This is a genomic window from Streptomyces sp. NPDC048696 (assembly GCF_043198895.1).
Taxonomy (GTDB): Bacteria; Actinomycetota; Actinomycetes; order Streptomycetales; family Streptomycetaceae; genus Streptomyces.
In genome coordinates, this window is sequence record NZ_JBICVJ010000004.1 from 404,650 (window position 1) to 519,708 (window position 115,059).

Annotated in this window: 96 protein-coding genes and 2 pseudogenes (1 of these 98 only partly in view); 62 read left to right on the forward strand and 36 right to left on the reverse strand. The window is 71.3% G+C overall.

What is annotated here, in order from left to right:
* The 4 genes from ACGFRG_RS10980 to ACGFRG_RS10995 form a co-directional block, all read right to left on the reverse strand.
* A protein-coding gene (locus ACGFRG_RS10980; protein ID WP_361430162.1) for a branched-chain amino acid ABC transporter substrate-binding protein crosses the window boundary here: on the reverse strand, positions 1-34 show its 5' end (the start). Its footprint begins 1,178 nt before the window's first position; 34 of the gene's 1,212 nt are visible here — the first part of the coding sequence; it begins with the start codon at positions 32-34; its stop codon lies beyond the left edge, outside the window.
* A 631-nt stretch (positions 35-665) separates the two neighbouring features.
* A complete protein-coding gene (locus ACGFRG_RS10985) occupies positions 666-1,067 on the reverse strand; it encodes a hypothetical protein (RefSeq protein ID WP_393263167.1) in 402 nt (133 codons plus the stop codon).
* Between the two features lie 545 nt (positions 1,068-1,612).
* Positions 1,613-2,080 (reverse strand): hotdog fold thioesterase, encoded by a 468-nt coding sequence (locus ACGFRG_RS10990; protein WP_361430165.1) that lies wholly within the window; start codon positions 2,078-2,080, stop codon positions 1,613-1,615.
* 98 nt (positions 2,081-2,178) lie between these two features.
* Positions 2,179-4,461, reverse strand: a complete 2,283-nt coding sequence (locus tag ACGFRG_RS10995) for an FdhF/YdeP family oxidoreductase (protein WP_393263169.1) — start codon at positions 4,459-4,461, stop codon at positions 2,179-2,181.
* Positions 4,462-4,593: 132 nt separating this feature from the next.
* On the opposite strand from ACGFRG_RS10995, the gene polA reads away from it, so the two are divergent.
* From polA to ACGFRG_RS11015, 4 genes are all read left to right on the forward strand, one after another.
* Positions 4,594-7,305 carry a DNA polymerase I gene (gene polA / locus ACGFRG_RS11000; RefSeq protein WP_393263171.1) on the forward strand — a complete coding sequence of 904 codons (2,712 nt, stop codon included), beginning with the start codon at positions 4,594-4,596 and terminating at the stop codon, positions 7,303-7,305.
* A gap of 336 nt (positions 7,306-7,641) precedes the next feature.
* The gene (locus ACGFRG_RS11005) at positions 7,642-9,342 is read left to right on the forward strand and encodes a lytic transglycosylase (RefSeq protein WP_361430170.1); all 1,701 of its coding nucleotides are present in this window, start codon (positions 7,642-7,644) and stop codon (positions 9,340-9,342) included.
* Between the two features lie 154 nt (positions 9,343-9,496).
* Positions 9,497-9,652, forward strand: a complete 156-nt coding sequence (locus ACGFRG_RS11010; protein WP_361430171.1) for an SPW_0924 family protein — start codon at positions 9,497-9,499, stop codon at positions 9,650-9,652.
* Positions 9,653-9,667: 15 nt separating this feature from the next.
* Complete coding sequence (locus ACGFRG_RS11015) at positions 9,668-10,657, forward strand: DUF3068 domain-containing protein (protein WP_393263173.1); 990 nt, start codon at positions 9,668-9,670, stop codon at positions 10,655-10,657.
* A 91-nt stretch (positions 10,658-10,748) separates the two neighbouring features.
* Here ACGFRG_RS11015 and ACGFRG_RS11020 read toward each other — a convergent pair whose 3' ends face one another.
* Positions 10,749-13,406, reverse strand: a complete 2,658-nt coding sequence (locus ACGFRG_RS11020; RefSeq protein WP_393263175.1) for an ATP-dependent RNA helicase — start codon at positions 13,404-13,406, stop codon at positions 10,749-10,751.
* Positions 13,407-13,543: 137 nt separating this feature from the next.
* A complete protein-coding gene (locus ACGFRG_RS11025) occupies positions 13,544-14,362 on the reverse strand; it encodes a methyltransferase domain-containing protein (protein WP_361430176.1) in 819 nt (272 codons plus the stop codon).
* Between the two features lie 369 nt (positions 14,363-14,731).
* Between ACGFRG_RS11025 and rpsA the strand changes: the two genes are divergently transcribed.
* The 5 genes from rpsA (at position 14,732) to ACGFRG_RS11050 (ending at position 19,046) form a co-directional block, all read left to right on the forward strand.
* A complete protein-coding gene (rpsA, locus tag ACGFRG_RS11030) occupies positions 14,732-16,240 on the forward strand; it encodes a 30S ribosomal protein S1 (protein WP_101387822.1) in 1,509 nt (502 codons plus the stop codon).
* 333 nt (positions 16,241-16,573) lie between these two features.
* Positions 16,574-17,455 (forward strand): PAC2 family protein, encoded by an 882-nt coding sequence (locus ACGFRG_RS11035; protein WP_393263314.1) that lies wholly within the window; start codon positions 16,574-16,576, stop codon positions 17,453-17,455.
* Positions 17,456-17,491: 36 nt separating this feature from the next.
* The gene (coaE, locus tag ACGFRG_RS11040; RefSeq protein ID WP_361430178.1) at positions 17,492-18,094 is read left to right on the forward strand and encodes a dephospho-CoA kinase; all 603 of its coding nucleotides are present in this window, start codon (positions 17,492-17,494) and stop codon (positions 18,092-18,094) included.
* Between the two features lie 99 nt (positions 18,095-18,193).
* Positions 18,194-18,577, forward strand: coding sequence for a DUF3592 domain-containing protein (locus ACGFRG_RS11045; protein ID WP_393263177.1), 384 nt, complete (start codon positions 18,194-18,196; stop codon positions 18,575-18,577).
* 94 nt (positions 18,578-18,671) lie between these two features.
* Entirely contained in the window at positions 18,672-19,046 is a 375-nt protein-coding gene (locus ACGFRG_RS11050) for a tetratricopeptide repeat protein (protein WP_188274232.1), read from the forward strand.
* A gap of 80 nt (positions 19,047-19,126) precedes the next feature.
* Here the strand turns inward: ACGFRG_RS11050 and ACGFRG_RS11055 are convergent, their stop codons facing one another.
* Complete coding sequence (locus ACGFRG_RS11055) at positions 19,127-19,387, reverse strand: DUF6343 family protein (protein WP_393263179.1); 261 nt, start codon at positions 19,385-19,387, stop codon at positions 19,127-19,129.
* 119 nt (positions 19,388-19,506) lie between these two features.
* On the opposite strand from ACGFRG_RS11055, the gene ACGFRG_RS11060 reads away from it, so the two are divergent.
* On the forward strand, positions 19,507-20,424 hold the full coding sequence (locus ACGFRG_RS11060) for an acyltransferase domain-containing protein (RefSeq protein WP_393263181.1): 918 nt from the start codon (positions 19,507-19,509) through the stop codon (positions 20,422-20,424).
* Between the two features lie 65 nt (positions 20,425-20,489).
* Here the strand turns inward: ACGFRG_RS11060 and ACGFRG_RS11065 are convergent, their stop codons facing one another.
* On the reverse strand, positions 20,490-20,879 hold the full coding sequence (locus tag ACGFRG_RS11065) for a hypothetical protein (RefSeq protein WP_361430183.1): 390 nt from the start codon (positions 20,877-20,879) through the stop codon (positions 20,490-20,492).
* A gap of 269 nt (positions 20,880-21,148) precedes the next feature.
* Here ACGFRG_RS11065 and ACGFRG_RS11070 point away from each other — a divergent pair, with 269 nt between their 5' ends.
* The 5 genes from ACGFRG_RS11070 to ACGFRG_RS11090 all read left to right on the forward strand — a co-directional run bounded on the left by ACGFRG_RS11070 (position 21,149) and on the right by ACGFRG_RS11090 (position 29,195).
* The gene (locus tag ACGFRG_RS11070) at positions 21,149-22,417 is read left to right on the forward strand and encodes a lipase (protein ID WP_361430185.1); all 1,269 of its coding nucleotides are present in this window, start codon (positions 21,149-21,151) and stop codon (positions 22,415-22,417) included.
* A gap of 37 nt (positions 22,418-22,454) precedes the next feature.
* The gene (locus ACGFRG_RS11075; RefSeq protein ID WP_393263184.1) at positions 22,455-23,504 is read left to right on the forward strand and encodes an alpha/beta fold hydrolase; all 1,050 of its coding nucleotides are present in this window, start codon (positions 22,455-22,457) and stop codon (positions 23,502-23,504) included.
* Between the two features lie 16 nt (positions 23,505-23,520).
* Complete coding sequence (locus tag ACGFRG_RS11080) at positions 23,521-25,005, forward strand: carboxylesterase/lipase family protein (RefSeq protein WP_393263186.1); 1,485 nt, start codon at positions 23,521-23,523, stop codon at positions 25,003-25,005.
* A gap of 102 nt (positions 25,006-25,107) precedes the next feature.
* Positions 25,108-27,954 (forward strand): DEAD/DEAH box helicase, encoded by a 2,847-nt coding sequence (locus ACGFRG_RS11085; RefSeq protein ID WP_361430188.1) that lies wholly within the window; start codon positions 25,108-25,110, stop codon positions 27,952-27,954.
* The gene (locus tag ACGFRG_RS11090; protein ID WP_361430189.1) at positions 27,951-29,195 is read left to right on the forward strand and encodes an SWIM zinc finger family protein; all 1,245 of its coding nucleotides are present in this window, start codon (positions 27,951-27,953) and stop codon (positions 29,193-29,195) included. The genes ACGFRG_RS11085 and ACGFRG_RS11090 overlap by 4 nt, the downstream gene beginning before the upstream one ends.
* A gap of 8 nt (positions 29,196-29,203) precedes the next feature.
* On the opposite strand, the pseudogene ACGFRG_RS11095 reads toward ACGFRG_RS11090, so the two are convergent.
* Positions 29,204-29,842, reverse strand: a pseudogene (locus ACGFRG_RS11095) (DUF2293 domain-containing protein); the annotation flags it as partial.
* Between the two features lie 151 nt (positions 29,843-29,993).
* Between ACGFRG_RS11095 and ACGFRG_RS11100 the strand changes: the two are divergent.
* Positions 29,994-30,728: a hypothetical protein gene (locus ACGFRG_RS11100; protein WP_393263188.1), complete on the forward strand. Its 735-nt coding sequence runs from the start codon at positions 29,994-29,996 to the stop codon at positions 30,726-30,728.
* A gap of 409 nt (positions 30,729-31,137) precedes the next feature.
* Here ACGFRG_RS11100 and ACGFRG_RS11105 read toward each other — a convergent pair whose 3' ends face one another.
* Positions 31,138-32,349: a pyridoxal phosphate-dependent aminotransferase gene (locus ACGFRG_RS11105; protein WP_361430191.1), complete on the reverse strand. Its 1,212-nt coding sequence runs from the start codon at positions 32,347-32,349 to the stop codon at positions 31,138-31,140.
* Between the two features lie 111 nt (positions 32,350-32,460).
* On the opposite strand from ACGFRG_RS11105, the gene ACGFRG_RS11110 reads away from it, so the two are divergent.
* A complete protein-coding gene (locus ACGFRG_RS11110) occupies positions 32,461-33,156 on the forward strand; it encodes a helix-turn-helix domain-containing protein (protein WP_361430192.1) in 696 nt (231 codons plus the stop codon).
* Between the two features lie 82 nt (positions 33,157-33,238).
* Positions 33,239-33,892, forward strand: a complete 654-nt coding sequence (locus tag ACGFRG_RS11115) for a uridine kinase (protein WP_361430193.1) — start codon at positions 33,239-33,241, stop codon at positions 33,890-33,892.
* 31 nt (positions 33,893-33,923) lie between these two features.
* On the opposite strand, the gene ACGFRG_RS11120 is transcribed toward ACGFRG_RS11115, so the two are convergent.
* Both ACGFRG_RS11120 and ACGFRG_RS11125 read right to left on the reverse strand, forming a co-directional pair.
* On the reverse strand, positions 33,924-34,940 hold the full coding sequence (locus tag ACGFRG_RS11120) for a carbohydrate kinase family protein (protein ID WP_393263191.1): 1,017 nt from the start codon (positions 34,938-34,940) through the stop codon (positions 33,924-33,926).
* Positions 34,937-35,842 carry a pseudouridine-5'-phosphate glycosidase gene (locus ACGFRG_RS11125; RefSeq protein WP_361430195.1) on the reverse strand — a complete coding sequence of 302 codons (906 nt, stop codon included), beginning with the start codon at positions 35,840-35,842 and terminating at the stop codon, positions 34,937-34,939. Before ACGFRG_RS11125 ends, ACGFRG_RS11120 begins: the two co-directional genes overlap by 4 nt.
* Before the next feature lie 186 nt (positions 35,843-36,028).
* Between ACGFRG_RS11125 and ACGFRG_RS11130 the strand changes: the two genes are divergently transcribed.
* Positions 36,029-36,418, forward strand: coding sequence for a cupin domain-containing protein (locus tag ACGFRG_RS11130; RefSeq protein ID WP_361430197.1), 390 nt, complete (start codon positions 36,029-36,031; stop codon positions 36,416-36,418).
* Positions 36,419-36,470: 52 nt separating this feature from the next.
* On the opposite strand, the gene ACGFRG_RS11135 is transcribed toward ACGFRG_RS11130, so the two are convergent.
* Positions 36,471-37,049 (reverse strand): methylated-DNA--[protein]-cysteine S-methyltransferase, encoded by a 579-nt coding sequence (locus tag ACGFRG_RS11135; protein WP_361430198.1) that lies wholly within the window; start codon positions 37,047-37,049, stop codon positions 36,471-36,473.
* A 301-nt stretch (positions 37,050-37,350) separates the two neighbouring features.
* Here ACGFRG_RS11135 and ACGFRG_RS11140 point away from each other — a divergent pair, with 301 nt between their 5' ends.
* From ACGFRG_RS11140 to ACGFRG_RS11165, 6 genes are all read left to right on the forward strand, one after another.
* Complete coding sequence (locus ACGFRG_RS11140; protein ID WP_361430199.1) at positions 37,351-38,211, forward strand: MHYT domain-containing protein; 861 nt, start codon at positions 37,351-37,353, stop codon at positions 38,209-38,211.
* Positions 38,212-38,283: 72 nt separating this feature from the next.
* Positions 38,284-40,416: an excinuclease ABC subunit UvrB gene (gene uvrB, locus ACGFRG_RS11145; RefSeq protein ID WP_361430200.1), complete on the forward strand. Its 2,133-nt coding sequence runs from the start codon at positions 38,284-38,286 to the stop codon at positions 40,414-40,416.
* 119 nt (positions 40,417-40,535) lie between these two features.
* Positions 40,536-41,114 carry a TerD family protein gene (locus tag ACGFRG_RS11150; RefSeq protein WP_361430201.1) on the forward strand — a complete coding sequence of 193 codons (579 nt, stop codon included), beginning with the start codon at positions 40,536-40,538 and terminating at the stop codon, positions 41,112-41,114.
* A gap of 122 nt (positions 41,115-41,236) precedes the next feature.
* A complete protein-coding gene (locus ACGFRG_RS11155) occupies positions 41,237-43,153 on the forward strand; it encodes a TerD family protein (protein ID WP_393263194.1) in 1,917 nt (638 codons plus the stop codon).
* Between the two features lie 284 nt (positions 43,154-43,437).
* Positions 43,438-44,418, forward strand: a complete 981-nt coding sequence (locus ACGFRG_RS11160) for a TerC family protein (protein WP_393263196.1) — start codon at positions 43,438-43,440, stop codon at positions 44,416-44,418.
* Positions 44,419-44,546: 128 nt separating this feature from the next.
* Positions 44,547-44,852, forward strand: a complete 306-nt coding sequence (locus tag ACGFRG_RS11165) for a hypothetical protein (RefSeq protein ID WP_393263198.1) — start codon at positions 44,547-44,549, stop codon at positions 44,850-44,852.
* 6 nt (positions 44,853-44,858) lie between these two features.
* Here the strand turns inward: ACGFRG_RS11165 and ACGFRG_RS11170 are convergent, their stop codons facing one another.
* The 3 genes from ACGFRG_RS11170 to ACGFRG_RS11180 form a co-directional block, all read right to left on the reverse strand.
* The gene (locus ACGFRG_RS11170; protein WP_393263316.1) at positions 44,859-46,136 is read right to left on the reverse strand and encodes an MFS transporter; all 1,278 of its coding nucleotides are present in this window, start codon (positions 46,134-46,136) and stop codon (positions 44,859-44,861) included.
* A gap of 163 nt (positions 46,137-46,299) precedes the next feature.
* Complete coding sequence (locus ACGFRG_RS11175) at positions 46,300-46,956, reverse strand: MBL fold metallo-hydrolase (RefSeq protein WP_361430206.1); 657 nt, start codon at positions 46,954-46,956, stop codon at positions 46,300-46,302.
* Between the two features lie 21 nt (positions 46,957-46,977).
* Entirely contained in the window at positions 46,978-47,664 is a 687-nt protein-coding gene (locus ACGFRG_RS11180; RefSeq protein ID WP_393263200.1) for a maleylpyruvate isomerase family mycothiol-dependent enzyme, read from the reverse strand.
* A gap of 195 nt (positions 47,665-47,859) precedes the next feature.
* Here ACGFRG_RS11180 and uvrA point away from each other — a divergent pair, with 195 nt between their 5' ends.
* Positions 47,860-50,835: an excinuclease ABC subunit UvrA gene (gene uvrA, locus ACGFRG_RS11185; protein ID WP_361430210.1), complete on the forward strand. Its 2,976-nt coding sequence runs from the start codon at positions 47,860-47,862 to the stop codon at positions 50,833-50,835.
* Between the two features lie 296 nt (positions 50,836-51,131).
* On the opposite strand, the gene ACGFRG_RS11190 is transcribed toward uvrA, so the two are convergent.
* Positions 51,132-52,034: a carbohydrate kinase gene (locus ACGFRG_RS11190; RefSeq protein ID WP_361429014.1), complete on the reverse strand. Its 903-nt coding sequence runs from the start codon at positions 52,032-52,034 to the stop codon at positions 51,132-51,134.
* A gap of 209 nt (positions 52,035-52,243) precedes the next feature.
* Here ACGFRG_RS11190 and ACGFRG_RS11195 point away from each other — a divergent pair, with 209 nt between their 5' ends.
* Positions 52,244-52,672, forward strand: coding sequence for a Rieske (2Fe-2S) protein (locus ACGFRG_RS11195; protein WP_361429016.1), 429 nt, complete (start codon positions 52,244-52,246; stop codon positions 52,670-52,672).
* A gap of 67 nt (positions 52,673-52,739) precedes the next feature.
* Here the strand turns inward: ACGFRG_RS11195 and ACGFRG_RS11200 are convergent, their stop codons facing one another.
* Positions 52,740-53,666: a hypothetical protein gene (locus ACGFRG_RS11200; RefSeq protein WP_393263203.1), complete on the reverse strand. Its 927-nt coding sequence runs from the start codon at positions 53,664-53,666 to the stop codon at positions 52,740-52,742.
* A 387-nt stretch (positions 53,667-54,053) separates the two neighbouring features.
* On the opposite strand from ACGFRG_RS11200, the gene ACGFRG_RS11205 reads away from it, so the two are divergent.
* The 14 genes from ACGFRG_RS11205 (at position 54,054) to pgi (ending at position 71,299) form a co-directional block, all read left to right on the forward strand.
* Positions 54,054-54,701, forward strand: a complete 648-nt coding sequence (locus ACGFRG_RS11205; protein WP_393263205.1) for a papain-like cysteine protease family protein — start codon at positions 54,054-54,056, stop codon at positions 54,699-54,701.
* 5 nt (positions 54,702-54,706) lie between these two features.
* Positions 54,707-55,522, forward strand: a complete 816-nt coding sequence (locus ACGFRG_RS11210) for a hypothetical protein (protein WP_393263207.1) — start codon at positions 54,707-54,709, stop codon at positions 55,520-55,522.
* Positions 55,523-55,787: 265 nt separating this feature from the next.
* Positions 55,788-57,854: an excinuclease ABC subunit UvrC gene (gene uvrC, locus ACGFRG_RS11215; RefSeq protein ID WP_393263209.1), complete on the forward strand. Its 2,067-nt coding sequence runs from the start codon at positions 55,788-55,790 to the stop codon at positions 57,852-57,854.
* On the forward strand, positions 57,851-58,792 hold the full coding sequence (rapZ, locus tag ACGFRG_RS11220; protein ID WP_361429025.1) for an RNase adapter RapZ: 942 nt from the start codon (positions 57,851-57,853) through the stop codon (positions 58,790-58,792). The genes uvrC and rapZ overlap by 4 nt, the downstream gene beginning before the upstream one ends.
* Positions 58,789-59,811, forward strand: coding sequence for a uridine diphosphate-N-acetylglucosamine-binding protein YvcK (yvcK, locus tag ACGFRG_RS11225; protein WP_361429027.1), 1,023 nt, complete (start codon positions 58,789-58,791; stop codon positions 59,809-59,811). Before rapZ ends, yvcK begins: the two co-directional genes overlap by 4 nt.
* Complete coding sequence (gene whiA / locus ACGFRG_RS11230) at positions 59,802-60,791, forward strand: DNA-binding protein WhiA (RefSeq protein ID WP_101387789.1); 990 nt, start codon at positions 59,802-59,804, stop codon at positions 60,789-60,791. Before yvcK ends, whiA begins: the two co-directional genes overlap by 10 nt.
* A gap of 228 nt (positions 60,792-61,019) precedes the next feature.
* The gene (locus ACGFRG_RS11235) at positions 61,020-63,968 is read left to right on the forward strand and encodes a M14 family zinc carboxypeptidase (protein ID WP_393263211.1); all 2,949 of its coding nucleotides are present in this window, start codon (positions 61,020-61,022) and stop codon (positions 63,966-63,968) included.
* Positions 63,969-64,257: 289 nt separating this feature from the next.
* A complete protein-coding gene (gap, locus tag ACGFRG_RS11240; RefSeq protein WP_361429031.1) occupies positions 64,258-65,265 on the forward strand; it encodes a type I glyceraldehyde-3-phosphate dehydrogenase in 1,008 nt (335 codons plus the stop codon).
* A gap of 117 nt (positions 65,266-65,382) precedes the next feature.
* Positions 65,383-66,594, forward strand: coding sequence for a phosphoglycerate kinase (locus ACGFRG_RS11245; RefSeq protein ID WP_393263213.1), 1,212 nt, complete (start codon positions 65,383-65,385; stop codon positions 66,592-66,594).
* A gap of 5 nt (positions 66,595-66,599) precedes the next feature.
* The gene (gene tpiA, locus ACGFRG_RS11250; RefSeq protein ID WP_361429035.1) at positions 66,600-67,376 is read left to right on the forward strand and encodes a triose-phosphate isomerase; all 777 of its coding nucleotides are present in this window, start codon (positions 66,600-66,602) and stop codon (positions 67,374-67,376) included.
* A gap of 109 nt (positions 67,377-67,485) precedes the next feature.
* Entirely contained in the window at positions 67,486-67,722 is a 237-nt protein-coding gene (secG, locus tag ACGFRG_RS11255; RefSeq protein WP_344074269.1) for a preprotein translocase subunit SecG, read from the forward strand.
* Between the two features lie 110 nt (positions 67,723-67,832).
* Entirely contained in the window at positions 67,833-68,168 is a 336-nt protein-coding gene (locus ACGFRG_RS11260) for an RNA polymerase-binding protein RbpA (protein WP_003976875.1), read from the forward strand.
* A 218-nt stretch (positions 68,169-68,386) separates the two neighbouring features.
* Entirely contained in the window at positions 68,387-69,580 is a 1,194-nt protein-coding gene (locus tag ACGFRG_RS11265) for an MFS transporter (protein ID WP_393263215.1), read from the forward strand.
* Positions 69,581-69,637: 57 nt separating this feature from the next.
* Positions 69,638-71,299 carry a glucose-6-phosphate isomerase gene (pgi, locus tag ACGFRG_RS11270; protein WP_361429039.1) on the forward strand — a complete coding sequence of 554 codons (1,662 nt, stop codon included), beginning with the start codon at positions 69,638-69,640 and terminating at the stop codon, positions 71,297-71,299.
* 72 nt (positions 71,300-71,371) lie between these two features.
* Here the strand turns inward: pgi and pgl are convergent, their stop codons facing one another.
* The 5 genes from pgl to tkt are packed head-to-tail and all read right to left on the reverse strand — an operon-like array spanning position 71,372 to position 77,999.
* Positions 71,372-72,154, reverse strand: a complete 783-nt coding sequence (gene pgl / locus ACGFRG_RS11275) for a 6-phosphogluconolactonase (protein WP_361429041.1) — start codon at positions 72,152-72,154, stop codon at positions 71,372-71,374.
* Positions 72,151-73,221 carry a glucose-6-phosphate dehydrogenase assembly protein OpcA gene (gene opcA / locus ACGFRG_RS11280; protein WP_393263218.1) on the reverse strand — a complete coding sequence of 357 codons (1,071 nt, stop codon included), beginning with the start codon at positions 73,219-73,221 and terminating at the stop codon, positions 72,151-72,153. The genes pgl and opcA overlap by 4 nt, the downstream gene beginning before the upstream one ends.
* On the reverse strand, positions 73,218-74,741 hold the full coding sequence (zwf, locus tag ACGFRG_RS11285; protein WP_361429171.1) for a glucose-6-phosphate dehydrogenase: 1,524 nt from the start codon (positions 74,739-74,741) through the stop codon (positions 73,218-73,220). The genes opcA and zwf overlap by 4 nt, the downstream gene beginning before the upstream one ends.
* Before the next feature lie 13 nt (positions 74,742-74,754).
* Entirely contained in the window at positions 74,755-75,873 is a 1,119-nt protein-coding gene (tal, locus tag ACGFRG_RS11290) for a transaldolase (protein WP_361429045.1), read from the reverse strand.
* 35 nt (positions 75,874-75,908) lie between these two features.
* Positions 75,909-77,999 (reverse strand): transketolase, encoded by a 2,091-nt coding sequence (gene tkt / locus ACGFRG_RS11295; RefSeq protein ID WP_393263220.1) that lies wholly within the window; start codon positions 77,997-77,999, stop codon positions 75,909-75,911.
* Positions 78,000-78,355: 356 nt separating this feature from the next.
* On the opposite strand from tkt, the gene ACGFRG_RS11300 reads away from it, so the two are divergent.
* From ACGFRG_RS11300 to ACGFRG_RS11310, 3 genes are all read left to right on the forward strand, one after another.
* A complete protein-coding gene (locus tag ACGFRG_RS11300; protein ID WP_361429048.1) occupies positions 78,356-79,309 on the forward strand; it encodes a heme o synthase in 954 nt (317 codons plus the stop codon).
* A gap of 93 nt (positions 79,310-79,402) precedes the next feature.
* Complete coding sequence (locus ACGFRG_RS11305; protein WP_361429050.1) at positions 79,403-79,744, forward strand: hypothetical protein; 342 nt, start codon at positions 79,403-79,405, stop codon at positions 79,742-79,744.
* A gap of 88 nt (positions 79,745-79,832) precedes the next feature.
* Positions 79,833-80,936, forward strand: a complete 1,104-nt coding sequence (locus tag ACGFRG_RS11310; protein WP_361429052.1) for an amidohydrolase — start codon at positions 79,833-79,835, stop codon at positions 80,934-80,936.
* On the opposite strand, the gene ACGFRG_RS11315 is transcribed toward ACGFRG_RS11310, so the two are convergent.
* The 3 genes from ACGFRG_RS11315 to ACGFRG_RS11325 form a co-directional block, all read right to left on the reverse strand.
* Positions 80,910-81,905 (reverse strand): heme A synthase, encoded by a 996-nt coding sequence (locus ACGFRG_RS11315; RefSeq protein ID WP_393263223.1) that lies wholly within the window; start codon positions 81,903-81,905, stop codon positions 80,910-80,912. The genes ACGFRG_RS11310 and ACGFRG_RS11315 overlap by 27 nt on opposite strands.
* Positions 81,906-82,014: 109 nt before the next feature.
* Positions 82,015-82,782: an ABC transporter permease gene (locus ACGFRG_RS11320; RefSeq protein ID WP_361429054.1), complete on the reverse strand. Its 768-nt coding sequence runs from the start codon at positions 82,780-82,782 to the stop codon at positions 82,015-82,017.
* Entirely contained in the window at positions 82,779-83,705 is a 927-nt protein-coding gene (locus ACGFRG_RS11325; protein ID WP_393263225.1) for an ABC transporter ATP-binding protein, read from the reverse strand. Before ACGFRG_RS11325 ends, ACGFRG_RS11320 begins: the two co-directional genes overlap by 4 nt.
* A gap of 450 nt (positions 83,706-84,155) precedes the next feature.
* On the opposite strand from ACGFRG_RS11325, the gene ACGFRG_RS11330 reads away from it, so the two are divergent.
* From ACGFRG_RS11330 to ACGFRG_RS11375, 10 genes are all read left to right on the forward strand, one after another.
* Complete coding sequence (locus ACGFRG_RS11330) at positions 84,156-84,905, forward strand: metalloregulator ArsR/SmtB family transcription factor (protein ID WP_361429058.1); 750 nt, start codon at positions 84,156-84,158, stop codon at positions 84,903-84,905.
* Entirely contained in the window at positions 84,902-86,323 is a 1,422-nt protein-coding gene (gene sufB / locus ACGFRG_RS11335; RefSeq protein ID WP_361429060.1) for a Fe-S cluster assembly protein SufB, read from the forward strand. Before ACGFRG_RS11330 ends, sufB begins: the two co-directional genes overlap by 4 nt.
* A 63-nt stretch (positions 86,324-86,386) precedes the next feature.
* Positions 86,387-87,568, forward strand: coding sequence for a Fe-S cluster assembly protein SufD (gene sufD, locus ACGFRG_RS11340; protein ID WP_361429062.1), 1,182 nt, complete (start codon positions 86,387-86,389; stop codon positions 87,566-87,568).
* Positions 87,568-87,888: a non-heme iron oxygenase ferredoxin subunit gene (locus tag ACGFRG_RS11345; RefSeq protein ID WP_067157688.1), complete on the forward strand. Its 321-nt coding sequence runs from the start codon at positions 87,568-87,570 to the stop codon at positions 87,886-87,888. The genes sufD and ACGFRG_RS11345 overlap by 1 nt, the downstream gene beginning before the upstream one ends.
* A 7-nt stretch (positions 87,889-87,895) precedes the next feature.
* On the forward strand, positions 87,896-88,660 hold the full coding sequence (gene sufC, locus ACGFRG_RS11350) for a Fe-S cluster assembly ATPase SufC (protein ID WP_188274287.1): 765 nt from the start codon (positions 87,896-87,898) through the stop codon (positions 88,658-88,660).
* A complete protein-coding gene (locus ACGFRG_RS11355) occupies positions 88,657-89,913 on the forward strand; it encodes a cysteine desulfurase (protein WP_361429064.1) in 1,257 nt (418 codons plus the stop codon). Before sufC ends, ACGFRG_RS11355 begins: the two co-directional genes overlap by 4 nt.
* Before the next feature lie 11 nt (positions 89,914-89,924).
* A complete protein-coding gene (sufU, locus tag ACGFRG_RS11360) occupies positions 89,925-90,389 on the forward strand; it encodes a Fe-S cluster assembly sulfur transfer protein SufU (RefSeq protein WP_188274289.1) in 465 nt (154 codons plus the stop codon).
* The gene (locus tag ACGFRG_RS11365) at positions 90,386-90,724 is read left to right on the forward strand and encodes a metal-sulfur cluster assembly factor (RefSeq protein ID WP_067157773.1); all 339 of its coding nucleotides are present in this window, start codon (positions 90,386-90,388) and stop codon (positions 90,722-90,724) included. The genes sufU and ACGFRG_RS11365 overlap by 4 nt, the downstream gene beginning before the upstream one ends.
* Before the next feature lie 115 nt (positions 90,725-90,839).
* On the forward strand, positions 90,840-91,376 hold the full coding sequence (locus ACGFRG_RS11370) for a TetR family transcriptional regulator (RefSeq protein ID WP_361429066.1): 537 nt from the start codon (positions 90,840-90,842) through the stop codon (positions 91,374-91,376).
* Between the two features lie 54 nt (positions 91,377-91,430).
* Positions 91,431-91,754: a multidrug efflux SMR transporter gene (locus ACGFRG_RS11375; protein WP_361429068.1), complete on the forward strand. Its 324-nt coding sequence runs from the start codon at positions 91,431-91,433 to the stop codon at positions 91,752-91,754.
* A gap of 4 nt (positions 91,755-91,758) precedes the next feature.
* Here the strand turns inward: ACGFRG_RS11375 and ACGFRG_RS11380 are convergent, their stop codons facing one another.
* Complete coding sequence (locus ACGFRG_RS11380) at positions 91,759-92,643, reverse strand: winged helix-turn-helix transcriptional regulator (protein WP_393263230.1); 885 nt, start codon at positions 92,641-92,643, stop codon at positions 91,759-91,761.
* A gap of 124 nt (positions 92,644-92,767) precedes the next feature.
* On the opposite strand from ACGFRG_RS11380, the pseudogene ACGFRG_RS11385 reads away from it, so the two are divergent.
* Both ACGFRG_RS11385 and dapD read left to right on the forward strand, forming a co-directional pair.
* Positions 92,768-94,038 (forward strand): annotated as a pseudogene (locus tag ACGFRG_RS11385) (MFS transporter).
* A 10-nt stretch (positions 94,039-94,048) separates the two neighbouring features.
* Entirely contained in the window at positions 94,049-95,044 is a 996-nt protein-coding gene (gene dapD, locus ACGFRG_RS11390; RefSeq protein ID WP_361429072.1) for a 2,3,4,5-tetrahydropyridine-2,6-dicarboxylate N-succinyltransferase, read from the forward strand.
* Positions 95,045-95,146: 102 nt separating this feature from the next.
* Here the strand turns inward: dapD and dapA are convergent, their stop codons facing one another.
* Complete coding sequence (dapA, locus tag ACGFRG_RS11395; RefSeq protein ID WP_393263318.1) at positions 95,147-96,016, reverse strand: 4-hydroxy-tetrahydrodipicolinate synthase; 870 nt, start codon at positions 96,014-96,016, stop codon at positions 95,147-95,149.
* A gap of 156 nt (positions 96,017-96,172) precedes the next feature.
* On the opposite strand from dapA, the gene ACGFRG_RS11400 reads away from it, so the two are divergent.
* Together ACGFRG_RS11400 and ACGFRG_RS11405 are read left to right on the forward strand one after the other, a co-directional pair.
* On the forward strand, positions 96,173-96,355 hold the full coding sequence (locus tag ACGFRG_RS11400; protein WP_361429074.1) for a hypothetical protein: 183 nt from the start codon (positions 96,173-96,175) through the stop codon (positions 96,353-96,355).
* A complete protein-coding gene (locus tag ACGFRG_RS11405; RefSeq protein WP_361429076.1) occupies positions 96,352-97,014 on the forward strand; it encodes a hypothetical protein in 663 nt (220 codons plus the stop codon). The genes ACGFRG_RS11400 and ACGFRG_RS11405 overlap by 4 nt, the downstream gene beginning before the upstream one ends.
* A 9-nt stretch (positions 97,015-97,023) precedes the next feature.
* On the opposite strand, the gene ACGFRG_RS11410 is transcribed toward ACGFRG_RS11405, so the two are convergent.
* A complete protein-coding gene (locus ACGFRG_RS11410; protein WP_361429078.1) occupies positions 97,024-98,583 on the reverse strand; it encodes a N,N-dimethylformamidase beta subunit family domain-containing protein in 1,560 nt (519 codons plus the stop codon).
* A 205-nt stretch (positions 98,584-98,788) separates the two neighbouring features.
* Positions 98,789-100,627, reverse strand: a complete 1,839-nt coding sequence (locus ACGFRG_RS11415; protein ID WP_393263233.1) for an endonuclease/exonuclease/phosphatase family protein — start codon at positions 100,625-100,627, stop codon at positions 98,789-98,791.
* 360 nt (positions 100,628-100,987) lie between these two features.
* On the opposite strand from ACGFRG_RS11415, the gene ACGFRG_RS11420 reads away from it, so the two are divergent.
* Positions 100,988-102,427, forward strand: coding sequence for a hypothetical protein (locus ACGFRG_RS11420; RefSeq protein WP_393263235.1), 1,440 nt, complete (start codon positions 100,988-100,990; stop codon positions 102,425-102,427).
* Between the two features lie 118 nt (positions 102,428-102,545).
* Here ACGFRG_RS11420 and ACGFRG_RS11425 read toward each other — a convergent pair whose 3' ends face one another.
* Positions 102,546-104,795 carry a PQQ-binding-like beta-propeller repeat protein gene (locus tag ACGFRG_RS11425; protein ID WP_393263237.1) on the reverse strand — a complete coding sequence of 750 codons (2,250 nt, stop codon included), beginning with the start codon at positions 104,793-104,795 and terminating at the stop codon, positions 102,546-102,548.
* Positions 104,796-104,972: 177 nt separating this feature from the next.
* Positions 104,973-106,430: an MFS transporter gene (locus ACGFRG_RS11430; RefSeq protein ID WP_393263239.1), complete on the reverse strand. Its 1,458-nt coding sequence runs from the start codon at positions 106,428-106,430 to the stop codon at positions 104,973-104,975.
* A gap of 224 nt (positions 106,431-106,654) precedes the next feature.
* Here ACGFRG_RS11430 and ACGFRG_RS11435 point away from each other — a divergent pair, with 224 nt between their 5' ends.
* The gene (locus tag ACGFRG_RS11435) at positions 106,655-107,203 is read left to right on the forward strand and encodes a helix-turn-helix domain-containing protein (protein ID WP_361429177.1); all 549 of its coding nucleotides are present in this window, start codon (positions 106,655-106,657) and stop codon (positions 107,201-107,203) included.
* Positions 107,204-107,221: 18 nt separating this feature from the next.
* Here the strand turns inward: ACGFRG_RS11435 and ACGFRG_RS11440 are convergent, their stop codons facing one another.
* From ACGFRG_RS11440 to ACGFRG_RS11450, 3 genes are all read right to left on the reverse strand, one after another.
* Positions 107,222-108,445, reverse strand: a complete 1,224-nt coding sequence (locus tag ACGFRG_RS11440; RefSeq protein ID WP_393263241.1) for a beta-ketoacyl-[acyl-carrier-protein] synthase family protein — start codon at positions 108,443-108,445, stop codon at positions 107,222-107,224.
* A 205-nt stretch (positions 108,446-108,650) separates the two neighbouring features.
* Complete coding sequence (locus ACGFRG_RS11445; protein ID WP_393263243.1) at positions 108,651-109,859, reverse strand: TerD family protein; 1,209 nt, start codon at positions 109,857-109,859, stop codon at positions 108,651-108,653.
* 90 nt (positions 109,860-109,949) lie between these two features.
* Positions 109,950-110,774, reverse strand: coding sequence for an NAD-dependent epimerase/dehydratase family protein (locus ACGFRG_RS11450; RefSeq protein ID WP_393263245.1), 825 nt, complete (start codon positions 110,772-110,774; stop codon positions 109,950-109,952).
* Between the two features lie 245 nt (positions 110,775-111,019).
* Between ACGFRG_RS11450 and ACGFRG_RS11455 the strand changes: the two genes are divergently transcribed.
* Together ACGFRG_RS11455 and ACGFRG_RS11460 are read left to right on the forward strand one after the other, a co-directional pair.
* The gene (locus ACGFRG_RS11455; RefSeq protein ID WP_393263247.1) at positions 111,020-112,042 is read left to right on the forward strand and encodes a 5-dehydro-4-deoxyglucarate dehydratase; all 1,023 of its coding nucleotides are present in this window, start codon (positions 111,020-111,022) and stop codon (positions 112,040-112,042) included.
* Positions 112,039-113,181, forward strand: a complete 1,143-nt coding sequence (locus ACGFRG_RS11460; RefSeq protein ID WP_393263249.1) for a hypothetical protein — start codon at positions 112,039-112,041, stop codon at positions 113,179-113,181. The genes ACGFRG_RS11455 and ACGFRG_RS11460 overlap by 4 nt, the downstream gene beginning before the upstream one ends.
* Before the next feature lie 393 nt (positions 113,182-113,574).
* Here ACGFRG_RS11460 and ACGFRG_RS11465 read toward each other — a convergent pair whose 3' ends face one another.
* Positions 113,575-115,029, reverse strand: coding sequence for a peptidoglycan D,D-transpeptidase FtsI family protein (locus ACGFRG_RS11465; RefSeq protein WP_393263251.1), 1,455 nt, complete (start codon positions 115,027-115,029; stop codon positions 113,575-113,577).
* Positions 115,030-115,059: the final 30 nt, after the last annotated feature.

Here is a 115,059-nt window from a genome sequence, read left to right on the forward strand (position 1 = left end):
CCCCCGTGGTGAGCACGGTGGTGAGTATGAGCAAGGAACGGTGTCGCACAGTATGTCCTCTCCCTGGCGCGACGCCTCCGCTGAGGCGCCGTGTGACTCGCCGGGCCGTACTGGGGTGGTACAGGGGCGGTGCAGCAGACGCGCCCGGCGGCGCGGTGACTGGCCGTGACTCTAAGCGCAGCTAGGCGAGTCGGGGACCAGGGAAGGTCAGGATGTGACTTTCTTGTTATGGGGAGCGGACGCCGGTGTGGGAACTCTGTGGACAGATGGGGGCATTGGTGAGCCCGAGGGGTGCCCACATACTGAGAATTCCCAGTTCCGCTAAGGGGCTTGGGTCATTCTTGCTACTGACACAGGCATGTGCCCCAGGGGTCGGCTCCCGCCTTCGCCACCTGGATCTATGCGTTTTCCGCGCCGTCCTCACAGCGGAGTACCGGAGCGAGTGATCCCGTTTGCGTATTTCGCGCATGTTACGGAGCGTTACGATCGGGAGTGGCCGGAAGGCTTCTCCCGAGGGGTGTTCGCGGGGTGACGGGTGTGGCGGCCGTAGGGGGTGGGGCGCGCTCGGTGGGTTGTCGTTCCGCCCACGGAGGGCGAACCGGAGTGGTGCGTACCGTCGTGCGGCGCGCTGTCCGGTTCCCGACGGGGTCGCCGTCGGGGGAACGTCAGTGTGTCACGATCGGTGACACAACTGCCGTACGGGTCAAGGGGGTTGACGGGCAGATCGTGTGCAGGTAACGGGAGAGGTCGCGCGCGTAGCGTCCGTCGAACAGATAACTGTGCTGCTGGGTCGCGTAGTTGTTGGTCAGCGTGGTGTCCAGGTACGGCAGCTCCGGATCGAGGGGGAACCCGGAGCAGCTCCGCGCGGTGAGCCGCACGACCACGCGCACGGTACCGCCCGCGGGCACGGTGAAGGGCACGGGGGGCGTGGTGCTGGTCCCGATCTCCGGGAAGGCCTGGGCGAGTTGATCGACCGTCACGGAATCGTCGTGCTGCGCATCGGTGGTGAGCACGAACGCGAACACGGCGGACGCCTTGTACGGGGCGACGGGCTCGTCGAGTCCCACGTACTGGAGCGAGACGGTCTGGGCGGGCCAGCGAGGCGGGAGCGGGGGTCCGGGGGAGGGGCGGGGGTGAGGGGGGCCGGGGTGGGTGGGCCAGAGAGCGACGGCCAGGGCCGCGGTGGCGGCCAGGACGACGGCGAGGGCCCGGGGACGAAAGCGTCCTGGCCGGTCTTCGTGTCCCCGCCGCGGTAACCGGAGCCATATCCGCCGGTCTTCCCGGTGTCCCTGTAGGCAGTCGTCCCGGAGGGCCGGGGGTGCCCCCTCCTCCTGCTGAAGGTACGGATGGGGCGAGTGGGGCGAGGGGGGCCAGGGTCCGCCGTCGGCCGAATCCTCCGGCTCGACGGGCCCTATGCCGCTCATGCCCGCAGAGTGACACCCCCCGGCCCCGCCGTAAAGACAACGGCGCGGCCGAGCGGGCGCGGCCCCGCTGTCCAAGCGGACTGGCGGAAGTCCCTTGCGGTACCGCGTGCCGCAAGGGACGCGGGGCTGTGTCACTGCGCGGCTCCGCCGCGGTCCGCGGTCAAGAGCCGCGTATTCCAGCGGAGCGCTCAGGCCCCGGTGGGCTCGGCGTCCCGCAGCAGACACGTCAGCCGGGCCGAACACACCCGCTTGCCGTCCTCGTCCGTGATCACGATCTCGTAGGTGGCGGTGGACCGCCCCCGGTGCACGGGCGTGGCCACCCCGGTGACCAGCCCGCTGCGCACTCCCCGGTGGTGCGTGCAGTTCAGGTCGACGCCCACCGCGACCTTCGAGATGCCGCCGTGCAGCATCGCCCCGACCGACCCCAGCGTCTCCGCGAGCACGGCCGACGCGCCGCCGTGCAGCAGCCCGTACGGCTGGGTGTTCCCCTCGACCGGCATCGTCCCGACGACCCGCTCGGCCGAGGCCTCCAGAACCTGTACGCCCATACGCGTGCCGAGGTGTCCCGCGGAGAACAGCGCGGGAAGGTCGATCCCCAGCGCCGCGTACTCGTCGATGACCTCCTGCGGGAACTTCACCTTGCTCTGCTCACCCATGGGCGGGACTCCGATCGTGGTCCGGTTCCGGTGGCTTCCGGCCGACTGCTTCCGGCCGGCTTCCGGCTGGCTTCCGTCTGGCGTGTCTGAGCGAACGCTTAGACGGTCGCCGATTGTTCCAGACGTACGATCACGGACTTGCTGGCAGGGGTGTTGCTGGTGTCCGCCGTCGACTCCAGCGGCACCAGCACGTTCGTCTCCGGGTAGTACGCCGCCGCGCAGCCCCGCGTGGTCGGGTAGTGGACGACCCGGAAGCCGGGCGCCCGCCGCTCCACGCCGTCCTTCCACTCGCTGACCAGGTCCACGTACGCCCCGTCCGCGAAGCCCAGCTCGCGCGCGTCCTCGGCGTTGACGAGCACGACCCGGCGGCCGCCCTTGATGCCCCGGTAGCGGTCGTCGAGGCCGTAGATCGTGGTGTTGTACTGGTCGTGCGAGCGCAGGGTCTGCAGCAGCAGCCGGCCCTCGGGCACCGTCGGGTACTCCACGGGCGCGGCCGTGAAGTTGGCCTTGCCGGTCTTGGTGGGGAAGCGGCGCTCGTCGCGCGGCGCGTGCGGCAGCCGGAAACCGCCGGGCTCGGCCACGCGCGCGTTGAAGTCCTCGAACCCGGGGACGACGCGCGCGATGCGGTCGCGGATCGTCGCGTAGTCCTTCTCGAACTCCTCCCAGTCCACCGTGGACCGCGTGCCGAGCGTGGCGCGCGCGAGGCGGGCGACGATGGCGGGCTCGGAGAGCAGATGCGGGCTCGCGGGCTTCAGGTTGCCGCGCGAGGAGTGCACGAGCCCCATCGAGTCCTCGACGGTCACGAACTGCTTGCCGCTCTTCTGCACGTCCTTGTCGGTGCGGCCGAGCGTCGGCAGGATCAGCGCGCGCCGGCCGGTCACCGCGTGCGACCGGTTGAGCTTGGTGGAGACGTGGACGGTGAGCGAGGCCCGGCGCATCGCGGCCTCGGTGACCTCGGTGTCGGGCGTGGCGCCCACGAAGTTGCCGCCCATCGCGAAGAAGACCTTCGCCTTGCCGTCGCGCAGCGCCTCGATGGAGCGCACCACGTCGTATCCGTGGTGGCGGGGCGGCGCGAAGCCGAACTCCTTCTCCAGGGCGTCGAGGAACGCGGGCGCGGGCCGCTCGAAGATGCCCATGGTGCGGTCGCCCTGGACGTTGGAGTGGCCGCGCACCGGGCACACGCCCGCGCCGGTGCGGCCGATGTTGCCGCGCAGCAGAAGGAAGTTGACGACTTCCCGGATCGTCGCGACCGCGTGCTTGTGCTGGGTCAGACCCATCGCCCAGCACACGATGGTCCGCTTGGAGGCGAGCGCCATGGACAGCGCCTGCTCGATCTCCGCGCGCGTGAGGCCGGTCGCGGCCAGCGTCTCGTCCCAGTCGGCGGCCCGGGCGGCGGCCGCGAACTCCTCGTATCCATGGGTGTGTTCGCGGACGAACAGCTCGTCCACGGCGCCTTCCGTCTCCACGATCAGCTTGTTGAGCAGGCGGAACAGTGCCTGGTCGCCGCCGATGCGGATCTGCAGGAAGAGGTCGCCCAGCTTCTGCCCGCCGAGCGCGAGGCCCTTGGCGGTCTGCGGGTTCTTGAAGCGCTCCATGCCCGCCTCGGGCAGCGGGTTCACCGAGATGATCTTCGCGCCCGCCGCCTTGGCCTGCTCCAGGGCCGAGAGCATCCGGGGGTGGTTGGTGCCTGGGTTCTGCCCCGCGACGATGATCAGGTCGGCCTGGTGCATGTCCTCCAGGGAGACGCTGCCCTTGCCGATGCCGATGGTCTCGGTGAGCGCCGAACCCGACGACTCATGGCACATGTTGGAGCAGTCCGGCAGATTGTTGGTGCCGAACTCGCGCGCGAAGAGCTGGAGCAGGAACGCGGCCTCGTTGCTGGTGCGGCCCGAGGTGTAGAAGAGCGCCTCGTCCGGCGAGTCCAGCGCGTTGAGCTCGGCCGCGATGATCTCGAACGCCCGCTCCCAGGTCACCGCCTCGTACCGGTCGGCGCCCTGGGGCAGATACATCGGCTGGGTGATCCGGCCCTGCTGTCCCAGCCAGTACCCACTGCGCCCGGCGAGGTCGTCGAGGGGGTGCGCGGCGAAGAAGTCGGGGGTGACGCGGCGCAGGGTCGCCTCCTCGGCCACCGCCTTCGCCCCGTTCTCGCAGAATTCCGCGATGTGGCGTTTGTCGCCCTCCGGCCAGGCGCAGCCCGGACAGTCGAAGCCGTCCTTCTGGTTGACCTTGAGCAGCGTCCGCGTCGCCCGGGCCACACCCATCTGCTGCTGGGCGACCAGCGCCGTGTACCCGATGGCGGGCAGCCCGGCCGCGGCGTGCTTGGGCGGCGCGACCTGCGGCGCGTCCTGAACCGGGTCCCCTGCGGGCGGCTTGGTGGCCATGGCGCTCCCCTTCGAGCGACGTGTGCGATCCGTACGTTTCCGATCCTGTCACGGACCACTGACAACCGTCCCGGCGCGGTCCCGGCGGCACACTGGCGGGGATTGTCAGTGGGGCGTGGCAGGATCGGGGACGTGGCTGAGACAGCATCGAAGAAGACCCCAGACAACCGACCGCGCCTGCTCCTCATGGACGGGCACTCCCTGGCGTACCGGGCGTTCTTCGCGCTGCCCGCGGAGAACTTCACCACCGCGTCGGGTCAGCCGACCAACGCCGTGTACGGCTTCGCGTCGATGCTGGCGAACACGCTGCGTGACGAGGCGCCCACGCACTTCGCGGTGGCGTTCGACGTGTCCCGCAAGACGTGGCGCTCCGAGGAGTTCCCGGAGTACAAGGCCAACCGTTCCAAGACCCCGGACGAGTTCAGGGGCCAGGTCGAGCTGATCGGCGAGATGCTCGACACGATGCACGTCGACCGGTTCGCGGTCGACGGCTTCGAGGCCGACGACATCATCGCGACCCTGGCCACGCAGGCCGAGGCGGCCGGGTTCGAGGTGCTGATCGTCACCGGTGACCGCGACTCCTTCCAACTGGTCTCCGAGCACGTGACCGTGCTGTACCCGACCAAGGGCGTCTCCGAGCTGACCCGCTTCACCCCGGAGAAGGTCGAGGAGAAGTACGGCCTGACCCCGCAGCAGTACCCGGACTTCGCGGCGCTGCGCGGCGACCCGTCCGACAACCTGCCGGGCATCCCCGGCGTCGGCGAGAAGACCGCCGCGAAGTGGATCAACCAGTTCGGCTCCTTCGCGGAGCTCGTCGAGCGCGCCGCCGAGGTCAAGGGCAAGGCCGGGCAGAACTTCCGGGACCACCTGGAGTCCGTCAGCCTCAACCGCCGCCTCACCGAGATGGTGCGCGACGTGGAGCTGCCCAAGGGCCCGGCCGACCTGGACCGCCGGCCCTACGACCGGGCGGCGATGACCGGCTTCTTCGACGTGCTGGAGATCCGCAACGCGTCCCTGCGCGAGCGGCTGCTCGCCGTCGACCCGGGCGCGGGCGCGGAGGAGGCCCCGGCCCCCGCCGCGGGCGTGGAGCTCGACGGCTCGGTCCTTGGCGCGGGCGAGCTCGCCCCGTGGCTGGAGCGGCACGGCGCGTCCCCGCTGGGCCTGGCGTCGGTCGACACCTGGGCGCTGGGCACCGGCAGCGTCACCGAGATCGCCCTCGCCGCCGCCGACGGTCCGGCGGCCTGGTTCGACCCGGCCGCGCTCGACGAGGCCGACGAGCGCGCCTTCGCCGCCTGGATCGCGGACGCCGCGAAGCCCAAGGTGCTGCACAACGCGAAGGCCGCGATGCGGGTCTTCCCGGAGCACGGCTGGAGCGTCGCCGGCGTCACCATGGACACGGCACTCGCCGCGTACCTGGTCAAGCCCGGCCGCCGCTCCTTCGCCCTGGACGCACTGTCCGTCGAGTACCTGGGCCGCGAGCTCGCCCCGGCGGGCGCCGCCGACGGACAGCTCGCCTTCGGCGCGGACGACCAGGCCGAGGCCGAGGCCCTGATGACGCAGGCGCGCGCGGTCCTCGACCTCGGCGACGCGTTCACGCAGCGGCTCGGCGAAGTCGGCGCGAGCGACCTGCTCCACGAAGTGGAGCTCCCCACCTCGATCCTGCTCGCCAAGATGGAGCGGTACGGCATCGCGGCCGACCGCGCCCACCTGGAGGCGATGGAGCAGCAGTTCGCGGGCGCGGTGCAGCAGGCCGTGAAGGAGGCGCACGCCTCGGTTGGCCATGAGTTCAACCTGGGCTCGCCCAAGCAGCTTCAGGAAGTCCTCTTCGGCGAGCTGGCGCTGCCCAAGACGAAGAAGACGAAGACCGGCTACACGACGGACGCGGACGCGCTGGCGTGGCTGGCCGCCCAGACCGAGCACGAGCTGCCGGTCATCATGCTGCGCCACCGCGAGCAGGCGAAGCTGCGGGTCACCGTCGAGGGCCTGATCAAGACGGTCGCGGCGGACGGACGCATCCACACCACCTTCAACCAGACCGTCGCGGCGACCGGCCGCCTGTCGTCGACCGACCCCAACCTCCAGAACATCCCGGTCCGTACGGACGAGGGCCGCGCCATCCGCCGCGGCTTCGTGGTCGGTGAGGGCTTCGAGTCGCTGCTGACCGCCGACTACAGCCAGATCGAGCTCCGGGTGATGGCCCACCTCTCCGAGGACGAGGGCCTGATCGAGGCCTTCGCCTCCGGCGAGGACCTGCACACGACGGTCGCGTCCCAGGTCTTCGGCGTCGACAAGACCCACGTCGACCCGGAGATGCGCCGCAAGATCAAGGCGATGTCGTACGGACTGGCCTACGGGCTCTCGGCGTTCGGCCTCTCCCAGCAGCTGAACATCGAGGCGGCCGAGGCGCGCGGCCTGATGGACACGTTCTTCGAGCGCTTCGGCGGCGTACGGGACTATCTCCAGCGCGTGGTCGAGGAAGCCAGGGCCACGGGCTACACGGAGACGATGCTGGGCCGCCGCCGCTATCTGCCGGACCTCAACAGCGACAACCGCCAGCGCCGCGAGATGGCCGAGCGGATGGCTCTCAACGCCCCGATCCAGGGCACGGCGGCGGACATCGTCAAGGTCGCCATGCTCAAGGTGGACAGCGCCCTGACCGAGGCGGGCCTGAACTCCCGGATGCTGCTCCAGGTCCACGACGAAATCGTCCTGGAGATCGCGCCGGGGGAGCGCAAGAAGGTCGAGGCCCTGGTCCGCCGGGAGATGGCCTCGGCGGTCGAACTCCGTGCCCCGCTGGATGTGTCGGTGGGCGCGGGCGGCGACTGGGAGTCCGCCGCGCACTGAACACGCTGAACATTCGGCCCCGGGACACCGGGCCCGAACCGACTGCCCGCCGGGTGCCGCACCCGGCGGGCAGATGCGTGTCATGTCACCGCGTCACGTGGCTGTGTCATGTCGGGGTGTCATGTGGGCGCGGCATGTGGCCTGTCAGGTCGGGCACCTCGACGGGTACCGCAGGGCACCGATCGCGCCATACCTGGGCAACCCCGGGGTGACTAAGCGGTGAAAAGGTGAATAAGGCTCAAGGGGCGGTGTCGCGACACCCCGTGGGTGCCGTAGGGTCTCCTGAGTCCTAGCGCTGGGGAGCGCGAACGCTGACCACGGGGAGGGGCTCGAAGTATGGCACCGCAGATTGGCCGACGGCTGCGCAAGGGAGCGACCACGACCGCGGTGGCCGCGGCGGCGGTGGCGGCGCTCTCCGCCTCCCAGGGACCGGGTGTTCTGACCAACGACGGGGCGAACGGCGGCCAGGCGGCGTCCGGCACCCCGACGCCCTCGCCCAACACCCCGGCCAGCGGTAACTCGCCGTACTACACGGCCCTTCCGCCCCTCGTCTCCCCGAACCCGCCGGGTGCCCCGACCACCGGCTCGCCCATCACCGGCCCCGACTCGCAGGGCATACCCGCGACCGTCCTCGACGCCTACAAGAAGGCCGAGGCGGCCCTCGCCCGCGACAAGGCGTCCTGCCACCTGCCCTGGCAGATACTCGCGGCCATCGGCAAGGTCGAGTCGGGCCAGGCGAACGGCGGCCGCGTCGACGCCAACGGCACCACCCTCACCCCGATCCTCGGCCCCGTCCTCAACGGCGTGGGCTTCGAGAACATCCCCGACACCGACGGCGGCCTCTACGACGGCGACAAGGTCCACGACCGCGCGGTCGGCCCCATGCAGTTCATCCCCTCCACCTGGGCGAGCGCCGGCCGCGACGGCAACGGCGACGGCGTCAAGGACCCCAACAACATCTACGACGCCTCCCTCGCGGCCGGTTACTACCTCTGCGGCAGCACCCGCGACCTCGCGCTCCAGAGCGATCTGGACAAGGCGGTGCTCAGCTACAACCACTCGCAGGAGTACCTGAGCACCGTCCTGTCGTGGTTCGACTACTACAAGCGCGGCACGCACGAGATCCCGAACGGCACGGGCTCCCTGCCGGGCACCCGCAGCGACACCCCGAGCCGCTGGCCCTCCGGCACGGGCTCGACCCCGTCGCCGACCCCGACCCCGAAGCCCACGCCGTCGAAGCCCACCCCGTCGAAGCCGGGCCCCACGCCGACGCACCCGGAGCCCTCGAAGCCCACTCCGGGCGACTCCGGTACGCCCAAGCCGCTGCCCTCGAAGCAGGCGAGCACGTTCGAGGACGCGGGCACCGCGCCGCTGGCCGCCACCGCCGGCTCGCAGTTCGCCGGGCAGCCCAAGGTCCGCGTCAAGGACCAGCTCGGCCTGCCGATGGCCAAGACGACCGTCCGCTTCCAGGTCATCGGCGCCACGGACGCCAAGTTCGCGGGCGGCGCCTCGCAGGTCACCGTCACCACCGGCGGCGACGGCCGGGCCACCGCCCCCGCCCTGCAGGCGGGCGAGCAGACCGGCACCTTCACGGTCCGGGCCACCGTGGTCGGCACCTCGCTGCCCGAGCTCAAGTGGACCGCGACCGTCAACGCCCGCCAGGCCGACGCCCTGGCGCGCACCGACACCAAGGACCTGAAAGCCGCCCCCGGCACCGAGTTCGCCAACTACGTGGAGGTCAAGGCCACGTACAAGGGAGCCGTCGTCCCCGGCATCGCGGTAGGCGCCGCGATGATCGTGACCCCGCAGGCCACCGCCCCCGGTGCCACGCCCGTCGACCCCAAGGTCAACGACAAGGGCCCCTACTTCAAGGACGACAAGGGCAACCCGATCCGGACCCTCAAGGACCTGAAGACCGACGCCAACGGCGTGCTGCGGCTCCCCAAGGTCTACGCGGACGGTCAGACCGGCACCTTCGTGCTCCGTCTCACCACCCCGGGCGGCGCCGTCCTCGACGTCAAGCTCACGGTGGCCTGACCGCCCTCACCACGCGGAACCCGCCGCGTCTTTCCCAGGACCGCCCTCGCTGCCCCGCCCGGCAGCGGGGGCGGTCCTGCGTGTTCTCATCTCACCCCCACGTTGCTACGGTGCCCCAACCCTGACGACCCATCAGTTCTCCGGGAGGCCGAGCATGCGCGCCCTCATCGCCGCGGCCATCGGGCTCGCCGCCGCCCTCGCCATCGTCCTGACCGTCTCGGCGATCGGCGGACCCGTGGGCACCACCTCGCCCAACCCGCTGCTCACCACCGTCCCCAGCGCACCCGGGGCGATCACGCCCGGGAAGTAGAGGAGAGCCGGCCGCATGCGACGCAAAGCCAGCCTGATCCTGCTCGCCCTCGCCGTCTTCTTCGCGGCGCTCTCCCCGCTGCTGCGCTGGTACGCCTTCCCCCGGCTCGCCAAGGTCCCACCCAGCCAGTACCAGGAGACAGTCCTTGAGGCGAAGAACGCCACCCTCATCGACTACCAGCACCTCACCTCCGTCACCGTGCCCAAGGTGACCATCGTGCAGACCCTCAAGGGCAACGTCGCCGAGTCCCGGAAGATCGAGAAGACGGCCGGCAAGGACGTCGTCGTCTGGGACGCCCTGTCCTATGTCGTGGACGACAAGGGCCAGTTCGTCTCCAAGATCCCCGAGCGCTACATCTTCGACGCCCACAGTCAGGCCCCGGTCCACGCCACCGGCGAGATGGTCGACGGCGACCCGGTCAGGCGCGACGGCATCGAGTTCAAATGGCCGTTCCTGGCCGAGAAACGGGACTACGAGTACTTCGACGCCCAGACCCGCACCACCGCCCCCATCCACTACAAGGGCACCACCACGTTCCACGGCCTCAAGGTCTATTACTTCGAGCAGACCATCCCCTGGACCCAGGTCCCCTTCCCCAAGGCCATGCCCCTCGGTGTCACCGCCGACGTGGTCAAGCAGACCGGCCTGACCCGGTGGTACAGCACCAAGCGGATGTTCTGGGTCGACCCCGTGACGGGCGGCCCGGTCAACGGCGAGGAGATCCACCAGGAGGAACTCCACAACGCCACGGCCCTGTTCGGCAAGGACAAGATCACTGTCTTCGCCGGTCATGTGAAGATGCGCGAGGACTACGTCGATCACACGGTCGCCCTGATCAAGAAGAACCGCACCCTGGTCCTGCTGCTCACCTCCTACCTCCCATGGGGCTTCCTCGGACTCGGTACGGCACTGCTCGCTCTCTCCCTCTGGCTGGAGGCCCGCAGCCGCCGCCCGGCCGCCCCGGCCCCGGCGGCCGACGCGGAGCCGACACCGGTCGGCGTGTGACCCGGGCGGTCGGCGGCCGGAGCGGTCAGCGCCCAGAGCGGCGACGGTGACCTGGGCGATCAGCGCCCTGAGCGGTCAGTGCCCGGGACGGTCAGCGTCTGAGGCGGGCGTTGGTGTGCCGGGTCGGCTCGGCCTTCGAAGGGTCCTCCGGCCAGGGGTGCTTGGGGTAGCGCCCGCGCAGCTCGGCCCGGACCGCGCGATACCCCTCCCGCCAGAAGTTCGCCAGGTCGGCTGTGACGGCGGCCGGTCGGCCCGCCGGGGAGAGCAGATGTATGAGCACCGGCACCCCGGCCACCTCCGGCGTCCCGTCGAGCCCGAACATCTCCTGGAGCTTCACCGCGAGCACGGGCTGCGCACCGCCGTACTCCAGCCTGATCCGTGACCCGCTGGGCACCTCTATGCGCTCCGGCGCCAGCTCGTCGAGCCGTGCCGCCTCACCGCTCGCCCACGGCAGCAGCCGGGCCAGCGCCTGCCCCGCGTCCAGCCGCCCCAGATCCGCCCGCCGCCGGGCCCGCGACAGCTCCGGCTCCAGCCACTCCCCGGCCCGCGCGAGCAGCGCGGCGTCCGACACGTCCGGCCATGGCTCGCCCAGGGTCTGGTGCACGAACGCCAGCCGCTCCCGCAGGCCCTCGGCCTCCCGCGACCAGCGCAGCAGCCCGACACCCTCCTCCTCAAGGCCGTCCAGCAGCGCCCGCCGTACCAGAGCGGGGTCGGGCTCCTTCAACGGCCGTATCGCCAGCTCCACCGCACCCAGCCGCTCCACCTCCCGGGCCACCACATCACCGTCCTCCCAGTGCACCTCCTCGCCCTCGGTCCACAGCGGCCCGGCCGCCAGACGCGCGATGTCCTCATCGATCACCGCGGCGAGCCGCACCCGCGCCGACGCGGCCCGCACCGGCCGGTCCGCGACGGCCACGGCCAGCCACCCCGCGCTCCGCAGTGCCGACCCCTGCGGCAGCTCCGCACGCGTGCCGGACACCATCAGATAGGCCCCCTCGCCCCGGGCCCGCGCCACCCGCTCCGGAAACGCCAGCGCGGTGACGAGCCCGGCCACGGCGTCATCCGACCCGGGACCGTGGGCACGCGAGCCGGGACGACCGCCGCCCGAGCCCGGGTGACCCGAACCGCCCCCCGGACCACCGCCTGCTGCTGGACCACCGTCGGCTGCGCCTGGCCCGCTGACGTCCGAACCGGTCCCACCGGCATTCGCTGCCGCACCGCCCGTCGGCCCGGAAAGCGCCGACGTCAGCCGCCGTACCTCCTGGCGCCAGCGTGCCGCGTATCCGTCCCCGCCCCGGCGCGCCGTGCGCCACGCCGCCGCCAGATCGTCCCCGTACTCCCGCGGCGGTTCCTCGCTCAGCAGCGCCACCACCTCGGCGGCCCGCCGGGCGCCCACCTCGGCGGCTCCGTCGAGGAGCGCCCGGGCCAGCCGGGGGTGCACCCCGAGCCTGGCCATCCGCACGCCCCGGTCGGTGGCGCGGCCGGTCTCGTCCACCGCGCCGATCGCGGTCAGTACGGAACGGGCCGCCGCCATCGCCCCGGCGGGCGGGGCGTCGAGCAGGGCCAGACCCTGCGCGGTCGGATCGCCCCAGCACGCGGCGCGGAGCGCGAACGACGTCAGGTCCGCGATCTTGATCTCGGGGGACGGGAAGCGCGGCCGCCGCGCGTCGTCGGCCGGGGCCCAGCAGCGGTACACGGTGCCGAAGGCCTCGCGGCCGGCACGGCCCAGGCGCTGGGTCGCCCCCGCGTCCGACACCGACACGGTCGCCAGCGAGCCGAGCCCCCGAGCGTGGTCGACGCGCGGCTCGCGCGCCAGCCCCGGGTCGACCACGATCCGCACTCCGGGCACGGTCAGGCTGGACTCCGCCACCGAGGTCGCCAGGACCACCCGACGGCGCCCGTCGCCGCCCCGCAGCACCGCGTCCTGGACCGCCGCCGGAGCCCTGCCGTGCAGTTGCAGGACCTCCGCGTCCACCCCGTCCAGCATTCCGGCCGTCCGGGCGATCTCGCCGGTCCCGGGCAGGAAGCAGAGCACATCCCCGTCGTGCGACTCCAGAGCGAGCCGGACCGTCGCCGCCACATGGCGCAGCAGCTGCGGGTCCACCCAGGTGCCGTGCGCGGGGCGGATCCCGGCGGGCGGCGGGGCGTAGTGGACCCCCGCGCCGTGGCTTTCGCCCGTGCTCCGCACCACCGGGGCCGGACCCGAGCCGTCCACCATGGTCAGCAGCTGCGACCAGGCGTCCGCGTCGCTGGTCGCGGACGCCGCGATCAGCCGGAGCTCAGGGCGCAGAGTGGCCCGTACGTCCACGAGGAACGCGATCGCGGTGTCCGCGTCGAGATGGCGCTCGTGGCATTCGTCGAGCAACACCACGTCCACGCCCGCGAGTTCGGGGTCGCGTTGCAGCCGCTGGAGCAGGACACCCGTGGTCACCACCTCGACGAGCGTGCCGGGGCCGGTGCGCCGCTCGCCGCGCACCGAGAAACCGACCGCGTCCCCGACCTCCTGGCCGAGCAGCCAGGCCATCCGGCGCGCCGCCGCACGCACGGCCATCCGCCGGGGCTCGGCCACCAGCACCCGCCGGCGCGGCCCTATCCCGGTCAGCCCGGCCAGCGCCAGGGGCACCAGCGTGGTCTTGCCGGTGCCCGGGGGCGCGGACAGGACCGCCGTGCCGTGCTCGTCGAGTGCGCTCAGCAACTCGGGCACGGCGTGGCGTACGGGAAGACGCTCGATCACGTCGGTTCGGATCACGTCCACAGTCTCGTACGTCCCGGCCCGGGCCCGTTTCCGGTTGTCCACAGACCCACGAGTTTGTATGACTAATGGTCCGACGCGGCCCGACGGGGCTGGCCCCACCAGGCCCGGGCGAAGTGCCGCGCGCCCCGCCCTCAGTCCCGCTCGCACACGAAGATCGCCGTGCCCGGGATCAGATTGCCCCGCAGCGGGGACCAGCCGCCCCACTCCTGCGTGTTCCACGCCGGCCACTCCGGCTCGACCAGGTCGACGAGCCGGAAGCCCCCGGCCACCACGTCGCGGACCCGGTCGCCCAGCGTCCGGTGGTGCTCCACGTACACCGCGCGACCCGCCTCGTCCTGCTCCACGTACGGTGTGCGGTCGAAGTAGGACGCGGCCACGCTCAGGCCCTCCGGGCCCGGCTCGTCCGGGAACGCCCAGCGGATGGGGTGGGTGACGCTGAAGACCCAGCGCCCGCCCGGCCGCAGCACCCGCCGTACCTCCCGGAAGACCCGCACCGGGTCGGCCACGAAGGGGACGGCCCCGTAGGCGGAGCACGCGAGGTCGAAGGAGCCGTCGGCGAACGGCAGCGCCCCCGCGTCCGCCTCGACCAGCGGAACCGCTCCGCCGTCGATGCGCAGGGCGTGCTGGAGCTGGCGGTGCGAGAGGTCCATGGCGACCGCGCGGGCGCCCTGTGCGGCCAGCCAGCGCGCGCACTGGGCCGCTCCGGCGCCGATCTCCAGGACGTCCAGTCCCTTGAGGGACTCCACGGGGCCCAGCAGCGCGGCCTGCGCCTCGTCCAGCCCTTCCGGACCCCAGACGAACCGGTCGTCCCCGAGGAACGCTCCGTGGTCGGTCTGGTACTCGTCGGCGTTCCGGTCCCACCAGCCGCGGCTCGCGCGGCTGCTCTCCGCGTCCCCGGCGTCACGCCGGGTCGCCTCGGGCTCGTATTCGGCCTCGTGCTCTTGGATCATCGTGCCCGTCGTTGTAGTTTGCGCAGAGCGTGAACGCGGATGGTCCATCGTGTTCTGCGGGGGCGGGATTGGGCCTACGTGGCCTCGTAGAACCTTAGTTGTGCCGGGAATGCGGGGATCCGCCCCGGGTGTGCGCCTTCGCGCATTGACCCTGTCCGGCTGCCCCCGTATGCTACAAGTTGCGCTGCGAGCCTGCGCACCTCAGACGTAGCAGGCGCGCTTCCACTGTTGTATGTCCCCTCGGTTTCGAGGCGTCGCCGGTCCACTGGGCCGGACGCTTCCTAGGCTGTCCGGCTTCTGCAGAGGCGATACGGGCTCTCGGCGTAGCAGTACCTACGACTTCATGTCCGTACCGGAGCCCTTTCCCACATGACGAGCAGCACCGAGACCACCGCCACCACCCCGCAGGTTGCGGTCAACGACATCGGTAACGAGGAAGCCTTCCTCGCCGCGATCGACGAGACGATCAAGTACTTCAACGACGGCGACATCGTCGACGGCGTCATCGTGAAGGTCGACCGGGACGAGGTCCTGCTCGACATCGGTTACAAGACCGAAGGTGTCATCCCGAGCCGCGAGCTCTCGATCAAGCACGACGTCGACCCGAACGAGGTCGTCAAGGTCGGCGACGAGATCGAGGCCCTGGTTCTCCAGAAGGAGGACAAGGAAGGCCGCCTGATCCTCTCGAAGAAGCGCGCTCAGTACGAGCGTGCCTGGGGCACCATCGAGAAGATCAAGGAAGAGGACGGCATCGTCACCGGTACCGTCATCGAGGTCGTCAAGGGTGGTCTCATCCTCGACATCGGCCTCCGTGGCTTCCTGCCGGCTTCCCTCGTCGAGATGCGCCGCGTCCGCGACCTCCAGCCCTACGTGGGCAAGGAGCTCGAGGCGAAGATCATCGAGCTGGACAAGAACCGCAACAACGTGGTCCTGTCCCGCCGCGCCTGGCTGGAGCAGACCCAGTCCGAGGTTCGCCAGACGTTCCTCACCACCCTCCAGAAGGGTCAGGTCCGCTCCGGCGTCGTTTCCTCGATCGTCAACTTCGGTGCCTTCGTGGACCTGGGTGGCGTCGACGGTCTCGTCCACGTCTCCGAGCTCTCCTGGAAGCACATCGACCACCCGTCCGAGGTTGTCGAGGTCGGCCAGGAAGTCACCGTCGAGGTTCTCGACGTCGACATGGACCGCGAGCGTGTCTCCCTGTCGCTGAAGGCGACGCAGGAGGACCCGTGGCAGCAGTTCGCCCGTACGCACCAGATCGGTCAGGTCGTCCCGGGTAAGGTCACGAAGCTCGTTCCGTTCGGTGCGTTCGTCCGCGTGGACGAGGGCATCGAGGGTCTGGTCCACATCTCCGAGCTGGCCGAGCGCCACGTGGAGATCCCGGAGCAGGTCGTCCAGGTCAACGACGAGATCTTCGTCAAGGTCATCGACATCGACCTTGAGCGTCGCCGGATCTCGCTGTCCCTGAAGCAGGCCAACGAGTCCTTCGGTGCCGACCCGGCGTCGGTCGAGTTCGACCCGACCCTGTACGGCATGGCCGCGTCCTACGACGACCAGGGCAACTACATCTACCCCGAGGGCTTCGACCCCGAGACCAACGACTGGCTCGAGGGCTACGAGACCCAGCGCGAGGCGTGGGAGGGCCAGTACGCCGAGGCGCAGCAGCGCTTCGAGCAGCACCAGGCCCAGGTCATCAAGTCCCGCGAGGCCGACGAGGCCGCCGCTGCCGAGGGCGCTGCCGCCCCGGCCGCCGGTGGCAACGCCGGTGCCGGCATCTCGGGTGGTTCGTACTCCTCGGAGTCGGACGACAACTCCGGCGCCCTGGCGTCGGACGAGGCCCTGGCTGCCCTGCGCGAGAAGCTGGCGGGCGGCCAGAGCTGACGCTCTGACCCCAGCTGGTAGATAGCCGAATGTAAGGCCCGCTCCCCATTGGGGGGCGGGCCTTACATCGTTATGGGGCGAGGGCGCTCCAGGTGGGCCGGAGCATCCGGCTCCACGGAGCGACCGGACGCCGGACCATGCTCGGGCCACGCTCGGACCACCGTGACGAGGAGTCCGTCCCGCCGTCATGAGAACGGCATGTGAAACGGACGGGCGCGGGAATGCCGCCGTCCCAAGGGGCGTTCTTCCCTACGAACACGAGGAGGAGCGGTAATCGTGCTTGATCCGCAGAGTTTGTACGAATGGGAGCCGAAGGGCCTCGCAGTCGTCGACATGGCGCTCGCGCAGGAGTCGGCAGGCCTGGTCATGCTGTACCACTTCGACGGATACATCGACGCGGGTGAGACCGGCGAGCAGATCGTCGGGAAGCTGCTCGACACCCTGCCCCACCAGGTGGTGGCCCGCTTCGACCACGACAGACTTGTCGACTACCGCGCCCGCCGCCCGCTGCTCACGTTCAAGCGGGACCGCTGGACGGACTTCGAGACGCCCGCGATCGAGGTGCGCCTGGTCCAGGACGCCACGGGGGCGCCGTTCCTGCTGATGTCGGGCCCGGAGCCGGACGTCGATTGGGAGCGCTTCGCGGTCGCCGTACGGCAGATCGTCGAGCGTCTCGGCGTACGCCTTTCGGTCAACTTCCACGGCATCCCCATGGGTGTTCCGCACACCCGCCCGGTCGGCATTACCCCGCACGGCAACCGCACGGACCTGATGCCGGGTCACCGCTCGCCCTTCGACGAGGCCCAAGTGCCCGGCAGTGCCGAGTCGTTGATCGAGTACCGGCTGATGGAAGCCGGCCACGACGTCCTGGGCGTCGCGACGCACGTGCCGCACTACGTGGCGCGCTCGGCCTACCCGGACGCGGCGCTGACCGCCCTGGAGGCGATCACGGCGGCGACGGGCCTGGTGCTGCCGAGCGTCGCCCACAGCCTGCGCACGGAGGCGCAGCGCACCCAGACCGAGATCGAGCGCCAGATCGGCGAGGGCGACGAGGAGCTCGTCACCCTGGTGCAGGGCCTTGAGCACCAGTACGACGCGATCGCGGGCGCCGAGACCCGGGTCAACCTGGTCGCCGAACCGGCGGATCTGCCGTCGGCGGACGAGCTGGGCCGGGAGTTCGAACGGTTCCTCGCGGAGCGCGAAGGCGACCTGTGACCGACGGCATGAGCGGCATCCCCTAGGCTGCCGCTCATGCTGAAGGTGGGCCTGACCGGCGGAATCGGTGCCGGTAAGAGCGAAGTGTCACGGATGTTCGTCTCGTACGGAGCCGTGCTGATCGACGCCGACAAGATCGCGCGCGAGGTGGTCGCGCCCGGAACCCCGGGGCTTGCGGCCGTGATCGAGGCGTTCGGTCCGGGAGTCCTGACGCCGGACGGCGCGCTGGACCGACCGGCCCTGGGCGCGATCGTCTTCGCCGACCCCGAGAAGCTGGCGGTTCTGAACGGGATCGTCCACCCCCTGGTGGGCGCCCGCTCGGCGGAGCTGGAGGCGGCCGCGGGCGCCGACTCGGTGGTGATCCACGATGTCCCGCTGCTGACGGAGAACGGCCTGGCCCCCCTCTACGACCTGGTGGTCGTCGTCGACGCCGCCCCCGCCACCCAGCTGGAGCGGCTGACCCGGCTGCGCGGCATGACGAAGTCCGAGGCCGAAGCCCGTATGGCGGCCCAGGCGACCCGTGAGGGGCGCCTCGCGGTGGCGGATCTGGTCATCGACAACGACGGCCCTCTTGAGGCGCTGGAACCCCAGGTCAGGAAGGTGTGGGGCGAGCTCGTCGAGCGCGCGGCCCGGCAATAGCGCCCCCACAGGGCGGCGGATGGCCGCGAATGACCGTCCCCGTATGCGTCGTGCAAAAACGGCACCCCGGTCCGTTCCCACGAGGAATACGATCGCGATGTGCTCTTCGTATTGGCGGGATTCACGGCCTTCGGTGGCCTGGTGGCGTTACTGGCCGGTGCCTACGGCCTGCGGGAGACCCGGCGCCTCGCGGCGGCGGGCGGGCTCGCCTGGGCGCTGGTCAAGCCCGCACCGCCCGGCTCCGGACGCCCGCTCCTGCAGTACGAGACGGTCGACGGCCGCGTCCTCGAACTGCCGTCCCCGGTTCCGCCGTCCCGCCGCGAACCGCTGACACCGGGCGGCCGTGTCCGGCTCTCCTACGACCCCGCCGACCCGCGCGATGTGATCCTGCTCGGCCGGGAACGCATGGGCCTGGACCGTTCGTTCATAGCGGCGGGAGCCGCCGTACTGGCCGTGGGGCTGGTCCTGGCGGCGGCCCTGTGAGGGCGCGGGCGGACTCGATGGCGGGCGGTGCGCATATGGAATAACCCAACTGGGCAATGCGTTGTCAACGCGCAGCAAGGGAAAGGACTCGACCGTGGCCGAGAGCACCCCGGAAACGCACGTCATCGACTTCCGCGCGGCGGAGCACCTGCTCGCGGCGAAGGACCCGCGCGGCGCGGTGAAGCTCCTCGACTCGGTCATCGCGGCTCACCCCGAGAACACCGCGGCCCGGCTGCTGCGCGCCCGCGCCTTCTTCGCCGCGGCCCAACTGCGCTCGGCGGAGCTGGAGTTCCAGCTCGTCCTGGAGCGGGAACCGGACAACGCGTTCGCGCACTTCGCCCTGGCCCGCACCTATGAGCGGACGACTCGGCCCGACCAGGCTCTGCGTCACTTCCGCCTGGCGGCCGCCCTGGACCCCAAGCCGGAGTACCTGGAGGCGGCCCGCTTCGACACCGCGGGCGACGCCTAGGGGTGCCGTGTGACGCCTACGGGTGCCTCGGTGACGCCCCCAGGGTGCGGCGGCCCTGAGACAAATCCGCCCGACCGGCCCTAGCGCCGCCTGGGCGGCTCGTACGGCGGGATGTCCGGACCGGGCTGGAAATGAGGGCCCTGGTGGATGTGGCGGATGATCATGCACAGGTCGACCGTGATCGCCGCGGCCAGGACCGCGCAGGCGGCCATCCAGCCGGGGCGGTCCTCCAGGGCGAAGCCCGCCGTACCGCCAAGGGCCCAGATCAGCCCCCATACGCTCAGCCAGAACCGCATCCGCAGTGGACTGCGCGCAGTCGTGGGTTCACTCCCAGTGCGCATGGCCATCGCCTCTTCTAGAGGGATTTTACCCACCGAGTGGCCGGAACCATCCGTCGTGTGCGGTGCGGGCGCCCGGCAACCCGCTTCTTCGCGCCATGGCGCCGCATAGGGTGACGCGCATGGTGGACGTGGACGCGCTGCTGCCGGTGGGGGACGAGCTGCCCGAGACGCTGCTCGACCTGGCCATACCGCACGAGGACATCAATGAACTGATCGCGCTGGCGCGGCGGGTGGAGCGCGACCCGGAGCTGCGGGCGTTTGTGGAGCGCTCCGTGCGGGAGCTGGTGTGCGACATCGGTGTGGTGGTCGGCGCGCGCGAACTTCCGCCTGTCCCGGAGGGGTTGGGCGACGCGGGGCGGCTGCTCCCCGTCGTGGTCCTCCTCGCGGCGTTGCCCTTCACGCGCGCGTACCACCGCGAACGGGGCGTGCCCGCCGACGTCACCCGCCGCACCCTCGCCGACCTCGGGCGCCACATGGCCCTGCACCGGCGACGGTACGGCAACGCGGGGCTGGTCAAGGCGCACTGGTTCTCGTTGCACTTCCGTGGCGAGATCTACCAGTTGGGCCGGTTGCAGTTCCAGCGTGCCCGGCTCTGGCGTCGGACGGGTGAGGCGCTGAGTGCGGCGGGGCTGCCCATGGGGGAGGGCGATCCCTGTCTGAGCATCCATGTGCCGGACTTCCGGGGCCCGCTGACGCCACAGGCGTGCGACGCCTCATTGGCACTCGCCCGGGAGTTCTTCGCGCGTCACTATCCGGACGAGTCCTATCGGGTCGCCGTCTGTGACTCATGGCTGCTGGACGCGCAGCTGGGGAAGTACCTGCCGGAGGACTCCAACATCCTGTGCTTTCAGCGCCGGTTCCGGACCTCGTTTCAGGATACGGAGGCTTACGACCGGGTCCCGGTCGGCTTCGTCTTCGGCGATCCGGATCTGCCGGTCGAGACCCTGCTCCAGCGGACGCCCGTCGAGCGCGCCGTCGCGAGCCATCTGCTCACGGGCGGGCACTGGTACTGCGGACACGGCTGGTTGGAGCTGTGACGGCGCTGTGTGCCCCCGCGCCGACGTCCGGCGGGCCCGAGCCCACCGGGCCGTCCTGACCGCCGTCAGTGGACGAAGGCGTAACTGCGCCAAGGCAGGGTGTTGGGCGCGATGTTGTCGGCGAGACGGCTCGGGATGTACTTCATCTCGTCGCCGCTGCAGTCCGGCGTCCGGTACATCCGCACATCGGCCAGTGTGTTGTTGAGGACGGCCGTCGCGCCGGCGGGAGCCGTCTGGTGGCAGCCCTTGACGGGCGGGCTGCTGATCTTGACGATACGTTCCGCCGCAGTCGAGTACGAGAAGGTGCCGACCGCCGTACGGTCGAGGGTCGCGCAGGCCGCCGAGGCGAGCGTGAGCAGCGCCGCACCGGCGGCGAGCCCCAGCCGCCTGCGCGTGGCGGCGGAGCGCGCCGACGCGGGCAGGGGCGACACGGGCTGGGGGACAGGCACGGACATGGGCGGTCCTCGTCTGTACGGCAGTGCTGCGGCGGTCAGTACCGCAACTCTTACCGCTGGACGCCCGTCGGGCATCCGGTGCGCGGCCGGCCGGGCGACATGACCCACATGATGAGCCCCCACATCCGGGCATCCGCTTGTGTGGTGCGCACATATCCCCCAGCACCACAGCGCCTGCCTAGCGTCTACCGCACAGTCGGATCAGCCTGGGCGAGGGGGGTACGGACGTGCGAAGCAGACACAGTGCGGGGTGGCGAGCTGTACTGGCCGTGACGGCAGCACTCGGAGCACTGGTGACCGGGGGAGGCGGCGCCACGGCCGCGACCCACACCGTCGGGAGCGCCGCAGCGCCCTCGTACCTCACCCTGGAGGCCGCCTACGGAGCCGGGACCGTCACCAACGGCTGGGAGAAGGTCGAGCGCTACCGCGACACCACCCCCGGCTTCCAGGCGACGGCCGCCGAGGGCTACCCGCCGGACGGGCGCGGAAACCAGGACGGCGTCCGCGTCACCTATTTCGGTGACGCGGCCCGCCCCACCTCGGACCGCTTCCTGCTCTACTCGGCGCCGGGCTGGAACACCGGGGCGAAGACCACCCCCGTCCTCCTGGTGCACGGAGCCAACGACACCGCCGACCGGGCGTGGGCCAACCCGGGCGAGGCGGGCGGTTACGGCTGCGGCGCCCTGTCGTGCCCCTCGACCGGCCTGATGCAGTACCTCTCGGCGCGGGGCCACCGCGTCTTCGCCATCGGCTTCGCCCACAAGCAGGGCGACAACCTGATGCAGGCGCAGGCCGTCGGCGACGCCGTCGCGCTCATCAAGGCGAAGCTCGGCGTGGCCCAGGTGGACCTGGTCGGCTGGAGCAAGGGGGAGATGTCCACGCGCGCGTACGTCTCGTCACTGAAACCGGCCTGGGGCCGCGCGTACGCCGGTGACGTACGGAAGCTGATCACGCTCGGCGGCCCCAACGGCGGCTTCGACTACCCGTACGCCCACGGCTGGGCCCATGACTTCTCCATCTGGCCGGAGTGCGGCGGCAAGATCAACGCGCCCTCGCCGCACTCCCGGATGACCTGCTACGGGACGTACACGGCCCATCCCGAGTTCTCCATGACGCCCTCCGGCGGCTATGACGACTACCCCGGCCAGCGCCAGATGCTGGCCCGCTGGGACGGCGTGTACGGCGTCGACCAGACGGCGCAGGACTGGTACACGACGTACTACGGAGGTCAGGGCTTCTACACGGCGGGCGACGGCATCCAGTCGGCCATCGACGCGGGCTCCCTGGTCGGTCCCCTGCAGCGGGCCGGAATCCCCGCCTCCGTCACGACCTACCTGCTGGCGGGCGGCTCGCCGGACGTCATCGGCATCTTCAACGAGAACCGCGGCCCCAGCGACGGAGTCGTCTTCGTCTCCAGCGCGCTCGACACCACCGGCGTCGCCAAGGTCGGCGCCACGGCCACCGTCGCCGGTGCCAACCACCTCGAACTGGGCTGGAACAGCGCGTCACAGGCGCAGGTCGCCTCCTGGCTGGCCTGACCGCCCGACCCGCTTCCCGAGCCCGAGGACGGCCCGTATGACCACGCTCACCGCACGCCGGATACCCACCGCCCGCCTCACCCAGCACATCCTGGAGGACGCCTCCAAGGACGTGGGCGAACCGGTCGTCTTTGTGCACGGAAACGTTTCGTCGTCCATCTTCTGGCAGGACGCCATGCTCGTCCTGCCCGAGCGCTACCGGCCGATCGCCGTCGATCTGCGCGGCTTCGGCGGCACCGACCCGCTGCCGGTCGACGCGACCCGTGGACTGCGCGACTACGCCGACGACTTGGCGGCGCTCCTCGATGTGCTTCATATGGAGCGAGCACACCTCGTCGGCTGGTCCATGGGGGGTGGCGTGGTGCTGCAACACATGAGGGATCGGCCGACTGCCGTTCGTTCGTTGACGCTCGTCAACCCCGTGTCCCCGTACGGCTTCGGCGGCACGCAGGGGTTGGACGGGCGGCTCAACTCGCCGGACGGGGCCGGTTCCGGCGGCGGCACCGCCCATCCCGACTTCGTCCGGCTGCTGGCCGAGGGCGACCGGGGCGAGGAGTCCCCGCTGTCGCCTCGCGCCGTCCTCGCCTCCTACTACGTCAAGCCGCCGCTGCGGCCCGAACGCGAGGACGAGTACGTCGAGTCGATGCTCAGCACGCGCGTCGGGGACGACCACTACCCGGGCGACAGCCGCCCCTCGCGCGCGTGGCCCGGCGTCGCACCCGGCACGCGAGGAGTCCTCAACTGCCTTGCCCCCACCCACTTCCGCGTCGACGATCTCGACATCGCGGTCGCCGGGCTGCCGGTCAAGCCGCCGGTGACCTGGGTGCGCGGTGAGGACGACATGATCGTCTCCGACACCTCGCTCTTCGACCTCGCCCACCTCGGCGCGATCGGCGCGATGCCCGGCTGGGACGGCACCCCGGCGCAGCCCATGGTTGGCCAGACACGGCACGTTCTCGGGCGTTACGCGCGCGTGGGCGGCAGGGTACGAGAGGTGACAGTGCCCACAGCCGGGCACGCGGTGCACGTCGAACGCCCGAAAGAGTTCGGCGAGGCGCTGCTGGAGACGCTGGCCGAAGGAGTCTGAGGCGCGGATGGAATCGATGGGCACGCGCGTGTGCACGACCCGGCAGGGGATGGTCCGAGGACGCACCGGGAGTGACGGGGTGACGTCCTTCCTCGGCATCCCGTACGCGGCACCGCCGTTCGGCCCACGGCGCTTCCTCGAACCGGTACCCGCCGCCCCCTGGGACGGTGTGCGCGACGCCTTCGACCACGGCCCGTCCGTGCCCCGCGCCCCGTACGCACCGCCCATGCACGTCCTGATCCCCGACGCCGACAACGGGCAGGGCGAGGACTGCCTCAACCTCAGCGTCCGTACCCCGCACCCGGGGCCGGGCGGCGGCCTTCCGGTGCTGGTCTGGCTGCACGGCGGGGCGTTCTCCAACGGATCGGGCTCGGTGTCCGCGTACGACGGGACGTCCTTCGCGCGCGACGGCGTCGTCTTCGTGAGCCTCAACTACCGTCTCGGCACGGACGGTTTCCTGCGGCTGCCGGGCAGGCCGGACAACCGGGGGCTGCTCGACCAGATCGCCGCCCTGGAGTGGGTCCGCGACAACATCGAGAGTTTCGGCGGCGACCCGGACCGGGTGACGGTGTTCGGCGAGTCGGCGGGCGCGATGAGCATCGGCACGCTCCTCGCGCTGCCACGCGCGCGTGGGCTGTTCCACCGGGCCATCCTGCAGAGCGGCGCAGCCCACCACTTCCTGCCGCCGGACACGGCCGACCTGATCACCGCACGGCTCGCGGCGAAGCTGGGCATCGAGGCCACGGGGACGGCGCTCACGGAGGCGTTCGCCCGGGTGCCCTTCGCGGACCTGCTGCCGGCCCAGGCGGGACTGCGGGCCGAGATGGGCGCCCGCCCGGACCCGGCGGTGTGGGGCGAGGCGATCCTCAACATGATGCCGTTCGAGCCGGTCCTGGACACGCTGCCGCTGCCGTCCCCGGACTGCGGGGTGGACCTGCTGGTCGGCAGCAACCGTGAGGAGTACCGCCTCTTCCTGGTCCCCACCGAGCGTCTGCACCTGCTGCCCGAGGAGAAGCTGCGCAGCACGACGGCGGAGTACGGGCTCGACCCCGACAAGGCCCTGTCCGTCTACGCCGAGAGCCGCCCCGGTGCCGCCCCCGGCGAGCTCTTCGACGCGGTCGCGACCGACTGGTTCTACCGCATCCCGGCGATCCGCGCCGCCGAGTCCGTCCCCGGCTCGCACCTGTACGAGTTCGCCTGGCGCTCGCCGTCGTACGGAGGTCTGCTCGGCGCCTGCCACAGCGCGGAGATCGCGTTCGTCTTCGACAACCTGCGCGACCCCGCGAACGCCCCGATGCTCGGCGACAGCCCGCCGCAGGCCGTCGCGGACGCCATGCACGGCGCGTGGGTGGCCTTCGCGCAGACCGGGGACCCGGGCTGGGACGCCTACGACCGCCGGACCCGCACGACGATGGTCTTCGGCGCCTCGTCCGACGCTCCCACCGAGCTGGTGCGGGACCCGCGTGCGGCGGAACGTGCCTTGTGGGAGGGGGTGCGCTGAGGCGCCGGTGCCCGATTGTCAGACCCCGCCCGTAAGGTCGTAGGTCAGTCGCGGATCGCCCGCTGATCCATGGCTCTACGTTCGAAGGGGGGTGACCGGACCATGACGCAGGCCGAGCCGACGGTGGTGCTCGCGCACGAGCCGGGCGTGTCCGCGGCCGCGGTGTTCCTGCCCGCCGGGCTGCCGCGCCAGGGCAAGGTCGCCTTCTGGGACCCGGCGGGCGGGGCGCTGCCGGGTGCGTCCGCCACCGGGCAGCGCCTCGGCGCGTCCGCCGAGGTGGTCGACCTGACTGTCGTCCGGCGCCACGGCGGCGGCGCCCGCAGCCGTACCGTCGCCGCTCTGCTGCTGCCCGTGGCCGAAGCCCTGCCGCTGCTGGTCCGGGCCCGGCACCACCCCGCCGCGCATCCGGCGGCCGCCGCCTGGGGCGCCGCCGCGCTGCACGCCCTGCACCTCGTCGCGCGCGGCAGGCTCCTGCCCGGCCTGACCGGGACCGACCACGACGCCTGGCGCGCGGGCCCGCTGGACGCCGACGACATCGCCCAGCTGCGGGCGATCGCCGCCGCGATGCCGTACGAGGCGTATGGGGTGCCCGTCCCGGGCCGCGGCCCGCTGCGGCTGCCGGACCCGGAGGCGCTCGTGCGGGCCTTTCTGGACGCGGTCGCGGACAGCCTGCCGCGCACCCCGGCCGCTGCCCACGCGGCCGGACCGGCGTTCGCGTCGGCCGAGCCCCAGCATCTTCCCAGCGCGCGCGTATGGGCCGCCGAGGCCGCGGCCGGCATGGACGCGGGCGTCCGCGTGTCCCTGCGGCTCGACCTCTCCGGGTACGGGCTGTTCGACAGCGACGAGGAGGAGGACGCGCGGCGGGCAGGCTCGGCGATCGTCCAGGTCCACAGCCTCGCCGACCCCACCCTGGTCGTCGACGCGGCCGGGCTGTGGGCGGGAGAGCGGGCCGACGCGTTCGGCCCCCGCGCGCGGATCGACGCGCTGCTCGCGCTGCGCCGCGCGGCCCGCGTGTGGCCACCTCTGAGCCTGCTGCTCGAACGGTCCGTACCGGACGTGCTGGCGCTCACCGAGAGCGAGCTGTACGACCTGCTGGGCGCGGCCGCGACGCGCCTGGACGCGGCGGGAGTGTCCGTGCACTGGCCGCGCGAGCTGGCCCGGGGGCTGACCGCCACAGCCGTCGTCCGGCCCGCGCCCGGCTCCGCGACGGACGGCACGTCGTTCTTCGATGCCGGTGAACTGCTCTCCTTCAACTGGGAGTTGGCGCTCGGCGGTGAGCCGCTGAGCCAGTCCGACATGGACGCGCTCGCCGAGGCCCACCGTCCGATCGTGCGGCTGCGCGGCCAGTGGGTGGTGGCCGACCCGGAGCTCGTACGCAAGGCCCGCAAGCGGGACCTGGGGCTGCTCGACCCCGTGGACGCCCTCTCGGTGGCGCTCACCGGCACCGCCGAGGTCGACGGCGAGACGGTCGAGGCGGTGCCCGCTGGCGCGCTCGCGGTGCTGCGCGACCGCCTCACCGACGGCCCGCAGGCCGCCGTCCAGCCCGCCGGCCTGGACGCGACCCTGCGCGACTACCAGCTGCGCGGGCTCGCCTGGCTCGACCTGATGACCTCGCTGGGCCTCGGCGGCTGCCTCGCCGACGACATGGGCCTCGGCAAGACGATCACTGTGATCGCCCTCCATCTGCGCCGTGCCCGCACCGAACCGACGCTAGTGGTCTGCCCGGCCTCGTTGCTCGGCAACTGGCAGCGGGAGATCGCCCGGTTCGCGCCTGGCGTCCCGGTCCGCCGCTTCCACGGCAGCGGCCGCAGCCTGGAGGGTGCCGGGGGCGGCTTCGTGCTGACCACGTACGGCACGATGCGCGGCAGCGCGCCCCAACTGGCCGCGCACACCTGGGGCATGGTCGTCGCCGACGAGGCACAGCACGTCAAGAACCCGTTCTCGGCGACGGCCAAGGCTCTGCGCACCATCGCGGCGCCCGCGCGGATCGCTCTCACCGGCACCCCGGTCGAGAACAACCTCTCCGAGCTGTGGGCCCTGCTCGACTGGACGACGCCGGGGCTGCTCGGCCCGCTCAAGTCGTTCCGCGCGCGCCACGCACGGATCGTCGAGAACGGCGAGGACGAGGCGGCCGCCGAGCGCCTGTCCCGGCTCGTCCGTCCCTTCCTCCTTCGGAGGAAGAAGTCCGACCCGGGCATCGTGCCCGAGCTGCCGCCCAAGACGGAGACCGACCACCCCGTCCCGCTCACCCGCGAACAAGCCTCCCTCTACGAGGCGGTGGTACGCGAGGCGATGGCCGGTGTCGAGGCGGCGGAGGGCATCGCCCGCCGAGCCCTGATCATGAAGCTGCTGACCGCCCTCAAGCAGATCTGCAACCACCCCGCGCAGTATCTGAAGGAGACCGCGCCCCGTCTGCACGCCCGCTCCGGCAAGCTCACCCTCCTGGACGAACTCCTCGACACGATCCTGGCGGAGGACGGCTCGGTCCTCGTGTTCACCCAGTACGTGTCGATGGCCCGGCTGCTCTCCGCCCACCTCACCGCGCGCGGGGTCCCCTCCCAACTCCTGCACGGCGGCACGCCGGTGGCCGAGCGGGACCGTCTGGTGGACGTGTTCCAGTCCGGCGAGGTGCCGGTCTTCATCCTCTCCCTGAAGGCCGCCGGCACCGGCCTCAATCTCACCAGGGCGGGCCATGTCGTCCACTACGACCGGTGGTGGAACCCGGCCGTGGAGGAACAGGCCACCGACCGCGCGTACCGCATCGGCCAGACGCAGCCGGTGCAGGTCCACCGTCTGATCGCCGAGGGCACCGTGGAGGACCGCATCGCGGACATGCTCGCCGCCAAGCGCGCCCTGGCCGACGCGGTACTGGGCTCCGGCGAGGCCGCCCTGACCGAACTCACCGACCGCGAACTGGCGGACCTCATCTCCCTGCGGAGGACCGCATGAGCCGCCTCCCGGTCACGCGGTACGACGACCGCCGCCGCGTCTTCCCCGCGCTGGGCGCCCGTACGGAGCGGACCGGTACGTGGTGGGGCACCGCGTGGGTCGAGGCGCTGGAGGACCTGGCCCTGGACCCGGCCAGGCTGGCCCGGGGCCGGAAGTACGCGGAATCAGGCCACGTCGATGCGATCACGGTCACGCCCGGCCGGATCACCGCGTACGTCCATGGCTCCCGCCCCCGCCCGTACCGAACGGAACTGCGCCTGCGCACCCTCCCCGACCAGGTGTGGGAGGACTTCCTGGACACGGCGGCGCAGGACCCGGCCCACATCGCGGCCCTGCTGGACAAGGACCTGCCGCACACGCTGGCCGACCACGTCGACCTGCTGCCCGCCCCGGGCGATCTGATCCCCGACTGCTCCTGCCCGGACGACGGTTACCCCTGCAAGCACGCGGCGGCGCTCTGCTACCAGACGGCGCGGCTCCTCGACGAGGACCCGTTCGTCCTGCTGCTGATGCGCGGCCGGGGCGAGCAGGAGACGCTTGCCGCGCTCACCCGCCGCAACACCGCCCGGATGGCGGTGGAGCGGGATGCCCCGGCGCCCGAACTCCCCACGGTCGCCGCCCGCGAGGCGGTCCGGCCCCGCACCCGGCCCGAGCTTCCACCGCCGTTCCCGCCCCCGGCGCGCGCGGGCCACCCGCCCGCCTTTCCCGCACTGCCGGGCGCCCCCGACCCGCTCGCGCTCGACCTGCTGGGCACCGAGGCGGCGGCCCGGGCCCACGCCCTGCTGACCACCGGTGAGGACCCGATCGCACCGCTGACCACCTGGCAGGACGCGGTCCGCCTGGCCGCGGCGCACCCCGGTTCGGGCATGACCTCCACGACCCGGGCGCTGTACGCCGCGCTGTCCCGGGCCACCGACCGCAGCCCGACCGACCTGGCCCGTGCGGTGGCGGCCTGGCGGCAGGGCGGCGTAGCGGCCCTCACGGTGCTCGAAGAGCCCTGGGACCCCCCGGCCGGCCCCTTCGACCGCGCCCGCCCGGCCCTGGCGACCGCGGGCCACCCGGGCTTTCGCCCCTGGCGCAACCACCTCTCCACCTCCACGACCCAACTCCGCTACGGCCGCGACGGCCTCTGGTACCCCTACGAGTCGGACCCGGACCGCGAGGACTGGTGGCCCTGGGGGAGGGCGGGGCGGGATCCGGTGGAGGCGATATCCCGGCGTCCGTCGGCCGACGGGCCGTAACCGCGCCCCGCCGCCCACGCCGCGAGTACCGCCTCGATCTGGGCCGCCACCCGTGCCCGGGCCCGGTTGCGGGGGACGCGGGACATGAGGAGTTCGTCGTAGGGCGTGTCCAAGTGGCGTACGGAGGCGCGGACCGCGGCTGTGACCGCGTCCTCGTCCAGGGCGCGGCCCGCCGCGCTGCGGCCCACCCGGCCGCTGCCGCGTACCGAGGCGTGGGTCGCGATGTCGTGGGCCCGGGCGGGTGGGCAGCCGGGGAACAGACGCAGGATCTCCGCCTTCAGGACGGCGGTGAAGCGTACGTCATCGGCGGTCCGCCGGAGCGCGTCGCGTGCGCGGCGGCGTGCGCGCGCCTCCGCGTCGGCCAGGCAGCGCTGTTCGGCGGCCGCGAGCGCGGCCTCCTCGACGAGGACGCCCTGGCGTTCGTAACGGCGCCGGCGGCGGTTGAAGCGGATCACGACGGCGGCGAGCGTGCTCTCCTGGCGGGCGCGGCGCGTCAGGGCCGTGTCGCCGCGCGGCAGGAAGACGAGGTGGCCGAGGTCCGCGCAGTCCAGACACCGTGGCGCGCCCGAATCCAGGACGAGCCGGGGAAGCGGGCCCCGCTCGCATTCGACGCACCGGTGACGTCCTCGGGGTTCTATGACGAGAATGGGCGGCTCCCTGTCAACCGGGCATCGGGCGCCGGACGCCCGGGGACATCGGTATACGGCGCGAACGCGATGCGGCGCGACGACTCTCTCCCTTCTCGATCCCTCAATAATCAGTCGTGCAAACCGGGTTGGAATCGCTAGCGTTCATCGCGTGGCGAAACTCAATCAGATCATCGCAGTCGAAAAGGGAATCAAGTCGAAGTCCCAGCAGGACCTGACGTCCGCTCAGCACGGGCTGCAGAAGCCCGCGTTGCTCGCAGGCATCTCCCGGACCTATCAGCCGAAGGACGAGGAAGGTGAGCAGCTGCCGCCCGAGTCGACGTTGGTGCAGGTCAAGGCAGAGGACGTGCTCCGCGAAACTGCGGTGACGCTCACCCGGCTGTTCGATGTGACCGCCACCAAGGACTGGGCGAACTGTGAGGCTCGCGCCGACATCACCGTCGACGGGCGAGTTCTCGTCGCCGCGGCCCCGGTTTCGTATCTGCTCTTTCTTGAGAAGCAGCTCGCGGACATCAATACGTTCGTGCGCAGGCTGCCGGTGCTCGACGCCGCCGAGTCGTGGGTGCAGGACCCGTCCACCGACTCCTGGAGGACCGAGCCGGTACGGACACTGCGTACGAAGAAGGTGCCGCGCAACCACGTCAAAGCGGAGGCGACCGAAAAGCATCCGGCCCAGGTCGAGGTGTATTACGAGGACGTTCCGGTCGGCTACTGGACGACCGTGAAGTTCTCCGGCGCACTGCCCGCCCGACGGGTCAATGAACTGCTCGCCCTGGTCGAGAAGGTGCAGCAGGCGGTCAAGTTCGCCCGCGAGGAGGCCAATGGCATCGACGTCACCGATCAGCGTGTGGGTGACGCGATATTCGGCTATCTGTTCAGCCAGTGACCGGCTGACCGGATAGCGTCAAGGACTCCCCGGCTGTGACGCGTTCACGGTCGGGGTGCGCGAGGAGCGCAAAGCTGAACCTGAAGTTCGTCGTGACTGTGCGGCCCCGCGAGACGCGGGTGCCGTCATCAATCTCAGACTATTGCTCCAGACTCAGCATTCGCCGCCGAGCGCCGGACCAACCGGGCCCAGGCCCTTGTGCGTCGAGATGCCGGTTCGACTCCGGCCCGTGGAGCTTCGATCCGCGGTCGTCCAAAGGCAGGATGCGGCGACATAAAACTGACCTGGGTTCTCAAGCGGTTCGGCGTGTGCAATCCGGCGGCATCACTCAGGGCTCGGGGGCCGGCCATGCCCCCGGGTCCGCTCCTTTTCCACCGCCCTTCCACGTCTTCCCGCCGCGCCCCGGATGCTACTGGCGGTATCCGCTCAGGAAGCGACCGATCCGGCTGATCGCCGCGTCCAGGTCGTCGGCGTGCGGCAGCGTCAGGATGCGGAAGTGGTCCGGGCGCGGCCAGTTGAAGCCCGTACCCTGCACCACCTGGATCTTCTCCCGCAGCAGCAGGTCAAGCACGAACTTCTCGTCGTCTTCGATCGGGTGAATCTTGGGATCGATCCGGGGGAACGCGTACAGCGCGCCCTTCGGCTTCACGCAGGTCACGCCCGGGATCTCGTTCAGCTTCTCCCAGGCCCGGTCGCGCTGCTCGCGCAACCGGCCGCCCGGCGCGGTCAGTTCCCGGATGGACTGCCGTCCGCCCAGCGCGGCCTGGATCGCGTACTGGGCGGGCGCGTTGGGGCACAGCCGCATGGAGGCGAGCATGGTCAGCCCCTCCAGATAGTTCTTCGCGTGCTGCTTGGGCCCGCTGACCACCATCCAGCCGGAGCGGAACCCGGCTACCCGGTACGTCTTGGAGAGGCCGCTGAACGTCAGGACGACCAGGTCGGGGGCGAGCGCGGCGGCGGTGTGCGCCACGGCGTCGTCGTACACGATCTGGTCGTAGATCTCGTCCGCGAGCACCATCAGGTGATGGCGGCGGGCCAGATCCAGGATCCCCTCGACGATCTCCTTCGGATAGACCGCGCCCGTCGGGTTGTTGGGGTTGATGATCACCACGGCCTTGGTGCGGTCCGTGATCTTCGCCGCCATGTCGTCGAGATCGGGGTACCACTCGGCCGACTCGTCGCACAGATAGTGCACCGGTCGGCCGCCCGCGAGGGTGGTGACGGCCGTCCAGAGCGGGTAGTCCGGCGCCGGGATGAGGACCTCGTCGCCGTCTTCGAGCAGCGCCTGTACGGCCATGGAGATCAGCTCGGAGACGCCGTTGCCGAGGAAGACGTCGTCCACCGTGACGTCCGGGAGTCCCATCGCCTGATAGCGCTGGACGACCGCGCGGCGGGCCGAGAGGATGCCGCGCGAGTCGGTGTAGCCGTGGGCCTGCGGGAGCATCCGGATCATGTCCTGGACGATCTCCTCCGGCGCCTCGAAGCCGAAGAGCGCCGGGTTGCCGGTGTTCAGGCGCAGCACGCTGTGGCCCGCCTCCTCCAGCGCGTTGGCGTGCTCGATCACCGGGCCGCGGATCTCGTAACAGACCTCGTTCAGCTTGCTCGACTGCCGGAACTCCATGCCGTGGCCCTCCCGGGTTCCCAGATCCCTCTGGCGTCACTCTCGTAGTGCTTGCTTGGTTTTACCAAGTAGGAGCTTGGAAAGTCCAACATCTTGTCTAGACTGCGTCGTATGCCACGTCAGCCACGCCGTCGAAGCTATGACCAGTACTGCGCCGCGGCCCGGGCCCTCGATGCCGTCGGGGACCGGTGGACGCTGCTGATCGTCCGGGAACTCCTCGCCGGACCGCGTCGTTATACAGATCTGCACGCAGATCTGCCGGGTGTCTCCACGGACGTTCTCGCCTCCAGGCTCAAGGACATGGAGCGCGAGGGGCTGGCCACCCGCCGCAAGCTGCCCCCGCCCGGGGTGGCGACCGTGTACGAACTGACCGCGCGCGGACGCGAGTTGCTGCCCGTCCTGACTGCCCTCGCCGCCTGGGGCGCGCCGGAGCTGGCGGAGCGGCGGCCCACCGACGCCGTGCGCGCGCACTGGTTCGCGATCCCGCTCGTCCAGCGGCTGCGACGGCTCCCGGGCGCGCCCGCGGTCCTCGATGTACGCCTGGACGAGGGCGAGTTCCATGTACGGCTCGGCGGCGACGGGCCGTCCGGCGACCTCGGCCCGGCGGATGGCCTCGGCCGCTCCGGCGACTTCGGGCCGGTGTACGGGGAGGGTGCCGCGCCGGACGCCGACGCGCGGCTCGTCATGGACGCCGACACCTGTCGCGCGCTTGCCGAAGGCGCGCTGACGGTCGAGGAAGCCGTGAAGGACGGGCGGATCGAGGTGGCGGGCGACGGGCCCGTAGTGGCGGCGCTGCGGGGCGAGTGACCGCGCGCCGCGCGTCACTTCAGGTGTCGCCGCAGGCGGTGCCGCGCGTCGCGCCCCTGTGAGCCGCACGCATCATGGAGGGGTGCGACTCGAAGCGATCACCTGGGAACGGCTGACCGAGGCCCTGGCGGACCGGGCCCTGGACCTGGAGGCCGAGACCGGCGCGCCCTGGCTGCGCGTCGGCGTCGACGGCGCCCCCGCCGCCCGGCCCGGCGAACTGGCGGAGGCGGTCGCGCAGGCGCTGCGGATACGCGGTCGGTCGGTCCTGGTCCTGTCGACCGAGGGCTTTTTGCGGCCCGCCTCGCTGCGGTACGAGTACGGTCGCGAGGACCCGGACACCTACGTCGACGGCTGGTTCGACACGGCCGCGCTGTGGCGGGAGGTCTTCGACCCGCTGGAGCCCGGGGGCACCGGACGGGTGCTGCCGGACCTCTGGGACCCGGTGACCGACCGGGCGACCCGCAGCTCCTATCAACTCCTCCCGAAGGGAGGAGTGCTGTTGGTGCACGGGCCGATGCTGCTGGGGCGCTGGTTCCCGTTCGACCTCACCGTGCACCTCCGGCTGTCGCCGGGCGCGCTGCGGCGGCGTACGGAGGACAGCGCCCGGTGGACGCTTCCCGCGTTCGCACGGTACGAGGAGGAAGTGCGGCCCGGTGAGGCCGCCGATGTCGTAGTGCGCGCCGACGACCCGAAGCATCCTGCGTGGAGCGGGACGGGGTCCGAGGGTGGTCGTTAGGGCTGCCGCATCGCGGGAGACGTACCGCTCGTCAGTCGCGTACGGGTGGTCGGCCGCCCACCAGCGTCACCGCCTCCGCTCCCGCCCGGCAGCCCGCCGCCGCGGCCTCGGCCGGGTCGGCGCCCGCGAGGCGTGCGGCGAGGAAGCCGCCGGTGAACGCGTCGCCCGCGCCCGTCGAGTCGACGGCCGGGGCACCCGTCGGCGGGGCGCAGGTCCGGGCCAGTAGGTCTCCGTCCGAGGCCACCAGCGCGCCCACCGCTCCCAGCGTGACGGCGACCAGAGGGAACCTGCGGCTCAACTCCGCTGCGGCGTCGGCCGGTTCGGACAAGCCGGTGAGTATGCGTGCCTCGTCGGCATTGGGCAGAAGGACGTCCATGCCCTCGGCCGCGGCCAGGAACTCGTCGGCGCCGAGTTCCGCGAGGAAGCCCGCCGAGGCCGGGTCAAGGCTCACCGGCACCCCGGCGGAGCGGGCCGAACGGCAGGCGGCGATGGCCAGTTCGCGGCTGACGTCGGCGAAGAACAGATAGCCGGAGAGATGGAGATGGCCGATCCCGTCGAGGAACGCGGGGTTCCAGTCGGCGGGGGATATGCGCAGGACGGCGCCGCTGTCGGTGAGGAAGGTGCGCTCGGCGGTCGCGGTGTCGACCAGCGACACGACGGTGGCGGTGGACGCGGCCGTGTCGGGGACGAGCAGGGGGCGCACGCCCGCGCGTCGCAGCACCCGCTCGTGCCAGGCGGCCGCGTCGCTCCCGACCCGGCCCAGCATCCGTACGTCCGGGCAACCCGAATAAGCCGCCCAGCAGGCGGCGTTGGCGCCCGCCCCGCCCGGGACGGTGCGGATCTCGGCAGCCGTGTCCGTCGCCGCCGCGAGCGGCCCCCGGTGCCGGGCGACGACATCGGTCACCACGTCCCCGACGACCAGCAGCCCACGGGGCGCGGAGCCCGGCCGGGCCTGGTCCCGGGGGCCCGTGCGGGCGGTGACGGCCGGGTCCGCGGGGCAAGCTGCGCCGACAGCGTCGCCCATCGCGTCGTCCACCGCATCGCTCACAGCGCCGCCGCTATCGCCGCTGCGAGACGTACGTTGCCCCGCACCGCCGCCACGTTCGCCTCCAGCGACGCCCCTTCGGTGTGCCGCATCAGGTAGTCGAGCAGGAACGGTGTGACGGCCTGGCCGGTGACCCCTTGTGCGTGGCAGTCGGCCAGGGCCTCGGCCAGCACCCGGTCGTGCAGCACCGGGTCCAACTGCTCGGCCTCCGCGACCGGATTGGCCACGATCAGCGCGGAGTCCGGGCCCAGCGCGTCGTGTGCCCGCACCACTTCGGCGGCCTCCTCGGGCGACCGCACCGTCCAGTCCACCGGCTCGCCGGAGCTCGCCAGATAGAACCCGGGGAAGAACTCCGTGCCGTACCCGACCACCCCGATGCCCAGTGTCTCCAGCCGCTGGAGCGTGGCCGGCACGTCGAGGATCGACTTGACCCCGGCGCACACCACGGCGATCGGCGTCCGGGCCAGCAGCCGCAGGTCCGCCGATTCGTCCTGCGTCTCGGTCCAGCCCCGGTGCACCCCGCCGAGCCCGCCGGTGGCGAAGACGCGGATCCCCGCCAAGTGGGCGAGATGCGCGGTCGCGGAGACCGTGGTCGCCCCGCTCGCTCCCGAGGCCAGCGCCATGGGCAGGTCCCGGTGGCCGAACTTGCGCATACCGCCGCCCGCGACCCGCTCCAACTGGTCCTTGGCCAGGCCGACATGGGGCAGCCCGTCCAGGACGGCCACCGTGGCGGGGACAGCGCCCCCGGCCCGTACCAGCTCCTCCAGCTCTGTCGCGACCCGCAGATTGCGCGGGCGGGGCAGGCCGTGCGCGATGATCGTGGACTCCAGAGCGACCACGGGACGCCCCCCGGCCAGGGCCTCCCGCACCTCCTCGGACACCTTGAGTACGTCGTCGTAGGGCATGCACCATCCCTGGCGCGCGCGTGCGCCGCGTAAACGTCAGGGCGGCGATCACCCGTGCGAGGCGCGCGGAGGCGGAGGCCGCGAGGCCTACGGGGCCCGCCCCCGCGACCCACTCACGGGGAGTCTGCTCCCGGTCGGCGGTCCCGGCCAGAGGCGGCGTCGCGCGCCTGGCTAGATTGGCCCGCCATGACGACCAATGATCAGCTCGACGCTCCTTCCGCCGACGCGGCGTCCCCCGCCTCCTTCGCTGTCCACATCCCGGGCACCGAGCTGGAGCCGGAACCCCTCGACCCCGCCCAGATCGTCTCCGGCGACCCGGTGGTCACCGGCAAGGTGCTCTGGGAGTCGCCCGACGGCAAGCAGATCCGCGGCATCTGGCAGATCACGCCCGGCGTGGTCACCGACATCGAGGCCAATGAGCTGTTCGTCGTGGTGAGCGGGCGCGCGACCGTCGAGGTGGAAGGCGGCGACACCCTGGAGATCGGCCCCGGCGACGCCTGCGTGCTGCGTGAGGGCGACCGCACGACGTGGACCGTCCACGAGACGCTGCGCAAGGCGTACCACATCAGCCTGTAGCGCGGGCTCGGGTCCGGGGCGCCGATGAGCCCCGGCCTCGGACGCGCGCGCCTCAGAACAGCGGCTGCGGCAGCACCCCTTCCAGGGCGAGCAGCTTCCGCTTGGTCTCCAGGCCGCCGCCGAATCCGCCGAGCCCGCCGTCGCTCTCCACCACCCGGTGGCAGGGCACCACCACCGGCAGCGGGTTGGAGCCCATGGCGGCGCCGACCGCTTGGGCCGCCCGGGGCTGTCCGACGCGCTCGGCCAGGTCGCCGTACCCCACCACCGTTCCGTACGGAACGGTCGCCTCCAGCTCGCGGAGCACCTGGCGGTTGAACCCGGAGGACAGTGTCCAGTCCAGCGGCAGCTCGAAGGCGTGCAGCTCACCGGCGAAGTAGGCCTCCAGCTGACGTATGGGCTCGGCCAGCGGACCCGCGTCGCCGGGCCGGGCGGGCGACGGCTCGGCGCCCAGCCGGGCCGCCAGACCCCGCAGCGCCTTGTCCCGCACCGCATCGTGGGCGTGGAAGACCACGTTCACCAGGCCCTGGCCGGTCGCGGCGAGCAGCAGCGGCCCGATGTCGCTGCCGACGACCGCCCACACCACCCGCCCCGGTTCCCGCGGGGCCTGCTCGAACTGCCCGTTGCTGTTCATGCCGCCACCGTACGACCCCCCACTGACAACGCCCGCCGGGCCGCCGTGCGCCGACCTGTGCGACCGCCGTGCACGCCCCTCCCGTCCGGTCATCGGACACCCGGGCCGCGCCCAGCGGACGCGTCGCGGCGGCGAGAACGGAACCACCCGGACCGCACCCCGCGGCCGTGGTGTCGACAAAATGGCGTGAAAATGTTTGCCTGTCGCTCGGCGAGCCTTAATGTCGCCCCGAATCAGGGCCTGAGCGACAGCAGTCGGCCTCTTCAGTCGGTAGTCGGTACGGGGTGAAGGGGACACGGATATGCACGGGACGGTCGACGGCTTCTCCTACGGCGTCGTCACGCCAGTCGTGGCGTTCCTCATGGCCTGCCTGGGCGGTGCGCTAGGGCTGCGCTGTACCGCCAGATCGCTGCGTACGGAGCGCTCGTTCAAGGCGGGCTGGCTGGCGCTGGGCGCCACCTCCATAGGGTCCGGCATCTGGACCATGCACTTCATCGCGATGATGGGCTTCACGGTCCGCCAGGAGGTCCTGAGCTACGACCGGGGGATCACGTTCGCCAGTCTGGGCCTCGCCATCGTCATGGTCGGCATCGGCATCTTCATCGTCGGCTACCGGGGAGCGACGCCGATGGCGCTGGTCACCGGCGGGACCATCACCGGCCTCGGGGTGGCGTCCATGCACTATCTCGGGATGGCCGGAATTCGACTGCACGGTCAGTTCGAATACAACACCCTCACCGTGAGTCTCTCCGTGATGATCGCGGTCGTCGCCGCCACCGCCGCCCTCTGGGCGGCCGTCTCCGTCCACGGCTTCCTGGCCAGCCTCGGTGCCAGCGTCGTCATGGGCCTCGCCGTGAGCGGTATGCACTACACCGGCATGGCCGCGCTCAGCGTCCATCTGCACGAGGGCGCGGGACCGGCAGCCGGGGAGTCCCCCGCCACGGTGCTGGCGCCGATGCTCATCGGGCCGGTCGCGTTCCTCGTCCTCGCCGGTGTGGTCGTGATGTTCGACCCGCTCGTGGTGATGGGCAGGCCGGACTGGGAGAAGCGGCCGCCCCGCCCGGCGCCCGTTCCCCGGCACCTGCCGTCGTTCCCCGAGCCGACCGCGTGGTCGGCCCGGCACCAGCCCGGCGAGGGCTCCTCGTCCCCGCACGACTGGTGATCCGGGGCCCGGCGGGCCCCGCCCGCGGGCCGATCGGGCCCGACTGTCAGTGGGGGGTCGTACGGTGGTTCCATGCGGCCCGTTTCCAAGATCGAACGTACGGTGGCGCCCTTCGAGGTCGTCAGTCCCTACCAGCCCAGCGGCGACCAGCCGGCGGCCATCGCCGAGCTGGAGAGGCGCATCCGCGCAGGTGAGAAGGATGTCGTCCTGCTGGGTGCGACCGGCACCGGAAAGTCGGCGACGACTGCCTGGATGATCGAGAAGCTCCAGCGCCCCACGCTCGTCATGGCGCCGAACAAGACGCTGGCGGCCCAGCTGGCGAACGAGTTCCGCGAGCTGCTGCCCAACAACGCGGTCGAGTACTTCGTCTCGTACTACGACTACTACCAGCCCGAGGCGTACGTCCCGCAGTCGGACACGTACATCGAGAAGGACTCCTCGATCAACGAGGAGGTCGAGCGCCTGCGCCACTCGGCGACGAACTCGCTGCTCACCCGCCGTGACGTGATCGTCGTCGCCTCCGTCTCGTGCATCTACGGCCTCGGTACTCCGCAGGAGTACGTGGACCGGATGGTGCCGCTCAAGGTCGGCGAGGAGATCGACCGCGACCAGCTGCTGCGCCGCTTCGTCGACATCCAGTACACGCGCAACGACGTGGCCTTCGCGCGCGGGACCTTCCGGGTGCGCGGCGACACCATCGAGATCTTCCCGGTCTACGAGGAGCTGGCCGTCCGGATCGAGATGTTCGGCGACGAGATCGAGGCGCTGTCCACCCTCCATCCGCTCACCGGCGAGGTCATCAGCGAGGACCGCGAGCTCTACGTCTTCCCGGCCAGCCACTATGTGGCGGGCCCGGAGCGCATGGAGAAGGCGGTCAACGGCATCGAGAAGGAGCTGGAGCAGCGCCTGGCCGAGCTGGAGAAGCAGGGCAAGCTCCTGGAGGCCCAGCGGCTGCGGATGCGCACCACGTACGACATCGAGATGCTGCGCCAGATCGGCAGCTGCTCGGGCGTCGAGAACTACTCGATGCACTTCGACGGCCGCGAACCCGGCACCGCCCCCAACACCCTCCTCGACTACTTCCCGGACGACTTCCTGCTCGTCCTCGACGAGTCGCACGTCACCGTCCCGCAGATCGGCGCGATGTACGAGGGCGACGCCTCCCGCAAGCGCACGCTGGTGGAGCACGGCTTCCGGCTGCCCTCCGCGATGGACAACCGGCCGCTGAAGTGGGAGGAGTTCCTGGGCCGTATCGGCCAGACCGTCTACCTCTCGGCGACCCCTGGCAAGTACGAGCTGTCGCGCGGCGACGGCTTCGTGGAGCAGATCATCCGCCCCACCGGCCTCATCGACCCCGAGGTCGTGGTCAAGCCCACCGAGGGGCAGATCGACGACCTGGTGCACGAGATCCGCAAGCGCACCGAGAAGGACGAGCGCGTCCTGGTCACCACCCTCACCAAGAAGATGGCCGAGGACCTGACGGACTACTTCCTGGAGATGGGCATCCAGGTGCGGTACCTGCACAGCGACGTCGACACGCTGCGCCGGGTCGAGCTGCTCCGGGAGCTGCGGGCGGGCGAGTTCGACGTCCTGGTCGGCATCAACCTGCTCCGCGAGGGCCTGGACCTGCCCGAGGTGTCGCTGGTCGCGATCCTCGACGCCGACAAGGAGGGCTTCCTGCGCTCGGGCACCTCGCTGATCCAGACCATCGGCCGCGCGGCGCGCAATGTGTCGGGCCAGGTCCATATGTACGCCGACAAGATCACCCCGGCGATGGAGAAGGCCATCGAGGAGACCAACCGCCGCCGGGAGAAGCAGGTCGCGTACAACAAGGAGCACGGGATCGATCCGCAGCCGCTGCGGAAGAAGATCAACGACATCGTCGCGACCATCGCGCGCGAGGAGGTCGACACCGAGCAGCTGCTCGGCTCCGGCTACCGCAAGGGCAAGGACGGCAAGGGCGCCAAGGCTCCGGTGCCCTCCCTCGGTGCCAAGGCGGCGAAGTCGAAGGCGAAGGCGGGCAAGGGCGGCGAGGTGCTGACCGACCGTCCGGCCGCGCAACTCGCCGAGCAGATCGAGGAGATGACCGACCGGATGCGGGCCGCGGCCGCCGAGCTGCAGTTCGAGATCGCCGCCCGGTTGCGCGACGAAGTCGGGGAGCTGAAGAAGGAGTTGCGGCAGATGCGGGAGGCGGGCCAGGCCTGAGCGGGCCGCGCCCGGTGTGTTGCAAGACCGCCACAAAACAGCCCTGCGCGGTGGCGCCCGTCGTGCCACTGCGTAGGGTTCGGCCCGGAGTACGTAAGAAAGCGGAGAGGGGACAGCGCGTGACGGTCAATCTGACCAAGGGCCAGGCGATCAGCCTGGAGAAGCAGGGTGGCGGCACCCTGACCGCGGTGCGGATGGGGCTCGGCTGGCAGGCGGCGCCGCGCCGCGGCCTGTTCGGCTCGCGCACCCGGGAGATCGACCTGGACGCCTCGGCGGTGCTCTTCGCCGACAAGCAGCCGGTGGACGTGGTGTTCTTCCGTCACCTCGTGAGCGACGACGGCTCGGTCCGCCACACCGGGGACAACCTGGTGGGCGGCTCGGGCCAGGGCGGTGACGACGAGTCGATCCTGGTCGACCTCCAGCGCGTCCCGGTCCACATCGACCAGATCGTCTTCACGGTGAACTCGTTCACCGGCCAGACGTTCCAGGAGGTGCAGAACGCCTTCTGCCGCATCGTCGACGAGACCAACGGCCAGGAGCTGGCGCGTTACACGCTGGACGGCGGCGGTCAGTACACGGCGCAGATCATGGCGAAGGTGCACCGCTCGGGCGCCGGGTGGCAGATGACCGCCATCGGCAACCCGTCCAACGGCCGCACCTTCCAGGACCTGATGCCGGCGATCCTGCCGCACCTGTAGGCGCGGACCGCACACAGGCACCACCGGCCCCAAGGCCGTCACCGCAGCTCCCGGAGGTTCGCCGCCGGGAGCTGCCGCGCACCACCGTGCACCACCGGCAACTCGACGAGGGGACAAGAGCGATGACGGCCGAGCTGGTACGGGGACAGAACCACCCCCTGCCCCGCACCCGACTGGAGATCCGGGTGTCGGCCGGCACGCCGGTCGTCGCGGGCGCCACCCTCGGGGACGAGAAGGGCACGGTGCGCGGGGCGGAGTGGGTCGCGCACCCCGGCTCGCCCACGCTCCCGGGCCTTGAGGTGTCCCGGCAGGCCGCCGCCGACCACCGCCTCGCCGTCGACCTGGAGGCGCTGCCGCAGGACGTGCACCGGGTGAGCGTGCTGCTCGCGCTTCCGCCCGGGACCGCCGGACCCAGCCGGTTCGCCGCCGTGGCGGCGCCCTTCGTGGCGGTCACCGGCCTCGACGGAGCCGAGGTCGTCAGCTACACGATCACCGGCCTGGACGCCGAGTCGGCGGTCGTCGCGCTGGAGCTCTACCTGCGCAACGGCGCCTGGAAGGTCCGGGCGATCGGCCAGGGGTACGCGGGCGGCCTCGCCGACATGCTCGTCGACCAGGGGCTGCCGCAGGCCCGTGAGCTCGCCGAGAGCATCCTCGACGCGGTCGCGCTCGGCGTCTCCCGCTCGGTCGCGGCGCCACCGCCCCGTCCGTCCGACGAGGCCCGGGTGCGGTCCGGGACGCCGGGCACCGCCGGGACGGACGGCGGCCAGCCGGACACCGCGCCGCCGCAGACGGCCCAGCGGCCCCTGACCGGCGCCGGGCCCGTGGACTACGCGCACCCGCGCCGGCAGACCAGTGCGCCCCCGCCGGCGCCCACTGCTCCGCCTGCGGCTCCCGGCGAGCCGCCGCGCCCGGTGGCGGGCGACGCCACCGGGTGGTCGATGGACGAACGGCTCTACAACCAGGTCTGGGGCATGTTCGAGGACCTGGCCCGCACCACCGCCGCGTACCGCAGCGCCGTCGACTTCGCGGACTCGCGGCTGGAGCAGGAGCTCGACCGGGTCCTGGCCGACCCGCGCAGCCGGATCGGCTCCACCGGCGACCACGCGCGCGCGGAGGCCGCCGCGCGCCGCGAGGAGCTGGTCGGCCGGGCCCAGCAGGCCTTCGACCGGGACGTGGCGCAGCTGACCGCCGAGTCCGAGGTCGTCGAGCCCGCCCTGCCGCCCGCCTACGCGAGCTGGGACAACCCCGTCTGGCACGGCTACCGCACCCCGATGGAGATCCCGATGGCGCTGCGCGTCGGCGATCTCCGGCTGCCGGAGCGCCCCGAGCTGCGGATTCCGATGCTGGTGCGGCTGCCTCTGGAGCGCGGTCTGTGGATCGACTCCGGCCGGTCCGACTCCGAGGCCGCCGCCTTCATGGACGCCGAGCAGGTCAAGGGGCTGGCCATGGAGGCCGCGGTGGCGCTGGCGGCCCGGCTGCTCGCGGTCTATCCGGCGGGGGAGTTCGCCGTGCACGTCATCGACCCGGCGGGCGCGGCGGCGGGAGTCCTCGCCCCGCTGACCGGGCCGGGTGTACTGGCCGCGCCGCCCGCCGCCGGTGCCCAGGGGGTGGCGGCCGTCCTGAGCGGGCTCACCGAGCGCGTCGACCTGCTCCAGATGGCCGCGCGCGGCGGCGCCGGGGCTGATGCGCTGCCGCCCGGCATGGACACTGCCGAGCAACTGCTGATCGTCAACGACTTCCCGCACGGCTTCGACGACCGCGCGGTCAACCAGCTGCGCTATCTCGCCGACGAGGGCCCGTCGGTCGGGGTCCATCTGCTGATGGTCGCCGACCGCGAGGACGCCAGCGCGTACGGGCCGGTGCTGCAGCCGCTGTGGCGCTCGCTGCTGCGGCTGACGCCGGTCCCGGACGACCATCTCGCCGATCCCTGGGTGGGGCACAGCTGGACGTACGAGCCCGCGCTGGTGCCGCCCGGCAGCGCGATCCTCGGGACGGTGCTCGGGCAGGTCGCCGAGGCCCGCCGCGCCTGGCCCCACTGAGCGGAACCGGGCGGGTGAGGGGCGTGCACGGACCAGTGCGCGCCCTTTCACGCTCCCCTTCACTCCACCGACTTGGCTTTCCTTTATCCATCCCTTTACCTTCTCTTGGTGATTGGGGTAGGCTTCCGATATCGGAGGGGAGTACTCCCGACTGCGGCGTTCCCGTCAGTACGGACCGATCGACCGGTCCCGGGACACCGGCTCGCGGCACCGCACGTGCCCGGGTGGAGGAGACCTCCGGCAGCGACGACGCTGATCAGTAGCGGTACGAAGCCGGAGGCACAGTGGACGTTTCCATGACCCTGTGGGTGCTGACCATTCTCGGTCTGGGCGCCCTCATCGCGGTCGACTTCTTCATCGGGCGCAAGCCCCATGACGTGTCGGTCAGAGAAGCCGGAATCTGGACGGTCGTCTGGATCGTGCTCGCCGCGCTCTTCGGCGTCGGCCTGCTGGTCTTCGGCGACAGCCAGGCGTCCGGCGAGTTCTTCGCGGGCTTCATCACCGAGAAGTCGCTCTCCGTCGACAACCTCTTCGTCTTCATCCTGATCATGGCGAAGTTCTCGGTGCCGAGCCATCTCCAGCAGCGCGTGCTGCTCTTCGGTGTGCTCATCGCGCTGGTGCTGCGGGCGATATTCATCGCGGCCGGCGCCGCCGTCATCGCCAACTTCTCGTGGATCTTCTACCTCTTCGGCGCGTTCCTGATCTACACCGCGTGGAAGCTGATCCAGGAGGCGCGCTCCGGCGGCGAGGAAGAGGAGTTCGAGGAGAACCGGCTGCTCAAGTCCATCGAGCGGCGATTCGGTGTCGCCGACCAGTACCACGGCACCAAGCTCTTCATCCAGCGCAACGGCAAGCGGATCCTCACCCCGCTGATGGTCGTCATGCTCGCCATCGGCACCACCGACGTGCTGTTCGCGATGGACTCCATACCCGCGATCTTCGGCCTGACCCAGGACCCGTACATCGTCTTCACGGCCAACGCTTTCGCGCTGATGGGCCTGCGCCAGCTGTACTTCCTCATCGGCGGCCTGCTCAAGAAGCTGGTCCACCTGAGCTACGGCCTGTCGGTGATCCTCGGCTTCATCGGCGTGAAGCTGGTGCTGCACGCCCTGCACGAGAACGGGGTGAACGTCCCGGAGATCTCCATCCCGGTCTCGCTCGGCGTCATCTGCGGCGTGCTGGTCATCACCACCGTCACCAGCCTGATGGCCGCCAAGAAGCAGGCGGTGGCCGAGGTGGATCGGCCGGAGAGCGTCGAGGTCTGACCTCGTACGGCGTAGCGGAATCACGTACACCGGCCGGACGGAATCGCGGTTGCCGGGACCGCCGGCCGGTGTTTGCTTGGACGGGAGAGCTCCCGGTTCGCGGGGGCGCCGCGGACCAGGAGGAACCCATGAAGTTCGCGCAGATCATCGACTTCGAGACCGAGCGCGCGGACGAGATGCGCGAGCTCATCCACCAGTTCGAGGAGAAGGCCCGCGCGGAGGGCCGCAAGATCGCGCCCGTCCGCCGCACCCTGCTCAAGGACCGGGCCCACCCGAACCGCTATCTGGCCGTGGTCGAGTTCAACTCGTACGAGGAGGCTATGGCCAACAGCGACAGCCCTGAGACCACCGAACTCTCCAAGCAGCTCGCCGCACTCTCGACCCGCGCGCCCGCCTTCACCGACTGCGACATCCAGGAACTGGGCGACCTGTAGGCGCCGTCACGCCGGTGCCGGCTCCGCTCCCGCCTCGGCCGGGGACGGCGCGGGCCGCGTCTCCGGCAGCAGCGCGAAACAGCCGAGGCTCAGCAGCGCGACCCCGGTCAGATAGGCCGCCACGCCCCACGGAGGCCCGTCGCCGCGCGCCAGCGCGGTCGCCACGACCGGGGTCAGCGCCCCGCCGAGCACCCCGCCCAGGTTGTAGCCGACGGCCGCGCCGGTGCACCGCACCCGGGGCTCGTACAGCTCGGGCAGATACGCGGCGATCACCGCGAACATGGTGATGAACGAGAGCATCGCGCCCAGGAACCCGGCGAACATCAGCAGCGGCTCGGCGGTCTCCAGCAGCGCGATCATCGGGAACATCCACAGGGCGGTGGCCGCGCAGCCCGCGAGGCAGAGCGGCCGCCGGCCGTACCGGTCGCCCAGCAGGGCCGCGAGGGGCGTGACGGCGCCCAGGGCGGCGACGGCCGCCATGATGCAGACGAGCATGACCGTACGGCTCACGCCGAGCCTTTCCGTGCCGTAGGCCAGGGACCAGGTGGTGACCGCGTAGAACACGGCATAGCCGGTCGCCATCGCCCCGGCCGTCAGCAGGACGAGCCGCCAGTGGTCGCGTGCCACGTCAAGGAGGGGCAGCCTGGCCGGTTCGCGGATCTCCTGGAACTGCGGGGTCTCGGCGAGGGACGAGCGCAGAAGTAGTCCGCCCACGGCCATAACTCCCGCTCCCCAGAACGGAATTCGCCACCCCCACTCCCGGAACTCGGCGTCGCTCAGGCCCGCGGACAGTGCCAGCATCAGACCGTTGGCCAGCAAGAACCCCACCGACGGGCCCATCTGCGGAAACGACGACCACAGCGCCCGGCGCCGGGCGGGCGCGTGCTCGACGGCCAGCAGCACCGCCCCGCCCCACTCACCGCCGAGCCCGAGTCCCTGCAGAAAGCGCAGAAGCAGCAGCAGTACGGGCGCGGCCGCCCCGATCGTCGCGTACGGGGGTACGCAGCCCACCGCGACCGTCGCCGCACCGGTCAGGAACAGCGAGAGAAACAGCACTGGACGTCGTCCATAGCGGTCGCCGATGTGGCCGAAGACGACGGAACCGAGCGGTCGGGCGATGAACCCGATCCCAAAGGTGGCGAAGGCGGCCAGAGTTCCGGCCAGCGGGGAGAACGTGGGGAAGAACAGCGGACCCAGGACGAGCGCGGCGGCCGTCCCGTACGCGAAAAAGTCATAGAACTCGATCGCGGTGCCCGCGAGCGAGGCACCGGCGAGCCGCAGCATCGAGGGTGGTGGGACGGGAGAGAGGGGAGAGGAGCGCATGCCGCGCCAACTACCCGTGATCGTCGGCGGTTACGGGGGGCGTGCGGAAGCGCGAGCGCGGGAGAAGTGAGCTGGTGGTACGGGGTTTCGCCGCCCGAAGGCCTCCGTCGGGCGGCCGCAGGCGCTACCAGCCCCGCGCGCGCCACTCCGGCAGCTTCGGGCGCTCCTCGCCGAGCGTGGTGTCGTTGCCGTGGCCCGGGTAGACCCAGGTCTCGTCGGGCAGGACGGCGAAGAGCTTGGTCTCCACGTCGTGGAGAAGGCTGGCGAAGGCCTTCGGGTCCTTGTGCGTGTTGCCGATGCCGCCGGGGAAGAGGCAGTCGCCGGTGAACAGGTGCGGGTGGCCGTGCGGGTCGTCGTAGACCAGCGCGATCGAGCCGGGTGTGTGGCCGACCAGGTGGCGCGCGGTCAGCTCCACCCGGCCCACCTGGATGGTGTCCCCGTCTTCGACGGGGACGTCGGTCGGGACCGGGATGCCGTCGGCGTCGTGGCGGCCCGCGTAGGTCGTCGCGCCGGTGGCGGCGACGACCTCGGCGAGCGCCTGCCAGTGGTCGCCGTGGCGGTGGGTGGTGACGACGGACTTGATGCCGTCGTCGCCGATCAGCGTGAGGAGGGTGTGGGGCTCGGCCGCCGCGTCGATCAGCAGCTGCTCGCCGGTGGCCCGGCAGCGCAGCAGATACGCGTTGTTGTCCATCGGGCCGACCGCGACCTTGGAGATCATCAGGTCCGGCAGCTCGTGCACATCCGCCGGACCGCCGACCTTCACCGCTCCGCTGTATGTCATGGCTTCAGCCTAGCCCGGTGATCACAGCGGCGGCAGGGCGGGCAGCGAGCCGCCGGAGACCTCCAGGGCCGCGCCGTCACGGCGGCCCGCGAGCCAGCCCAGCAGGTCCCACGGGGGGCCGCCCACGGTGACCGGGGTGCCCGTGTCGCCGCCGGTGCGCAGGGTGTGGCCGTTGTTGCCGGTGAGGGTGACCGGCGGGACCGTCGGGTTGCCGCTGAAGCGGTCGGCCAGGAACTGGATCTCGCGCCGCACGAACTCGTCCGGCAGCGACTCCAGCTCGTAGCCGACGCCCAGGTCGACGTGGTGCAGCTCGACCTCGATCAGACGCCGGAAGGGGATGCGGGCGGCGGAGTCCTTCACGCCGTTGCGCAGCTCGACCGTGCGGCTCCAGTCGGCGAGCCGGGCGCCCTCCGCCTGGAAGCGGGCCGCGCTCTCGCGCAGGTCGGCGAGGTGGACGTCGAGCGGGCGGGCCGCGTCGCGCGCGATGTCGGCGTCCCGCGCCTCGCCGCTCTCGTACATGGGGCGCCCGGCGAGCACATTGACGAGCGCGTCCGCGTTGCGGGCGACATGGGCGAGCAGGTGGCCGCGGCTCCAGCCCGGCAGCCGTGACGGCGCGGCGACGGCCGCGTTGTCCAGTGCGGCGGCTGCGCTGAGCAGTCGATCGGTGGCTTCCCGTACAGAGTCCAGGTCGTGCGCGTGATCAATCATGAGGCCGACGATAGTCCCGCCACTCATTCGGGTGAAGCCGGTTGGACGAGTCCGTAAATCGAATGCGCGTGCTATAGGCTCGTCAGTGGCATCAGGCATCCTTGGCTGTAAACCGAACCATCGCCCTGGCGACCCCCCATAGTCTGAGACGGGGGCTCCGCCCCCTGCTTCTCTCCAAGAAAGGTGCGGACCGGCGTGGCCGACCGTCTCATCGTCCGTGGCGCGCGCGAGCACAATCTCAAGAACGTCTCGCTCGACCTCCCGCGCGACTCCCTCATCGTCTTCACCGGGCTCTCGGGGTCGGGCAAGTCGTCCCTCGCGTTCGACACGATCTTCGCCGAGGGGCAGCGCCGCTATGTCGAGTCGCTCTCCTCGTACGCCCGCCAGTTCCTCGGCCAGATGGACAAGCCGGACGTCGACTTCATCGAGGGTCTGTCGCCGGCCGTCTCCATCGACCAGAAGTCGACCTCGCGCAACCCGCGCTCGACGGTCGGCACGATCACCGAGGTCTACGACTACCTGCGGCTGCTCTTCGCGCGCATCGGCAAGCCGCACTGCCCCGAGTGCCGTCGGCCGATCACCCGCCAGTCGCCGCAGGCCATCGTCGACAAGGTGCTGGAGCTGCCCGAGGGCAGCCGCTTCCAGGTGCTCTCGCCGCTGGTGCGCGAGCGCAAGGGCGAGTTCGTCGACCTCTTCGCCGACCTCCAGACCAAGGGCTACAGCCGCGCGCGCGTGGACGGCGAGACGATCCAGCTCGCCGAGCCGCCCAAGCTGAAGAAGCAGGAGAAGCACACCATCGAGGTGGTCATCGACCGCCTCACGGTGAAGGACAGCGCCAAGCGCCGCCTCACCGACTCGGTGGAGACCGCGCTGGGGCTCTCCGGCGGCATGGTGGTGCTCGACTTCGTCGACCTCGCCGCCGACGACCCCGAGCGCGAGCGGATGTACTCGGAGCACCTGTACTGCCCGTACGACGACCTGTCCTTCGAGGAACTGGAGCCGCGCTCCTTCTCCTTCAACTCGCCCTTCGGCGCCTGCCCGGACTGCACGGGCATCGGCACGCGCATGGAGGTCGACCCCGAGCTGATCATCCCCGACGAGGAGAAGTCCCTCGACGAGGGCGCGGTCTCGCCGTGGTCGCTCGGCCACACCAAGGACTACTTCGCCCGCCTGGTCGGCGCGCTCGCCGACGAGCTCGGCTTCCGTACGGACATCCCCTGGGCCGGGCTGCCGCAGCGCGCCAAGAAGGCGCTGCTCTACGGCCACAAGACCCAGATCGAGGTGCGCTACCGCAACCGGTACGGACGCGAGCGCGCGTACACGACGTCGTTCGAGGGCGCGGTGCCGTTCGTCAAGCGGCGCCACTCGGAGGCGGAGTCCGACGGGGCGCGCGAGCGCTTCGAGGGCTATATGCGCGAGGTGCACTGTCCGACCTGTGAGGGCACGCGGCTGAAGCCGCTGGTCCTCGCGGTGACCGTGATGGACCGGTCCATCGCTGAGGTCTCCGCGATGTCGATCAGCGACTGCGCGGACTTCCTGGGCGAGCTCAAGCTCAACGCGCGCGACAAGAAGATCGCCGAGCGGGTGCTGAAGGAGGTCAACGAGCGGCTGCGCTTCCTCGTCGACGTCGGCCTGGACTACCTCTCGCTCAACCGCGCCGCCGGGACGCTCTCGGGCGGCGAGGCCCAGCGCATCCGGCTCGCCACGCAGATCGGCTCGGGCCTGGTCGGGGTGCTCTACGTCCTGGACGAGCCGTCGATCGGCCTGCACCAGCGCGACAACCACCGCCTGATCGAAACCCTGGTCCGGCTGCGGGACATGGGCAACACCCTGATCGTCGTCGAGCACGACGAGGACACCATCAAGGTGGCGGACTGGGTCGTCGACATCGGCCCCGGCGCCGGTGAGCACGGCGGCAAGGTCGTCCACAGCGGACCGTTGAAGCAGCTCCTGGCCAACAAGGAGTCGATGACGGGGCAGTACCTGGCGGGCAAGAAGTCCATCCCGCTGCCGGACGTACGCCGCCCCGCGGACCCGTCGCGCAAGCTCACCGTGCACGGCGCCAAGGAGAACAACCTCCAGGACATCGACGTCTCGTTCCCGCTCGGCGTACTGACCGCGGTCACCGGTGTCTCCGGCTCCGGAAAGTCGACCCTGGTCAACGACATCCTCTACACGCACCTGGCGCGCGAGCTGAACGGCGCGCGGACCGTGCCCGGGCGGCACACGCGCGTGGCGGGCGACGACCTCGTCGACAAGGTCGTCCACGTCGACCAGTCGCCGATCGGCCGTACGCCCCGGTCGAACCCGGCGACGTACACGGGTGTCTTCGACAACGTGCGGAAGCTGTTCGCGGAGACGATGGAGGCGAAGGTGCGGGGTTACCTCCCCGGCCGGTTCTCCTTCAACGTCAAGGGCGGCCGCTGCGAGAACTGCTCGGGCGACGGCACGATCAAGATCGAGATGAACTTCCTGCCGGACGTGTACGTGCCGTGCGAGGTCTGCCACGGGGCGCGCTACAACCGGGAGACGCTGGAGGTCCACTACAAGGGCAAGTCCATCTCCGAGGTCCTGGACATGCCGATCGAGGAGGCGCTGGAGTTCTTCGAGGCGGTGCCGACGATCGCCCGTCACCTGCGGACGCTGAACGAGGTGGGGCTGGGCTATGTCCGGCTCGGCCAGTCCGCCCCGACGCTGTCGGGCGGCGAGGCCCAGCGCGTGAAGCTGGCGTCGGAGCTGCAGAAGCGGTCGACCGGGCGGACGGTGTACGTGCTGGACGAGCCCACGACCGGGCTCCACTTCGAGGACATCTCGAAGCTGATCAAGGTCTTGTCGGGGCTTGTCGACAAGGGGAACTCGGTGATCGTCATCGAGCACAACCTCGATGTCATCAAGACGGCGGACTGGGTCGTGGACATGGGGCCCGAGGGCGGCAGCGGTGGTGGCCTGGTGATCGCCGAGGGCACGCCGGAGCAGGTGGCGTCCGTGCCGGCCAGCCATACCGGGAAGTTCCTGCGGGACATCCTGGGGGCGGACCGGATCAGCGACGCGGAGCCGGCTGCGCCGGCGGTGTCTCGGCGGGCGGTGAAGAAGGCGCCGGTGAAGAAGGCGACGGCGGCGGCGAAGGCGGCCCCGGCCAAGAAGACGGCGTCCCGGGCCCGGAAGGCCTGAGCCGCTCGGTCCTGGGGGTCCGCCCCCGGGGCTCCGCCCCAGGCCCGTGTTCGTCTGCGGGCCGGTCCGGTCAGTGTTGATCCCCCACCCCGCCCCTTCCCGAAACCCTGCCGGGGGCTGACGTTCGGCTGGCCGCCGGTGGGGGCTGGTCGCGCAGTTCCCCGCGCCCCTACAGATGGGCCCGAAGGGCCCATCTGTAGGGGCGCGGGGCTGTGACATTTGCGGCTCCGCCGCGTGGGCGCGAGCAACCCGGCACGATCCGCGCCCGAACACCCCGCTACCCACCCCCGGAGGGTTTAGGGAAGGGGCGGGGTGGGGGAGAGCTCCGTTGCGTGGGGCGGGTCCGCGCCCGCTCGTGTGCAGGTTAGGGCCGCCGCCCTCGCCGCGTACCGAAGGGCCTCGGCCCACTCCGCCGCGTCCAGCGGCCCCCGCCCCACCACGGCATGCAGCAGCGCCGCGTTCACCGTGTCGCCCGCCCCGATCGTGTCGACCACCTCGACCCGCTCGCCCGGCACGGAGACCTCCACCCCGGACCGGGTCCGTACCGTCAGCCCGGCCCCGCCCCGGGTCAGCACCACCGCCTCCGGCCCCGCCGCCAGCCACCCCGCCACGTCGCCGCCCAGCCACGCCGCGTCCTCCTCGGACAGTTTCAGCACGGAGACGTACGGCAGCCAGGAGCGGAAGCGGGCGCGGTAGGCGGCCGGGTCCGGGATCAGGCCCGGGCGGATGTTGGGGTCGAGCAGGGTGAACACGCCCCGCCCGGACTCCCGCCGCAGCAGCGCCTCGTACGCGCTCGCCCCCGGTTCCAGGATCAGCGAGCAGGTGCCGAACGACAACGCCCGTACAGCGGAAGGGAGTTCGGGCGGCAGGTCGAAGAGGCGGTCGGCGGTGTCGGACGCGTAGAAGCCGTACCCGGCGGCGCCGTCCGGGCCCACCGTCGCCACCGCCAGCGTCGTCGGCTCCGGGCCGCGCTGTACGAGGGAGGTGTCGACTCCGGCGGCGTGCAGGCCGTCGACGAGTGCTTCGCCGAAGCCGTCCGTCGACACCCGGGAGCAGAACGCGGCCCGGGCGCCGAGTCTGCCGAGGGCGACCGCCGTGTTGTACGGGCCGCCGCCGAGCCGGGGCGACAGCGGGCTCAGCCGGTCGCCGGGGCGCGTGGGGACCAGGTCGATCAGGGCTTCTCCGGCGACGACGATCACGCCGCGAACGTACACCCATCCGGAGGCGATCCGTCCAGCCCCGTTCCGCACCTTTCTCCGCTGCGACCGCCCGACCTGCGGGTATTACTCCCGGTCCCGCCCCGTACCCGCATCGCCCCGGCTCCCGCCCCCGGCCCCCGCGCCGGGCACGCGGTCGGCGCCGGTATCGTCGGACGGGTCACCTGACCCCCTTGACCTGTGGAGAAGCCATGTCCGGCCAGCCCGCCGACCGCCGCACCGTGCTGAAAGGCGCGGCCCTCGCCGGGGCCGCCGGGCTGGGAGTGGCCGCCTGTTCCACCGACTCCAAGCTCGGCCACGCCGAGACGCCGACCCCGACCGCGCCGGTCACGCTCGGCGCTCCCGACGAGATCCCCGTCGGCGGCGCCAAGCTCTACCGCGAGCAGCGCGTGATGGTCGCCTGCCCCGCCAAGGGCCAGTACAAGGCGTTCAGCGCGCAGTGCACGCACGCCGGCTGCCTCCTGGAGAAGATCGAGGACGGGCACGGCAACTGTCCCTGCCACGGCAGCCGCTTCAATGTGATGACCGGCGAGGCCGTCCACGGCCCGGCGACCGTGCCGCTGCCCGCCGTCCCGGTGAAGGTCAAGAACGGCCGGCTCGTCGCGGGCCCCGACGCCTGACCGGAAACCTCCTGACCGGAAACCTCCTGACCGGCACCGGCACCGGCACCCGCCGACCCCCGGCGCCTCACGCCCACCCCCAGTCGATCCCCAGGATCCCCGGCCGCACCCCCTGCTCCACCAGGTGCACCGTGCGGTGGCGGCCGCTGAGCGTGAGGTCGCCCCGGCCGGAGCGGGCCGAGCCCGCCGAGGTCTGGGTGAACCGGCGGCACCGCACCGGCAGCGCGTGCTCGTCGAAGCGGACCTGGAGCACGTACTGTCCGCCCGCGAAGCTGAAGCCGCGTACGTATTCGCTGCTCGGCCCGGCCGTGCCGTCCTCGAAGCCGTAGCCGAAGAGATAGGTCTCGCCGGCCCGCAGCCGGGCGTCGAAGAGCAGTTCGGCGATGAGGACGCCGGTCCCGGCGTCCCAACGCACCCGCCCGGTGCGGCAGTTCTCGGTGGCGTGCACCTCGACCCGGGACGGGTCGCAGCCGGGGTCGCCGTGGTGGATGGCCAGATAGCGGTCGACGCCGTCGCGGTGGGCGCGGACCACCTGCTGGGAGTCGCGCCCGAGCAGTTCCCGCGCCGCCCCGATGCGTACGCGCTCATGGTGGCCGACGGTGTGCAGTCCGCCGTCCACGGGCGACTCCAGGTCGGTGATCAGCCGTTCCACGACCCCGGACGCCTCGACGAGCGAGCGGTAGGAGCGGGCGGCGGGACGTTCCGCCTCGGCCCCGCGCTCGCCGTCGTCGAGCAGCCGCAACAGCGACCGTTCCGGCAGTCCCAGGACCTCCTCCAGGGCGCGCACCGCCCGCAGCGACTCGGCGCGCTGCGGCCGCCGTGCGCCCTGCTGCCAGTAACTCAGGCTGGTCACACCGACCTTGACCCCGCGCCCGGCCAGATGGTGCTGGACTCGCTGGAGCGGCAGTCCGCGTACGGAGAGGGCGGCGCGCAGTGCCAGGTGGAACGGGCCGGTGTGCAGCACCTGTGCCAGATCGGCATCGGTGTGGAGCATGGGGGAACTCCTCGGGACTGCTCGGAAGGGACTGCTCGGAAGGGACTGCTCGGAACGGTTCGGAACGGACTGATATACCGGGAGACGCCGGGACGCCGGGGCGGTCGCGATGACCTGGCCGCCGGGACGGCTTTCACCGTCGGGCCGCCGCTGGTGGCGCGGGCCGCACAGTGAACGTTCACGGCGAGGGGTGGTCACGGGGCCGCCGGAGGACCCGGGGGGCCTGGTGGGCCCGGAAGGGCCGTTCACATGCCGGCCGTTCCGTTCACACCCGCGTCTCACCTCGCATTGAAGCGCGTTGACCGGCCCACGACAACGTTCGATGCTCATCGAAAGCGTCCGGACGCGCTCCTCCATCCCCACACCCCCCGCTTCGGGAGGAACGCGATGCACAACCGCAAGAAACGGCTTTGCGCCCTCGCCCTCGTGGTGACGGCCCTGCTCGCCGCCCCCACGGCGACAGCCGTCGCATCCCCGCAGGAACACCGCACCGCCACAGCCGCCACCACCGCCGACACCCGCACCGCCGCCGACACGCCGTCCGCCACGGCCGGCACGTCCAAGCGCCTCGACATCACCATGCAGGCCCAGCAGAAGAACAACTGGTGCTGGGCCGCCAGCGGCGACACCATCGCCACCTGGTTCGGGCGGAACTACAGCCAGAACCAGTTCTGCAACGCCGCCTTCGGGCGCCAGCAGGGTTATGACTGCCCCAACTGGCAGGCGGACCTGGGCAATGTGCAGAACGCGCTCGACTGGGCCGGGATCAACTCCGGCTCTTATGTGAGCGGTTGGCTGCGCTACTCGACCGTACAGACCGAGATCAACGCCAACCGGCCGGTCGAGACCCGCATCCAGTGGTCCAGCGGCGGTGGTCACATGCATGTGGTCTACGGCTACGACACCGCAGACAACTGGGTGTACTGGGGCGACCCATGGCCCTCCAGCAACCGCTACAACTGGGCGTCGCACGACTGGTACGTCGACAACGACTCGTTCTCCTGGACCCACTCGCTCTACCGGATCGGGGCGTGACGACGATGAGCACGAGCATCCGGCGTATCGCCTGCGCGAGCGCCGCCGCGGCGGTCCTCGCGGGGCTCTCCGCCTCGTACGCGTCGGCCGCCGAGACCCCCTCGGCGTCCGCAGACTCCAAGGCCGCGGCCCACCGGGCGGCCACCGCCCCCGCGACCCTCGCCACGCTCTCCCGCTTCTTCGCCCGGGACGGCAAGGTGGCCCTGGCGGCCGTCGCCCCGCGCGTCCAGGGCGACGCGGTGCCCGTCTACACGCTCTCCCCGGAGTTCGTCGCCGGGAAGGCGGGCGCGCCGGTCGCGAAGCTGGAGTACCTGGCCTCCACCGCCGTCTCCTCCGACGGCCAGAAGGCGTCCCTGTGGACGGTGCCGCAGGGCACCACCTGGAAGGTGGTGAACATAGCCACCGGCGACGACGAGTCCCGCTATGCCGCGGCGGGCGCGAGCCGGCTGCCGGGTGGCACGGTGTTCCAGGAGCCGCAGATCAACGCCTGGTACGTGCAGAAGGGGGCGAGTGTGCTGCCGCTGGACGAGGACGCGGTGAAGGCCGTGGGCGCTCGGGGCACCACCCTGGCCGCCTATCAGAAGCGCGTCCACCTCGCCTACGGCGACAAACTGCCCGGCTCCGCGTACGCGAAGTCCGGCAAGGCCGGGGGGTACGGGCAGACGCCCGAGGAGGCGCGTGCGCAGGCCGCGGCGTCCGCCACGGGTGGGCACAGTGCGCTGACGGCCACCTCCGCGACGGTCGGCGGCGCGGGCGCGCTCGCGGCGCTCGGGCTCGGCGCTGTGGCACTGCGCCGCCGACGTGGGGCTCAGCGGGCGTAACCCGCTCCTCGGACTGCGTGACCGGCTGCGGTTCGTGCGTGGCTGGTCGCGCAGTTCCCCGCGCCCCTTGAAAGCCGCACTTCCTGCGGGATCCTGAAAGGCGGCAACTCCCCGCGCCCCTGCAAACGCGGCACCTCCCCCACGCCCCTGAAATGCGCACCTCCCCGCGCCCCTGAAAGGGGCATCTCCCCGCACCCCTCAAACGGCGCGCCCCCACCCCTCTGCTCCGTCCGCGTTGTCGGTGGGCGCCAGTAGGGTGGTGGGCATGGCAGACCCCTCCAGCTACCGCCCCAAGCCGGGACAGATCCCCGACTCGCCGGGGGTCTACAAGTTCCGGGACGAGCACCGCCGGGTGATCTACGTCGGCAAGGCCAAGTCCCTGCGCCAGCGGCTGGCGAACTACTTCCAGCCGCTCACCAGCCTGCACCCGCGCACGGCCACGATGGTGACCACGGCGGCCTCCGTGGAGTGGACGGTCGTCGCCACCGAGGTCGAGGCGCTTCAGCTCGAATATTCGTGGATCAAGGAGTTCGACCCCCGCTTCAACGTCAAGTACCGCGACGACAAGAGCTATCCGTACCTCGCGGTCACCCTCAACGAGGAGTACCCGAGGGTCCAGGTCATGCGCGGCGCCAAGAAGAAGGGCGTGCGCTACTTCGGGCCGTACGGACACGCGTGGGCGATCCGCGAGACCGTCGACCTGATGCTCCGGGTCTTTCCCGTACGGACCTGCTCCGCCGGGGTGTTCAAGCGTTCCGCCCAGATAGGCCGCCCCTGTCTGCTCGGCTACATCGGCAAGTGCGCGGCCCCGTGTGTCGGCCGGGTCACCCCCGAGGAGCACCGCGAACTGGCCGAGGACTTCTGCGACTTCATGGCCGGGCGCACCGGTACGTACATCCGCCGCCTGGAGAAGGAGATGACGGAGGCGGCCGACGAGATGGAGTACGAGCGCGCGGCGCGGCTGCGCGACGACATCGAGGCGCTGCGGCGGGCCCTGGAGAAGAACGCGATCGTCTTCAACGACGCCACCGACGCCGACCTGATCGCGGTCGCCGAGGACGAGCTGGAGGCGGCCGTGCAGATCTTCCATGTGCGCGGCGGACGCGTGCGCGGCCAGCGCGGCTGGGTCACCGACAAGGTCGAGGCCGTCGACACGGCGGGCCTGGTCGAGCACGCGCTCCAGCAGCTGTACGGGGAGGAGACCGGCGACTCCGTACCGAAGGAGGTGCTGGTCCCGGCGCTGCCCGAGGACGCCGAGTCGGTCGGCGCGTGGCTGGAGGCGCGGCGCGGGTCGCAGGTCTCGCTGCGCGTTCCGCAGCGCGGCGACAAGAAGGACCTGATGGCGACGGTCGCGCGCAACGCGCAGCAGGCGCTCGCCCTGCACAAGACCAAGCGTGCCTCCGACCTGACGACGCGCTCGCGCGCCCTGGAGGAGATCGCCGGGGCCCTGGAGCTGGACAGCGCGCCGCTGCGGATCGAGTGCTTCGACATCTCGCACCTCCAGGGCGAGGACGTGGTGGCGTCCATGGTCGTCTTCGAGGACGGCCTGGCCCGGAAGAGCGAGTACCGGCGCTTCCAGATCAAGGGCTTCGAGGGCCAGGACGACGTCCGGTCCATGCACGAGGTGATCACCCGCCGCTTCAAGCGCTATCTGGCCGAGAGCTCGCGCCTGGGGGAGTGGGCGGACGGCGACGAGGGGGCGGCCGCCGAGGCCGGACCGGCTCCTTCCGGCGAGGTCCCGGCGCCCGATGACGTTCCGGCGCCCGGCGAGGCCCCGGTGGAGGCCGGGCCCCGGACCGAGGACGGGCGGCCCAAGCGGTTCGCGTACCCGCCGCAGCTCGTCGTGGTCGACGGTGGCCAGCCGCAGGTGGCGGCCGCCAAGCGGGCCCTGGACGAGCTGGGCATAGACGATGTGGCCGTGTGCGGCCTGGCCAAGCGCCTGGAGGAGGTCTGGCTGCCCGGCGACGACGACCCGGTGGTGCTGCCCCGCTCCAGCGAGGGGCTGTATCTGCTCCAGCGTGTGCGTGACGAGGCTCACCGGTTCGCCATCACCTATCAGCGGGCCAAGCGGACGAAGCGGTTCAAGGCCGGCCCGCTGGACGCGGTGCCGGGCCTGGGCGAGTCCCGCAAACAGGCGCTGGTCAAGCATTTCGGCTCGGTGAAGAAGCTCCGGTCGGCGACAATCGAGCAGATCTGTGAAGTTCCCGGGATAGGCCGCAAGACGGCCGAGACCGTGGCCGCGGCCCTGGCGCAGGCAGCCCCGGCCGCACCCGCCGTGAACACGGCGACAGGAGAGATCATTGAAGAGGACGACGGGGGATCCGCGAAATGACTGAGCACGACCGAACAGACGAAGAAGCTGGAGCAGGACACGTGAGTACGGGCACGACGAACGACGCCGCCGAACCGGCCATCCCCGAGCTGGTGATCATCTCCGGGATGTCCGGCGCCGGGCGCAGCACCGCCGCCAAGTGCCTGGAGGACCTCGGCTGGTTCGTCGTCGACAACCTGCCGCCCGCGCTGATCCCCACCATGGTGGAGCTCGGCGCCCGGTCCCAGGGCAATGTGGCCCGTATCGCCGTCGTCGTCGACGTGCGCGGCCGCCGTTTCTTCGACAACCTCCGCGAGTCGCTGGCCGACCTGGACTCCAAGCAGGTCACCCGGCGGATCGTCTTCCTGGAGTCCTCCGACGACGCGCTGGTGCGCCGCTTCGAGTCGGTCCGCCGCCCGCACCCGCTCCAGGGCGACGGCCGGATCGTCGACGGCATCGCCGCCGAGCGCGATCTGCTGCGCGAGCTGCGCGGCGACGCCGACCTGGTGATCGACACCTCCAGCCTCAACGTCCACGAGCTGCGCGCCAAGATGGACGCCCAGTTCGCCGGGGACGAGGAGCCGGAGCTGCGCGCCACGGTGATGTCGTTCGGCTACAAGTACGGCCTCCCGGTCGACGCCGACCTGGTCGTCGACTGCCGCTTCCTGCCGAACCCGCACTGGGTGCCGGAGCTGCGCCCGTACACCGGACTCAACGAGGAGGTGTCGGGCTATGTCTTCAACCAGCCGGGCGCCAAGGAGTTCCTCAACCAGTACAGCGAGCTGCTCCAGCTGATCGCGACGGGCTACCGCCGCGAGGGCAAGCGGTACGTGACGATCGCCGTGGGCTGCACCGGCGGCAAGCACCGCTCGGTGGCCATGTCGGAGAAGCTCGCCGCCCGGCTCGCCTCCGAGGGGATCGAGACCGTCGTCGTCCACCGGGACATGGGGCGCGAGTGAAGGTGTACCGACGGCGCACGAGCGGACCGGTGCTGCGCACCGGCCGTAAGCGTGGCGCCCAGCCCAAGGTCGTCGCCCTCGGCGGCGGCATGGGTCTCTCCGCGTCGCTCGCGGCGCTGCGCCGGATCACCGGCGACCTGACCGCCGTCGTCACCGTGGCCGACGACGGCGGCTCCAGCGGCCGGCTCCGCGAGGAGCTGGGCGTGCTGCCCCCGGGCGATCTGCGCAAGGCGCTGGCGGCGCTCTGCGGCGACGACGACTGGGGACAGACCTGGGCCCGGGTCATCCAGCACCGCTTCCAGTCCAAGGGCGATCTGCACGAGCACGCGGTCGGCAATCTGCTGATCGTGGCCCTCTGGGAGCAGCTGGGCGACCACGTCCAGGCGCTCGACCTGGTCGGCAAGCTGCTCGGTGCGCACGGCCGGGTGCTGCCGATGTCGGCCGTCCCGCTGGAGCTGGAGGCGCTGGTCAGGGGGCACGACCCCGACCGGCCGACCGACGTGGACACGGTGCGCGGCCAGGCCACGGTGGCGCTCACCCCCGGCGAGGTGCAGTCCGTGCACCTCGTCCCGCACGACCCGCCCGCGGTCCCGGAGGCGGTGGAGGCCGTCCTGGACGCGGACTGGGTGGTGCTGGGCCCCGGCTCCTGGTTCTCCTCGGTGATCCCGCACCTGCTGGTGCCCGATCTGCTCGACGCGCTCACCGTGACCAAGGCCCGCAAGGTCCTCTCGCTGAACCTGGCGCCCCAGCCCGGTGAAACCGATGGCTTCTCTCCGCAGCGTCATTTGGAGGTTTTGGGACGACACGCCCCTAAACTCGCCCTGGACGTGGTGCTGGCCGACGAGGCCGCCGTGCCCGACCGCGAGTCCCTCGCCGACGCCGCCAAGCAGCTCGGTGCCGTGGTCGAGCTGGCGGCGGTCGCCGCCCTCGACGGGTCCCCCAAGCACGACCGGGAGCTGTTGGCCGCCGCGTACGACCGTATTTTTCGGATGCATGGAAGGATCGGCCCATGGCGATGACGGCAGCGGTGAAGGATGAGATCTCCCGGCTCCCCGTCACCCGGACCTGCTGCAGAAAGGCGGAGGTCTCGTCGATCCTGCGGTTCGCGGGCGGGCTGCACCTGGTCAGCGGCCGCATCGTGATCGAGGCGGAGCTGGACACCGCGATGGCGGCGCGCCGGCTCAAGCGGGACATCCTGGAGATCTTCGGGCACAGCTCCGAGCTGATCGTGATGGCTCCGGGCGGGCTGCGCCGCGGTTCGCGCTTCGTCGTACGGGTGGTGGCCGGGGGCGACCAGCTGGCGCGCCAGACCGGGCTCGTGGACGGCCGCGGCCGCCCCATCCGGGGGCTGCCGCCGCAGGTGGTCTCGGGGGCCACCTGTGACGCCGAGGCGGCCTGGCGCGGGGCCTTCCTCGCCCATGGCTCGCTCACCGAGCCGGGCCGCTCGTCCTCCCTGGAGGTGACCTGCCCGGGCCCGGAGGCCGCGCTCGCGTTGGTCGGCGCGGCCCGTCGGCTCCAGATCGCCGCCAAGGCGCGTGAGGTGCGCGGCGTGGATCGCGTGGTCGTGCGCGACGGCGACGCGATCGGCGCCCTGCTGACCCGGCTGGGCGCGCACGAGTCGGTGCTGGCCTGGGAGGAGCGGCGGATGCGCCGCGAGGTCCGGGCCACCGCGAACCGGCTGGCCAACTTCGACGACGCGAATCTGCGCCGCTCGGCGCGGGCCGCCGTCGCCGCCGGGGCCCGGGTGCAGCGCGCCCTGGAGATCCTGGGCGAGGAGGTGCCGGAGCACCTCGCGGCCGCCGGTCGGCTGCGCATGGAGCACAAGCAGGCCTCCTTGGAGGAGCTGGGCGCGCTCGCCGACCCGCCGCTGACCAAGGACGCGGTCGCGGGCCGGATCCGCCGGCTGCTCGCGATGGCGGACAAGCGGGCCCAGGACCTCGGCATCCCCGGCACCGAGTCCAACCTCACCGAGGAGATGGCGGACGGCCTGGTCGGCTGAGGGGACGGGACGGCCCGGTCGGCCGACCGGGCGATTCTCCCGCCCCGGCGCGCGTCGCCTCACGCTCGCGCCTCCCGCGTACGCCTAGAGTCCAACTCGCCGTGAACGGCGCCCACTTGTGTGGGCGCCGGTTCCGGTCCGCACCCTTCCCGACGTATTGACATGATCATGAAGTGTCATGAGCCTGGCGTCTGTCACTTTCGTGGCACACAACAGCAAGGGGGGCCAATGAGACGCAGAGCGAGAGCGATCCTCGCCGCGGCTTCACTGCTCACGGCCGGTCTGGCGGCGGCACCCGCCGCCCAGGCGGGGTCGAGCGGCAGTGGCGGCGAAGGACTCTCCGTCTGGCACGCCAACGTCAACCAGTCGCAGCTGCCGCTGCTGCTCCGCCAGGGCGCGGACGGCCAGGAGCTGACCGCGCAGGTACCCGCCAAGGGATCCGCCACCGTCGAGCTGTACCTCACCAAGCAGCAGGCCGGCGCGCTCAAGAAGCAGGGCGTCGACATCACCGAGCACACCCTGTCGGCCGCGACCCAGAAGCGCGTGAAGGCCCAGGGCGACGGGGTCTTCCGCCCCTACAGCGGGGACAACGGCCTGGAGAAGGAGATCGTCAACACCGGGATCGCCCACCCGGACCTCACCAAGGTCGAGTCGATCGGCAAGACGGTCCGGGGCCAGGACATCCTCGCTCTCAAGCTCACCAAGGGCGCGAACAAGTCAAAGGACGGCTCCAAGCACTCCGTGCTGTACCTGTCGAACCAGCACGCGCGGGAGTGGATCACCCCGGAGATGACCCGGCGGCTGATGCACTACTACCTCGACAACTATGGCAAGGACCCCCGGGTCACCAAGATCGTGGACTCCACCGAGCTGTGGTTCGTCCTCTCCGCCAACCCGGACGGCTACGACTACACCTTCACCGGCACCCAGCAGCGGCTGTGGCGCAAGAACCTGCGCGACAACAACGGCGACGGGAAGATCACCCCCGGCGACGGCGTCGACCCCAACCGCAACTTCCCGTACAAATGGGGCTACGACAACGAGGGTTCGTCCCCCGACCCGGCCGACGAGACCTACCGCGGCCCGTCCGCGGGCTCCGAGCCGGAGACCAAGGCGCTGGACTCGCTCGAGAAGCGGATCGGCTTCAACTTCGCGATCAACTACCACTCGGCGGCCGAGCTGCTGCTGTACGGCGTGGGCTGGCAGGTGGCCACCCCGACCCCGGACGACGTCCTGTACAAGGCGCTCGCCGGTACGCCCGACAAGCCGGCGATCCCCGGCTACCGCTCCCAGCTCTCCTCCGAGCTGTACACGACCAACGGCGAGGCCGACGGCCACGCGGCGAACGTCAACGGCATCCACATGTTCACCCCGGAGATGTCGACCTGCCAGACCGCCTCGGCGATCGACCCCAACGACCGGTGGAACCCGGCCGACTGCCAGTCGGTCTTCAACTTCCCGGACGACGAGAAGCTGATCCAGCAGGAGTTCACCAAGAACCTCCCGTTCGCGCTGGCCGTCGCCGACACCGCGCGCACCCCCGACCAGCCGGTCTCCCCGGTCGGCATCGAGGCGCCCGACTTCACCCCGGACACCTTCACCACCTCGTACGCCCGTGGTGAGGACCAGGAAGTCGCCGTCACCGCGCGCAAGTCGGTGCGGCACAAGACCCTCAACTACCGCATCGACGGCGGCCGTACGCAGACCGAGGACCTCTCGCCCTGGAAGGGCGGCGACGTCTACGGCGGCGACGACAACATCGCCTTCGACCAGTACCGGGCCACGATCGAGGGCGCGGACGTCGGATCCAAGGTCGAGGTCTGGTACACCGGCCGCACCCGGGCCGGCAAGCCGACCGCCAGCACGCCGTTCACGTACACGGTCGCCGACCGGGCCAAGGGCGACACGCTGGTGCTCGCCGAGGAGGGCGGCACCGCGCCCGCCAAGCACGTCGCCGACTACACCAAGGCGCTCGCCGACAACGGCCGCAAGTCCGCGGTCTGGGACGTGGCGACCCAGGGCACACCGAGCGCGCTCGGCGTCCTCGGCCACTTCAAGACGGTCGTCTGGTACACCGGCGCCGACCGGCCCACCGCGGCGGTCACCGTCGCCGTGCGCGACTTCCTCAACGAGGGCGGCAAGCTCGTCAACGCCGGTGAGAAGGCCGGTGGCAGCGTCGACCTCGGCGGCGCCGACTCCAACGACTTCGCCCAGTACTACCTCGGCGCCTACAGCCGCGTCGGCCTCAAGTCCCCGCCCGCCTTCGAGGGCACCGGCGCGCTCGCGGGCGCGAAGGCCGCTCTCGGCAACGCGGCGGACAACCCGCTGGATCTGGCCGGGGCGTACACGATCACCTCGGACACCCTCAAGCCCGACCAGTTCCCGCAGTTCAAGAGCGCGGCCGCGGGCGGCTACCCGGGGATCCGCACTCCGTTCGAGCCGGCCGTGGGCGACTGGTTCGCGGCGGCCAAGCACAAGGACAACGCGTACATGCGGCTGGCCCGGACCGTCGACCTGAGCGGCACGACGGCGTCCCAGCGGCCGAGCCTGCAGTTCCAGCTCAGCTATGACACCGAGCCGGGCTTCGACAACGTGATCATCGAGGCGCACACGGTCGGCCAGCAGGACTGGACGACCCTGCCGGACACCAACGGCGGCACCAGCCAGAAGGTGCCCACCCAGTGCGAGCAGGGGTACTACGTCCAGACCCACCCGTTCCTCGCGCACTATCTGACCGTCGGCGCCAGTGCCTGCACGGCGAGTGGCACCTCCGGCGCCTGGAACCGGTTCACCGGCTCCTCCAACGGCTGGCAGCCGGTCTCGGTCGACCTCGGCGCGTATGCCGGCAAGCAGGTCGAGCTCTCCGTCTCGTATGTGTCGGACCCGGGCACCGGCGGTCTCGGCGCCTTCGTCGACGACACCAAGCTCGTCATCGGTGGCACCGCACAGGGCGCCGAGGGCTTCGAGACGTCGCTCGGCGCGTGGAGCGTGCCCGGACCGCCGGCCGGCAGCCCCGGCAACGTCGGCGACTGGGCCCGCTCGCAGGCGCTGTTCCACGCCCAGGCGGCCGTCACCACCCATGACACCGTGCTGCTGGGCTTCGGTCTGGAGCACATCCCGTCGGCCGCCGACCGCAAGAACGTGATCGCCAAGGCGCTCCGCGCACTGCGGGACTGATGCGACTGCGGGACTGACGCGCCGGGGGACCGACCCCCTCCGTGTCAAGACCCACCGGCCGACCGGCACCGACGGTCACGCTCGGTAGTGGGGGCGTAAGTCCCCCCGATGGCCCGTACCCGTTGGTAGGTACGGGCCGTCGGTCATATACGGGTGACCGCCCCGCTGCGCCGAATGCGCTCGATGTCACTCCTCGGCTCGGGGAGAGGTAGGGTCGTAAGCGGTCGGGGACATCCCAAATAAAAACTCGCCGGCGTGCGAACCCGGCGTACCACGAGGAGATCGGTTCGTGACGATCCGCGTAGGCATCAACGGCTTCGGCCGCATCGGGCGCAACTACTTCCGCGCGCTGCTGGAGCAGGGTGCTGACATCGAGATCGTGGCTGTCAACGACCTCGGTGACACCGCGACCACTGCACACCTCCTGAAGTACGACACCATCCTGGGTCGTCTCAAGGCCGAGGTGACCCACACCGCCGACACCATCACGGTCGACGGCCACACCATCAAGGTGCTCTCCGAGCGCAACCCGGCGGACATCCCCTGGGGTCAGCTGGGCGTCGACATCGTCATCGAGTCGACCGGCATCTTCACCAAGAAGGCCGACGCCGAGAAGCACATCGCCGGTGGCGCCAAGAAGGTCCTCATCTCGGCTCCGGCCAAGGACGAGGACATCACCATCGTGATGGGCGTCAACCAGGACAAGTACGACGCGGCTAACCACCACGTCATCTCCAACGCCTCCTGCACCACCAACTGTGTGGCGCCGATGGCCAAGGTTCTGGACGAGAACTTCGGCATCGTCAAGGGCCTGATGACGACGGTCCACGCGTACACGAACGACCAGCGCATCCTGGACTTCCCGCACTCGGACCTGCGTCGCGCCCGCGCCGCCGCCGAGAACATCATCCCGACCACGACCGGTGCCGCCAAGGCCACCGCCCTGGTCCTGCCGAAGCTCAAGGGCAAGCTCGACGGCATCGCGATGCGCGTCCCGGTCCCGACCGGCTCGGCCACCGACCTGGTCGTGGAGCTGGAGCGCGAGGTCACCAAGGACGAGGTCAACGCCGCGTTCAAGAAGGCCGCCGAGGGCGAGCTCCAGGGCATCCTGGAGTACACCGAGGACCCGATCGTCTCCTCCGACATCGTCAGCGAGCCGGCGTCCTGCACGTTCGACTCCTCCCTGACCATGGTCCAGGAAGGCAAGTCGGTCAAGATCCTCGGTTGGTACGACAACGAGTGGGGCTACTCGAACCGCCTCGTCGACCTCACCGTCTTCGTCGGCGGCCAGCTCTAAGTCTGATAAGTCTCAGGGCAGGCATCTCGATGTGAGCACAGGGCTCGGGCAGCGCAACGATGCGCCGCACGAGCCCTGTGGCTTGCCTCGTCCCTTTCCAAGGAGTCGCAGAAACATATGAAGACGATCGACGAACTTCTCGCCGAAGGCGTCTCGGGCAAGCGGGTCTTCGTCCGCGCCGATCTGAACGTGCCGCTCTCGGGCAGCACCATCACCGACGACGGCCGTATCCGCGCCGTCCTGCCGACCGTCGCGAAGCTCGCCGAGGCCGGCGCGCGCGTCGTCGTCGCCTCGCACCTGGGCCGCCCCAAGGGCGCGCCGGACCCGGCCTTCTCGCTCGCCCCGGCCGCCGCACGGCTGGGCGAACTGCTGGGCGCGGACGTCGCGTTCGCCACCGACACGGTGGGCGCCTCCGCCAAGGAGACCGTCGCCGCTCTTGCCGACGGCCAGGTCGCGGTGATCGAGAACCTGCGCTTCAACGCGGGCGAGACCAGCAAGGACGACGCCGAGCGCGGCGCCTTCGCCGACCAGCTCGCCGCTCTCGCCGACCTCTACGTGGGCGACGGCTTCGGCGCGGTGCACCGCAAGCACGCCTCGGTCTTCGACCTGCCCGCGCGCCTGCCGCACGCGGCCGGCTTCCTCATCGCCACCGAGGTCGGCGTCCTGAAGAAGCTCTCGGACGACGTCAAGCGCCCGTACGTGGTCGTCCTCGGCGGCGCCAAGGTCTCCGACAAGCTCGCCGTGATCGACCAGCTGCTCGGCAAGGCCGACCGCATCCTGATCGGCGGCGGCATGGCGTACACCTTCCTCAAGGCCAAGGGGTACGAGGTCGGCATCTCCCTCCTCCAGGAGGACCAGATCCCGGTCGTCACCGAGTACATGGAGCGCGCCGAGAAGAACGGCGTGGAGCTCGTGCTCCCGCTCGACATCCTGGCCTCGGCCGACTTCCCGGACCTGAAGACCAAGGCCCCGGCCGACTTCGTGACCGTCGACGCGGACAAGATCCCCGCCGACAAGGAGGGTCTGGACATCGGTCCCAAGACCCGTGAGCTGTACGCGGAGAAGATCGCCGACGCCGAGACCGTGTTCTGGAACGGTCCGGTCGGTGTCTTCGAACACCCCGACTACGCGGGCGGCACCTCGGCGATCGCCCGGGCGCTGCTCAACTGCGACGGCTTCACCGTCGTGGGCGGCGGCGACTCGGCCGCCGCCGTGCGCACGCTCGGCTTCGACGAGAACGCCTTCGGTCACATCTCGACCGGCGGCGGCGCGAGCCTCGAATACCTTGAGGGCAAGACGCTTCCCGGCCTTGCCGCACTGGAGGACTGAACACCGTGACCACGCGTACCCCGCTGATGGCCGGCAACTGGAAGATGAACCTCAACCACCTTGAGGCCATCGCGCACGTCCAGAAGCTCGCCTTCGCCCTCGCCGACAAGGACTACGACGCCGTCGAGGTCGCGGTCCTGCCGCCCTTCGTGGACCTGCGGTCGGTCCAGACCCTGGTCGACGGCGACAAGCTCAAGATCAAGTACGGCGCCCAGGACATCTCGGCGCAGGACTCCGGTGCGTACACCGGTGAGATCTCGGGCCCGATGCTGGCCAAGCTGAAGTGCACCTATGTGGCCGTCGGCCACTCCGAGCGCCGTCAGTACCACGCCGAGAGCGACGAGCTCTGCAACGCCAAGGTGAAGGCCGCGTTCAAGCACGGCCTGACCCCGATCCTGTGCGTCGGCGAGGGTCTGGACATCCGCAAGGCCGGTGACCAGGTCTCCTACACGCTGAACCAGCTGGACGGCGGCCTCAAGGACGTCCCGGCCGAGCAGGCCGAGTCCATCGTCATCGCGTACGAGCCCGTCTGGGCCATCGGTACGGGTGAGGTCGCGACCCCCGAGGACGCCCAGGAGGTGTGCGGCGCGATCCGAGGCCGTCTCGCCGAGCTGTACTCCCCGGAGCTGGCCGAAAAGGTCCGTATCCAGTACGGCGGCTCGGTCAAGGCCTCGAACGTGGCCGCGATCATGGCGCAGCCGGACGTCGACGGCGCCCTGGTGGGCGGCGCCGCACTGGACGCCGACGAGTTCGTCAAGATCGTCCGCTTCCGCGACCAGTGAGTATGCGGTAGCGCGGATCCGTCGTACCCTTGCGGGGGTCGGGCTCGGGATTATGGAATACGTCCCCCCGGCCCCCGTCGACATTCAGTCCTAGGAAGTTGGTCCAGCCGTGATTGTCGGGTTCTCGATTGCCCTGATCGTCTTCAGCCTGCTGCTGATGCTGCTGGTGCTGATGCACAAGGGAAAGGGCGGCGGCCTCTCCGACATGTTCGGTGGCGGAATGCAGTCGTCCGTCGGCGGTTCCTCGGTCGCCGAGCGCAACCTGGACCGGATCACCGTTGTGGTCGGTCTGTGCTGGTTCGCGAGCATTGTCGTACTTGGTCTGCTGATGAAGCTGGACAACTGACTGTCGTCTTCCGCGTTCACGGGTGGGGTGTAACTACAATCACTGGACGCGCGTTGGGCCTTACGTAGACTGGGGCATCTTCGAGCACCATCACGCAGGGAGTTACGACCGTGGCAAGTGGCAACGCGATCCGGGGAAGCCGGGTCGGAGCGGGGCCGATGGGGGAGGCCGAGCGCGGCGAGTCCGCGCCGCGTCTCCGCATCTCCTTCTGGTGCTCGAACGGGCACGAGACGCAGCCGAGCTTCGCCAGTGACGCACAGGTTCCGGAGACGTGGGACTGCCCGCGCTGCGGCTTCCCGGCCGGACAGGACCGGGACAACCCGCCGGACCCGCCGCGCACCGAGCCGTACAAGACCCACCTCGCGTATGTGCGGGAGCGGCGCAGCGACGCGGACGGCGAGGCGATCCTCGCGGAGGCGCTCGCGAAGCTCCGCGGCGAGATCTGACAACGAAGGGCCCGGCAGACGAACTCGGTTCGCCTGCCGGGCCCTTCGGTCAATGCGCCGCGTCCGGTGTCCGGTGCGCGCCGTCCGTCCGCCCTGTCCGCCCACTCCGCCTTCGCCGAGGGCGCTGCCCGAGGGCATTGTCAGTGGCTCCCCCTACCGTGTGAATCAGTCGTTCACGAGGGGGAGTTGCGGCAGCGGTCGAGGTGGTCGAGGGTGCGGTGGCCCAGGTGCCCGCCTGGCGCGGCGGGTTCGGGCGGCTGTGGACCGCCGCCGTGGTCTCGCGGTTCGGGGACTCGCTGCGCGGCGCCGCGCTGCCGCTGCTCGCGGCGTCGCTGACCAGCGATCCGATGCTGATCGCGCTGGTCACGGCGTGCGGCTTTCTGCCCTGGCTGCTGTTCGGGCTGCTCGGCGGCGCGATCGCGGACCGGGTGGACCAGCGCCGGGCCATGTGGGCGGTCGATCTGGTGCGGGGCGCGCTCGTGGCGGCCTTCGCGGTGGCCGTGGCGCTCGGGCACGCCTCGATAGCGCTGCTCATCGCGCTGGCCTTCGCGCTCACCTCGTTGCAGACGCTCTTCGACAACGCGGCCACCGCCCTGCTGCCCGCGCTCGTCCCGCAGCCCGCGCTCGGCAGGGCCAACGCCCGGCTGATGACCGGCCAGCAGATAGCCGGCGGCTTCCTCGCCGCCCCGCTGGTGCCGCTGCTGCTCGTGGCGGGCACCGCTGTGCCGTACGCGGCCGACGCGGCCAGCTATGTGCTCGCGGCCGCCCTGGTCGCCTCGCTGCGGGCGGCGGCGCCCGAACGGCCCGCCCGCGCACCCGGCTCCACCCTGCGCGGCGAGATAGCCGAGGGGCTGCGCACCCTGTGGGCCGACCGGGCCCTGCGCGCCCTCTGCGTCGCCACCACCCTCTGCAACATCGGCATGGGCGCGCTCATCGCCACCCTGGTCCTGCACATCACCGGCTGGCTGCACTCGGGCCACGGCGGCTACGCGGCGGCGATCACCGGGTACGGGGCGGGCAGTGTGGCGGGCGGTCTGCTCACCCAGCGCCTCGCCCGGCGCCTGGGCCGGATGAGGAGCGTGCTGCTGGCCGGCGCGGTCCAGACGGGGTGCCTGGCGGCCATGGGGTCGGTGCGCGAACTGTGGGTATCGATCGCCGCGATGGCGGTGTTCGGTCTGATGGGAATGGTGTGGAACGTCAACCAGGTGACGCTGATGCAGGAGCGCAGTCCGGAGGCGATGCTGGGACGGACCAGCGCCGCCTTCCGCACGCTCGCCGTCGCGGGGGCGCCGCTGGGCGCCGTCGCGGGCGGCGCGGCGGCCTCCTCCTGGGGGCTCAACACACCCGCCCTGCTGGCGTCCGGCTTGTTCCTGGCCGCCGTGGGCGCTCTGATTCCTGCCCTTACGTCCTGATCAATTAGGTTGGACGGGCAGCGGGGCAGGCACGCGAGTATTGAGAGAAGTGGGCTGATGTCCGAGAAGAACAACGAAGGCCGCAGCAGGCTCAACCAGATGCCCGAGTGGATCGCACTGGGCAAGCACCGCGAGCAGTTGGGCGACACCCATCTGCGCGAACTGTTCAGTGCCGACCCCGGCCGGGGCACCGGCTACACCCTGCGGGTCGGCGACCTGTATCTCGACTACTCCAAGCACCTGGTCACCGACGAGACCCTGACGCTGCTGCGCGAGCTGGCCGCGGCCGCCGACGTGGCCGGGCTGCGGGACGCCATGTTCCGCGGCGAGAAGATCAACACCACCGAGGACCGCGCGGTGCTGCACACCGCGCTGCGCGCCCCGCGCGAGTCGGTCGTCGAGGTCGACGGCGAGAACGTGGTGCCGGGTGTGCACGCGGTCCTGGACAAGATGGCGGCCTTCGCCGACCGCGTCCGCTCCGGCGAGTGGACCGGTCACACCGGCAAGCGCATCAAGAACGTCGTCAACATCGGCATCGGCGGCTCCGACCTGGGTCCCGCGATGGCGTACGAGGCGCTGCGCTCGTTCACCGACCGGGGGCTGACGGTCCGTTTCGTCTCCAACGTGGACGGCGCCGACCTCCACGAGGCCGTCCGCGACCTGGACCCGGCCGAGACGCTGTTCATCATCGCGTCCAAGACCTTCACCACCATCGAGACCATCACCAACGCCACCTCGGCGCGCGGCTGGCTGCTCACCGGGCTGAGCGCTGGTCAGGAAGCCGTCGCCAAGCACTTCGTGGCCCTGTCGACCAACTCCGAGAAGGTCGCGGACTTCGGCATCGACACGGCCAACATGTTCGAGTTCTGGGACTGGGTCGGCGGCCGCTACTCCTACGACTCGGCGATCGGCCTGTCGCTGATGATCGCCATCGGCCCGGACCGGTTCCGCGAGATGCTGGACGGCTTCCACCTGGTCGACGAGCACTTCCGCACCGCGCCCGCCGAACAGAACGTGCCGCTGCTGCTGGGTCTGCTCGGCGTCTGGTACGGCAACTTCTGGGACGCCCAGTCGCACGCGGTGCTGCCCTACAGCCACTACCTGTCGAAGTTCACCGCCTACCTCCAGCAGCTCGACATGGAGTCCAACGGCAAGTCCGTGGACCGCGACGGCAACGCGGTGGACTGGCAGACCGGCCCGGTCGTCTGGGGCACCCCGGGCACCAACGGGCAGCACGCCTACTACCAGTTGATCCACCAGGGCACCAAGCTGATCCCCGCCGACTTCATCGGCTTCGCCGAGCCGGTCGCCGAGCTGGAGCAGGGTCTGGTGGCCCAGCACGACCTGCTGATGGCCAACTTCTTCGCCCAGACCCAGGCGCTGGCCTTCGGCAAGACGCCGGACGAGGTGCGGGCCGAGGGCGTGCCCGAGGAGCTGGTGGCGCACAAGACGTTCCGGGGCAACCACCCGACGACCACGATCCTGGCGAAGGAGCTGACTCCGTCGGTCCTGGGCCAGCTGATCGCGCTGTACGAGCACAAGGTGTTCGTCCAGGGCGCCATCTGGAACATCGACTCGTTCGACCAGTGGGGCGTCGAGCTCGGCAAGGTGCTCGCCAAGCGCGTCGAGCCCGCGCTGACCGAGGGCGCGGACGTGCCGGGGCTCGACGAGTCCAGCAAGGCCCTGGTCGCCGAGTACCGCTCGCTGCGCGGCCGTTGACGGCCTGACGCACGACGGGCCCGGTCCACCAGGAGGTGGACCGGGCCCGTGTGTTTCGCGGTGACGCCGGTGTCAGGGCGACGCCGGCGGGTACAGCGCGCGCGGCAGCTGGGACGCGGCCGCCGAGTCGAGCAGCCACAGGGTGCGGCCGCGTCCGTACGCGCCCGCCGCCGGGGCCTGGATCTCGCCCGCGCCCGACAGGGCGATGGCGGCGGCCTGGGCCTTGTCCGCGCCCGCCGCGAGCAGCCACACCTCGCGGGCCGCGCGGATCGCCGGAAGCGTCAGCGAGATCCGGACCGGCGGCGGCTTGGGCGCGCCGTGCACCCCGACCACCGTCCGCTCGGTCTCGCGCACCGCGGGCAACTCCGGGAAGAGCGACGCCACATGGGTGTCCGGGCCGACGCCCAGCATGAGCACGTCGAACGTCGGCACGTCGCCGTGGTCCTCGGGACCGGCCGCTGCGGCCAGCTCCTCGGCGTAGGCCGCCGCGGCGGCCTCGACATCACTGCCGTACGCGCCGTTCGACGCGGGCATCGCGTGGACCCGCTTCGGGTCGACCGGCACCGCGTCGAGCAGGGCCGCGCGGGCCTGCGTGACATTGCGCTCCGGATCGCCCTCGGGCAGGAACCGCTCGTCGCCCCACCACAGATCGAGCCGCGACCAGTCGATCGCGTCCCGGGCCGGCGAGGAGGCGAGCGCCGCCAGCAGCCCGTTGCCGTTGCGGCCGCCGGTGAGGACCACCGACGCCGAGCCGCGGGCGGCCTGGGCGTCCACGATCTTCGTGATCAGCCGGGCCGCCGCGGCCTGCGCCATCAGCTCCTTGTCACGGTGGACGACGAGCTGAGGGGTACTCACTTCGCCGCCGCCTTCTTGGCCGGAGCCTTCTTCGCGGCGGGCTTGGCGTCCGAGGCCGAGGACGCATCCGACGAGCCCGAGGCCGAGTCCGACGACGAACCGGACACGTCCGCCGAGGCGGCCGACCCGTTCGACGCCTGTCCCGACGACAGCCGCTCCACGCCGAACTTCAGCGCGGACGCGTAGGTGTCGTCCGGGTCGAGGCGCCGCAGCTCCTCGGCGATCAGCTCGGCCGTCTCGCGCCGCTTCAGCGCCACCGCGCGGTCCGGCTGGCCCTGCATCGAGAGCGTGGCCAGCGAGCCGTCGGCGCGGTCGAGGACGATCGGGCCGCAGTCCGTCTCCATGCGTACGGCGGTCAGACCCGGGCCCGACGACAGCGAGCGCTGCACCGGCACGTCGAGCCGGTCCGCGAGCCACATGGCGAGCAGCTCGCAGCTCGGGTTGAACTCCTCGCCCTCCACCTCGACCGAGGTCACCTTGCACGACACCTGGTCCAGGGCCGCGGCCAGCATCGAGCGCCAGGGCGTGATGCGGGTCCAGGCCAGGTCGGTGTCGCCCGGGGTGTAGGTCTCGGCGCGGGCGGTCAGCTCGTGGATGGGCTGCTCGGCCGCGTAGGTGTCGGTGACCCGGCGCTGGGCCAGGGCGCCCAGCGGGTCGTTGGCCGGGTCGATCGGCGCGCTGACCGGCCACCAGACGACGACGGGCGCGTCCGGCAGCAGCAGCGGCAGCACCACCGACTGGGCGTGGTCGACGACCTCGCCGTACAGCCGCAGGACGACCGTCTCGCCGGTGCCCGCGTCCGCGCCGACCCGCACCTCGGCGTCCAGGCGCGACTGGGTGCGGTCGCGGGGCGAGCGCGAGACACGCTTGATGACGACGAGCGTGCGCGAGGGGTGCTCGCGCGAGGCGTCGCTCGCCGCGCGCAGCGCGTCGTAGGCGTTCTCCTCGTCGGTGACGATGACCAGGGTCAGCACCATGCCCACGGCCGGCGTGCCGATGGCACGGCGGCCCTGGACCAGCGCCTTGTTGATCTTGCTGGCCGTGGTGTCCGTAAGGTCGATCTTCATGGCCGGCGCCAGCTCCGTCCGTCTCGTGCGAGCATTTCGTCCGCTTCGACCGGGCCCCAGGTCCCCGACGGGTACTGCGCGGGCTTGCCGTTCTTGTCCCAGTACTCCTCGATCGGGTCGAGGATCTTCCAGGACAGCTCGACCTCCTCCACCCTCGGGAAGAGGTTGGAGTCGCCGAGCAGGACGTCGAGGATGAGCCGCTCGTACGCCTCGGGGCTGGACTCGGTGAACGACTCGCCGTAGGCGAAGTCCATCGAGACGTCCCGGACCTCCATCGAGGTGCCGGGCACCTTGGAGCCGAAGCGCACGGTCACGCCCTCGTCCGGCTGGACCCGGATGACCAGGGCGTTCTGGCCGAGCTCCTCCGTCGCCGTGTGGTCGAAGGGGGAGTGCGGGGCGCGCTGGAAGACCACCGCGATCTCGGTGACGCGGCGGCCCAGACGCTTGCCGGTGCGCAGGTAGAACGGGACGCCCGCCCAGCGGCGGTTGTCGATCTCCAGCTTCACGGCGGCGTAGGTGTCGGTCTTCGACTTGGGGTCGATGCCGTCTTCCTGGAGGTAGCCGACGGCCTTCTCGCCACCCTGCCACCCGGCCGCGTACTGGCCGCGCACGGTGTTGGCGCCCAGGTCCTTGGGCAGCCGTACCGCGCCCAGGACCTTGGTCTTCTCGGCCGCCAGCGCGTCCGCGTCGAAGGAGGCGGGCTCCTCCATCGCGGTCAGCGCGAGCAGCTGGAGGAGGTGGTTCTGGATGACGTCACGGGCGGCGCCGATGCCGTCGTAGTAGCCGGCGCGGCCGCCGATGCCGATGTCCTCGGCCATGGTGATCTGGACGTGGTCGACGTACGACCGGTTCCAGAGCGGCTCGAACATGGTGTTGGCGAACCGGAGCGCCAGGATGTTCTGGACGGTCTCCTTGCCGAGGTAGTGGTCGATCCGGAAGACCTCGTCCGGCGGGAAGACCTCGTGGACGACCTGGTTGAGCTCCTTGGCGGAGACCAGGTCGTGGCCGAAGGGCTTCTCGATGACCGCGCGGCGCCAGGCGCCGTTCTTCTGGTCGGCGAGCCCGTGCTTCTTGAGCTGCTGGACGACCTGGGGGAAGAACTTCGGCGGCACCGAGAGGTAGAAGGCGAAGTTGCCGCCGGTGCCCTGCGCCTTGTCGAGCTCGGCGATCGTCGACTTCAGCTGCTCGAAGGCGTTGTCGTCGTCGAAGTCGCCCTGGACGAAACGCATGCCCTGGATGAGCTGCTGCCAGACCTCCTCGCGGAAGGGGGTGCGCGCGTGCGCCTTGACGGCGTCGTGCACCTCCTGCGCGAAGTCCTCGTCCTGCCACTCGCGGCGGGCGAAACCGATCAGGGAAAAGCCCGGCGGAAGCAGACCTCGGTTGGCGAGGTCATAGACGGCGGGCATCAACTTTTTACGGGACAAATCGCCCGTGACGCCAAAGATCACCAGGCCCGACGGCCCCGCGATACGCGGGAGCCGTCGGTCTGCGGCGTCACGAAGCGGATTCGCTTCGCGAATCACAGTCAAGGTTTTAGCCCTCCGAAGGTGCCAGGCGCTCAAGCTCCGCCTCGGTCGACTTGAGCAGGTCGTTCCAGGCCGCCTCGAACTTGTCGACGCCCTCGTCCTCCAGGAGCTGCACGACCTCGTCGTACGAGATCCCCAGCTTCTCGACCGCGTCGAGCTCGGCACGGGACTGCTCGTAGGTGCCCGAGACGGTGTTCCCGGTGATCTCGCCGTGGTGGGCGGCCGCCTCCAGGGTGGCCTCCGGCATGGTGTTGACCGTGTTGGGCGCCACCAGGTCGTCGACGTACAGGGTGTCCTTGTACGCCTTGTCCTTCACGCCGGTCGAGGCCCACAGCGGGCGCTGCTTGTTGGCGTGCGCCTTGTCCAGCGCGGTCCAGCGGTCCGAGGAGAAGACCTCCTCGTACGCCTGGTACGCGAGGCGGGCGTTGGCGAGACCCGCCTTGCCGCGGGCGGCCTTGGCCTCGTCGGTGCCCAGCGCGTCGATCCGCTTGTCGATCTCGGTGTCCACGCGGGACACGAAGAAGGACGCCACGGAGTGGATCTTCGAGAGGTCCAGGCCGCGCTCCTTGGCCTTCTCCAGACCGGCCAGGTAGGCGTCCATGACCTCGCGGTAGCGCGCAAGGGAGAAGATCAGCGTGACGTTGACGCTGATGCCCTTGCCGATGACCTCGGTGATCGCGGGCAGGCCCGCCTTGGTCGCCGGGATCTTGATGAGCGTGTTCGGCCGGTCCACCAGCCAGGCCAGCTGCTTGGCCTCGGCGACGGTGGCCGCGGTGTTGTGCGCCAGGCGCGGGTCCACCTCGATGGAGACCCGGCCGTCCTGGCCCTCGGTGGCGTCGAAGACCGGGCGCAGGATGTCGGCGGCGTCCCTCACGTCCGCCGTCGTGATCATGCGGATGGCCTCGTCCACGGTGACCTTGCGGGCGGCGAGGTCGGCGAGCTGCTGCTCGTAGCCGTCACCCGAGGAGATCGCCTTCTGGAAGATCGACGGGTTGGTCGTGACGCCCACCACGTGCTGCTGGTCGATCAGTTCGGCGAGGTTGCCGGACGTGATCCGCTTGCGCGACAGGTCGTCGAGCCAGATCGCCACGCCCTCGTCGGAGAGGCGCTTGAGTGCGTCTGTCATGAGAATTGCATCTCCTACTAGTTCGTATACCGGCGTCAGCGCGCCGCGGCGGCGAGAGATTCCCGGGCGGCGGCGGCCACGTGCTCGGCGGTGAAGCCGAACTCGCGGAACAGGACCTTGCCGTCCGCCGAGGCACCGAAGTGCTCAAGCGAGACGATGCGGCCCGCGTCGCCCACGTACCGGTGCCAGGTCAGACCGATGCCGGCCTCGACGGCGACCCGGGCCTTGACCGACGGCGGCAGGACGCTGTCCTTGTACGCCTGGTCCTGCTCCTCGAACCACTCGACGGACGGCATCGAGACCACCCGGGTCGGGACGCCGGCGGCCTGCAGCTGCTCGCGCGCCTCGACGGCGAGCTGGACCTCGGAGCCGGTGCCGATCAGGACGACCTGCGCCTCGCCGCCTTCGGCGTCGAACAGCACGTAACCGCCCTTGGCGGCGGCCTCGTTGCGCTCGTACGTCGGCACGCCCTGACGGGTCAGCACGAGGCCGTGCGGGGCCCCCTTGCCGAACACCTTGGTGTAGCGCTTGAGGATCTCGCGCCAGGCGATCACGGTCTCGTTGGCGTCCGCCGGGCGGACCACGTTGAGGCCCGGGATCGCGCGCAGCGAGGCCAGGTGCTCGACGGGCTGGTGGGTCGGGCCGTCCTCGCCCAGACCGATGGAGTCGTGCGTCCACACGTACGTCACCGGCAGGTGCATCAGCGCGGACAGCCGGACGGCGTTGCGCATGTAGTCGGAGAACACCAGGAAGGTGCCGCCGAAGATGCGGGTGTTGCCGTGCAGCGCGATGCCGTTCATCTCGGCGGCCATCGAGTGCTCACGGATGCCGAAGTGGATCGTGCGGCCGTACGGGTCGGCCTCCGGGAGCGGGTTGCCGACGGGCAGGAACGACGAGTTCTTGTCGATCGTCGTGTTGTTCGAGCCCGCGAGGTCGGCCGAGCCGCCCCACAGCTCGGGGATGACCGCGCCGAGCGACTGGAGGATCTTGCCGGAGGCGGCGCGGGTGGCGACGCCCTTGCCGGTCTCGAACTCCGGGAGCTGCTCCTCCCAGCCGGCCGGCAGCTCGCCCGCGGCGATGCGGTCGAACTCGGCGGCGCGCTCCTGGTTGGCGGTGCGCCAGGCGGCGAAGGACTTCTCCCACTCGCCGCGGGCCTCGCGGCCGCGGTCCAGGGCGGCGCCGCGGGTGTGCGCGACGAGCTCCTCGGAGACGTCGAAGCTCTTCTCCGGGTCGAAGCCCAGGACGCGCTTGGTGGCCGCGACCTCGTCGTCGCCGAGCGCCGAGCCGTGCGCGGCCTCGGTGTTCTGCGCGTTCGGGGCGGGCCAGGCGATGATCGAGCGCATCGCGATGAAGGAGGGGCGCCCGGTCTCGGCCTTGGCGGCCTCGATCGCGGTGAACAGCGCCTGCGGGTCGAGGTCGCCGTTGGCCTGCGGCTCGACGCGCTGGACGTGCCAGCCGTACGCCTCGTACCGCTTCATCGTGTCTTCGGAGACGGCCGTCTCGGTGTCGCCCTCGATCGAGATGTGGTTGTCGTCCCACAGCAGGACCAGGTTGCCGAGCTTCTGGTGGCCGGCGAGCGAGGACGCCTCGGCGGAGATGCCCTCCTGGAGGCAGCCGTCGCCCGCGATCGCGAAGACGAAGTGGTCGAACGGGGAGGTGCCGGGGGCCGCCTCCGGGTCGAACAGGCCGCGCTCGTAGCGGGCGGCCATGGCCATGCCCACGGCGTTGGCGACACCCTGGCCCAGCGGGCCGGTGGTCGTCTCGACGCCCTTGGTGTGGCCGTACTCCGGGTGGCCGGGGGTCTTCGAACCCCAGGTCCGGAAGGCCTTGAGGTCATCCAGCTCCAGGCCGTACCCGGCCAGGTACAGCTGGATGTAGAGCGTGAGGGACGAGTGGCCCGCGGACAGCACGAAGCGGTCGCGGCCGGTCCAGTCCGGGTCCGCCGGGTCGTGGCGCATCACCTTCTGGAAGAGGGTGTACGCGGCCGGGGACAGGCTCATCGCCGTACCAGGATGGCCGTTGCCGACCTTCTGTACAGCATCCGCGGCCAGGACACGGCCGGTGTCAACGGCCCGCTGGTCCAGTTCGGTCCAGTCAAGGTCTGTGGTGGTCGGCTTGGTGCTCACCCTGAGTCAGGGCTCCTCTCCACATGTTGAATCCCGGTGACTGAGGGCGCACCGGGCGCTGTCGAGCCTACCCCCGCCGGAACGCTCAATTTTTCGAGTGCCCGCTGGTTGGGACGCACACCTCAAGAGTGCCCGGAAGTGCTCATTTGCGCCTCATGGTGAAGTCGTCCGGAGCTTGTCGCGAAGTCGCCGCGACCCGCCCCCAACACGACCCCACCCCCGCGAAGGGCGGCGTATCGGCAACGTCTAGAGTGGCGTGGTACGCGCAAGTCTTTACCGGGCCTTCACGCCCGGAAACGTGCCGGGCCCAGCCCTTTGTCGGCAGCCCGGGACTTGCTGGGAATTCTCTGTCAGGGGTGTGCGTGACGGCCGTCGAGTCCCGACCCGCAGGGGTCGTCTTGACTCCCAGCCCGGGGGGCCATCGGCCGTTCGGGGCCCGTGTCAAGGCGTTCGTGGCGCTGACCAAGCCGCGGATCATCGAACTGCTGCTGATCACCACCATTCCGGTGATGTTCCTGGCCGAGCAGGGCGTGCCGTCGCTGTGGCTGGTGGTGGCGACCACCGTCGGCGGCTATCTCTCGGCCGGCGGCGCCAACGCGCTGAACATGTATATCGACCGCGACATCGACGCGCTGATGGACCGCACCTCGCAGCGGCCGCTGGTCACCGGCATGGTGTCGCCGCGCGAGTGCCTGGCCTTCGGCCTCACTCTCGGCGTCGTCTCCACCGTGTGGTTCGGACTGCTCGTCAACTGGCTGTCCGCCGCGCTGTCGCTCGGTGCGCTGCTCTTCTACGTCGTCATCTACACGATGCTGCTGAAGCGCCGCACCTCGCAGAACATCGTCTGGGGCGGCATCGCCGGCTGCCTGCCGGTCCTCATCGGCTGGTCGTCGGTGACGAACTCGATGTCGTGGGCGCCGGTCATCCTCTTCCTCGTCATGTTCTTCTGGACGCCGCCGCACTACTGGCCGCTGTCCATGAAGGTGAAGGAGGACTACGCGCGCGTGGGCGTGCCGATGCTGCCGGTCGTCGCCTCCAACAAGGTGGTCGCCAAGCAGATCGTCCTCTACAGCTGGGTGATGGTCGCGGTCTCGCTGCTGCTCACCCCGCTCGGCTACACCGGCTGGTTCTACACGGCGGTGGCGCTGCTCGCGGGCGCCTTCTGGCTGTGGGAGGCGCACGGGCTGCAGAGCCGCGCCAAGGCCGAGGTGACCGGCGCCAAGCTCAAGGAGATGCGCCTGTTCCACTGGTCCATCACCTATGTGTCGCTGCTGTTCGTGGCGGTGGCCGTGGACCCGTTCCTGCGCTGATCACCAGCACTTTCGCCGACGGGCGGAACGCGTGGCACAGACCACGCGTTCCGCCCGTCGCGCGTTGATCTACTCGCGAGTAGCATCCTGCACATGGCAGAGACCCAGGTTGACGAGAAGCAGACCGCCAAGGCCGAGCGACGGGCCGCCACGCTCGCCCGGCAGATCGGCCACTTCGCCAAGGAGCACGGCGGGGCCGAGGGCCAGGTGGCGTACATCGGCCAGAAGGGCGCCCGGATCGTGCTCGTCGGCGCGGACGGCGGCTGGGGCGACCTGGTGGCGCCCACGTACGAGATCGCGCGCAGCGCCGTGGCGAAGGCCCAGATCACCGTCCACGACGACTTCGACGGCGAGTTCGCGGCCAAGGTCAAGACGGGCCGCTACGAGTGGACCCGGATGGCGGGCCTCCAGCTCGGCGGGCCGAAGAACGCCTGATCCCACAAGGGGAACATCAGGCCAGCAACACTGATCCGGGACTCACCCGTTAGGAGGGGTGGAAGCACATCCACCCAGGGAGTCCCGGATGATCGACGCTGCGCCCCGACCGGACCTGGTGGACCAGTGCTGCCACGGAGTGCTCCGTACGGAGCTGGGGCTCGGCACCTTCGAGACGCAGCTCGGCAGGACCGGCGGCCCGCCCGCCCCCGGCACCACGTTCTTCGACACCCAGACCGGCTTCGCGGTGCGCCGCTGGTGCCCGCCGCTGCTGGGCCTCGATGCGCACTGCGCCCCGGCCCGCTACCTTGCCCGCCGACGCGAACTGGGCGTCCTGGAGACCGGCCGGCGGCTGCTGCGCGGCTCGGGGATCTCCACCTATCTGGTGGACACGGGGCTGCCCGGGGATCTCACCGGGCCGGGTGAGATCGCCGCCGCCGGGGCCGCCGAGGCCCATGAGATCGTCCGGCTCGAACTCCTCGCCGAGCAGGTCGCCGACACCTCCGGCACCGTCGACTCCTTCCTCGCCAACCTCGCCGAGGCCGTGCACACCGCGGCCGCCTCCGCCGTCGCCTTCATCTCCGTCTCGGCCGTGCGCCAGCGGCTCGACGCCGATCCGCCCGGGCCCGGCGAGGTGCGCGGGGCGGCGGGCCGCTGGCTGACCCGGCGCCGTATCCAGGGGCCTCTGGAGGACCCCGTGCTGCTGCGGCACGTGCTGTGGAGCGCGGTGGCGTCCGGGCGGCCGCTCCAGCTGAGGCTCGGCATGGACGACCCGACCGGGCTCGCCGCGTTCGCGGCCGCGACCAACGGCCTGGGCACGGATCTGGTGCTGTTGCACGGCTATCCGTACCACCGCCAGGCCGCCCATCTGGCGAGCGTCTTCCCGCATGTGTACGCGGACGTGGGCCCGGCCCTGGTGCGTACGGGCGCGCGGGCCGCCGACGTACTGGCGGAGCTCTTGGAGCTCGCGCCGTTCGGGAAGCTGCTCTACTCCAGCGGCGCGCGCGGGCTGCCCGAGCTGCACGTGGTGAGCGCGCGGCTGTTCACCCAGGCGCTGAGCCGGGTCCTGGGAGCCTGGGTGGCCGAGGGCGCGTGGGCCCGTACGGACGCGGAACGGGTCACCGCGATGATCGCGGCGGGCAACGCGCGGCGGGTGTACGGGCTGTCAGGCGCGGGTGAGGGCCGGGTCTGACTGGGCCGGGATCGGCGCGCTCGCGTCCGGGCGCTCGCGCAGCGACAGCAGGACGCGCACCACGGCGATCCACACCAGGCACGAGCCGAACATGTGCAGAGCGACCAGGGCTTCCGGGGTCTTCATGAAGTACTGCACATAGCCCACGACGCCCTGCGACATCAGCACCAGGAACAGGTCCCGGGCCCGGTTGCGCGGGCCCACCGGGGCGTCGACCGCCTTCAGGACGAACCACAGCGCGACCGTGAGCGCCACCACGACCCACGCGAGGTCCGCGTGGAGCTGGCTGATCATGGTCCAGTTGAGCGGGATGCGCTGGACGTCGCTGGAGTCGCCCGCGTGCCGCCCGGCGCCGGTGACGACCGTGCCGACCGCGACCAGCGCGCCCGCCGCGGCCACCAGCAGCCAGGTCAGCTGCACCACGGCCTTGCCCACCAGCGGGCGCGGCGCGCCGTCGCCCTCATGGGTGCGCTGCCAGGTCAGCATCGCGAGCGTGAGCAGCGCGGTGGAGAGCAGGAAGTGGGCCGCGACGGTGTACGGGTTGAGGCCGACCAGGACGACGATGCCGCCCAGGATCGCGTTGCCCATGACCACCCAGAACTGGGCCCAGCCGAGCCGGGTGACGCCGGTGCGCCACGGCTTGGCCGCGCGGGCGGCGATGATGGCCCAGCCGACCGCCGCGCACAGCACGTACGTCAGCATCCGGTTGCCGAACTCGACGGCGCTGTGGAAGTTCATCGCGCTGGTCGGCGTCAGGCTCTGGTCGGTGCACTTGGGCCAGGTCGGGCAGCCGAGCCCGGACCCGGTCAGCCGCACCGCGCCGCCGGTCACCACGATGACGACGGCCATGACGACGGCGCTGAGCGCCGCGCGCTGGACGGTCCGCGGCGACGGCGTCCACCGCTCGGCGATGAAGGCGAGCGGGTTGCGCACCGCCTGAGCCACATCGGCTCGGGTCACGTTCGGCATGGGCTCTATCGTAGGGGGCCGTTTGTGCACGTTTTCACGAGGGGGCTCCCGTAGCCCCGGCCCTTGGCTCCGGCCAGGGAATTCGCCACCGAATTCCCCGCGGAACGCCCTACTCCCAGCGGAAGAACCTGGCCGCCGCGCCGAGGCCGAGGACCGTCCAGACCGCGAGGATCCCGAGGTCGCCCCACGGCATGGCCGCGCCGTGCTGGAGCACGTCCCGCAGCCCGTCCGAGAGCGCGGAGATGGGCAGCAGGCCGAGCGCGTCCTGCACCCCGCCCGGGAACTTGTCCATCGGCACGATGACCCCGCCGCCGACGAGCAGCAGCAGGAACACCAGGTTGGCGCCGGCCAGCGTCGCCTCGGCCTTGAGCGTGCCCGCCATCAGCAGGCCGAGCCCGGAGAACGCGGCCGTGCCGAGCACCATGAGCAGCAGCACCGCGAACGGGTTGCCGTGCGGCGACCAGCCGAGCGCGAAGGCGATCACCGTGAGCAGCGCGATCTGGAGCACCTCGGTGACCAGCACCGACAGCGTCTTCGCGGTCATCAGCGCCCAGCGCGGCAGCGGCGAGGCGCCGAGCCGCTTGAGCACGCCGTAGCGGCGCTCGAAGCCGGTGGCGATGGCCTGGCCGGTGAAGGCGGTCGACATCACCGCGAGCGCCAGGATGCCGGGGGTCAGGAAGTCCACCGACTTGCCCTTGCCGGTGTCGATGATGTCGACGGCGCTGAACAGGACGAGCAGCAGCGCCGGGATGATCACCGTGAGGAGCAGCTGCTCGCCGTTGCGCAGCAGCATCCGGGTCTCAAGCGCGGTCTGCGCCTTGATCATCCGGCCGACGGGGGCCGCCCCCGGGTTCGGCGTGTACGTACCGGCACTCATGAACGCAGCTCCCTGCCGGTCAGCTCCAAAAAGACGTCTTCGAGGGTGTGGCGCTCGACGGAGATCCCGTCGGGCATCACCCCGTGCTGCGCGCACCAGGAGGTGACGGTGGCCAGCAGCTGCGGGTCGACGGTGCCGCTGATGCGGTAGGCGCCCGCGGTGAGCTCGGCGGCGGCCGTGCCGTCGGGCAGCGCCTTGAGGAGCGAGGCGAGGTCGAGGCCCGGGCGGCCGGTGAAGCGCAGGGTGTTCTCGGCGCCGCCCCGGCACAGCGCCTCGGGCGAGCCCTGGGCGACGACCCGGCCCGCGTCGACGATCGCCACGTCGTCGGCGAGCTGTTCGGCCTCGTCCATGAAGTGCGTGGTGAGGACCACCGAGACGCCGTCGGCGCGCAGCTCCCGTACGAGCTCCCAGGTGGAGCGGCGGGCCTGCGGGTCCAGGCCCGCGGTCGGCTCGTCCAGGAAGACGAGCTCGGGGCGGCCGACCACGGCCATGGCGAGCGCGAGGCGCTGCTGCTGGCCGCCGGAGAGCCGGCGGTAGGTGGTGCGGCCGCAGCTCTCCAGGCCCAGGCGCCCGATCAGCTCGGGCACGTCCAGCGGGTGCGCGTGGAGGGTGGCCATGTGGCGCAGCATCTCCTCGGCGCGGGCGCCGGAGTAGACGCCGCCGGACTGGAGCATCACGCCGATGCGCGGGCGCAGCTGTTCGGCCTGGGCGACCGGGTCGAGGCCGAGGACGCGGACGGTGCCCGCGTCCGGTCTGCGGTAGCCCTCGCAGGTCTCGATCGTGGTGGTCTTGCCGGCACCGTTGGGCCCGAGCACCGCGGTGACGGTCCCGGCGGCGACCCGCAGGTCGAGGCCGTCCACGGCGGTCTTGGATCCGTACCGTTTGACCAGGCCGGTGACCTGGACGACGGACTCGCTCTTCATGATGGGCAAGTCTAGGCAGCGCGGGTGGGGCCCGGGACCGTGGGGCCGTACATCAGTCGACCGGGCGCGGGCGGTTCTCGGACAGCCGGCGTCCCCCGTTCGCCGAGCGTGTCGAGAAATGCTCGGACGACCGCTGAGGCCCCTCCGTGGACCCACTCCGGCGAGCTGGGCGAGGAGTGGACGAGCAGGGTCTCGCCGGGCTCGACGCCGAGGCCGCGCAGCCCCTCGGCGAGGGAGTCGCGGGTGTGCGACGGGCCGGTCAGAGGGGGTGTGGACCTGGTTTCGCAGTGTCGTGAACCGGTCGGTCGCGCGCCGTTGAATTACCCGCGATTTGATCGATCAAAGATCGTTTTCGCAGGTCAGTTTAGGTATGCCTAAGTGATGCAGCGCACCGCTCGATGATCGGTACGTGGCTTGTCAGGCTCTGAGGAATTACGCAACAATGGTGTTGTGAAAAACGTCGGCGAGGCTCCGCAGGAGGAACTCGCGACCGGTGAGCGGTCCACCCGCAACCGGGTCGCGCGCTCCATCCTGGACCATGGGCCCTCCACCGTCGCGGATCTCGCGAAGCGCCTCGGCCTCACCCAGGCCGCCGTCCGCCGCCACCTCGACGCACTGGTGGCCGACGAGGTCGTGGCCCCCCGCGAACAGCGGGTGTACGGGGCACGGACCCGTGGCAGGCCCGCGAAGGTCTTCGCCCTCACCGACTGCGGGCGGGACGCCTTCGACCAGTCGTACGACAAGCTGGCCGTCGACGCGCTCCGCTGGATCGAGCGGTCGGCGGGCGGCGGCGCGGCCGGCGAGGAAGCCGTGGTCGCCTTCGCCCGCGCCCGCATCGAGGCGCAGGCCGAGAGCTACCGCGCGGCGGTCGACGCGGCCGGGCCCGAGGAGCGCACCGAGGCTCTGGCCAAGGCCTTGACCGCCGACGGGTACGCTGCTACGGCGCGCAGCGCACCGCTCCCCGGACGGGGTGAGCAGCTCTGCCAGCACCACTGCCCGGTCGCGCACGCCGCCGAGCAGTTCCCGCAGCTGTGCGAGGCGGAGACGGAGTTCTTCTCCCGCCTCCTCGGGACCCATGTGCAGCGTCTGGCCACCATCGCCCACGGCGACGGGGTGTGCACGACGTTCATCCCGCACAGCGCACCACAGACCATCACCGAACCAGCATCCACAAGCACGGCCGGGAGGAACCCCGCATGACTCTCCCCACGGAGACTGCCCACCCCGAACTAGAGGGCCTGGGCAACTACGAGTACGGCTGGGCCGACTCCGACGCGGCGGGCTCCGCTGCCAAGCGCGGTCTCTCCGAGGACGTCGTCCGCGACATCTCGGCGAAGAAGAACGAGCCCGAGTGGATGCTGAAGCTGCGCCTCAAGGGTCTGCGGCTCTTCGACCGCAAGCCCATGCCCAAGTGGGGTTCCGACCTCTCGGGCATCGACTTCGACAACATCAAGTACTTCGTGCGGTCGACGGAGAAGCAGGCGGAGTCCTGGGAGGACCTGCCCGAGGACATCAAGAACACGTACGACAAGCTCGGCATCCCCGAGGCGGAGAAGCAGCGCCTCGTCGCCGGTGTCGCGGCCCAGTACGAGTCCGAGGTCGTCTACCACCAGATCCGTGAGGACCTGGAGCAGCAGGGCGTCATCTTCCTGGACACCGACACCGCTCTGAAGGAGCACCCGGAGCTCTTCCAGGAGTACTTCGGCACGGTCATCCCGGTCGGCGACAACAAGTTCGCGTCGCTGAACACGGCCGTGTGGTCCGGCGGCTCGTTCATCTACGTGCCCAAGGGTGTCCACGTGGACATCCCGCTGCAGGCCTACTTCCGTATCAACACGGAGAACATGGGCCAGTTCGAGCGGACGCTGATCATCGTCGACGAGGACGCCTACGTCCACTACGTCGAGGGCTGCACCGCCCCGATCTACTCCTCGGACTCGCTGCACAGCGCCGTCGTGGAGATCATCGTCAAGAAGGGCGGCCGCTGCCGCTACACGACGATCCAGAACTGGTCGAACAACGTCTACAACCTGGTCACCAAGCGCGCCGTGGCGTACGAGGGCGCGACCATGGAGTGGATCGACGGCAACATCGGTTCCAAGGTCACCATGAAGTACCCGGCCGTCTACCTGATGGGCGAGCACGCCAAGGGCGAGACCCTGTCCATCGCCTTCGCGGGCGAGGGCCAGCACCAGGACGCCGGCTCCAAGATGGTCCACATGGCGCCGAACACGTCGTCCAACATCGTCTCCAAGTCGGTGGCGCGCGGCGGCGGCCGCACCTCGTACCGCGGTCTGGTCGAGATCGGTGAGGGCGCGGCCGGATCGAAGTCGAACGTGCTGTGCGACGCGCTGCTCGTCGACACGATCTCCCGCTCCGACACCTACCCGTACGTCGACGTCCGCGAGGACGACGTGTCCATGGGCCACGAGGCGACCGTCTCCAAGGTCTCCGAGGACCAGCTCTTCTACCTGATGAGCCGCGGTCTGACGGAGTTCGAGGCGATGGCGATGATCGTGCGCGGCTTCGTCGAGCCGATCGCCAAGGAGCTGCCCATGGAGTACGCGCTTGAGCTCAACCGGCTGATCGAGCTGCAGATGGAGGGCTCGGTCGGCTAGTACGGCGACCGTCCCCGCAGCAGCGAACGCAGACTGATCTAGGAAGAGAGCACTACGACAGCCATGGCTGAGGCTCAGAACATTCCGGCGGGCTCCACCACCGCCGGTTCGATCGCGGTGGCCGCCGAGTCGACCGTCGCCACGCGCATGAGCGCGCCCCCGTCCTTCGACGTGGCGGACTTCCCGGTGCCGCACGGCCGCGAGGAGGAGTGGCGCTTCACGCCGCTGGAGCGGCTGCGCGGGCTGCACGACGGCACCGCCGTCGCCACCGGCGACGGTGTGCGCGTGGAGGTGACGGCTCCCGAGGGCGTCGTCGTCGAGACGGTCGGCCGCGACGACGCGCGGCTCGGCAAGGCCGGTACCCCGGTGGACCGGATCGCCGCCCAGGCGTACTCCTCGTTCGAGAAGGCCTCGGTCGTCACCGTCCCCAAGGAGTCGGTCCTCACCGAGCCGATCCGCATCGCCGTGCACGGCGAGGGCGGCACCGTCTTCGCCCACCAGGTGGTCGAGCTCGGCGCCTTCGCCGAGGCCGTCGTGGTCATCGACCACACCGGCGACGCGGTCCTCGCGGCCAACGTCGACTACATCCTGGGCGACGGCGCCAAGCTCACCGTCGTCTCCGTCCAGGACTGGGACGACAAGGCCGTCCACGTCGCCCAGCACAACGCGCTGGTCGGCCGGGACGCGTCCTTCAAGTCCGTCGTGGTCACCTTCGGCGGCGACCTGGTCCGCCTGCACCCGCGGGTCTCCTACGCGGGCACCGGCGGCGAGGCCGAGCTCTTCGGCCTGTACTTCACCGACAAGGGCCAGCACCAGGAGCACCGGCTCTTCGTCGACCACAACACGCCGCACTGCAAGTCCAACGCCGTGTACAAGGGCGCCCTGCAGGGCGACGACGCGCACGCCGTCTGGATCGGCGACGTCCTCATCCAGGCCAAGGCCGAGGGCACCGACACCTACGAGATGAACCGCAACCTGGTCCTCACGGACGGCGCGCGGGTCGACTCGGTGCCGAACCTGGAGATCGAGACCGGCGAGATCGCGGGCGCCGGTCACGCCTCCGCGACCGGCCGCTTCGACGACGAGCAGCTGTTCTACCTGATGGCGCGCGGCATCCCGCAGGCCGAGGCCCGCCGTCTGGTGGTCCGCGGCTTCTTCGCGGAGCTGGTCCAGCAGGTCGGCGTCGCGGACGTCGAGGAGCGCCTGCTCGCCAAGATCGAGGCGGAGCTGGAGGCGTCCGTCTGATGACCGCCTTCGTCCGCGTCTGCGCACTGAGCGAGCTGGAGGAGGACACCCCGAAGCGGGTGGAACTCGACGGCACGCCGGTGTCGGTCGTCCGCACGGCGGGCGAGGTGTTCGCGATCCACGACATCTGCTCGCACGCGAACGTCTCGCTCTCGGAGGGCGAGGTGGAGGACTGCCAGATCGAGTGCTGGCTGCACGGCTCCACCTTCGACCTGCGCACCGGCAAGCCGTCCGGCCTGCCCGCGACGCGACCCGTGCCCGTATACCCCGTAAAGATCGAAGGGGACGATGTTCTCGTCTCCGTGTCCCAGGAGAACTGAAGTCCCCATGGCAACGCTTGAAATCCGCGACCTGCACGTCTCCGTGGAAGCCGAGAACGGCCCCCGGGAGATCCTCAAGGGCGTCGACCTGACCGTGAAGCAGGGCGAGACCCACGCCATCATGGGCCCCAACGGCTCCGGCAAGTCCACCCTCGCGTACTCGCTCGCGGGTCACCCCAAGTACACGATCACCAGCGGCACGGTCACCCTGGACGGCGAGGACGTCCTGGAGATGTCCGTCGACGAGCGCGCCCGCGCCGGTGTCTTCCTCGCCATGCAGTACCCGGTCGAGGTCCCCGGCGTCTCGGTCTCCAACTTCCTGCGCACCTCCGCCACCGCCGTGCGCGGCGAGGCCCCGAAGCTGCGTACCTGGGTGAAGGAGGTCAAGTCCGCGATGGAGCAGCTCCAGATGGACCCGGCCTTCGCCGAGCGCAACGTCAACGAGGGCTTCTCCGGCGGTGAGAAGAAGCGCCACGAGATCCTTCAGCTGGAGCTCCTGAAGCCGAAGATCGCGATCCTCGACGAGACCGACTCCGGCCTGGACGTCGACGCGCTGCGCATCGTCTCCGAGGGCGTCAACCGCGTCCGCGAGACCGGTGAGGTCGGCACCCTGCTGATCACGCACTACACGCGCATCCTGCGCTACATCAAGCCCGACTTCGTGCACGTCTTCGCGAACGGCCGGATCGCCGAGTCCGGCGGCGCCGAGCTCGCCGACAAGCTGGAGAACGAGGGCTACGAGGCTTACACGAAGGGTGGCGCTTCCGAGTGACGATTCTGCCGGGCCTCCTCGACACCGAGGCGATCCGCAAGGACTTCCCCTTGCTGGACCGTGTGGTCCACGACGGGAAGAAGATCGTGTACCTCGACAGCGCGGCGACTTCGCAGAAGCCGCGCCAGGTGCTCGACGCGCTCAACGAGTACTACGAGCGGCACAACGCCAACGTCCACCGTGGTGTGTACACGGTGGCCGAGGAGGCCACGGCCCTGTACGAGGGCGCGCGCGACAAGGTCGCCGCGTTCATCAACGCGCCGAGCCGCGACGAGGTGATCTTCACCAAGAACGCCTCGGAGTCGCTCAACCTGGTCGCCAACATGCTGGGCTGGGCGGACGAGCCCTACCGGGTGGACCACGAGACCGAGATAGTCATCACGGAGATGGAGCACCACTCCAACATCGTGCCGTGGCAGCTGCTCTCGCAGCGCACGGGCGCGAAGCTGAAGTGGTTCGGCCTCACCGACGACGGCCGCCTCGACCTCTCCAACATCGAAGAGATCATCACCGAGAAGACGAAGATCGTCTCCTTCACGCTGGTCTCCAACCTGATGGGCACGGTCAACCCGGTCGAGGCGATCGTGCGCCGCGCCCAGGAGGTCGGCGCGCTGCTGTGCATCGACGCCTCCCAGGCCGCGCCGCACATGCCGCTGGACGTGCAGGCGCTCCAGGCCGACTTCGTGGCCTTCACCGGCCACAAGATGTGCGGCCCGACCGGCATCGGCGTGCTGTGGGGCCGCCAGGAGCTCCTGGAGGACCTGCCGCCGTTCCTGGGCGGCGGCGAGATGATCGAGACGGTCTCGATGCACTCGTCGACGTACGCGCCGGCGCCGCACAAGTTCGAGGCCGGTACGCCCCCGATCGCCCAGGCCGTCGGCCTCGGCGCGGCCGTGGACTACCTCTCGGCGATCGGCATGGACAAGATCGCCGCGCATGAGCACGCGATCACCGAGTACGCGGTCAAGCGCCTCCTTGAGGTGCCCGACCTGCGGATCATCGGCCCGACCACGGCCGAGGACCGGGGCGCCGCGATCTCCTTCACGCTCGGCGACATCCACCCGCACGACGTCGGCCAGGTCCTGGACGAGCAGGGCATCGCGGTCCGGGTCGGCCACCACTGCGCACGCCCGGTCTGCCTGCGCTACGGAATTCCCGCGACCACGCGAGCGTCTTTCTATCTGTACTCCACGCCCGCCGAGGTCGACGCCCTGGTGGACGGTCTGGAGCACGTACGGAACTTCTTCGGCTAGGGGTCTTCGTTGTGAAGCTGGATTCGATGTACCAGGACGTCATCCTGGACCACTACAAGCACCCGCACGGGCGGGGCTTGCGGGACGGTGACGCCGAGGTGCACCACGTGAACCCGACGTGCGGCGACGAGATCACTCTGCGCGTGAAGTACGAGGGTTCGCAGATCTCGGACATCAGTTACGAGGGGCAGGGCTGCTCCATCAGCCAGGCCAGCGCCTCGGTCCTCAACGACCTGCTGGTCGGCAAGGACCTCGACGAGGCGCAGCGGATCCAGGAGACGTTCCTGGAGCTGATGCAGTCCAAGGGCCAGCTGGAGCCGGACGACGCGATGGAGGAGGTGCTGGAGGACGCGGTGGCGTTCGCCGGCGTCTCCAAGTACCCCGCGCGCGTGAAGTGTGCTCTGCTGAGCTGGATGGCCTGGAAGGACGCGACGGCCCAGGCGCTGGGTGCCGGAGCCGAGAGGAAGAGCGCATGACCGAGAACGCAGAGGCCACCTTGAAGCCGGCCTCCGAGGAAGAAGTCCGCGAGGCGCTGTACGACGTCGTCGACCCCGAGCTGGGCATCGACGTCGTCAACCTGGGCCTCATCTACGGCATCCACATCGACGACTCCAACGTCGCCACCCTGGACATGACCCTGACGTCGGCGGCCTGCCCGCTGACCGATGTGATCGAGGACCAGGCGAAGTCGGCGACCGAGGGCATCGTCAACGAGCTGAAGATCAACTGGGTCTGGATGCCGCCGTGGGGCCCGGACAAGATCACGGACGACGGCCGCGAGCAGCTGCGGGCGTTGGGCTTCAACGTCTGATCCCCGTTGCTTCGAGAGGCTCCCGGCACCTGTGCCGGGGGCCTCTCGGCGTCGGCCGCGCCGAGGGGCCGGGTACGGTCGGGGGCATGGTGTGCGACCCGGGGACGTGTGACTGATGGCCCGCCGGTACGACCCCGAGCGGCGGCGCCGGATCATCGACGCCGCGATCCGGGTGGTCGGCGAGCGCGGGATCGCCGGGCTCAGCCACCGCAGTGTCGCCGCCGAGGCCGATGTGCCGCTCGGCTCCACCACGTACCACTTCAAGACGCTCGACGAGCTGATGGTCGCGGCGCTGCGGCAGGCCAACGAGGGGTTCGCCGCCGCGATCCGCGACTGCGGGGCGCTGGAGCAGCCCGGCGTGGACGTGGCCGCCGAGCTCGCGCGGCTCATCGGCGAGTGGATCGCGGGGGACCGGGCGCGGGTGGAGCTGGAGTACGAGCTCTATCTCGCGGCGCTGCGGCGGCCCCCGCTGCGGCCCGTCGCCGCCGAGTGGGCCGACGGCGTGGCCGAGGTGCTGGCCCGGCACACGGACCCGGCGACCGCGCGCGGCCTGGTCGCGCTGATGGACGGACTCTGTCTGCAGGCGCTGCTCACCGGGGGCGAGTACGACGAGCAGTACGCGCGCGTACTGCTCGCCCGATTGCTGCCCTGACGTTCACCCGCTCGTTATGTACGGGCGTACGCATCGCTGTGTACGCTTGTCCGCATGCCGTACGTCCTGCTCTCCTGCGCCATCGCGTCGGAGATCGCCGCAACCTCCGCGATGAAGTACAGCGAGGGGTTCACCAGGCTCGCGCCCTCGCTGGTCACCGTCGGCGGGTATCTCTTCGCCTTCTACATGCTGTCGCTGACCCTGAAGTCGATGTCCGTCGGTACGGCGTACGCGATCTGGTCCGGCGCCGGTACCGCCGTCATCGCCGCCATCGGCATGCTCTTCATGGGCGAGACGATGACCGCCGCCAAGTTCGCCGGGATCGCGCTGATCATCGGTGGCGTGGTGCTCGTCAACGTCGGCGGCGCCACCCACTGACCGGTCACCGCCCGGTCAGCCCCCGCACCGCCGCCAGCGCCGCCCGTACGCTCTCCTCGACGTCGGTGATCGGGTACAGCGCCTCGACCACCGTGCGGTCCGCGTCCACCACCAGCGTCAGGCGCTTGAGGCGGCTCACCCCCGCCGTGCGGAACGTCGGCAGCCGCAGCGCGGCCGTCAGGGTGAGGTCCGCGTCCGACAGCAGCGGGAAGCGCAGCCGCTCCTTGTCCGCGAACGCCCGCTGCTCGTCCGGGCGTTGGGTGGACACGCCGTGCACGGTCGCGCCCGCCGCCGTGAACTCGGCCAGCTGGTCGCGGAACGTGCACGACTCCAGGGTGCAGCCGGGCGCCCCGGGAATCCCGGCCCAGCCGGGCGGATAGGCGTCCTTGCGGGCATACGCGCCGGGGAAGCAGTACAGCACGGTGTACGGCGTCCCGGCCGCCACCGGGTCCCTCGGCTCACCGTCGTAGTCGAGCAGTTGAAGCGCGGGCACCTTCGTGCCGACCAGCTCCCGCACCCGCTCGGTCTCCCCGGACGCCTCTGTCGCCGTGGCCATCGTCTCTCCTTCTCCCAGCACCCAGGTGTCTCCCCAGTCCTGGAGCGCGATCAGTACGGGCAGCAGGGCACGGCCGCGCGGGGTGAGCCGGTACTCGTACCGGACCGGGCGGTCCTGGTACGGCTCCCGGCTCAGCACCCCCGACTCCACCAGCAGCCTCAGCCGTTCTGCGAGCACCTTGCGGGACATGCCGAGTTCGCTCTGGAGCGCGTCGAAGCGGTGCACCCCGCGTGCGGTGTCGCGCACGATCAGCAGGGTCCACCAGTCGCCGACCACGTCCAGGGCCTGGGCGATGGCGCAGTGCTCGTCGTTGAGGCGGGTGCGTTGAGGCATGCCGCCATCCTTCCGTACGACCCCGGCCGGAAGCCGTTGACCTGCGGTGTCCATCCTGACATAGTCAGTTCCCATAAGGAACTCACCAGGGTTCCACTCCGTTCGACACCTGGGGGGCGACGGCGTGAACACCTTGCGCGCGGTGCCGAGAACCGTTCGGATGCTGTGCCTCGGCATCTTCTTCAACGCGGTCGTGAGCTTCACGTTCCTCTACCTCTTCGTCTATCTGACCGGCCCGCGCGGGCTCACCGTCGCCCAGGCCGGACTGATCAGCGGGGTCGGCGGCGTCGGCCTGGTCGCCGGGAACTTCACCGGCGGCTGGTTCGGCGACCTTCCCCGAGCTCTCAACTTCGTTCGAGCAGGGGAGACCCCAATGGCCACCGCCGTGCCCTGCTCGCCGGAGCGCTGGTCAGCGGCACCCTGCTGGCCCTCCTCCCGCTGCTGGCGACCCCGGTCCTGATCGCCGCGCTGCCGGTGGCGCAGTACGCGTCCGGAGTGGTCAGGGCCGCGAACTCGACGCTGGTCGCCGTCGGCGTCCCCGAGGGCAGCCGCCGTCAGGGCTTCGGCGTGATGCGGTTCGCGTCCAACGCCGGGTTCGCCGTCGGCCCGCCGCTCGGCGCGCTGGTCGCCGCCCACTGGTCCTATGACTGGCTCTTCGCCGCCGACGGCATCGGCACCCTGCTCTTCGCCGCGTACGCGGCCCGGGTGCTGCCCGCCCATGCCGCCGCCCACACCAGGCCGGTCCAGGACCCCGGCGCGCCGGGCCTGTGGCGCGAACTGCGGGCCCGGCCCGCCGTCCTCGTCCTGCTCGCCGCGATCGTCTGCGTCGACCTCGTCTACCGCCAGCAGTACTCCACCCTGCCCGTCTTCCTCGCCGACCACGGCATGGACGCCCAGGTCTACGGCTCGCTGTTCGCCGTCAACGGCGGGCTGATCCTCTGTCTCGAACTGCCCGCCGTGCACGCCCTGCGCGGTCGCGCCCCGCTCTCGGTGATCGGCTGCGGGCTGCTCCTGGTCGGGCTCGGCTACGCGCTGCTGATCCCGGGCGCCTCGATCGGCTGGGCCGTCGCCCTGATGGTCTCGCTCACCCTCGGCGAGATCCTGTACAAGACCACCGCCACCGCGTACGTCGCCGACCAGGCGCCCGCCCACGCCCAGGGGCGTTTCCAGAGCCTGTACGCGGGCGCCTCCATCAGCGGCCAGGTGCTCGCCCCGCCGCTCGGCGGCGCCCTCTACACCGCCGCGCCCGGGCTGCTGTGGCCCGTCTGCGCCGCGCTCGCGGGCCTCGCGGGCCTCGCCGTGCTGCGGGCGCGGGGGCTTCGGGCGCCGCTGACCGGGGGTGACGCGCGCCCGTCACATGAGACCGGTTCGCCCCGGCGGGCCACCGCCGGTTAGGTTTTCCGCTATGACCGACACGACTGCTACTGCTTCTCGCTCCACCGGCGCCGTCGCCGCCGGCCTCGCCACCATCGCCGGCGACGGCACCGTTCTCGACACCTGGTTCCCCGCCCCCGAGCTGGTCGCCGAACCCGGCCCGGCCGGCACCGAGCGGCTCACCGCCGACCAGGCCACCGCCCTCCTCGGCAAGGGCGCCGCTGACGCGCTCGGCGTTGACGCACGCCGGGGCGTCGAGGTCGTCGCCGTCCGTACGGTCATCGCCTCGCTCGACGACAAGCCGCTCGACGCGCACGACGTCTATCTGCGGCTGCACCTGCTCTCGCACCGCCTGGTCAAGCCGCACGGCCAGAACCTGGACGGCATGTTCGGCCTGCTCGCCAACGTCGCCTGGACCTCGCTCGGCCCGGTCGCCGTCGACGACATCGAGCAGGTACGGCTGAACGCGCGCGCCGCCGGACTCCACCTCCAGGTGACCTCCGTCGACAAGTTCCCGCGCATGACGGACTACGTGGCCCCCAAGGGCGTCCGCATCGCCGACGCCGACCGGGTACGCCTCGGCGCCCACCTGGCCGAGGGCACCACCGTGATGCACGAGGGCTTCGTGAACTTCAACGCGGGCACGCTCGGGACGTCGATGGTCGAGGGCCGGATCTCCGCCGGTGTCGTCGTCGGCGACGGCTCGGACATCGGCGGCGGCGCGTCCACGATGGGCACGCTGTCCGGCGGCGGCAACGTCCGCATCGTGATCGGCGAGCGGTGCCTCGTGGGCGCCGAGGCGGGTGTGGGCATCGCCCTCGGCGACGAGTGCGTCGTGGAGGCCGGTCTTTACGTCACGGCCGGTACCCGGGTGACGATGCCCGATGGTCAGATCGTGAAGGCCCGTGAGCTGTCCGGTGCGTCGAACATTCTGTTCCGGCGGAACTCGGTCACCGGGGCGGTGGAGGCCCGACCCAACAATGCGGTGTGGGGCGGGCTCAACGAGATTCTGCACAGTCACAACTGACGCGTGTTTGGGCGGACCGTAGGGGGTGCGTGTTCGGCTGCGGACCGTGCGTGGCTGGTCGCGCCCACGCGGCGGAGCCGCAAATGTCACAGCCCCGCGCCCCTAAATGCCCAGGTCGTCGTATGCCCTCTGCAACACGGCGGCCTGGTCCGGGGACGCGGGCTGCAGCGGTTCCCGCACCGGGTTTCCCAGCAGCGCCTTCGTCGTCACCGTGCCCGGTAGGCCCGAGGACATCATCAGTTCAGACAAGGGCAGCGTGAGGTGGTTGAGGCGGGCTGCCTCGGTCACGTCGCCCTTGTCGTGGGCGTCCAGGGGGGCGCGCATCCGGCGCGGGATCACGTTGGCGACCGTGCTGACGTATCCCGCGCCGCCCACCGCGTACAGCGGCAGGTTCAGCTCCTCGCAGCCCGAGTAGTACGCCAGCGAGGTGCGGCCGATGACCTTGGTCGAGCCGAGCAGGTCGTACGCGCAGTCCTTGACCGCCACGATCCGCTCGTGGTCCGCGAGCCGCAGCAGCGTGTCCGTGCCGATCCGCACCCCCGTCCGGCCGGGGATGTCGTAGAGCATCACCGGCAGCCCGGTGGCGTCCGCGACCGTACGGAAGTGGGCCTCCACCGCGTCCTGCGGCGGGCGGCTGTAGTACGGGGTCACCACCAACAGGCCGTTCGCGCCCGCCTGTTCGGCCTGCCGGGCCAGTTCCACGGTGTGCCGGGTGGACGCGGTGCCGACCCCGGCCAGGACGTGGACGCCGTCCCCGACCGCCTCGCGCACCGCCCGGACCAGCGCGGCCTTCTCCGCGTCCGTGGTGGTCGGCGACTCGCCGGTGGTGCCGCTCAGGACCAGGCCGTCGCAGCCCTCGGCCACCAGGTGCGCGGCATGCCGCCGGGCGCCGTCCAGGTCGAGTTCGCCGTCGGCGGTGAAGGGCGTGATCATGGCGCAAAGTGCGCGCCCGAATGGGCGTGAGTGGGTCATTCGGGAAGTCTGGGCCGTGCTGAAGGTGAAGGTCCACTTAGAATTTCTTGGGGTGAAGGGAAAGTGGTGCTGAAGTGTTTCCGAACCGGCCTCTTCCCGGGCGCTCTTGGCCTGCGGCACGTCGTACGTCACCATGAGAGACCGGTGTGTCCGTTCATGTCCGTACCGTCGTACTCGTCGGAGGTCGTCATGAGGCTCGGCAAGGCTCTCGCCACTGGTGTCGCGGAAGAACAGCCCGAAGATTCGGTACGGGACAAGGACGCGGGGCGGGACAACGCCGTCCCCGCGCCCGAGGAGATCCCGGCCGGGCTTCCCGTCGAGGTGACGGCGGGACGATGAGGCTGCGGCTCCCCGAGGAACGCCCGACGGAGCCGCCCACCGGCTACAAGATCGCCCACCCGGCGCTCTCCCAGGACGGCTCGCGGGCCGCGTTCCTGGGCGTCTCGCTGGGCGCCGCGCTCCCGTACGGCGTGCTGGACCAGGCGCGCTGCGCCTATGGGCGGCGCCATCGCTCGCCCTCGCGGCTCTGCGACTGCGGCTTCCACTGTCTGCACGAGCGCTCCGAGGCGTACGCGCTGACCTGCATGGCCGAGCACCGGGGCGCGCTGCTCCTGGAGGTCGCGGTGCTCGGGCGGTACATCAGGTTCGAGCGCGGCTCGCGGTACGCCCGGCAGCGGGTGCGCACCGCGACCGCCGGGCCGTGCCGCTGCGGGCGCCGGGCGTCCGGGCTCGCCGACGCGGGCTGGGGGCGGCCGGGGTGGCGGGTGGTCGAGCCGGTCTGCGCGGTGTGCGCCGGGCCGCGCGCGACCGTGTCCTTCGCCGACTTCGCGGTGCGCGGCGGCGAGGGCCTGAAGGTGCTCGCCGCGCCCGGCCCGGACATCGGCGCCCCGCAGCCGGGCCGGACCGTGCCGGAGCTCGTCGCCGAGGCGGCGCTGCTCCAGGCCCGGCTCGACTGGTTCCAGAGCGAGTTGGCGCGCCTCGGCGACAAGGAGAGCTGAGCCGGGCGACTACCAGAGGTCGTGGTGGGACCAGGTCGGGTCGCCCGCGTACGGGTGGAAGGAGTCCAGGTTGTCCTTGGCCGGGTGCGCCCGCCCGGCCGGTCCGGCCGCGAACGCCCGCAGCAGGTTCTCCGTCACCTTCGAGGTGAACGCGGCGGTACGGGAGTCGATGCCGTGCCCGCCCTCGCCGATCGTCGACTGGACCCAGCGCATGGTGCCGGTGTTGAAGACGCCCGCGCCCGACTTCACCGTGTAGTACGCCGAGTTGGCGTACGAGCGCACGCCCCGGCAGATCAGCGGCGAGTGCGAGATCACCTCGATGGGCCGGGGCGTGGTCTCGTCGCCGTTGGCGCGGTCGTACTCGGTGCCGACCAGGCCCGGGAACCTGGCGCCGTGCCCCACGCCCGTGCCCGCGAAGAGCCAGTGGCCGGGGGAGGTGACCACGTAGTCGGCGGTGGTCGGGTTGGACTCGTAGAGCGTGCCGGTGAGGGAGTTCTCCGGCTGGGCGTGCGGGGGCTCGCGGAAGTTGGTGGTCGGCGGCTCGCCCTCGCCCCGGCCCGGGTCCTTGGGCCAGTCGTTCTTGTAGCAGACGATCAGCCGCTGCTCCCCGAGCGCCGTCTTCTCAAGCCGGATCCGGCGGAAGCACGCGTTGGCGCCCAGGAAGGCGATGTTGGTGCCCGCGTCGCGCACGGCGGTGACCCGGTCGCGCATGGCCTGCGTCCAGTACTCGTCGTGGCCGAGCGAGATCACCGCCGTGGCACCCGCCAGGATCCGGGGGTCGCGCTCGATGTCCATGTTCGTGACGTACGCGGGCTCCAGGCCGAGCCGCTCGGCGAGCGCCACGACCGGCTGTTCGTAGGTGAGGAACAGGCCGTCGCCGTCGCGGTGGTACGGGCGGTCGCAGCTGACCGCGCGCGAGCGGTCGCCGTCGTCGTCGCTCGGACCGTTGTAGAGGCTGTAGCCGCCCCACTCGTTGTACGCCTGCCAGGTCGCCACCGCGTTCACCAGCACCACCCGGCCCCTGGTGGTGGCGGAGCGCACGGTGACCGGGACATAGCGCTGGCCGCCGGTCGACGCCGTCAGCTTGATCAGATACGCGCCCTCCGGCCAGTTTCCGGTCGCCACTTCGGCGGTCGGGGACCAGGGCGCGGTGACCGTGTTGGTGTGCTCGGCCACCTTCGCCGCGCTCTGGCGGACGCCCTTGAGCGTCCCCGACTCCCACACCTTGCGGGCCAGCGCGCCCCCGTACCAGCCCATCCGGAACGCCTCGGCCCGGAACGTCGGGGCGGTGGTGTGCACATGGAGGCGGAACGCCTCGCCCCGGGCCACTCCGGTGCGGTCCGCGAACCCCTCGATCTCGTGCTCGCCGCCGCGCCCCTTGAGCCGCCACCCGGCGTCGCCCGGGCGGTCGTTCTCCTTGGCCGGGCCCTCGGCGCCCGGTGACGCGCCGGCGTCCTTGCGGGTGGCGGACGCGGGTCCGCCGTCGGACGAGCAGCCCGCGGCCCCGGCCGCCGCGACGGCGCCCGCCGCCCCGAGAAAGATCCTGCGACTGAAGGCCGCCCGGTCCATACGTACTCCGCTCCCCGTACCGCCGTGTCCGGGGACTTCCACCGGACCCACCCAGTGTGCGGGATCATGGCCGGAAATTGTCGGATGACATGATCGGCGGCTTTGACCTCAAGCGGGGCTGCGTTCGTACGAGCCGCGACACGGCCGCGCGCCCCTCAGAGGGCCCGAAGGGTCCCTCAAGGGGCGCGGGTGCCGCAGTGCGGACTTACGGGCGGAAGCGGATGATCTGCGGGTCGTGGTCGCTGGTCTGGTCGGCGAACTCCGCGTTGATGTGCACGCTGTCGTAGTCGAAGTCCCGGATGGCCGGGCTGGTCAGGATCTGGTCCAGGACCTGGGTGTTGCCCTGGTAGACATAGGAGTAACGCTCCTTCTTCGGCAGCGAGCGGAACGCCGTGCGCAGCGCGCCGCCGGCCTCCAGCGCCTTGGTCGTGCCCGAGAAGTCGAAGTCGTTGATGTCGCCGACCGCGAGCACGCGCGCGTGCTTGTCGACCGCCAGCAGCTGCTTGACGAAGCCGTTCACGGCCTGTGCCTGGAGCAGCCGCTTGGCCTCCGAGGAGCGCGGCACCGGCTGGTGCTGCGAGAGAAGGGACTCGTCGCCGCCCTTGGACGCGAAGTGGTTGGCGATGACGAAGACCGTACGGCCCTTGAAGACGAACTCGCCCGCCAGCGGCTTGCGGCTGTCCACCCACGCCGGGTTGGCCGGGTCGATCCGGCCGGGGGAGAGGGTGAGGGCCGGGTGGCCCTTGGGGCCGGTGACGCCGACGGCCGTCTTGTAGTCGCCGCCGGGCCGGTCGGTGAACGACACGCGCGCGGGGTTGAAGAGGAACACCTGGCGGATGTTGCCGCCCGGCTCGCCGCCGTCCTTGTCGTTCTCGGGGCTGATCGAGCGCCACTGGTACGCCGGGCCGCCCTTCGCGGCGATCGCGTCCGTGAACTTCTTGATGGTGGCGGACGCGTCGACCGTGCCGTCGTCCTTCGCCCCGGTGTTGTCCTGGATCTCCTCCAGGGCCACGATGTCGGGCGAGGCGAGGTGGGTGACGATGCCGTCGGCGAGCGCGTCGAACTTCGTCTGCGGGTCGGTCGGGTGCAGGTTCTCCACGTTGTACGTGGCCACCGCCAGCTCGCCGGTGCGCTGCTTGCGGGTGCTCTCGCGCTTGAGGCCGTTGTCCTTGACCGTCCCCAGTGTGCGGGCGGCGATCGTGTACCCGCCGAACTGGTTGAAGTCCAGGGGGCCTTCGGTGGTGCCGGTCAGGGTGTCGCCGACGTTCGCCTTGGGGAACGGCTGCTGCGCCGTCGGAATCAGGCTCTGGATCTGCAGACGTCCGGTGTTCTGGTCGTCGTACGACGAGTAGAGCGTGCCGCCCCGCTTGGTCTTGTTCTCGTGCGGCTTCACCGTAGCCCACAGCTCGTTGTACTGGTCGGTGCGGCCGACCACGCGCGAGGTGCCGATGCGGACGTTCATGCCCTCCAGGGACTCGTAGTAGTCCGTGGCGTACTTCTTGGGCTGGAGGGTCAGGCCGTTGACGCTGCCACCGGCGGCCGGGTCGCCCGCCGGGGTGTAGCGGCCGGGCACGGAACGGGCCGTGATGACCACCGGCGCGGGCAACGCGTTGCCCGACGAGAGGACGGTCACGGTGGGCTTGGATATCTGGGTCAGCGACTGGTTGCCCGAGGACAGGCCGCCCGGGACGTACTCGGTGACCGTGCCGGCGACCTTGACCGCGTCGCCGACCGCCACGGTCGGGGCCGAGCCCGTGAAGACGAAGATGCCCTCGCTGGTGGCCGGGTTGTCGTCCGGAGCGGTGTCCTGGAACCAGAAGCCCTTCGACGAGCCGTACGTCCGCACGCCCGTGACGACGCCCGGCACCTCGGTGACCTGCTGTCCGGCGAGCGGCGAGGTGCGGGTGGTGCCCTGGATGTCGTGGATGCGGGCCGTGACGGGGGCGGACGGGCCGGCGGCGGCCGACGAGGTGCCGGCGAGCAGACCGGCACCCAGCGCGGCGGCGACGACGGCGGAGACGGCGGCGGTTCTCGGAACGGGCATCAAGAGACTCCGAAGGATGAGGGAGGACGGGGCGGTGCGGCGCGCCCGTGCGGTGGCGCGCTGTAGTTCCACTTGTGGCTCGTTGTGCGCTCGACACGTAGTTCTACGCGCGTCAATCTCTTGGCTGGGAAGGGCAGTTGTCAAGGGTCGCCGGGTGGCCGGAACCCGACGGGAAGGTGAACCGGCGGCCATGGGGCGCCGCGCGCTCACCGCGGTTCCCGTACGCAACGGCTCGCGCCCCGGGCCGGAACCCGTCGGCGGTCCCGGCGGGGGTGCGACCGGGCGCGGCGATACCCGGTGAAATACGTCTACGCTGGGTGCCTCTCGATCCAGACCGCTTCGCCGAGGAGTACCCCACAGATGTCCGGAGACCGCCCCACCCTGCCGCCGGTGCGGCTGCACTCCGAGGCCGAACTCGCGCGCGACGCGCTCGCCGCGCCGCTGCTCGCCCGCGCGGTCCGGCTCGCCCGCTGGGCCGGGCCCGGGACCCGGGTCGGGGCCGGGGGCGAGCTCGTCGAGGAGCAACTGCCCGCCGCCGCGGCCGAACTGGGGCTGCCGGCCGACGAGGACGGCGCGGCGGAGGCGAGCGAGGCCTGGCGGGTCGCCGTCGACGCCTCGCTCGTCGAGGTCGAGGACCCCGACGCCGAGGACGGCGAAGGCAGTGCCACCCAGGGCGAGGCGCTGGCCCTGCTCACCTCCGGCTCGCCGCAGGACGTCCTGACCACCTGGCTGGACGCGTTCGACGCGGTCTTCGCGGACGCGACCGCCCCCGTGCTCGACGACTTCGCCGATCTGATCGGCGACGACGGCGAGGTCGACTTCGACCGGCTCGAATGGGACCCGCAGGCCGAGACCGACTTCCTGGAGGGCGTCCTCGGCAATCTGTATCTGCTCACGGTGACCGAGGGCGGCGCGGGGGACGGCCCGGTGCCGCTGCCCGCGCTCGCCGCGTCGATGATCGTCCCCGACGACATGGGCGAGCCCACCGACGACATCCTGGAGCAGGTCTCGGACGCGATGATGCGCCTGGACGACCAGTTCCGCCTGCTTGAGCCGATCGGCCTGGTCGAGTACCGCCCGGTGGACGAGGCGCTGATGGCCGAGGAGGGCGAGGAGCCCGCCCCGCCCGTCGACGACGAGGACGTCGCCCGGTACGGCATGGTCCGCCTCACCCCGCTCGGCCTCTACGGCGTACGGGCCCGGATGCTGGAGGCGGGCGTGGCGGCGCCGGCCGTCGGCGACCTCGCGGACAAGGGCGCGGACGCGCTGCTCGACGGCATCGCGTACTACCCGGAGGCGGCCGCCCGCGCGGAGACCGAGCAGTGGCTGTCCCGGCATGAACTGCCTGCCGCCGTACGGGAGTTGCTGGCGGCGGCCCGTGGCTCGGACGAGCGCGGACCGCTGCGGCGGCTGCACTGCCAGCAGGCGCTCGCGCTCACCGGCCTCGAGGTCGAACCCGCTCTGCGCGAGGTCCTGGACGACGCGGAGCTGGGCGGCCTCGCCCGGGTCTGGCTCGCCGAGCGCGGCGCGGCGGACGTGCCGGCTCCGCCGGAGTCGATGGTGTTCTGGCTGGCCGTCGACACGATCGCCGCGCAGCTGGCGGTGGACGGGGACCTGGAGGAGCTGCAGGGCCTGGTGGAGGGCCTGGTCGGCCAGCACAGCGGCTTCTTCGACGCGGCCTGGCGGGTCGACCACCCCGCGACGGCGGACGTCCTGGAGGCGATGGGGCGGCTGCATCCGGAGAAGAAGGTGGCGAAGGAGGCTCGGAAGGCGGCGTTCAAGGCGCGGTCGCGCGCGTGACGCTCCGCGGGGGGCCGGTTTGTTGGCTGCGGGCCGGTGGGGACTGGTCGCGCAGTTCCCCGCGCCCCTCAGATGGGCCCTTCGGGCCCTCCTGGGGGCGCGGGGTACGCCGTTTCGCTCATGCCGTGGCCTCCGGTGCTTGGAACGTTGTCAGGGTCGTGCCCGTGTAGATGTGCACCAAGCCGTCCCCGGCCGCGCCGTATGGGTCGCCGTGGTCCTCGAACGGGGCTGCCCACAGCAGCTTTCCCGTGGTCGGGTCCAGGGTGTGCAGGCCCCAGTTCGGGCCGTCCAGGGCGAGTCGGCCGGTGCCCGGCTCGGGGCCGGTGGCGTACAGGCGGCCGTCCGCGAGCAGCGGTGGGGTGCTCCCGGCCGCTGTGATCCGCGCGACGTCCGTACGCAGCCAGCGGGTTCTGCCGGTGGTCGCGTCCAGGGCGCTCAGCTCCGTGCGCGAACCGGCGTGCACCAGATCGCCGCAGGCCGTCGGCGTCACCGAGACGGAACCGGTGACGCCTCGGGACCACAGGGTGGTGCGGGTCGTCAGATCCACGGCGCTGACCGCCTCGCCCGCCGCGAAGTAGCCGGTCCCGACCGCACCGGGATGGGCGTCGGGCCGCAGCGCGCCGCCCTCGATCGCCGTCTCCTCACGGCCGTCGGTAGCCCGCAGGACATGGAGCGGGTCCTGCGCGCGGGCCTTCAGGAGCTCGGGTGTGTCCGACTGGGCGCGGGTGGACGTGGCGACCGCGAACCGCCCGCCCGCGTGCCGCAGCGCCGTCACCGCGGCCGCCGTGCCCTCGTGGTACCAGAGCGGGGCGCCGGTCAGCACGTCGTAGCCGTACGCCCGCCACGGTCGCGGCCGTGCGGTGCCGCGCGCCCCCTCCGTACCGTACGACTCGTACGTGACCAGGCACGCGACCCGGTCGCCGAGCGCCAACAGGCCGTGTCCGCCGTCCGGTTCGGGCGAGAGCGAGGTGTCGGCCGGGCGCAGGCCGTCGGGGGCCGCGTCCCGGGTCTCCCAGCGGAGGTCGCCGGTCGTCGCGTCGAGCGCGGCCAGCGTCGGGGCGCCGAGGTGGTCGGTCCGCACGATGTGGACGAGGTCCTTGCCGTGCGGCACGACCTGGGTGACGCCGTGCGCGTCGCGCTGCCAGCGGACCGCGCCGGTCGCCGGGTCGAGGCGGGTCAGCCGCGCGGTGTCGTGGACGTAGAGCGCGTCGCCGTGGCGCAGCAGCGAGCCGCCGTGCCGGACGTCGCCGAGCTCGCGGGTCCATACGGTGCGCCCGCGCGGCCAGGACGCGGTCCGCGCGTGCGCGACGGTCCCGGACGTGTCGGTGTCGCCGCCCTCGTCCAGGGCGACGGCGGTCGAGATTCCGGCGGCCGCGACGGCGCCGGACGCCGACCAGAGCAGAAACCGGCGGCGGGTGGTGGGCGGGGTGGCGGCCGGTTCTTCGGGCGCCGGTTCTTCGGGCGCCGGTTCTTCGGGTGCGGGCGCCGGTTCCTCGGGGGCTGCCGCGACCAGTTCGGCGGTGGCCTCCTCGTGCTGGTGTATCAGGCCGGTGACCGGCTCCCGCTCCCACCAGGGCTCGGGCGTGCCGCGCGCGGCGCACCAGGCCAGGGCCTCGGCCACGGTGGGCCGGTCGGCCGGGTCGCGGGCCAGGCAGCGCCCCAGGAACTCGCGCCAGTCGGTGCCCGGCACCCCGTCGAGGTCGGGCTCGTCGTGCAGGGTGCGGTGCAGGACCTTGGGCGCGCTGCCCGCGCCGAACGGGTTGCGGCCGGTGGCGCAGAGCGCGAGCAGCCCGCCGAGCGCGAACACATCGGCGGGCGGGCCGCTCTCGGCGTCCCCGGCCAGCTGCTCGGGCGCGATGAACCCGGGCGAGCCGACCTTCCCGCCGCCGGTCGTGGACTCGCCCTCGCCGATGCCCTTGGCGATCCCGAAGTCGATGACCTTCGGCCCGTCCCGGGTCACGATCACATTGGCGGGCTTGAGGTCGCGGTGGACGAGCCGGGCGGTGTGGAGGGCGGTCAGCGCCTGCGCCAACAGGGCGCCCAGCGCCGCCAGTTGTCCCTCGTCGAGCGGCCCGAGCGCGGAGACCGCCTCGGAGAGGGACGGGCCCGCGCAGTACTCGGCGGCCAGCCACGGCGGCTCGGCGTCCGGGTCGGCCGCGAGCACCTGGGCGGTGTACGGCCCGTCGACGGACCGGGCGGCGGCCGCCTCGCGACGCAGCCGCTCACGGAAGCGGGGATCGGCCGCGAGCCGTGCGTGCACGGTCCTCAGCGCGACGAGCCGCCCCGACCCGGCCCGGGCGAGATGCGCCTGCCCCATCCCGTCCTCGCCGAGCAGCGCGACGAGCCGGTACCCGCCGATCTCGCGCACCGCACCTCCTGGTCCATCCCTCAAGTCCCACAGTCGTCAGGATGTGCGACGCCGGGGGCGCGCCGGTCGGTTGCGGGGACGAAGATACCGGGGTGTGAGATGCGTCCCGACGGGCGGGTGGACCAGCGCGGTGCCCGCCCCGGCGAGGGCGGGCCGGTCGAGCCCCGGACGGATGCCTCAGCGCGCGGCCTTCCCCTTGCCCTTGATCACCACCGCCGCGACCACCACCGCGCTCAGCGCGATCAGCGCGCCCACCCCGAACGCGCTCGTCGCGCTCAGCGTGATCACCTCGGCCGGGCTCCCGGTCGAGCCCCGGGTGGCCGTGCCCGCCACGGTGACCAGGACCGAGAGCCCCAGCGTCCCGCCGAGCCACTGCAGCGTCTGCAGCAGTCCGGACGCGGCCCCGGCGTCCGCCGCCCGCACCCCGGTCAGGATCGTCGCGTTGAGCGGCATGAAGCTCAGCCCGACGCCCACACCGAGCACCGCCATCGGCCCGAGAAGGCCGGTGACGTAGTCGCCGTCCGCCCGCAGCCGGGTCAGCCAGAAGCCCGCGGCGGCCATCAGCGACATCCCCACGACCAGCACCGGCTTCGCCCCGTACCGCTGGAGCAGCTTCGGTACGAACCGGAGCACCGTGAACATCGCGAGGGTGAGCGGCAGGAACGACAGGCCCGCGCGCAGCGGCCCGTATCCGAGCACGTGCTGCACGTACTGCGTCAGGAAGAAGAACGCCCCGAACATCCCGGCCGGCAGGAGCAGGATGTCGAGATACGCGCCCGCCCGGTTGCGGTCCTTGAACAGGCGCAGCGGCGCGATGGGCTGGCCGGCCCGCGACTCGACGTACACGAACGCGGCGAGCAGTACCCCGGCCAGCGCGAAGGAGAGCTCGGCCACGCCGTCGCCCCAGCCGCGCTCCGCCACCCGTACGAAGGCGTACACGAGGGCGGTCATCCCTGCGGTGCCGGTCAGCGCGCCCGCCGCGTCGAACTGCCCGCCCCGGCGCGGGGTCTCGCGTACGTACCGGGGCAGCGCCACCGCGACGGCGACGCCGATCGGCACGTTGATCAGCAGTGCCCAGCGCCAGGACGCCCACGCGGTGAGCGCGCCGCCGAGCACCAGGCCGAGCGAGGCGCCTATGGAGGCGACCGAGGTGTAGATCGACAGGGCGTGGTTGCGGCGCGGCCCCTCCTCGAAGTTGGTGGTGATCAGGGCGAGGGTGCTGGGCGCGGTGAGCGCCGAGCCGACGCCCTGGAGCGCACGGGCGGCGAGCAGCCAGCCGCCGTCGCCCGCGAGTCCGCCGAGCAGGGAGGCGAGCGCGAAGACAATGACGCCGACGGTGAGTGTGCGGCGGCGGCCCGCGATGTCGCCGATCCGTCCGCCGAGCAGCAGCAGACCGCCGAACGCGAGGGTGTAGGCGTTGAGCACCCAGGAGAGCGAGGCGGTGCTGAAGCGCAGGTCGCGCTGGATGTCGGGCAGGGCGACGTTGACGACGGTGGAGTCGACGCCGACCATCAGGTACGCCGTGACGATGACGGCCAGGACGGCACCGGGACGCCCGGTCCGTGCCGTGTCGGCCGGGGGGTGCTGGGTCGCGCCCGAGGGTGCGACGGTCTGGGCGGAACGCGCGGACGGCATGGTCAACTCCCGTACTGAAAGCCCCTGGTCGAGGGCGGCACTCGGCCACGCCTCAACCGGGGACTGTCTCCGTTTGATGTCAGGTAAGATACGGAGACAGTCCCCGGTTCGCAAGGAGGAACTCGATGACGCAGGCGGGAGCGGGTGGCGAGAAGGCCGCGACGGACGGTGCGAAGTCCGCGGCAGGCGCTGCGGCGGCGGTCGGTGCGGCGCCGGCCAAGCCGATGCGGGCCGACGCCCGGCGCAACTACGAGCGCATCCTCCAAGAGGCGGCGGTCGCCTTCGCGGAACACGGCGAGCAGGCGTCCCTGGACGACATCGCCAAGCGCGCGGGCGTCGGATCCGGCACGCTCTACCGGCACTTCCCGACCCGCCAGGCCCTCCTTGAGCGCGTCTACGTCGACAGCATCGACGAAATCTCCGCCCGGGCCCATGAGCTGGCGGCCGAGCTGCCGCCCGCCGAGGCGCTGACCGCCTGGCTGACCGAGCTCGCCGACCAGATGATGCGCATCCGTGGACTCAAGGCGCTGCTCGGCGCCGCCGTCAGCGACGGCAGCTCACCGGTCCTGTCGGCGTGCAGCGAGTCCCTGAAGGGCGCCGCCGACCGGCTGCTCGCCGCCGCCCAGGACGCGGGCGCGGTCCGCCGCGACCTCAAGCGCACCGAACTGCTGCGCCTGACCCACGCCCTGGCCACCGCCGCCGAGCTCTCCCGGGGCGGGACCGAGGACGTGGGCCGCTATCTGACGCTGCTCATCGAGGGGATCGGCGTCTGAGCCCGACCCTGGTACCTGTCAGGCAGCCGTCCGCCTGAGCACCAGGCTCACGTTGTGGCCGCCGAAGCCGAAGGAGTTGGCGAGGGCGGCGTCCCAGTGGCCCGTACGGTTCGCTCCCGCGGCCACGTCGAGGGTGACCGCCGGGTCGAGGCGGTCGAGGTTGCGGGTGGCCGGGACGGTGCCCTCGTGCAGGGCGAGCAGGGCCGCCATCGCGCCCACCGCGCCGGACGCGCCGAGCATATGGCCGGTCATCGACTTGGTCGCGGTGACGACCGGATGCGTGCCGATCGCCCGCGCCACCGCCTCCGCCTCGGCCAGGTCGCCCGACGGCGTCGAGGTGGCGTGGGCGTGCACCACGCCGATGTCGGACGGGCTCAACCGGGCGTCCCGCAGCGCCGTTTCGATCGCCCGGACCTGCCCGGCCACGTCGGACGCGGTGATGTGGTCCGCGCTGGAGGTCACGGCCGCCCCCGCCACGGCCCCGTACACCCGGGCCCGGCGCGCCCGGGCGAACTCCGCCCGCTCCAGGACCAGTACGCCCGCGCCCTCGCCCATCACGAACCCGCTGCGGTCCGCGTCGAACGGCCGGGACACCGTCTCCGGGTCGTGCTCCTGCGGCGACAGCGCCTTCATCTGCGCGAACGCGGCGAGCGTGAACGGGTGCAGACAGGCCTCCGTGCCGCCCGCGACCACCACGTCGGCCCGGCCCGCGCGGATCAGGTCGAGCCCCATCGCGATCGCCTCCGCCCCGGATGCGCAGGCGCTCACCGGGGTGCGGGCGCCGCCCTTGGCGCCGAGGTCCATGGAGACCCAGGCCGCCGGTCCGTTGGGCATCAGCATCGGCACGGCGTACGGCGAGAGCCTGCGGGCGCCGCCCTTCTCGAACGCGTCGTCCTGGCCCAGCGTGGTCAGTACGCCGCCGGTGCCGGTGCCGATCACCACGGCCAGCCGCTCGGGCTCCACCTCGGGGGTGCCCGCGTCCCGCCAGGCCTCGCGGGAGCTGATCAGGGCGAGTTGTTCACATCGATCAAGGCGGCGGGCCTCGACCCGGTCGAGCAGCGAGGCCGGGTGGACGGGCAGCGCCGCCCCGACCCGGACCGGCAGCCGCTCGGCCCACTCCTCGGCGAGCAGGGACACCCCGGACGTGCCGCTGAGCAGCCCCGACCAGGTGGAGGCGGCGTCGGTGCCGAGGGGGGTGATCGCGCCGAGCCCGGTCACCAGTACGTCTTCAAGATCACTCATGCTCCGAGCCTGACAGCCGGAGGCGGGTGCGGGGGATGGTCCGAGGGGATCGATTTGTCTGGTGAGTGTTGTGGGGTTTCCACAGGTGTGGCGGCTTCTGGCGTCCCGGGACGCGAGAGGCCCGCCGCGCAAGGGGAGCGCGACGGGCCTCGGGGCGCAGGGTCCGCGGCGGGCCCGCGCCGTCAGCGGCCGGGCCCACCACCTGTCACAGCGCCTCGGCCGAAGGCTTCACCATCCCCCGCACCGTCCGGGCCTTCACGAAGTTCCCCAGCGCCGTCATCTCCCACTCGCCCGAGAACTGCTTGATGAGCTTCGCCATCATGACGCCGGTCTGCGGCTCCGCGTTGGTCAGGTCGAAGCGGACCAGCTCCTCGCCCGTGGACGCGTCGATCAACCGGCAGTACGCCTTGGCCACTTCGGTGAACTTCTGGCCCGAGAACGAGTTCACCGTGAAGACCAGGCCCGTCGCCTCGGCCGGGATGCGGCCCAGATCGACGACGATCACCTCGTCGTCGCCCGCGCCCTCGCCCGTGAGGTTGTCGCCGGAGTGCTTGATCGCGCCGTTCAGGATGGAGAGCTTGCCGAAGTAGCAGCTGTCCAGGTGGTTGCGCTGCGGGCCGTAGGCGATGACCGAGGCGTCCAGGTCGATGTCCTTGCCCCGGAACGCGGGCTCCCAGCCGAGGCCCATCTTCACCTGGGAGAGCAGCGGACGCCCGCCCTTGACCAGCGACACGGTCTGGTTCTTCTGGAGGCTGACCCGGCCCTTGTCCAGATTGATCTTCCCGCTCGGCGCGGCGGCGGGGGCGGCGGGTGCCGGGGCCTGGGCCGGCGGAACCGAGGGCATGGGCGGTACGGCCATGGGCGCGGTGGGGGCCGGGGCCGCCGCGGGCGTGGGCGCGGCGGCGGGTGGCTCCTCCTCGACCGAGACGCCGAAGTCCGTGGCGATGCCCGCCAGTCCGTTCGCATATCCCTGGCCCACCGCGCGCGCCTTCCACGCGCCGCCGCGCAGATAGACCTCCATGACGACCAGCGCGGTCTCGGAGCCGAGCTGCGGCGGGGTGAAGGTGGCGATCACGCTGCCGTTGTCGGCGTCGCGCAGGGTGGCCGTGGGTTCGATGCCCTGGAAGGTCTGGCCCGCCGCGTCCGGGCTCGCGGTGACCACGATCTTCTCGATGCCCGGCGGCACGGCCGTCGTGTCCACGACGATCGCGTCCGGGGCGCTGCCACCGCCGGACCGGTAGGTGACCCCGGGGCCCGACGGCTGGTTGTAGAAGATGAAGTCGTCGTCGGAGCGCACCTTGCCGTCGGCGGTGAGCAGCAGGCCCGACACGTCGAGCCGCACCGGAGCGGCGACGTCCACCGCCACGCGGGCGGTCGGGAGCGGAAGGTTCGAGCCGGGTGTCATAGCGGTCATGTCCCGGGAACGAGCGAGGCGGCTTTACGGTTCCTTGAACGTCCCGCGAATTTCGCGGCCCGCGTCCGGGGGCCGTGTCCGGGGCCCGGCTCAGTGCGGCCAGATGGGCGGATCGGTGGTGAAGTGGCCGCCCAGGCAGGCGTGGTCCGGGTTGCCGGGGTCGAGCTCGCCCTGCTCGGCGATCAGCTTCTCGGCGTACGGCTCGGAGTCGTCCTGCGGCTCGTATCCCAGCGCCCGCGCCGACGAGAGGTCCCACCACAGCCGGGTGTTGGCGGAGGAGCCGTAGACGACGGTGTGGCCGACGCTCTCGGCCGTCAGTGCCGCGTGGAAGAGGCGCGCGCCGTCGCCGGGGCTCATCCAGACCGACATCATCCGTACCGAGGTCGGCTCCTTGAAGCACGCGCCGATCCGCACGGAGACGGTCTCCAGGCCGTACTTGTCCCAGTAGTACTGGGACAGGTCCTCGCCGAACGCCTTGGAGAGGCCGTAGAACGTGTCCGGCCGGTGCGGGGTGTCGACCGGGATCAGGGCGTCCCGCTCCAGTGGCGTCGAGCCCTGCGGGCGGGGCGTGAAGCCGACCGCGTGGTTGGAGGAGGCGAAGACCACGCGCGCGACGCCTTCCTCGCGCACGGCCTCGTAGAGGTTGTATGTGCCTTCGATGTTGGCCCGCAGGATCTTGTCGAACGACGACTCCAGCGAGATGCCCGCGAGATGCAGGACCGCGTCGACGCCTCGTACCGCCTCGCGCAGCGCGCCCTTGTCGGCGAGGTCCGCGGTGATCGCGTCGGGCTCCCCGGGGATCGGTGCCACGTCGAAGAGTCGCAGGTCGTAGCCGTATGCCGGGAGCAGTTCGCGCATCAGGGTGCCGAGTCCACCGGCGGCGCCGGTGAGCAGGACGGTACGGGGAGCGGGCATGGGCGGATCTCCTCGGGGCGCGGGCGGGAAGACGTCTCCATGGATGACGTTCACAACCATGGAGACGCTAGAGAGCGCGCTCCGACCGCGTCAACTCCGCGAACACCAGCGCGTCGCCGTTTCGCGCCTTGACCGTCGCTGAAGCGCTGCCCTAGCGTGGTGATGTTCAAGGATATGGACGGCAATCAGAATAATGCACGACCGGTCTTGCTCTGGGAGCGCCTGTGAAGCCTGTGACGCCCGTGATGCCCGTGACGTCTCTGAAGCCGGCCCCGCTCGCCGACCGCCTGGACGGCCTGCTGTTCTTCCCCGTGACGGCGTTCGGGCCGGACGGCGGCCTGGACCTCGACGCCTTCCGCGCGCATGTGAGGAGCGGCATCGAGGCGGGCGCGGCCGCGGTGTTCGCCTGCTGCGGGACCGGCGAGTTCCACGCGCTCACGCCGGAGGAGTTCCACGCGTGCGTGGCCGCCGCCGTGGCGGAGGCCGCGGGCCGCGTGCCGGTGGTGGCGGGCGCCGGATACGGCACGGCCGTCGCCGTTCAGTACGCGAGGCTCGCCGAGGACGCGGGCGCCGACGGGCTGCTCGCCCTGCCGCCGTACCTCGTCGTCGCCGACCAGGAGGGCCTGCTGCGCCACTACACCGCGCTCGCCGCCGCCACCTCCCTCGACGTCATCGTCTACCAGCGCGACAACGCGGTGCTCACGCCCGCGAGCGTGGTCCGGCTCGCGCGGGTCGACGGCGTCATCGGCCTGAAGGACGGGGTCGGCGACCTCGATCTGATGCAGCGGATCGTCAGCACCGTACGCAGGGAGCTCCCCGGCCGGGAGTTCCTGTACTTCAACGGCCTGCCCACCGCCGAACTGACCGGCCTCGCCTACCGGGGCATCGGTGTCACGCTCTACTCCTCGGCGGTCTTCTGCTTCGCGCCCGACATCGCGCTGGCCTTTCACCGGGCGCTGAACAGCGGGGACGACGACACGGTGAACCGCCTCCTAGACGGCTTCTACGTACCGCTCGTCGAACTGCGCAACCAGGGCCGGGGGTATGCCGTTTCGCTCGTCAAGGCGGGGGTGCGGCTGGCCGGTTTCGGCGTGGGAGAAGTGCGTGGGCCACTGAGCGAGCCGGACGCGTCCCACGTCAAGCAGCTGGCGGCGCTGATCGAACGGGGGCGGGCGCTGCTGGCGGAGCCGGAGCCGGAGCCGGAGCGGGGCGCGGTCGGGGGCGCGGGCGCGGCGGGTGCCGCCGAGGTGGGCGGTGCGGGCTCGTGAAGGCGTCGGCGTTCCTCTACCCCTGGGACGTCGTCGGCGACCCGGACGCGGCCGCGCGGATCGCGGACCTCGGGGTGCGGCAGGTGACCCTGGCGGCCGCGTACCACTCGACCCGGGCCCTCACCCCGCGCCACCCGCGCCACCGGGTCGTCACGGCCGAGCACGCGGCGGTGCTCTACCCGCCCGACGAACGCCGCTGGTCCGGACGGACATTGCGGCCGTACGCGGCCGGAGCGTGGGCACCCGGGGACGCGTACGGCGAGGCCGCCGAAGCGCTCGCCGCCGTCGGCCTCGACGTCCACTCCTGGGTCGTCCTCGCCCACAACTCCCGCCTCGGCGCCGAGCACCCCGGGACATCGGTGGTCAACGCGTACGGCGACCGCTATCCATGGGCGCCCTGCATAGCGCGGCCCGAAGTCCGGGCGTATCTGGTCGCGTTGGCGGCGGAGGCGGCGGTGCGTCCCGGGGCGCGCGGGACCGAGCTGGAGTCCTGTGGATGGTACGGCCTGGCGCATCCGCACGCCCACGACAAGATCGCGGGGGTGGAGCTGGACGAGGTCTCCCAGTACCTCATGTCGCTGTGCTTCTGCGGCTCGTGCCGGGACGGGTACGGGGAAGCGGGCCTGGATCCGGCCGAGTTGAGGGTGGCGGTGCGGGGCGCGTTGGACGCGGTGTGGCGTGGGGCGGAGCGGGCGCCGTCGGGGGAGGAACTGCTGGCGGCGACGGTCGGGTACCGGGCCGCCGTGGCGCGGGGGCTCCAGGAGGAGGCCGTCGCCGCCGTACGGGCGGCCGCCGGGCCCGGATTCCAGGTGCTGCTGCACGCGGATCCGCAGGTGCGGCGGTGCGGGGCGAACGCGGGGGTGGATCCGGCGGGGGTGTTCGGGTTCGCGGACGGGGTGGTGGTGCCGTGTCCGGGCGGCGCGGTGGACCTGCTGCGTCCGTTCGCGCCGCACGCGGCGGGGGCGGTGCTCGCGGCGAACTTCACGGTGGTGGCGGGGATGGGGGGCCGGCCGGGGACGCTGGGGGAGGACGCGGCGCGTGCGGCGGCGGGCGGGGCGACGGAACTGCGCCTGTATCACGCGGGGTTGGCGTCGGAGGGGGACCTGGCGGCGGTCCGGCGATCGGGCGCCTTGGGCTAGGGCCTGTCCGGTGGATCTTGCCTGGGACGCGGGGGTGTGGCACGCCCATCTGCCGCGTTGTCGTCGGTTGCCGACTCCCCCAAGCTCTCGGCTCCGCTCGACCAGGGGGTACCCCCACGCGTCGCCGCCCTCCTCCGCCTTGCAGCATTGGGGTCTCCCCTGCTCGAACGAAGTTGAGAGCTTGGGGAAGCACCACACCCCCACTCACCAGCACCGAAACGCCGTCCCGGACCGAAGGCGGCCAGATCCACCGGACAGGCCCTAGCCGCCGCCCCCTCTGCGCTGCCGGAGAGGGCGACGGCCGGGCGCCCGGCCGCCCCGCCCCCTCCGTGCCGACGGGCGGGGCGACGGGCGACGCGACGGTCCGGCCCGGCGCCCGGTGCCGCCCGCGTGCTACGACGTCTTCAGCGCCGCCTGCATCATCTTCTGCGCCACCGGCGCCGCGAGGCCGTTGCCGCTGACTTCCGAGCGGGCGGCGCCCGAGTCCTCGATGAGCACGGCCACCGCCACCTCCTTGCCGGTGGACGAGTCCTTGGCGTACGACGTGAACCAGGCGTACGGCGTCTTGGAGTTGCCCACGCCGTGCTGGGCCGTGCCCGTCTTGCCGCCGACCTCCGCGCCGCTCACCTTGGCGTTGGAGCCGGTGCCCTCCTCGACGACCGTCACCATCGCGCTGCGCAGCTGCCTGGCGGTCTCCGACGACAGGATCCGCTTGTTGTCGGCGTCCTTGTAGGACTGGAGGGTGTTCCCGTCCGCGTCCGTCACCTTGGAGACCATATGGGGCGATGCCATGAGCCCATCGTTGGCTATGGCGGCGGACACCATGGCCATCTGCAACGGCGTCGCCGTCACATCGAACTGGCCGATGCCGGTCAGCGCCGTCTGCGCCCGGTCCATGCCCTTGGGGTACGCACTCGCGGTGGCCCGCACCGGCACGTCCTGTTCGGCGTCGTTGAAGCCGAACTTCTCCGCCATCGCCCTGACCTTGTCCTGGCCGAGCTGGTCCGCCATCTTCGCGAAGACGTTGTTGCACGAGTAGCGCAGCGCGGTACGGATGGTGGCGTTCTCGCACGGCGCCGACGCGTTCTCGTTGGTCAGCACGGTCCTGGTGTTCGGCAGCGTGTACGGGTTGGGGCTTTCGGTGTTCACGTCGACCGACGGGTACAGGCCGTTCTCCAGCGCCGCCGCGGCCACCACCAGCTTGAACGTCGACCCCGGCGGCAGCGGCTGGCGCAGCGCCCGGTTCACCATCGGCTTGTCCGGGTCGTCGGACAGTGCCTTCCAGGCGTCGCCGTCCGTCGATCCGGCGATCTTCGACGGGTCGTACGACGGCGTGGAGACCATACCGAGTACGCGACCGGTCTTCGGGTCGATGGCGACGGCCGCGCCCTTCTTGCCGCCAAGCGCGTCATAGGCGGCCTTCTGCACGGCCGGGTCGATGGTCGTCAGGACGTTGCCGCCGCTCGCCCGCTTGCCGGTGAGCGCCGAGAGCGGATCCTTCATCCGGGTGTCGGTGCCGTCGAGCACCTTGCTGTAGATCCCCTCCAGCTGGGTCGCCCCGTACACCTGTGAGCTGAACCCGGTCACCGCCGCGTAGAGGTCACCGTTCTTGTACGTGCGCTTGTACGCGAGGTCACCGCTCTTCGTCCTCTCCGATCCGGTGACCGGCGAGCCGGCCACGATGATGTCCCCGAGCGGGTTCGCGTACTGCGCGATGGTGTTCCGCCGGTTCAGCTTGTCGTCCGCGAGGGCCTGGCCTTTGTAGAACTGCACATAGGTGGCTCGTCCGAGGAGGGCGAGCACCATCAGCAGACAGAAGACCGCGGCGCGCCTGATCATCTTGTTCATCCCATGAACAGGACGAGCCGGGTGGCCGTA

Coding starts and splice junctions, on each gene's coding strand:
- dapD (WP_361429072.1), top strand. CDS start 94,049: ATGACCGACACGACTGCTACTGCTTCTCGCTCCACCGGCGCCGTCGCC.
- ACGFRG_RS11370 (WP_361429066.1), top strand. CDS start 90,840: ATGGCCCGCCGGTACGACCCCGAGCGGCGGCGCCGGATCATCGACGCC.
- ACGFRG_RS11010 (WP_361430171.1), top strand. CDS start 9,497: ATGCGCGCCCTCATCGCCGCGGCCATCGGGCTCGCCGCCGCCCTCGCC.
- ACGFRG_RS10995 (WP_393263169.1), bottom strand. CDS start 4,461: ATGGCCACCAAGCCGCCCGCAGGGGACCCGGTTCAGGACGCGCCGCAG.
- ACGFRG_RS11105 (WP_361430191.1), bottom strand. CDS start 32,349: ATGGAGTTCCGGCAGTCGAGCAAGCTGAACGAGGTCTGTTACGAGATC.
- ACGFRG_RS11315 (WP_393263223.1), bottom strand. CDS start 81,905: ATGCCGAACGTGACCCGAGCCGATGTGGCTCAGGCGGTGCGCAACCCG.
- ACGFRG_RS11015 (WP_393263173.1), top strand. CDS start 9,668: ATGCGACGCAAAGCCAGCCTGATCCTGCTCGCCCTCGCCGTCTTCTTC.
- ACGFRG_RS11175 (WP_361430206.1), bottom strand. CDS start 46,956: ATGACATACAGCGGAGCGGTGAAGGTCGGCGGTCCGGCGGATGTGCAC.
- ACGFRG_RS11085 (WP_361430188.1), top strand. CDS start 25,108: ATGACGCAGGCCGAGCCGACGGTGGTGCTCGCGCACGAGCCGGGCGTG.
- coaE (WP_361430178.1), top strand. CDS start 17,492: ATGCTGAAGGTGGGCCTGACCGGCGGAATCGGTGCCGGTAAGAGCGAA.
- ACGFRG_RS11035 (WP_393263314.1), top strand. CDS start 16,574: ATGGCGCTCGCGCAGGAGTCGGCAGGCCTGGTCATGCTGTACCACTTC.
- ACGFRG_RS11415 (WP_393263233.1), bottom strand. CDS start 100,627: ATGCCCGTTCCGAGAACCGCCGCCGTCTCCGCCGTCGTCGCCGCCGCG.
- ACGFRG_RS11325 (WP_393263225.1), bottom strand. CDS start 83,705: ATGAAGAGCGAGTCCGTCGTCCAGGTCACCGGCCTGGTCAAACGGTAC.
- dapA (WP_393263318.1), bottom strand. CDS start 96,016: ATGACCCACTCACGCCCATTCGGGCGCGCACTTTGCGCCATGATCACG.
- ACGFRG_RS11375 (WP_361429068.1), top strand. CDS start 91,431: ATGCCGTACGTCCTGCTCTCCTGCGCCATCGCGTCGGAGATCGCCGCA.
- sufB (WP_361429060.1), top strand. CDS start 84,902: ATGACTCTCCCCACGGAGACTGCCCACCCCGAACTAGAGGGCCTGGGC.
- ACGFRG_RS11065 (WP_361430183.1), bottom strand. CDS start 20,879: ATGTCCGTGCCTGTCCCCCAGCCCGTGTCGCCCCTGCCCGCGTCGGCG.
- ACGFRG_RS11110 (WP_361430192.1), top strand. CDS start 32,461: ATGCCACGTCAGCCACGCCGTCGAAGCTATGACCAGTACTGCGCCGCG.
- ACGFRG_RS11365 (WP_067157773.1), top strand. CDS start 90,386: ATGACCGAGAACGCAGAGGCCACCTTGAAGCCGGCCTCCGAGGAAGAA.
- ACGFRG_RS11080 (WP_393263186.1), top strand. CDS start 23,521: ATGGGCACGCGCGTGTGCACGACCCGGCAGGGGATGGTCCGAGGACGC.
- ACGFRG_RS11200 (WP_393263203.1), bottom strand. CDS start 53,666: ATGCTCCACACCGATGCCGATCTGGCACAGGTGCTGCACACCGGCCCG.
- ACGFRG_RS11345 (WP_067157688.1), top strand. CDS start 87,568: ATGACCGCCTTCGTCCGCGTCTGCGCACTGAGCGAGCTGGAGGAGGAC.
- ACGFRG_RS11025 (WP_361430176.1), bottom strand. CDS start 14,362: ATGATCCAAGAGCACGAGGCCGAATACGAGCCCGAGGCGACCCGGCGT.
- ACGFRG_RS11195 (WP_361429016.1), top strand. CDS start 52,244: ATGTCCGGCCAGCCCGCCGACCGCCGCACCGTGCTGAAAGGCGCGGCC.
- ACGFRG_RS11445 (WP_393263243.1), bottom strand. CDS start 109,859: ATGACCGCTATGACACCCGGCTCGAACCTTCCGCTCCCGACCGCCCGC.
- rapZ (WP_361429025.1), top strand. CDS start 57,851: ATGACTGAGCACGACCGAACAGACGAAGAAGCTGGAGCAGGACACGTG.
- ACGFRG_RS11430 (WP_393263239.1), bottom strand. CDS start 106,430: ATGCCGTCCGCGCGTTCCGCCCAGACCGTCGCACCCTCGGGCGCGACC.
- ACGFRG_RS11405 (WP_361429076.1), top strand. CDS start 96,352: ATGAGGCTGCGGCTCCCCGAGGAACGCCCGACGGAGCCGCCCACCGGC.
- ACGFRG_RS11245 (WP_393263213.1), top strand. CDS start 65,383: ATGAAGACGATCGACGAACTTCTCGCCGAAGGCGTCTCGGGCAAGCGG.
- ACGFRG_RS11380 (WP_393263230.1), bottom strand. CDS start 92,643: ATGCCTCAACGCACCCGCCTCAACGACGAGCACTGCGCCATCGCCCAG.
- ACGFRG_RS11455 (WP_393263247.1), top strand. CDS start 111,020: ATGCCCGTGACGTCTCTGAAGCCGGCCCCGCTCGCCGACCGCCTGGAC.
- ACGFRG_RS11235 (WP_393263211.1), top strand. CDS start 61,020: ATGAGACGCAGAGCGAGAGCGATCCTCGCCGCGGCTTCACTGCTCACG.
- ACGFRG_RS11005 (WP_361430170.1), top strand. CDS start 7,642: ATGGCACCGCAGATTGGCCGACGGCTGCGCAAGGGAGCGACCACGACC.
- whiA (WP_101387789.1), top strand. CDS start 59,802: ATGGCGATGACGGCAGCGGTGAAGGATGAGATCTCCCGGCTCCCCGTC.
- ACGFRG_RS11060 (WP_393263181.1), top strand. CDS start 19,507: ATGGTGGACGTGGACGCGCTGCTGCCGGTGGGGGACGAGCTGCCCGAG.
- ACGFRG_RS11320 (WP_361429054.1), bottom strand. CDS start 82,782: ATGAGTGCCGGTACGTACACGCCGAACCCGGGGGCGGCCCCCGTCGGC.
- ACGFRG_RS11420 (WP_393263235.1), top strand. CDS start 100,988: ATGTCCGGAGACCGCCCCACCCTGCCGCCGGTGCGGCTGCACTCCGAG.
- uvrB (WP_361430200.1), top strand. CDS start 38,284: ATGCGGCCCGTTTCCAAGATCGAACGTACGGTGGCGCCCTTCGAGGTC.
- ACGFRG_RS11125 (WP_361430195.1), bottom strand. CDS start 35,842: ATGCCCTACGACGACGTACTCAAGGTGTCCGAGGAGGTGCGGGAGGCC.
- ACGFRG_RS11400 (WP_361429074.1), top strand. CDS start 96,173: ATGTCCGTACCGTCGTACTCGTCGGAGGTCGTCATGAGGCTCGGCAAG.
- ACGFRG_RS11305 (WP_361429050.1), top strand. CDS start 79,403: ATGGCAGAGACCCAGGTTGACGAGAAGCAGACCGCCAAGGCCGAGCGA.
- ACGFRG_RS11090 (WP_361430189.1), top strand. CDS start 27,951: ATGAGCCGCCTCCCGGTCACGCGGTACGACGACCGCCGCCGCGTCTTC.
- ACGFRG_RS11075 (WP_393263184.1), top strand. CDS start 22,455: ATGACCACGCTCACCGCACGCCGGATACCCACCGCCCGCCTCACCCAG.
- ACGFRG_RS11450 (WP_393263245.1), bottom strand. CDS start 110,774: ATGCCCGCTCCCCGTACCGTCCTGCTCACCGGCGCCGCCGGTGGACTC.
- sufD (WP_361429062.1), top strand. CDS start 86,387: ATGGCTGAGGCTCAGAACATTCCGGCGGGCTCCACCACCGCCGGTTCG.
- ACGFRG_RS11465 (WP_393263251.1), bottom strand. CDS start 115,029: ATGAACAAGATGATCAGGCGCGCCGCGGTCTTCTGTCTGCTGATGGTG.
- ACGFRG_RS11165 (WP_393263198.1), top strand. CDS start 44,547: ATGAAGTTCGCGCAGATCATCGACTTCGAGACCGAGCGCGCGGACGAG.
- ACGFRG_RS11055 (WP_393263179.1), bottom strand. CDS start 19,387: ATGCGCACTGGGAGTGAACCCACGACTGCGCGCAGTCCACTGCGGATG.
- tal (WP_361429045.1), bottom strand. CDS start 75,873: ATGACAGACGCACTCAAGCGCCTCTCCGACGAGGGCGTGGCGATCTGG.
- ACGFRG_RS10990 (WP_361430165.1), bottom strand. CDS start 2,080: ATGGGTGAGCAGAGCAAGGTGAAGTTCCCGCAGGAGGTCATCGACGAG.
- pgi (WP_361429039.1), top strand. CDS start 69,638: ATGTCCGAGAAGAACAACGAAGGCCGCAGCAGGCTCAACCAGATGCCC.
- ACGFRG_RS11210 (WP_393263207.1), top strand. CDS start 54,707: ATGAGCACGAGCATCCGGCGTATCGCCTGCGCGAGCGCCGCCGCGGCG.
- ACGFRG_RS11140 (WP_361430199.1), top strand. CDS start 37,351: ATGCACGGGACGGTCGACGGCTTCTCCTACGGCGTCGTCACGCCAGTC.
- ACGFRG_RS11180 (WP_393263200.1), bottom strand. CDS start 47,664: ATGATTGATCACGCGCACGACCTGGACTCTGTACGGGAAGCCACCGAT.
- ACGFRG_RS11205 (WP_393263205.1), top strand. CDS start 54,054: ATGCACAACCGCAAGAAACGGCTTTGCGCCCTCGCCCTCGTGGTGACG.
- ACGFRG_RS11170 (WP_393263316.1), bottom strand. CDS start 46,136: ATGCTGCGGCTCGCCGGTGCCTCGCTCGCGGGCACCGCGATCGAGTTC.
- ACGFRG_RS11155 (WP_393263194.1), top strand. CDS start 41,237: ATGACGGCCGAGCTGGTACGGGGACAGAACCACCCCCTGCCCCGCACC.
- rpsA (WP_101387822.1), top strand. CDS start 14,732: ATGACGAGCAGCACCGAGACCACCGCCACCACCCCGCAGGTTGCGGTC.
- opcA (WP_393263218.1), bottom strand. CDS start 73,221: ATGAAGATCGACCTTACGGACACCACGGCCAGCAAGATCAACAAGGCG.
- uvrC (WP_393263209.1), top strand. CDS start 55,788: ATGGCAGACCCCTCCAGCTACCGCCCCAAGCCGGGACAGATCCCCGAC.
- ACGFRG_RS11130 (WP_361430197.1), top strand. CDS start 36,029: ATGACGACCAATGATCAGCTCGACGCTCCTTCCGCCGACGCGGCGTCC.
- ACGFRG_RS11440 (WP_393263241.1), bottom strand. CDS start 108,445: ATGAGTGATCTTGAAGACGTACTGGTGACCGGGCTCGGCGCGATCACC.
- ACGFRG_RS11410 (WP_361429078.1), bottom strand. CDS start 98,583: ATGGACCGGGCGGCCTTCAGTCGCAGGATCTTTCTCGGGGCGGCGGGC.
- ACGFRG_RS11310 (WP_361429052.1), top strand. CDS start 79,833: ATGATCGACGCTGCGCCCCGACCGGACCTGGTGGACCAGTGCTGCCAC.
- ACGFRG_RS11135 (WP_361430198.1), bottom strand. CDS start 37,049: ATGAACAGCAACGGGCAGTTCGAGCAGGCCCCGCGGGAACCGGGGCGG.
- sufC (WP_188274287.1), top strand. CDS start 87,896: ATGGCAACGCTTGAAATCCGCGACCTGCACGTCTCCGTGGAAGCCGAG.
- ACGFRG_RS11435 (WP_361429177.1), top strand. CDS start 106,655: ATGCGGGCCGACGCCCGGCGCAACTACGAGCGCATCCTCCAAGAGGCG.